Source organism: Moorena sp. SIO4G3 (assembly GCF_010692305.1).
In the GTDB taxonomy this organism is placed as follows: Bacteria; Cyanobacteriota; Cyanobacteriia; order Cyanobacteriales; family Coleofasciculaceae; genus Moorena; species Moorena producens_A.
In genome coordinates, this window is the sequence record NZ_JAAHIG010000002.1 from 1 (window position 1) to 80,959 (window position 80,959).

Genomic DNA, 80,959 nt, shown 5'->3' on the forward strand with positions numbered 1-80,959 from the left:
TGGTTCTGGATGTTAGTTTTAGCTCCAGAACCCAATTACGATGACCTTCTAGGGTATCAATTAATTCGCCATCAGTTTGCCAGAGTTTGACAGTGTTGTCTGTACTGGCAGAGGCAATAGTCTTGCCATCAGGACTAAAACTGACACTCACCACTGGTTTTGTATGAGCTTGCCAGGTTTTCAGCAGTCTTCCGTCCCTGCGCCAAAGTTTGATAGTTTTGTCTTTACTAGCAGAAGCAATTAACTGACCATTGGGAGAAATACTAACCCCCAATACCGAATCACTGTGACCAGTGAGAGTCTGGAGTAAAACACCATCTTTACTCCATAGTTTGACGGTTTTATCCTCACTAGCCGATGCGATCATCTGGCGATTGGGGCTAAACCTAACACAATGGACTGTTTCGGTATGCCCATCTGGCCCATCTAAGGTCATTACCAGGGATCCATCCTTACCCCACAGCTTGACAGTTTTGTCTTCACTACCACTAGCCAGCATCTGACCATCTTGACTAAAACTGACACTGTGGATTCCAGCCCGATGACCTCGCAACGTTTTGAGCAAGGTACCATCTTTGCGCCAAAGTTTGATAGTCTTGTCTCGACTCCCAGAGGCCATCAGCTGACCATCTGGGCTAAAACTGACACTACTGACCCAATCTCGATGTCCCTTTAAACGGTTGCGTTCTCTGACCCCATAAACTGCCTGTTGTAGAGCAGTGACTACCCGTGTCTGGGTATCTGCACTCACCCCAAGGGATTGCTGCAATTGCTGGGCTGCCTCTAAACTGAGGATGAGGGCATCTAAGGTTCTGTTGGCATCAACTAGAGCTTTTGAGGAGTAGCTCAGGTCACTTAAATGGTTGTTGGTTTTACTGATAGCGTAGCGAACCCCAAGTATACCGGTAATCACCATCAGACTGAACAGTGCCATTCCTGCCCAACGTGCTTCTCGCAATCGTTGCCTGAGAATTCGATTCAGCTTTTCTTCGGTTTTCCTTTGTTTTTTAGTTATTTTGGTCAGTTGGTTTTGGAGTTCTTGTTCTTTAACCAGTTGCTCAATTTTATCCTGGCTCTGTTTGTCTTTCTCGCGGAGATTTTCTAATTCTGCTTGCAGTTTCGATTGCTTTTTCTGGCGGATAACGTCTACCAGATAATCGTGAACCAGTTGATAGCGGTTGATCGTAACTTCTGGTAATAGAAATACTAATCCTGATTTCTCAAAAATTTCTAATATTAAATCTAATGTATGGTCTTCTAAGGATGATTCTATGGCTAGCTCCGAGCGATTCTTAAGGGGTCGATTTTTATTGTCATCAATGAGTAAGGACAACACTAGCCAAGCCGCTGTTTCATTCTCAGGACCGCAATCTTTAATAACTTTTTCTAAAAACCGCTCCACCAGTTTGGCTTTGGGACCATGGTGCTGGTACTGAGCTAAGGTAGTAATATTTTCAGCTTGGAGTTGAGCTCCTACTACTTGCAACTCAATGGGACGAACTTCTCCAATTTCAGCCCCTAATTCTCTGACTAATTCATCAATTAAAGCCGGTTCTAAATAAAAATTAGCCCGATGGGTTAAGCTTTGAATGACTGAATAAGCATCTTTTAAAGGAAAATTTAGTAATGGATAACGAATCTTTTTATCTAAGATATTACTTTCTATGACTTCCCACGTGTAGTGTTCTAGTTCAAGTAATTTATGTAAGGCGTTATCTCGGATAGAAAATATTAGTTTTAAATAAGGTAATTTAAGACAATTTACTAAAAAATTATAAAATATTTTTCGTTGGGATTGATGGGAATAAACCGAGAAAAAATCTTCAAATTGATCAAAAATTAAAACCGTTAAGAAGTTATTGTCGGCGTTGTGTTGTAATTGCTCCAGGACAGAATCAATTAGGGCATTACCATTAGAATTTAGAAATTTTTCCCTGATCAAGGGGTCTTCATTTCCATTTCCTGATAGTTGATCGGCCAAGTGTTTATCTAGTTCCCCCACCCAATCGGTGTATACTTGCACCACAATCGGTAACCCAATGCGATCGCCAAGGGGTCTGTTTTTGAGTGCTGGCACTAATCCGGCATGGACAATGGAACTTTTTCCAACCCCTGACTGACCATGAATCACTGTCAGTTTGTGATCAGCACGAGTAATCCGTTCCATTAAGCGGTTTACATCTCGCTGACGTCCGGAAGCTGCCATTTCCTGGGGAATAAGGTCTTGTGGCTGTACGCCATGCCAGCTGGGATTGTTGGCTCCTCGTGGTGGCTGTAGACGACTAGCACCAATGAAGGCACGGAAGCCATACAGCTGCTCCACTGCCCGTTGTTCTTGTTTAATCCGAAATGCTTCTAGGTATTGCCCTTGTTCAAAGTAAAGGCTACGTAATCGTTCCAACAGGTGCAGGTAACGCTGAGGCTCATAGCGATAATTGCTGGATTCTATGGCATCTGCCAGTTTATGACTCGCTTTTTCCAGCTGCTTGACCGCTTCTGCTAAATTTCCCTGGTTTCCTTGGGATTTTACCAAAAATAATCGATAGAGCTGGGCTAATAGCAATGGATGCAAGCCTTGGTCATGGGGCTGATCATCAGCAGCAACAACCAAAATTAATAGAGCTTTCTCGGCTAATTGACCAGCATCCTCCCATCGGGATTGCTCAAGGGCTACTTCTGCCAGAAAACCGTAATCTTGGGCTAGTTGCACCTGAGTCCCATAGGTTTCATGAAGCGACAGAGCCTGTTGAGAGGTGGTTTGTAAGAATGACCACGCTTGTAGATGCTGCAGGAGTTCAGCTAGCTTACTAATAAAAATAGCCACCAGATCGTGACGCCCCGCTCGGGTGAAAACTCCCATAGATTGATGCAGATACGGCCAAGCTTCTTCCCAATAGCGCTGTTTATGCGCTTGATTTTGGTCAGCTTGGCGACAGTAACACAAACCCAGATAAAATAATAATAACCCCTGGCGTTCTAAGTTATCCGTTTGCTGCCAAACTCTTAAGCTTTTACGAAACCGCTTCTTGGCTAGATTTATGCGATCGCTTCTATAGTCATCTAGACCCAAAACAAAGTCTAGACTAGCGTCTAATTCCCTATCTAAGGTAATGCCACGACTATGTAAATCTTTTAGGGCAAAATCCAGCTCAAATCGACGTTGGTTTTGGAGTGCTGAGTTCCTCGAATAGGTAATAGAAATATCGGGGTTGGTTGGTTGGAGGTTGGGAGGTTGTTCGCGTAGCGTGGCCTTTTGGCCAAGGTTGGGAGGTTGAAGGTTGGGAGGTTGTTCGCGTAGCGTGGCCTTTTGGCCAAGGTTGGAATGTTGTTCGCGTAGCGTGGCCTTTTGGCCAAGGTTGGAATGTTGTTCGCGTAGCGTGGCCTTTTGGCCAAGGTTGGAATGTTGTTCGCGTAGCGTGGCCTTTTGGCCAAGGTTGGGAGGTTGTTCGCGTAGCGTGGCCTTTTGGCCAAGGTTGGGAGGTTGTTCGCGTAGCGTGGCCTTTTGGCCAAGGTTGGGAGGTTGAATGTTGGTTGGTTGAATGTTGGTTGTTGGTTGGTTGGTTGGTTGAGAGCCTTGGGCGTTCCTAAAGGGTAGGTTGGGAGTTGGGACTTGCTGCTTGATTGGGGGGGAAGACTCTCCAGAGTTCAATAGACAGGCAAATACCATTTGAGCCTTTTGTCCGAGAAAATTGACTAACTCTGTGGTGGTCAGTTCAAACTTGAGGGGAGTGGCTGCCCAACTGCAAAAATCTGGTGCCAACCGCATCAGTTTTTGCAGTACGTGGTCATTAACCCACAATATTAGAGGAAAGGTTAGGCGTTTACGAAACTCATCCCGGACTTGATTAGTAGAGGTAAGTAATTCCTCAAGGGCAACCACTGACTCTAAACCAACAATCAGTAATGCGGCATGAGGGGGTGAGGAGGTAAGAGGGTCAGGGGATGAAGGGTCAATGGGGCTAGAACTCTGCCTGTCCCCGCATCTGTCTATCCCCCTGTCCTGTCCACGCGCCAATTCCCTGTGTTCGTAGTTTTGGATGGTGGTGTAAAGGGTGGTAGCCGATGGCGGTATGATAAACTCTGTAATCGGGTATTGGTGCTGACACAGTGCTTTGAGGCGTTGCAGCATCTGTTGTTGCAAACCCTGGTAGTTACATCGCACGATCACAAGGGAAAATTCCCCTTGTGAAAATGCGATCGCTCTAGAGAGAGCCTTTAATGTACTATCGTTGTATTGGGCAGCGTCTGCTGGTGATTTTGTTTCAACCATGACTTAAACTGCGGTGCCTCTTCTAATGCTGGATTTATACCAAACCAATTTCCATCGCGATCGCGGTATTCAAAGACAAACATACTGCGCAATAGGGTTTGGTATTCCGTATCACCCCTGACTTTTTGCTGTTGCACCACCTGGAAAAGTAATTCCCACTCCTGATCAGTAATTGATGAGATCAGATAATCCCGACGTTCGAGAATCACATTTTCTAAACACTCGCTCGGAATCGGTGGGTTTTCTTGCCTGAGACAATCAAACAACAATCCTAGCAAGTTGCGCACATGACCACCACTAATTCGGCACAGGCGGTTTAAAGTATCTATATTATCAAATACCTCTGGGAGCAAAGCAAATTGTTCCTCAGTAGTTTGATTAGGGAAAGCTCTAACCAGTACCATTTCTCGTAGCAGTGCCATGCCATCGGGAAACTCCTGACCTGTGCGCAGTTTAACTGGCACCATCGGTAAGATTTTAGGAGTAAGTCCACCACCTAAGCGATTCTTCAGGGTTTCGCACTCATTGGAGAAAGTTAACGCCAAGGGAATTGTGTAAACAATATGGCAATTGAGTCGGCGTAACTGTTCACCCCGGTCAATGAATAAATATTCTGGTTGCGATCGCCCAGAGGGTAAGGGGCGAATATCCACCCGATCCAGATTATCCACAATCACCACTAGTCCCGCTTTGCCCTTTTTCTTCAGGGTAGTGGTAGCCGGTTTTAGTAGTTCTTCATTAATCGAGTCTAAGATTCCACTAGTGCGAGGTTCGAGGTATTCCCGCAATCGACGCCGCAGTTTAGGACTTTCCTTAGTTTTAGCCGTTATTTTGCCAATGCCTACCGACAATTCTGCTTCAGCACCCAATTCAATTGGTGTGCGCAAAAAATCGGTAATTTCTGTAAAAAGATTGACAAAATAGCCTGGTTTTATATTAATTTTAATTTTCTCCAGACTTTCACTGACTTGACCAGCTATACTCAGCAAAATATCGCTTAGATCAACATCAGCCATGTCTAAATCTTGAGACGACTCAAAATAAACCACATGAAATTTCTGTTGCTCTAACTCAGCTTTTAGTCTAAGTAATTCTGTGGATTTACCACAGCCAATATGCCCTGTAAACAGCTGACAAGTCGGCTCATCTGGGGAAATTAGGGTGATGGTTCGCTTGAGGGACTCAATAATTTTATTTCCTCTGACTGGTGAAAAATCAATATAGTATTTTCTATCATTGACATCTCCCATGCTCAGGGGCTTGCTGGGATTACAAGCTTTGTAGAATCTTGGCAGATCTAGTACCATTATAGCGTAATTTTCCTTCCTGATTTAGTCGCAGGACAATGCTAATTCCCACGTTTTTTTTAGCACCTAACTTCCCTTTTAAAAAAGGGTTTCGCTAACCAATAAAGATGCACCCTTAAATTCTGTACATATGTCTAGCCACTCACATTTCTGTTCTTGGTCTTTTGTTTCATCCCGGCTGGCCAAGGATAACGATGGTGGGTTTTGACTATTGAGTTTACCCTGAAAATTTGTCCATGTTGGTGTATAATGATTAACTTTACCATAATTTAGGATTTGGGTATCCGTGAGACTCTGACCTAAGTTGACAAGCATCGGCAAGGTTAAACTAACACTTAAGAATTGGCTGATCATCTCATATCTCTCCTATGGTTTTCATCGAACCAATGGTGTAAGGCAATAATTAACTCTTCTACAGCTGTGGGTTGGAATCAGGAAGTCGCAAGGGATGAATAATGGATGTAACCGATGTCAGCTGTGAGGCATCTATTTCTATAATGAGTGATTTCTCAAAAGTGATTCCTGAACTGATGCTCTAGGATCGAAAACAGAAGTGTCCTAACCAGGAGGTGCTGTTTTGACCGAATTCTGGCCTGAGTCTGACTCTGTTAACTCTCTAGATCTTGATCAGGATTTAGATAGCGCAATTTCAGGTTTTGAGGAAATCCAGGCAGAACTAAACTACAAACAGGCACAAGACTCCCTCAAGGATCTGGTAGCTAATCTTGACCTATCCCGTAGAGAAAAAGCGGGTTTAGATGCTCAAATCCAAGACTTAGGCAATCTGCTTCAGAAGCTAGAAAATACCTGTATCCAAATTGCTGCCTTTGGCATGGTGGGACGAGGTAAATCCTCTGTACTCAATGCCTTAGTGGGTCAACCTGTATTTGAAACTGGTGCCCTACATGGGGTGACCCAGAATGCTCAAACTGCCCATTGGCAGCCCCATAGTCAAAGCCCTAGTCAAGCAACCCATAATCAAAGTCATAGTCAAAGCCATAGTCAAACCCATAGCCAACAGGATATTCTACAGGTTGCCCTACCCAGTATTGGCAATTCCCAAATTCAGCTAATCGATACCCCAGGAATTGATGAAGTAGATGGGGAAACTCGGGAAGCCTTAGCCCTAGAGGTAGCTAAACAGGCAGATTTACTGCTGTTTATTATTGCTGGTGATATGACTAAGGTAGAGTACCAAGCTCTATCTCAGTTAAGAGCTAGTGGTAAACCGATGTTACTGGTGTTCAACAAGATTGACCAATATCCCGATGCTGATCGCATGGCAATTTACAGAAAAATTCGGGATGAACGGGTCAAGCAGTTGCTTTCACCAGCAGAAATTGTGATGGTTGCTGCTTCACCTTTGGTATCTGTAGCCGTGCGATCGCCTAATGGCAGCATTCAGGTCAAGCGCCGCCGAGGGAAACCCCAAATTGAAGATTTGAAACTAAAAATTCTGGAGATTTTACATCGGGAAGGGAAATCCCTTGTTGCTCTTAACACCATGCTTTACGCCGATGAGTTGAATGAAAACTTGGTCAACCGAAAAATGAAGATTCGGGATGACAGTGCTAATCAAATTATCTGGAAAGCAGTGATAACTAAAGCATTTGTGATTGCTCTCAATCCAGTTACTGTTGTGGATATCCTCACCGCTACTGTAGTTGATGTGGTAATGATTCTTACGTTATCCCGTCTCTATGGTATTGCGATGACTGAGCAGGGAGCTATTAAATTATTACAAAAAATCGCTATGAGTATGGGCGGTATTGGTGCTAGTGAACTCTTGGCTAACTTGGGATTGAGTAGCTTAAAAAGTATTTTAGGAATTTCTGCCCCTGTCACCGGTGGGGTTTCCCTAGCGCCATATATGTCCGTTGCGATCACCCAAGCTAGTGTTGCTGGAGTTTCTGGCTATGGTATTGGACAAATTACCAAAACCTATTTAGCTAATGGCGCATCCTGGGGAGAAGATGGACCAAAAGCCGTTGTTAGACGAATTCTCTCTTCTTTAGACGAAACCTCAATTCTCCATCGCATTAAAGGAGAATTGAGGGCAAGATTATCAAAAGTTCAAGGTTGAAGGTTGTCTGTCAGAATGCAGAATGTAGAATTAAGAATTAAGAATTCTACATTCTACATTCTTAATTCTTAATTCAAAAAGGGTGAACAACCTTGGCCAATAGGCCACGCTACGGGAATAACTTGGACTTACTTTTTGAAAGAATCTAGCCATTCTCTGACTTGCTCACCAGCGACATCGCGACCTCCGAGACCGAAGGCTAATGCGATCGCAACCGCGATTGCGCCTAAGAGTAAACCAAAGGCTAAGTTCACAATATCAGGGGCAATGCCCATTTGTTGTAGACCTAGGGCTAAAGAAAAGGCAATAATCGAAATCCTAGCTACTTGTGCCAGGATATTGGATTGGCGAGCGCCGGAGCCAGTAATCAAGTTGAAAGCAAAATTAGCTAGGAACAGACCGATAGCAAGGACTACTAACCCGGACAGCACCCGAGCACCAATGAAACCGACCCCACCAACAATGTCAGTTAAGGCGGGAATCTGTAACACATCCGTTGCTGCCACAATACCAGCGATCATGATACCGATCAGTACAAGCAGTCCCGCTAGCTCAGAAGGGGTGCGACTGGTAAGTGGGTTCTGTGGTGTCTCTGATTCTGCTGTTTGATCAGTGGTGCTAGGAGCGCTGACAGAAAAACCTAGCCAGCTGAATAGATTGTTGAAGCCAACGTCTGTGAGGACGTTGGTGGCCAGATCACTAACAAATTGTCCAATTACGTAGAAAACTGCCAGAATACCAGCCGCAGCAAAGAGTTTGGGGATGGTATTAGTAACCTGGCTTAACATTGCGATCGAAGGGCCAGAGATGGCCTGGATCTGCAAGGCATTAAGGGCAGCGGTAGCAACGGGAATCAAAATCAGTACATAGACAATCGTACCGATAATCCCGGCTAGGGAGCGGCCACCAGAGGTACTGAGTCCAAACCGCTCCCCGATCTGATTCGCACCTGCTGCTGTCAAAAAACTAGTGACAAGACGTTGCACAAGTTGAGCAATAAACCAACCAATAGCACCAATTGCTATGGCTGCGCCAATATTGGGTACAATCCCCCAAATCTCACCCAGCATACTTAGTACTGGATCGAGAGTTCCCTGTAAGCCTAGGGTCTCTAAGACCGATGGCAGAAACAGTAGGAAGATTAAGTAGTACAGGGAATTGCCAATGGTTTGAGCCAGAGAGAACTGACTAGTGCCAGCATCGCCGACTTGTTCACCCAAGCGCTGATCGAGATTCAATGCATTGAGCGTCCTGACTACTACCATCTTGACGATAGTTCCCAGTAACCAGGCAACGCCCAAGAGAATGGCCGCACCAAAGACACTGGGCAGGAACCCGAGGATGGTGTCTAGAAAACTATTCAGGGGTCCGGAAACCGTATCTAGCTTGAGGGTTTCTAGAACCGCCACTACCGTGAAAACGATGATAATCCAGAAAACCGCGCCAGATAACCATTCCTCAACTGCAGGTGAGCTTCCTGTCTGACCGCCAGTAGCCCACTGAGCAATGTTGTTGTCAATATTGGTGCGATTCAGTACTGCTTTGGTAATACCAGCAGCAATCTTAGCAAGGATAAGACCAATGACTAAGATTGCGATCGCTTTAACCACATTCAGTAAGGTGGTTCCCCCATCTGCCAAAACTTGGTCTAATGCGGTAAATCCTGTCTGGGCTAAAACCAGGTGTGCCGATGGCTGCACACCAACTCCTACAATTTGGAAGATACCTTCCGAAGTTCCATTCATAGTCTTTGTTCTTACTTAAATTGTCCAATGTCACAGGCAACCCTAAGTTTTTTAAATTCCTTAAGTTCCTTGTGACTACTGTAGTCTGGTGAGGAGCACGGTATTATCGTCTCAACTAGATAAGTTGAGCAGCGGGCAAGCTGCGCGTCTGGTGACCCCACAGGACCCGCGACGCGGCGCTATAGGCTGCTGTCCCAAAAAGAGCTGGACAACAAGAGGTGCAGTTGTTGCGCTTTCGAGTTCAAGCCGGAATCGCCGATTCTGCACAAGGTAAGGTTTGCCTGGCCAACGTTGTTGGTCGGTACTTTCCGAACCGGACTGTTTTCCCCCTGGTCTAACTGTTTAACGATTCGGTTCTAGAGCTTGGAGCGGGCAAAGTACCCCAAGGTAGGAACTTTAACACTTGCCAACAACGTAGACCCAATACCAGAAGGGCAACCCCTTCGGTCAAGGTCTTAGGCTGGTCAGCTACCTGAAGGGAGGCTATCTACGCCTGGTCTCTTCAGAGCAGGGTGCTGACTGAAAAGAACCTTGAGCAGAAGGTACGACAAGAAGATTTAAAAGTAAAGGTTGAGATGTTCATGGAGAACGTTTTACTCCTCAAATTTTCCACAGATATGGCTTTATCTTGCCTAACTGACAAATCTTGACCCAGGAGTGCTGATAGAATTTACCCATAGTTGCCGACGCAGTCAACTGGTTTGCTTAGGGGGTCTTACTCCCGCTGGTTAGCTGGGTAACTTGATTGAGTGTTGAATCGGCATTTGCCCCGATGTGACGTCGGACACTCGGGAGCTGAAAGATTTTTTGGTAGGTTTGTCAGTCACTCAAGACGTAACCCTTATATTTAGAGCCAATTGATGTACAAAAATCAAGTCTTGATTAATTTTTCCTCCTCACAACTCTAGTGGTCTGGTAGTGTGGCTAGCTGCCACCGTAATCAAGATAGTTCAATAATGTCGAAATTTTACATGCAAAACGCCCAAATTTTTGAACAATCCATTAAAATTAATGCGAGCGCCACCATTGTCGAGCGCTGTATCACTGACCAGAGCTTAATGCATCGCTGGCTCAACCCGATTTTGCGTTGTGAATCAGTGGGGCAGTGGAATACTGATGTGGGCAGTCGCTCGCGGTTTATTATTAACATTCCCTGGTTGCAGCCCACTCTCAAGAGTGTAGTTATCGACCGCAAGCCAGGGTTAGTGGTTTGGCAGTTCCAGGGCTTTTTCAAAGGACGAGACCGCTGGGAGTGTCAGCCAGCTGAACAAGGCACCCGTTTAGTCAACCGTTTTGAATTTGAAATTCCCAACCCCATCGTTAGCTGGGGATTCAACAGCTTTGCTGCCCAATGGACTCAGAATGATATGAAAGCCCAACTCAGACGCCTTAAATTAGTAGCAGAGGAGATTTATCGACGTGAGTGCAGTGATTAGGGATTAGGGATTAGGGATTAGGGATTAGGGAATTGGTGATTAGTCAAGCCCATGCATAGAAGCCTTTACCCATTTGCAATCTGTTCAAGTAACCGACGAATGATATCAGCATCCTCAGCTTGGGGCAGGATTTCCAAATAACGTTCCAAATCCTGGCATGCTTGCGATAAATATCCCAACTGGGAGTAAATCAGCCCCCGATCCCGCAGTTGTACCGGTGCATTAGGAAACAGCAACAACATGCGCTCAACTGCGGCTAGCGCTCTAGGTAAGTCTTGGCGATTGAGATATATTAATTTAAGATTCATGAGCATCCGTGCCAACAGCTGCCGATTACTCACCGGTTCTAGGAAACTTGGTTGTAGGGTTACCGGATGCCCATAAATTTGGGTTAGTCGTTCCTTGCAGTCTTCTTCAAATAAAATCTCACCACCATCGAAAGCATCTACAAAGATTCCCACCTGTTCAAACTCTGGGCGAATTAGGAAATGCCCTGGCATCCCAATACCAACCATGGGAAAATCAAGGCGTCGAGCGACTTCCAGGTACACCACGGAAAGGGTAATCGGAATACCTGTGCGCCGATCAATGACCTGATTGAGGAAACTATTCCGGGGATCGTAGTAATCACTCCTATTGCCCGCATATCCTAGGTCATCATAGAAATACTGATTCAGAGTCTTAATCACTCGCAGGGGATAGCGTTGTTCAGGCAAACGCTCCTCTACTTCGGATGCCATGGTATCTAAGGCATTTAGGTAATCATCAATAGCCAGATCCGGATATTCTTCGTGAGCGATATAAAGCGCTGCTTTTGCCAAATGAATTTGGTCATCTGGCTGATTTGTTTCTGTGTAAAACCCTTGACGCCCTGAGTTAAAGTCCATCTAAAATTCCGTCAGCTACTTTGAGTATATAGTATTTTTATTTGATAGGTAAAAATAAGATTGATAGAAAAAGGGAATAGGGAATAGGGAATAGGGAACCTTATCCAAGATATCGGAGAAGTTTTTAGTGTTATAATAAAGCTCATAATTTCATTGTTCTTTTAGTTGCTTTTTTTCTTGAAAAACAATTGATATATACTAGTATAGTATTATTTTTTATATTTCCTAGAACTATCACTGTTGACAATTTAAATAGGATTGCTATATAACTCCAAAAATTGTTCTAAACATGTTCAAGAACAAGAAAAGTCTGTTTCGCCAAGAATCACTCGAACGGCTATCTTCCCCAGAACGACTGGATCAGTTGATGCAAGTGGTTAATCCTAGGGATTGGCTACCTTTAGCCGCTTTGGGGGGTTTGGTGTTTTTGGCTGTGATTTGGAGTATTTTTGGACGGATTCCCATCACTGTCACCGGTCAAGGAGTACTAATCCGTCCCCGGCGGCTAGTACAGTTTCAGTCCACTATATCTGGACAGTTGGACTCTCTAAATGTCGGGGAGGGGCAATGCTTTGAGAAAAATTATGTCCTGGCAACCATTGACCCATCTGAACTCAAAAAGCAGTTACAGCTACAACGGAGGAAACTAAGTCAATTGCAGGTACAGGATAGGGATAGCAATTTAATTTCAACTCAGTTAACCGCACTGGAAACGGATGCGATCGCAAAGCAGCGAGCTAGCTTAGAGCAACGGTTGCAAGATGCCATGGCTCTGACTCCTGTACTAAAAGAGAAAAACTTTACTGCGATCGCTCGACAGCGTCAAAGTCTAAACCAACAGCTGCGGGATGCCATGGCTCTGACTCCAGTATTACAGGATAAGGGATTGAAAGCGATCGCACAGCAGCGCCAAAGCTTAGAACAACGGCTCAGGGATGTAAAAGCTCAAGTCCCAGTTTTCAAACGGAGATGGCAAAAGCGTCAGGAACTGTCGGCGGTAGGGGGAATTGCCGAAGATGCGGTTTTACAAGCGGAACAAGAGTATCGCCAAGCCGTGCAGAGTATCTCGGAGCTGGAAGCACAGTTGAAGCAACTGGATGTTAGTGAAACTGAAACAGAAGGCACATACCTACAGAATCTCAGTACGATTAGCGATATTCAAGTAAAGTTAGAGGAACTCAGTGTTCGAGAAACTGAGGCGCAACAAAAATATTTGGATAACCTTAATACCATATCCCAAATCAGAGCACAGTTACAAGAGTTGGATACCAAGGAAAAACGTTTAGACCAAAAGAATTTGGAAAGTTCTAATCAACGAAGCAATCAGATTCAGGACGTGAAGCTAGAAATTGCTCGACTGGAAAAGCAAGTGGCAGACAAGAGTAAAATTCTGAGTGCTTACGCTGGGTGCGTTATCGAAATTGCTGCTGCTAGGGGACAAGTGGTTCAACCCGGAACCCAGCTCGGCACCATGACAGTTCAGGGACAAAGTGATGGCATGGAGGGCATTACCTATTTTTCGGTAAAGGACGGGAAAAAGATTCAACCGGGAATGCTGATTCAAATTACACCGGATACAGTTAAGCGGCAACGATTTGGTGGCATTGTGGGCAAAATTACTTCAGTTTCACCCTATCCTGTAACTCGCGAGGGAGCAGCTAGTGTAGTGGGGAATCCAGAAGTAGTAGATAATCTGATCGGTCAGGGGGGAGCAATGATAGAAGTCTACGCTCAATTAGAACCAAATAATACCACGTTTAGTGGCTACCAATGGTCATCTTCCGATGGTCCAGACTTGAAAATTTCTGCCGGAACTACTACCACCGCTAGGGTGAGAGTGAAAGAGCGTGTGCCGATTAGCTTTGTCTTGCCGATTTTGCGGGAATGGAGTGGGATTTATTGAAGGTTTAAAGTTTAAGGGTTAAAGGTTGAAGGTTGAAGGTTGAAGGTTGAACGCGATCGCGTGGCCAAAGGCCAAGGGTTAAAGTTTGAAGGGTTAAAGTTTGAAGGTTGAAGGTTGAACGCGATCGCGTGGCCAAAGGCCAAGGGTTAAAGTTTGAAGGTTGAACGCGATCGCGTGGCCAAAGGCCAAGGGTTAAAGTTTGAAGGTTGAACGCGATCGCGTGGCCAAAGGCCAAGGTTTAAAGTTTGAAGGTTGAACGCGATCGCGTGGCCAAAGGCCAAGGTTTAAAGTTTGAAGGTTGAACGCGATCGCGTGGCCAAAGGCCAAGGTTTAAAGTTTAAAAAATCAAGCTTAAACTTGTTCGCGTAGCGTGGCCAAAGGCCAAGGTTATTAGCCAAAGGCTAATAACCAAAAAACCTACCCTTAACCGAACTCCAAAGGCGAACAACAAACAAACCTTGGCCTTGGCCTTTGGGCCACGCGGGGCGCGTTTGGCCACGCGATCGCGTTCAACCTTCAACCCAAAAACCTTCAACCTTCAACCCAAAAACCTTCAACCTTCAACCCAAAAACCTTCAACCTTCAACCCAAAAACCTTCAACCTTCAACCAAACAACCTTCAACAGTCAACAATGAAACAAAAACGAATCAAAACCCCCACTCTGTTGCAAATGGAAGCAGTAGAATGTGGTGCCGCTGCTCTAGGAATTATTCTGAGTTACTATGGTCGGATTGTGCCGTTAGAGGAACTTAGGGTTAGTTGTGGTGTGTCCCGCGATGGCTCTAAAGCATCTAATTTGGTTAAAGCTGCTAGACGTTATGGAATGCAGGCCAAGGGTTATAAAAAATCCCTGGCTAACCTTAAAAAATTGCATCCTCCGTTTATTGTGTTTTGGAATTTTAATCATTTCCTAGTAGTAGAAGGATTTAGGAAAGAAATCGTCTTTATCAATGATCCAGCTGCTGGTCCACGACGGGTAACCAGCGAAGAATTTGATCAGGGTTACACGGGGGTAGTGCTGGTAATTGAACCAGGGCCAGAGTTCAAAAAAGGGGGTCAAAAACCCAGTATTACCTTAGCGCTATGGTTACGACTAAAAGGGTCTATTCCTGCAATTACATACTGTATAATAGTAGGATTTTTATTAGTTTTTCCTGGCTTAGTTATTCCGGTCTTTAATCAAATTTTTGTAGATAATGTGTTAGTCGAAAGTCGCACTGATTGGCTACGTCCCTTGATTTTAGCCATGGCAATTACCGTGCTCCTACAGGGGGTGCTGACCCTGTTACAATTGCGGTATTTGAGACAACTAAAAATTAAGTTATCCGTAGGAATGTCCAGCCACTTTCTATGGCACATCCTGCGATTACCAGCAAGATTTTATGCCCAGCGGTTTGCTGGAGAAATTAGTAATCGGGTTAAGCTAAATGACAAAGTGGCTGACGTGCTTTCGGGTCAGTTGGCAACAACAGTGATTAATTCCGTAATGGTAATCTTTTATGCCCTGGTGATGTTTGCCTATGATGGGGTACTCACTGTAATTGCTATAGTTTTTGCCTTGGTAAATGTCTTGACCTTACAATGGCTGGCTCGTAAGCGGGTGGACAGCTATATGCAATTAGCCCTAGACCGGGGCAAGGCAGCTGGGGTAGCGATCGCTGGACTACAGGGCATAGAAAGTGTCAAGGCATCCGCAACGGAGTCGGATTTCTTTGCGAGGTGGTCCGGTTACTATGCTAAAGCGGTTAATGGTCAGCAGAAACTGGAAGTAGCAAACCAAGTTTTAGGGGTTTTACCGCCTCTGCTAACCTCCTTAACCTCTATGCTAATTTTGGCGGTTGGGGGTCTAAGGGTAATGGAAGGATCTCTCAGTATTGGGATGTTAGTGGCTTTTCAAAGCTTGATGAACAGTTTTCAGAAGCCTGTCAACCAGTTAGTCAGGTTTGGCAGTACTCTCCAGGAACTCGATGGTGACCTCAATCGCTTGGATGATGTATTGGGCAACCCGATTGACCCCCAGTTGACCGAAGGGTTAGCTCAAACCGCTCATTCCCCTAACCGCCCCCAAGATCCGGTGGCAGCTCAAAGGGGAGATCAAGCAGAATCTGATTCATTTCCCACTCTCCAGGTCTGTCTTCAAGGTCATGTAGAATTACGCAATATTACCTTTGGCTATTCCCGAATAGATGGACCGTTAATTGAGAACTTTAATCTGACCCTGAAACCTGGTCAAAGGGTAGCGCTAGTAGGGGGTAGTGGTTCGGGGAAGTCTACCATAGCAAAGATAGTAACTGGTCTATACCAACCTTGGTCAGGGGAGATTCTATTTGATGGGATTCCAAAACAGCAGATTCCCAGGTCGGTGTTGACGAATTCCTTAGCAATAGTGGAACAGGAAATCTTTCTGTTTGGGGGGACAGTACGGGATAATCTGACATTGTGGGATAAGACGGTACCCCTGTCTGAGATAGTGCGCTCTTGTCAGGATGCGGCAATTCACGAGGTGATTCAGGCACTACCTGGGGGATATGAAGCCCAACTGATGGAAGGAGCTGGAAATTTAAGTGGAGGTCAGCGTCAACGTCTGGAAATTGCTAGAGCGTTGGTTAATGACCCAGCAATTTTGGTGATGGATGAGGCAACTAGTGCCTTGGATGGGTCAACGGAAACGATTATTGACCAGAATCTAAGGCGTCGGGGTATTTCTTGTATTATTGTAGCCCACCGATTGAGTACGATTCGAGATTGTGATCAGATTATTGTTCTGGAGCGGGGTAAGGTGGTGCAACGGGGTACCCATGAGGAATTGTGGCAGCAAGGGGGAGTTTATGGGCAGTTGATTAGTTCTAGTTATTAGGGAGTTTTTGATTAAAGACTTTTATACACAGAGCACAGATCAATCTCTTCGCGACCATTATTCAAATACAACGGTTCGGTTATTATAAACTAAAACACGATTTTGCAAATGTAAACGGACGGCTCTGGCTAAAACTAGGCGTTCTAAATCTTTTCCTTTGCGAATTAAATCCGCCACCGTATCTCGATGACTAACTCGCACCACATCCTGTTCAATAATCGGCCCTTCATCTAAGTCTTCTGTGACATAATGGGCAGTAGCCCCAATAATTTTAACACCTCTTTTATAGGCTCTTTGATAGGGCTTTGCTCCCGGAAATGCGGGCAAAAATGAATGATGAATGTTAATAATATTAGAAAAGCTTTTGACAAAGTCGGAACTGAGAATTTGCATATACTTTGCTAAAACTACTAAATCTATATTCGATTTTTCTAGAATCTCTAACTGCTTTTCTTCTTGCTGTAATTTCGTGTCTTTGGTAATCGGAAGATAATAGAACTCAATTCCAAATTGATCAGCAACAACTTTTAAGTTAGTATGATTGCTAATAATTAACGCAATTTCAGCTGGCATTTCGTTAGCTTGCCATCGCCATAATAAATCTAACAGACAATGATCTTGCTTTGTCACCCAAATCGCAATTCGAGGAACTTTATCAGAAAAATGGAGTTGCCAATTGGCATTCAGCGGTTTTGCGATCGCACTAAAAGCAGGATCAATCACATCTTTAGGTAAATTAAACCCGTCTAATTGCCATTCAATTCGGGTTAAAAAGATTCCAGTGGCAAAATCTGTATGTTGATCAGCGTGGATAATATTTCCACCATTGGAATAAATAAAGTTAGCCATCTTAGCCACAAGCCCTTGTTGATCGGGACAAGACAGTAGTATTGTTGCAGTGGGTGAATTCATCTTAACTTATGGACTAACAATTATTTTGAATTAAAATAATAGATAAATAACCATTATATAAAATAATATCTGATTCGTCTAGACTAAACATTGAGGGAATTTACGTAACGTTAATACCTAAGTATTCACCTATAGCGTTTATAGGATTAATGAGGTACACATTATTTTTTACCTCTTTCCTCTTGCCTTTTCCCTCTTACCTGCTCCCTGCTCCCTGCTCCCTGCTCCCTGCTCCCTGCTCCCTGCTCCCTAAAAACCAGAAATTTGTACCTCACAAGTCGTATAATTGCTATAAATGCTTACCTTGCAGAAACCACGCTAAAATATTGGCAAAACTACTGTAGAATAGGCTAGCCATGACACGCAAAACAACTCGACGTAAGTTTATCGTGAGCAGTGTTGCTGCTGCGGGTGGTATTGTTGGAAGTGCAGCATGGCATCAACAGCAGTCTAAACTGTCAGCAAAAGCAGCCATTCAACTGCCAACAGCACCTACAATGCCAGAAAGAGTGTTAGGTAAAACGGGGGTTAAGGTTCCAATCTTTGGGTTGGGAGGTGCAGGACAAACCCCTTTGTCCAAGATGAATCGAGAAGCTGATGCCGTCGCTCAAATTGAAGCAGCATTACAGTTTGGAATTAGTTATTTTGATACGGCAGCTAGTTATGGCCCCAGCGAATACTATATGGGTAAGGTATTACCTGCTTATCGCTCTAATCTATTTTTAGCAACAAAAACAGCACAACGAGATCGAGATGGGGCTTGGCGAGAGTTAGAGCGATCGCTTAAACGCCTTCAAACTGATTCTATCGATTTATGGCAATTACATCACGTTTCTTTTCACGAAACATTAGATCAGATTTTTAGTCCCAATGGCGCTATAAAAAACCTTGGAGTGCATCCCGATTTTGCATTAAGCATAAATACTTAAGTTGGGTGTTGACCAATCAGAGGTAAGCTTTAATTGGTTGACCTATGATCTCATGAGTGCTGCGTGCTGGATGCTGACAAACATGCCCAAATCAAAGCCCACGCCCGAGCAATTGCTGCTTTACGTGTGCGTAGAAACCGACCCTGAGCAGGTTCAAACCAAGTCCTGGATTGAAGTTGCGGTTCGTGGTCATATATCTCGAGCATGTCAGTCCAGAGATAGGAAATTTTTTATCCAAACCAGCAGCGGCACCCGTGCCGGACGAAAACGTACCCTCAACAGCATCCTTGGGAAATTGAGTTTGAGCGAGAAACAAGCTCATGTGCTAATGGTCAAACCCTACACAAGGTGGAGTCCGTATTTGGAGAAGTCCTGTCATCTGCTGAGTGCCAACGCCTCCTACAACAATAGCCAGGGGCTCAGTGGGACGAAAGCAACGTCCCTCAAGTACTCAAGCATCGGTGCGCTTACCTCAACGGACAATTCTCAACTTGAGTCTTACAAAACATCCCATGCACTCGGTGGGAAGTGTGGGAAGTGCGGTAATTTTCGCCCGAATTTTTACCTAATTGCATGCATTGAGATGCACCCGAACCTTGGAACCTAACTAGAATCAAGTGACCGTGGTGAAAATTACGACGAAAAACTGGCGGTTTTCTCCAAACTTACTCTAAAACAACAGGACAAGACCATGCCAATTCCAATTCAAGCCGGACACGTACCGCGTCACTGCGGCTTTATGTTCGGTAAACAACCTGAGTACAACTCAAACAGACAACTAATTAAAAAGGACAAACACTCATGAAAAAACAAAAACTTCCTAAGCAATCTGCACCTGTGATTCGGCACGCTAGCCCCGCTACCATGTCCGGTGAGCATGGTGTTGAAGCCAGCGGTTTCTTGGACATAGTAAAAAAAATAGGACAGGGGGCCTTGGAAGGTGCAGTAGGGTCATTGTTAAAGTAATGAGGCAAAGTGTTGATATAAATCATTGATATATGGTTACTTCAACATTAGATCTCTCTAGTTTTGATAAATGGTATCAGCCAGTGTACCTTAAATCACCCTCCTAAAGGTCTGAAACAAAACCACTAACTAGGTGGTTGTCGCAACCAACTAGTTAGTGCGATCGCTTATCTTTTCGGGTGCGTTAACCAAGTGTAACGCACCTCTTTAACTATCAGTGTGCTCGCTTATCCTAGGGTTAACACTCCCATGGTAAAATCTACAACTAAACGCTTTGTTCGTAACCACAAAACACCTAAAAGACTATTCACCAGTTCATTCCCTCCTAACACTTCAACCGTAAACTCCTTTTCCTCAATAACTACCTTTCCCTCCTATAGCGTTTGTATTTGAGATGTTAACATAGGATTGATATAAAAAGGGAACAGGGAACAGGAAACAGGGAACAGTAGTCAAGATATCCGAGCAGTGTCAACATCCTCGACCTTTTGCTAAAACTGTTTTACCAGTGGCGCGAGAGAAAAATGTAGGAGTGATTGCTATGAAAGTTCCGGCTTATGGCAGGTTATTCAAAAATGGTGTGTTAGATGGCATGGAGCAAGCCATGGGTTATGTATTGTCTTTAGAGGGAGTACATTCTTGTATTATTGCCGCCGAATCCGTTAAGCAATTAGAATCAAATTTTAAAGTCGCCCAAGCATTTCAATCCTTAAGTTCAGCACAAATGACTGCTATTGAAGCACGGACAGCTTCTGCTTGGCAAGACAATACATTTTTCCGGCGGTGGACGTAAAACTGTAGCAACGTATACCCTCGATACCTACAGATCAGCACTAGGGTGCGTCATTGACGCACCCTACAATCTTAGCTGAATCGCCTATCAACAATGCTGCGAGATATAGCAGTCGCCAGGGCAGGCGCGGATATGACAAAAGTCTCAAACCTAAGTAAGCGCAAGAGTTTCACTTCTGACTTCTGACTTCTGACTTCTGACTTCTGACTTCTGCTAGATCTAAGGATTAACCTACTGGTCCTGAGGGCTCTTGTGCCTTAAACTCAGGACAATAGATCAGATACTTGCCAGTAACATAACCTTGTAAGGGCGCAGAAATAGGAACCCAGCCATTACTACCACGATTAACAATCGTTACCTTAGAACCATCAGCGATAATGCCAATAATCTCGCCATCATTTGACGGTGATTTGCGCACATTTAAACCCTGTGGTGCTGAAACTTCCCGACAATTCTCTTCCGATGGTGGTGGTGTTGGACAAGGTTTTATTTTAATAAACTTGCCAGACACATAACCGATTATGGGTTCTGAAATCTTCACCCAGCCATCTGCACGTATACTCTCAATCTTGACCTCAGTACCATTTTTTAATGTACCGATACTGGGGCCACCAGGAGTTGAACGCACTATCAGCTCACTACCACTAGTGGTAACTGTACCACACTCTTTTTTGACAGTGGGGCAGGGTTGAAGATACGCCTCAGACACATAACCTTTCTGGGGAGAAACCATCGGTACCCAACCATCACTACTAGTACCCTTGATAGTGATTGTAGTACCATTTTCTACAACACCGACGATCGTACCACCAGGGGTCGCACGCACATTGAGCGGGTTACCCTTAGTCGATACTAGACGACATTCTTCTTTCGGAGGAGGTGGTGGACAAGGTTTGAGATATCGGTCGGAAACATAACCCTTTTGGGGAGAGACAAGCTGTACCCAACCATTAGTAATGCTATTGATGATAGTGACTTTAGTGCCATTGTCCAAGTCACCAATAATCCTACCACCAGGACTCTGACGTACATTCAGACCCTTGCCAGTATTGGTCGAAACTATACGACATTCCTGCTTAGGTGGTGGTGGACAGGATTGGAGATACTGCTGAGAAATATAACCTGACAAGGGAGAAGAAATTTTTGCCCAGTCTTGGTTTACTATTTGCTCAAGGGTAACCTCAGACCCGTTTTTGACGAAACCGATAATCCGGTAATTGCTACCGGGTCCACTACGGACATTGAGATCACTGCCTCTAGTCACCACTTTGCGGCATTTGTCTGTAGCCGCAGCTAGTTGAAATTTTGCTTGGTTCTCAAATGAGATGTTTTCTAAACGAGAGGATGGGGTAAATTGAGCGATCGCAGGACTAGTAGCATAAGATGGCGCAGGAAAAGCTGTAAACGCTAGCGCCACAGAGATGCACACCACTAGTAATTTTCGCCAACCACTAATCTTTCTGATCATATGTTGGATTGATTATTCACTATCAAAAAAGTGGAATGGCTTTATTTTATTAGAAGCCCCGAGAAAACCCCAGACTCTCGATTCCTAGCTTCGTGGTGGCAAGAATAGAACAGGGTGCCAGCTGCTGCGCATTAAATCACCGGCTAAGCTACGCACTGACCAATCTAAGAATTTCCCTTTTTGATCGGAAGAGATTGCGATCGCAGTAATATCATATTCTAAGGCTGTGTCTAAAATCTCTTCACGGGGATTGCCCACTCGCACGTCTGTATTGACCTGTAAGCCAAGCTGTTCTAACTCTGCTTTTACTGGTTCTAGCTTCTCTTGAGCTTTTTGTAGCTGAGGCTCTTTAGATAATTCTCTGCGCCCCCCTTCACTGACTACCCACAACAGCATACACTGCTTTAGTGAGTCATCGGGTGCTTGTTTAGCATACTCTTTGACCCTTTCCACGACAGATTGAGACGCTGTAGTGCCGTCATAGGGAATTAGCAAATACCGGAATAGATGTTTGCAGCGTAGATCGAGTTCTTCGCAGGTGTAAGCTGAAATCAGTTGTGGTCGCAGCATTAGCAATGGTGTACTACATTCCTTGGTCAAGGTTGCTGTAGTGCTACCGAAAAGCTTTTCTTGTAATAAGCTGCGCACTGGCGTGCCAATCAGGATGACATCAGCATTGTAACGTTTGGCGATTTTAGGAATATTTTCCTTAGGACGACCTGACATCACTTCGATGTGAACCTCTACCCCTTCAGGTATGTTGGTCAAACCCTTTTCAAAGCGGCGACGAGCTTGTTCTATTCCTTCTTCATCAATACGAGGTATTTCTCCCTCTTCCCAAAGCGGAACAAAGTGGCAGAAGATGATTTTCTTGAGCCCACCAGCCGCTAAACTGGGGACAAACTCTACTAGCCGATATAAACCGTCAGAGAAATCGGTGCAGATTAGGCAATGCTGAAACATATGCAGGGAGGATGGCTTTTTCTTAGAGTTTCTTTCAGACTAGAACACTTTACAATTACTTTAGATAGTTTTGCATTAATTTATACAATTTTATAAACTATTTATCCTGACTTGCCTAGAGTGAATTGGGGTATTGCCAATCCGTAAGCTATCAGATATCAGCTATCAGCTAATTCGCACTTATCACAGGCTAGAAGCCTGTGCCACCCACGCTACTTGAGGTGCTTTTGAATGAAACAGGTAAGGATTCGCTTAATCTCTGTTACCTCTACTGACGGCTGAACGCGCACGCGTGAGCTTTTAGCTCACCGCTGACCGCTGAACGCGCACGCGTGCGCGAGCGCGCATATGCTTACCTTTAAGCAAGCCTGCGGCTATAATACTTAGCCTGATATTAGTTAACAATAAGTTGAATCAATTAATTTTAATTTTAATTAAATCTTAAGCTAATTCAAGTTGACGCCCCAGCATCCCCAGCTCCTTTCCTACCTACGGAATTGAGCAAGAGAAGGAGGTCGCGGCTCAATTAAGGCGAATAACAATCACACTAGGGCTTTAGCTATAATCCCCACTCGTGTTTTAGGACTTCTTTGTACATTGTTTCACGCATCATCATTTGCTCATAGAGTTTGATTAGGAATTCCTGAGCTTGCTCACGGCTCATTTTCTGGACCTGAGATTCAAAGGACCGCAGGTTAAATTTTTGCTCCAGGGAAAGTTCTACTGGTTTAGACATAGTTGAGCTCCTTAAAAACTAATCATGGGTTTTGGCTGGCTAGAGCAGCCCTAGTTTTGATCAGGCTAGGTATCGGTAAATGTATCAACCGTTAACCTATCTGACCTTTAATGAAGAATCGTAACAAGTATTTGACAAAATGACCAGGATTTGATCCATTCTGAGGTTATATATGACCTAGACTATTTCTAGCAAGTTCCCTGGCTAGGATTGATGCTGTGGAATTCGGTATAATTTTTCCTAATACTCCATACAACACAAGTTGATGATTTGATAATCAACAGGACTTAGGTAAAAATAGAACACCACAAAGGTGCTGAATTCCTACGGTTTGTTAATAATGCATCTTACCGGTAGAGTTATTCAGTAAGCTGTGAGCAACACACTGCTATTTCATGGGATTGGCCTTTGGCCCACGGGGGGCGCGTTCGGCTTTGCTGCCCCAAAGGCGATTGACATGCAGGTCACGCTGCGCGAGTCACGGGAAGCTTCCGCGCTTGTGCGATTGACATGCAGGTCACCCTTGGCCTTTGGCCAAAGCTTCTGCGCTTGTGCGATTGACATGCAGGTCACGCTACGCGATCGCAAAACTATAGACACGCCACAAACGCCCTGAATTACTAGGCTTCGTTAATAACGCACTTTACCGGTAGAGTTATTTAGTAACCTGTGATCAAAATATTGCTATTCCATGTGTTCGCGTAGCGTGCCCCAAAGACCAATCCCATGGCGCGGGATACAACCAGCACCCTAACGGAATAGTATTGAATTAAATATAGTTAACTAAATATTAGCCAGTTGTTGACCTAGACCCTAGACGGTTAACGATTCATCCTTAGTTACTTACCTGGTCAATGCTAGTTAATCCGGAATTCCCTGGCTGTCAACAAACAAGCCATCGCTACAATATAGCTAAAATAGGGATATGCCCAAATCTACTTCTTCTGAAAACTCTCCCCCGCTCCCTGATGATGACGCAATGGCAGCATCCCCGCTACTGATCCTAATTGATGGTCATTCTCTGGCTTTTCGCTCCTATTTTGCTTTTGCCAAAAGTCGTCAGGGTGGATTACGCACTAAAACTGGAATTCCTACCAGTGTCTGTTTTGGCTTCATTAAATCTTTGCTAGAGGTAATGGAGTCAGAAAACCCGAATGCGATCGCAATTGCTTTCGATACCAAAGAAGCCACCTTTCGCCAACAAGCCGATGCTAGTTATAAAGCCAATCGCACCGAAACACCAGAAGATTTCCTCCCAGATGTAAACAATCTCCAGCAGTTACTGGAAGGGTTAAGAATCCCAGTAATAACCTCTCCTGGTTATGAAGCTGATGATGTATTGGCAACTTTAGCTCACCAAGCTACTGATCAAGGCTATCGTGTCAAAGTTGTATCTGGCGATCGCGATTTATTTCAACTAGTTGCTCCAGATAAAGGGATTACCGTTTTATATCTCAGTGGTGCCTTTGCAAAAGGGAGTGCTACAGTTGGACCTGCGGAATATGGATTGGAAGAAGTAGAAGCAAAATTGGGAGTATTACCTTCTCAAGTTGTTGATTATAAAGCCCTCTGTGGCGATCCATCCGATAATATTCCTGGAGTTAAGGGTATCGGAGCAAAGACTGCAGTTAAGTTACTCAAAGAGTACCAAAACCTGGATAATATTTATGCTTCCCTTGATACTATTAAGGGTGCGGTTAAGAAGAAGCTGGAAGTAGGTAAGTTAGATGCAGAACATGCTCGCTATTTGGTTGAATTGCGATTTGATACTCCTATCGATATTGATTTAGAGCAGTGTCAGCTCCAAGGATTTGATCCTAAGGTGCTCAAACCGCTATTGGAGAAGTTAGAGTTAAAGTCATTTATCAGTCAAATAGATAAACTTCAGCAGCGTTTTGGTGGCGTAGTGCTAGAGGATATCCAGACTGATGTCCCAAATAATACTGATAGTGATACTGATAGCGATACTGATAGCAATACTGATACTGAGGAAGATGATGATATTTCCTTTTTCAGTGTAGCGGAAACGGAAGAGTTTCAAGAGCAAGGATCTAATACTGGTTCGATCCAACCACAAATTATCGATACTATAGACAAGCTCAATCAATTAGTTGAACAGCTAAAATACTATACCGATGCTGGAAATCCTGTGGCTTGGGATACAGAAACTAGTGATTTGGAACCACGGGATGCTCAGTTGGTGGGGATTGGCTGTTGTTGGGGAAAAGAATTTACTGATGTTGCTTATATTCCTATCGGTCATAAAGATGGGACTAATTTAGATAAGGATATTGTCTTAGAATCCCTACGTCCAATTTTAGAAAGCTCAGATTATCCCAAAGTATTACAAAATAGTAAATTTGACCGACTAGTGTTCCGTTGTAACGGGATTCAGCTAGCAGGAGTGGTATTCGATACCATGCTAGCGAGTTATGTACTCAATCCTGAAACTAGCCATAAACTTAGTGACTTAGGGCTGCACTATTTAGGAATAGAAGCAAAAAGTTATGAGGACTTAGTTCCAAAAGGAAAAACTATCGGAGATTTAGACATCCCCACGGTAGCCGATTACTGTGGGATGGATGCTTATACCACCTTCGGAATAGTTTCTAAATTGCGAGAAGAATTGGCGAAAATTCCAGCTCTGCAGGAATTGTTGCTAGATGTAGAGCAACCCCTCGAACCGGTATTAGCTGAGATGGAATACCAGGGGATTAGTATTGATAAGGATTATCTGGAACAGTTCTCCCAAGAGTTGGAAAAGGATTTAGTGGCAATTAAACAGCAAGCCTATCAAGATGCTGGACAAGAATTCAATTTAGGCTCACCTAAACAGCTGAGTCAGTTACTGTTTGAGAAACTAGGGTTAGATCGTAGGAAGTCTCGTAAAACCAAAACCGGTTACTCTACCGATGCTACTATATTAGCTAAATTACAAGGAGACCATCCAGTAGTAGATGCTGTTCTGGAATACCGTAGTTTATCTAAATTAAAATCTACATATGTGGATGCTTTACCAGCACTGATGCGTTCCGATACTAAACGAGTACATACGGATTTTAATCAGACCGTGACCACAACTGGTAGACTATCCTCCTCTAGTCCTAATTTACAAAATATTCCTATTCGTACTGATTTTAGTCGCCAGATTCGGAAGGGTTTTATTCCAGAATCCGGTTGGCTGTTGGTATCCGCTGACTATTCCCAAATTGAGTTACGAATCCTAGCTCACTTGAGTCAAGAGCCAGTGCTAGTGGAGGCTTATCAAACTCAAGCCGATGTCCATACCTTGACAGCGCAAATGTTATTTGATAAAGAAGACATTACTGCTGAAGAGCGGCGCTTGGGTAAGATAATTAACTTTGGCGTAATTTACGGCATGGGAGCACAACGGTTTGCTCGGGAAGCTAAGGTATCGGCAGCTCAAGGAAAAGAATTTATTGATCGATTGAATCAGCGCTATCCTCTAGTGTTTGCTTATTTAGAGGAAACTAAGAAAAAAGCGATCGCACAAGGCTATGTAGAAACTATACTCGGACGGCGTCGCTACTTTAGCTTTGGTGGTAACAGTCTCAGAAGGCTGCAAGGTAAGCCTCTTGATCAGATTGATCTCGATCAACTTAAGGGTATCAATCCCTATGATGCTGGGTCATTAAGAGCAGCAGCTAATTCCCCAATCCAAGGCTCTAGCGCTGATATAATCAAAATTGCTATGATTAATTTGTATCAAGTATTACAGAAATATAAGGCGCGGTTGCTATTACAAGTCCATGATGAACTAATCTTTGAAATTCCCCCTGATGAATGGGAAGAATTGCAGGTAGAAATTCGGGAAACTATGGAATCAGCAGTTAAGTTGACTGTTCCTTTAGTTGTGGAAATACATGCTGGGGAAAATTGGATGGAAGCGAAATAGGGTAATAGTGCGTAGGGTGCGTTAGGGGCGGACTTGTCCTGATTTTTCTCCTCGTAGCCAGGGTTGGAATAGTCCGCCCCGTAACGCACCACCGAGTCTAATTCAGAGTTGAAACTCCCCGGTATAATGATGAAATCTTTACTGAATAAGGGTTTTGGAATTTAGAAGTGTTTGCCCTGCTTGTGGCTAGAGATACAAAACCATTCGCAAACCATCATCTACCTCCTCCTGTAAATAGTCTGGAAGTGAGCCGATGCGTTCAGTTAGAAATACTTTGTCAACTGTGAAAATCTGAGAAACATTAGCGACAGAATCTCTAGATAAGCCTGATACTTTGCTAGGCAACAATACGTTGCCTGGGGCTTCTGCTAGCTGAGTATTTGAGGTAATTATTACAACGATAACCGTATTTATAGGGCTCTGATTAAAAAGATCATCTTGAATTATCAACACAGGACGACGATATCCTGGTTCAGAACCTTTTGGGTCAGGCAGATTTGCCCACCAAATTTCCCCACGATACATTACCATTTCTCATCAGGCAGAGACATGAACTGTATCTTTGCCATCACTGGATCTAGCTCAGAAGACTCTTTAGAGTAGACTTCATTCAGCTTGTGTAAAATTTGATGGCGATTGTACTTTTTAAGATAAGCTTTTAATGCTTTTAGGTAGAGTTCACTACGTGACAAGCCCATCTCTTTAGCAAGGGCTTCTGCCTCTTCAAAAACTGAGTCTGGAAGTGAAATTGCGGTTTTCATAGTGACCTTAGGAATAAGACCTATTTCTTAATTATACTTTGGTTATACCAAGATTGCAATAGCTCCGCCTATTATGTATTTAAGTAGGTTATTTAAATTATAACTAGGTGGGTATAAATAAACGTTAAAACCTAAGCATTAAGCCCTCAGCCGTTGACCGTAGGCCACGCTACTTTAGGTCAGTCAGCTTCAAAGAAACCTAGAACGAAAGAATTTAATAGTTCCAGATTAATGAGAATTGAAAGTTTGGAGAAAAGTGCTTGGCCATTGGCCACGCTACGCGAACAGCATGCTACACGCTTCGACGCTGATAGCTGACCTCGCTAAGCCCCTGACCCCCTCAACTACTCGCCGGAAAACTCCCACCAACAAAGTGAATATCACTGAAGGTTTCAATCCACAAACGAGCGCCACAATCCAGTGGATTATCCGGCTGATACACAATCTTACACGGACCTAGGATTTCCACTTCATTACCATAGAGATTGGTGCCCTTTCGTTTTACTGAAATCACTGGCTTCCGGTCTTTGGGGCTTTTCTTCATATTCGAGCCAATGTGATTGCGATTAACATTAATCTTCGCTAAAGCTGGCGGACGACTAGTGCGCCATTTCCCCTTTGGTCCACGATTACCTTTGGTAATTTGTGGCAAATCGTTGAACAGAGGAATAATCCAGAATTTCCCGCTTTTATAGGCACCCCGCACCCGACCCTTCTCTAGGAGTTGGCGCAATCGTCGAGAAGAAATTCCTAATAGAGATGCCGCTTCAGTAGTTCCAACGCACTTGTTCATCAGTTATCTCCCCTTTAACTATTCCGATAATACTAGTGTAATGGATAAAATGATAATTGGCAATTTTCGGGAATCGGGAATCGGGAATCGGGAATCGGGAATCGGGAATCGGGAAGAAACTACTTATTTGAGTACAAAAAGTACCCTCAGGGGTACTGCAAAGTCTATGTTAAATCAGACATAAAGGAGGAAAGGAATTGCCTTTAATGGTTCAGATCCTTCTCAATCACTTGAAGAATAGCTAGATTCTTTAGACATATAAGTACTACGGTGATCATATGCAAAATTACAAACAAGATCAAAAGCAAGATCAAAAGCAACCAAAGCAACCAAATCCACCTAGATCTTTAGTTAAGAATTTTTTATGGTTCGGAATCGGTATTGCTACACTTTTCATTACTGGTAAGGGAGTCATTTTTGGCTATCAGCAATGGTTATCTCATGATGAAGAGCGAGTATTTGTGGAAACGATGGAAGACCTGATCATTAATAAAGACTTTGTCGAGTGTATGAACAAAGCTCTAGACATTCCTGAAAGTTCTCAAAACTATTCTAATGCGCAAGCTTTTTTGAATCAGTGTGCTCAAGGACAGTTGGATCAAGCCAAGAAAGTGGTAAAAACTCTGGAGTTGAAACCAGTTGATGAGAATTATAAATTAGCCATTAACTTGGCCAAACAAATTCCTTCATCAACCTCTGTATATAATCAAGCTCAAGATGCGATCCTTAAGTGGAACGAAAAGTTAAAACAAGTAGTTGGAGTAGAAGGCTTTACTGATGGAATCTATTTGTACCATCATGATCAAGAATATGATAGATATATTATTTTGGAAAAGCAAGGCAATACTATCTTAGGTAAACAATATTATTTTCAAAGTGATGCTGTCGCTTGTTTTAGAGGAGTTATACGGCGTAATGTAGTTGAAGAAGTAAGTCAAATTTCTGGTGGCATTGATGTTATACCACAGATCGAAAGTGTTGATCCAATAGATTTATCTAAGTGGTATCGAATAAGTTGGGATAAAGCGTCTAAGTCTAGCAATGAGGCTCTACAATATGCCTATTATTATAGGAATATTCTTATAGAAGATTGTCGAAAAGAATTCCTTGAGCAAATCCCTTAACAGACTTAGCAAATAGTTGAACAGAGGAATAATCCAGAATTTACCGCTTTTATAGGCACCCCGAACACGATTTTTCTAGAAGTTGGCGCAATCGTCGAGAGGAAATTCCTAATAGAGATGCGGCTTCAATAGTTCCAACGCACTTGTTCATCAGCTGAAAAGTATACATAGCATATATTGCAACGATTATTTTAACCCTAACCTCTTTAGTGCTTTACACACTAAAACCTACAAAATTAAAATTCGCAGCAGTTGTCAGGAACAAAGAATGGGAACAGTAGTCAAGAATAATGAAAATGCACCTAATTGAGCAGATAAAATATGAAAAAATTAACTCTTTTGTGTTCATTTGTTTATACTTTGCTTATGCCCACACCTGTTTTTGCTGGTATTCAAAACGTTAGGTATATGCACCAAAATGCCAATAATAGCTTCAATGTAATTTGTTTGGATGGTAGCCTAGAAGAAAAAGTTAATACTCAGGCTATTCTCAATAACTCAATTTGTAAGCACACGAGTAATCAAGGGACACCTTCAAGTAATAATAGTAATCAAGGGACACCTTCAAGTAATAATAGTAATCAAGGGACACCTTCAATTAAAAATAATCTTATCTGTGCTCCTACTTGGCCTCCTGGCAGTTATCAAATTACCAGGATTTCTGATGATAAAAAGATTGGAGATACATCTTCTTTCAACACTTGCCAACAAATATTGAATAGTGCAACTGCTGATCTTGTCTGTGCTCCTACTTGGCCTCCTGGCAGTTATCAAATTACCAGGATTTCTGATGCAAAGAAGATTGGGGATACATCTTCTTTAAACATTTGCAAACAAATATTGAATGGTGTAAGTTCTGATCTTGTCTGTGCTCCTACTTGGCCTCCTGGCAGTTATCAACTTACCAGGATTTCTGATGGGAAGAAGATTGGGGATAAATCTTCTTTGAAAATTTGCTTAAGGCTTATTAGCCCCAACCAAGAAAACTAAGAGTTGCTTTTATTGCGTCGCTGAGTCCAGGTGTTAATCCCTCAAAACCCCAGCTTATGCACCGCCCTACATCACTAACCAATCATAGATAACACCGTATTATTCTGCTGTGAAATAACCCTATAACCACTGAAAAAAATCTGATCTTCATCAGCTTTGATAAGCTTTAAGTCTGATTGGAAACAATATCTTTATTAATTTCAGCATAAAATCTACCTGTAGGGTGCGTTGCAACGCACCCTACGCTAGTTATAGCGTATAATTCCTAATTTTGCGTAAGTCCTGACAACCAACCCGATGACATCCACATTATGGCTCTTCCGTACTAATAGCAGGGAAATCTAAAGTTGTAAGGAATGGCCTTTAAGGATCAGATCCTTTTCAATCACTTGAGGAGTGGTTAGAATCTTTAGACATATAAATACTAGAGTCATCAGATGCAAAATTACAAACAAGATCAGAAGCTAGTAAACCCGCAGAATCCACCTAGATCTTTAGTTAAGAATTTTTTATGGATGGGAATCGGTATTGCAACACTTTTCATTACTGGTGAGGGAGTCATTTTTGGCTATCAGCAATGGCTATCTCATCAAGAGCGACTATTTGTGGAAACTATGGAAGACCTGATCATCAATAAAGACTTTGTCGAGTGTATGAACAAAGCTCTGGAAATTCCTGAAACTTCTCACCAATCGTATAATGCACGAGCTTTTCTAAATCAGTGTGCTCAAGGACAGTTGGCTCAAGCAGAGAAAGTGGTAAAAACTCAGGAGTTGAAACCCGTTGATGAAAATTATAAATTAGCCATTAACTTGGCAAAAAAAATTCCTTCATCAACGTCTGTCCATAATAAAGCTCAAGATGCGATCCTTAAGTGGGAAAAAAAGTGGAGACAATTAGTTGGAGTAGAAGGCTTTACTGATGGCATCTATTTTTATCAACACAACAAAGACTATAGTAGATATATTATTTTTCAAAAGCAAGGAAATAGTATCTTAGGGACAAGATATACGTTTCAAAGTGATGATATCCTTTGTTTTAAAGGAATTATACGGCGTAATATACTGGAAGATGTAACTGGAATTTCTTATGGCCTTGATTTTATACCACAGGTCGAAAGTGTTGACCCAATAAATTTATCGAAGTGGTATCGAATAAGTTGGGATAAAATCTCTACCTCTAGCAAGTATGCTCTACAATATGCTTATAACAATAAGCATCATCATATAGAATCTTGTCAAAAAGAATTCGATAAAAACCCTTGACCGACTTAGCTAGTAGCCGGAAAACTACCACCAGCGATGCAGAGGTGCGACCCGTGGCGAATTAAATTCGCCTACGGAAAGCGCACCTAAGCGGTCTTGGGGGTTCCCCCCATGAGCGACTGCATCAAGAAATAAAGTCAATATCACAGAAGGTTTCAATCCACAAACGAGCGCCACAATCGAGTGGATTATCCGGCTGATACACAATCTTACACGGAGCATTTATTTTCGGGAATCGGGAGTCGGGAATCGGGAGTCGGGAATCGGGAATCGGGAATGCGATCGCGTAGCGTGACCAAAGGTAAATCCCGTAGCGTGGCCTACGGCCAATCGCTTTTAGCGGCTCCAAGCTCCCATGCCAGATAGTTATGTATAACAATTAATTAGTTAATTTATTTTTGGGTACACAGGATTTTTCTCCACTCCACTACTCCCTGCTCCCTGCTCCCTGCTCCCTGCTCCCTATTCCCTGCTCCCGATTCCCGACTCCCGACTCCCGAAAAAATTTGTTACAAAAGTTTTCAAAAAATGTTATAATGAAAGATTATTTGTGTTATAATAAAATTACCGTGGGCGCTAAAACGTTCCACGGTAAGAGCCAGCCGACAGTTTCTCCCGGCTACAGGCTGGCTCTGGAGCCCCAGTTAAGGAGATACCTAATATTTTATGTCGTACTCTCAACGCCTATATCCATGGGCGCTCATTCGTCTACTGCCTCTAATGCAGCGGATGGTTGTTCGTCGTTTTCGGAACCGCTCTGATGCGGAGGGTCACTTGCAGGCTCTTAAACGGCTGATGCCTGATGAAAAATTTATTATTATCTTCGATTTAGGAGACCCTATAGACGGCGATTCTATAGACGGCGAGTCTACAGAGGAAGAATCTTAAGAAGCAGGAAGTGTAGGAAGTTTTAAAAGCCCAGCTCTTTACTAATAGACCTCTTGCAAAAGTATTTTTCTGATAGTGTTTACGTCAATTCTTGTCCACTGTTCCCTGTTCCCTGTTCCCTGTTCCCGACTTCTGGAAGAAGTCTAATCAAATTTTAGTTGAACCCCATAAAAAGCCCTGCAAAGTGGGGTGCGTGTAAGTCAATCATTAGTCTTGATTCGGTCAATTCTCTATGGCAAAACCTGTAGATATTGGTAGCAAACGCCTAATCAGTTTAGCACCCAATGCTTGGGTGCAATGGGTAACCGGTAATTCCCAAGTGCGGGCATCTCAGTTACTGGATGCTGAGTTTCAATGGATTAGTCGAGAAAGCGATGTAATTGTTAAAGCGTCTAGTCCTCAACATCAAGAATTTCTGATTCTCAATGAATTACAACTACGCTATGACCAGAACATGCCTCAGCGAATGCGCAATTATGTGGCTTTAGCTGAGGAGAAATACAACCTATCCGCTTATCCGGTATTAATTAACATCTTGCCACCTCCAACCACGGTTACTATTGAAAATTGTTACGACAGTGAATTCATGGGATTAAAGGCGCGTCAAGATTATCGGGTAATTAATCTCTGGGAAGTAGAGGCTGAATTAGTATTAGAACAACCATTACCTCCTCTATTTCCATTTGTACCGATCTTAAAAGGAGGTGGTAGTGAATCAAAATTGCGCTCAGCGGTGCAGGCTTTACGAGCGGATCAAACCTTGAATCAACTAGAACCGTTGTTAGCTTTTTTTGCTAGCTTCGTGTTAGAGATACCTTTAATTCAACAAATCATGAGGTGGGATATGACAGTATTACGAGAATCACCCTGGTATCAAGAGATTTTACAAGAGGGTCTTGCTCAAGGGATTGAACAAGGCATTGAACAAGGAATTGAACAAGGCATCCAACAAGGGGTTGCTCAAGGAATTGAACAAGGCATCCAACAAGGGGTTGCTCAAGGGATTGAACAAGGGATTGAACAAGGGATTGAACAAGGCATCCAACAAGAACGTCGAGGCAGTTTAGAGCGCATCCTTAAACTGCGATTTTCCGAGATTCCTTCAGAGATATCCGTCAGAATTCAAGCCTTAACTCTCGAACAATTAGAAGAGTTGATGGCAACAGCATTAACCGTTAACTCCCTAGATGAGTTTATTCAAGATTTGCCCAATTAATTAATTAAATAAGGCCACACCCCACCTCGACCGTGGGGTGGGTTTTCCTCGAATTCAACAAATCATGAGGTGGGATATGACAGTATTACGAGAATCACCCTGGTATCAAGAGATTTTACAAGAGGGTCTTGCTCAAGGCATTGAACAAGGCATCCAACAAGAACGTCGAGGCAGTTTAGAGCGCATCCTTAAACTGCGATTTTCCGAGATTCCTTCAGAGATATCCGTCAGAATTCAATCCTTAACTCTCGAACAATTAGAAGAGTTGATGGCCACAGCATTAACCGTTAACTCCCTAGATGAGTTTAGTCAAAATTTGCCTAATTAATTAAATAAGGCCACACCCCACTTCGACCGTGGGGTGGGCGTAAGTCAATAATTAGTCTTAATTGGATCAATTGTATGACAAAACGTGCAGATAGCGATGCAGCGCGGTCTTGGGGGTTTCCCCCATGAGCGACTGCATCAAGACATTGGTAGCAAACGCCTAATCAGTCTCGCTCCTAATGCTTGGGTGCAATGGGTAACCGGTAATTCCCAAGTGCGGGCATCTCAGTTACTCGATGCTGAGTTTCAATGGATTAGTCGCGAAAGCGATGTCATTGTAAAAGCGTCTAGTCCTGAACACTCCGAATTTCTGATTCTCAATGAATTACAACTACGCTATGACCAGAACATGCCTCAGAGAATGCGCAATTATGTTGCCTTAGCTGAGGAGAAATACAACCTATCCGCTTATCCGGTATTAATTAACATCTTGCCGCCCCCAGCCACGGTTACTATTGAAAATTGCTACGACAGGGAATTCATGGGATTAAAGGCTCGTCAAGATTATCGGGTAATTAATCTGTGGGAAGTAGAGGCTGAATTAGTATTAGAACAACCATTACCTCCCCTATTTCCATTTGTCCCAATTTTATTTGGAGGTGGTAGTGAATCAAAATTGCGCTCAGCAGTGCAGGCGCTACGAGCGGATCAAACCTTAAATCAACTAGAGCCATTGTTAGCTTTCTTCGCTAGCTTTGTATTAGAAATACCGTTAATTCAACAAATCATGAGGTGGGATATGACAGTATTACGAGAATCACCCTGGTATCAAGAGATTTTACAAGAGGGTGTTGCTCAAGGCATTGAACAAGGCATCCAACAAGAACGTCGAGGCAGTTTAGAGCGCATCCTTAAACTGCGATTTTCGGAGATTCCTTCAGAGATATCCGTCAGAATTCAAGCCTTAACTCTCGAACAACTAGAAGAGTTGATGGCAACAGCATTAACGGTTAACTCCCTAGATGAGTTTACTCAACATTTGCCCAATTAATTAAATAAGACCACACCCCACTTCGACCGTGGGGTGGGTTACTCTTGCCTATTGCCTATTGCTAGCATGCCTATTGCCTAGACTCCGCAACCCTAACAAACCGGCACCATAAGCAGGCTCATAGCGAGGCCAAATCACTTTAGCATTAGGGCTAAGCCTGACAAGGGATGATTCAAATTGCTGACGGATTGAGGAAAGACCATGCCAGACACTTCCGGTGGTTACTACTTCACATTGTGAGTCAGGGGTAAAGACGCTTTCAATTACAACTTGGGTAGCTTTTGCTAGTTGATTAACTGTATCTTCGATAATGCTAATGGCTACCTGATCGCCTTCAGCCGCTGCTTGATCGACAATTGGTGCTAAGGATGCAATTTCTTTGACTCCCCACCCTGGCTGATAGATGATATCTGTGATATAATTAAAGTTTAATATATTAAAATGGGTAGTGAAGCGCTCCTGAAGACTAGTTGCTCTTAGACTAGTAACAGCACAGCCATCATAGGCGTTGATAGCGGCTCGTAATCCAGAGATGGCAATGTGATAGGCACTGCCAACATCTCCTAGGATATGCCCCCAGCCACCAACTCGCTTGGTATTTCCTTGGGCATTGCGTCCAAAAACGATTGAGCCGGTGCCTGCGATCGCAACAACTCCCACAGGCTTACCTACTCCCCCCACTAAGGCAATCAAAGCATCATCACAAATAACAACAGTAGAGGGGAGTAATGCCCAAGTGACCGGAATTGTCTGACTTGACAACAACTGTTGGACGAAGCCTCGCACCATTTCTATATCTCGTGGACGACCAACACCCGCTAATCCCAAACAAATGGCTTCCACTGTGACCGATTCCATGGAGAGTTTAGCGGAAGCTTGTTGGGTGGCGAGGCGAATAGCTGATTCTATGGAGGCGAAAGCGGTATTGATACCAACAGTGTGATAGTTGGAGGCGTCGGCTTCTCCTCGACCTAGGACTTGACCTTGGTGGTTGAGGACTACACAAAGGGTTTTACTGGCACCGCCATCTATTCCGATTACACAGGTGGTCATTTATAGTTAGTTGACTATAATGAAACACTGGCAAGATGCCAGTTCTACGCACATTGAAACTGGCAAGATGCCAGTTCTACGCACATTGAAACTGGCAAGATGCCAGTTCTACCAAGATGCCAGTTATACCCAAGATCAAATACATGAAACTGGCAAGATGCCAGTTCTACCCAAATTGAAACTGGCAAGATGCCAGTTCTACCAAGATGCCAGTTTAGCGATCGCATTCAAAACTAGCTAAAAGCCTACAATTAGTTGTTATCTGAGTCTTCTTGCTTGACAAGGGCATCGACTAATACTGTAACTTGCACCAGGGTATTGATCACATCACTGGCTTGGGTAAAGGGTTTATTTTCATACTCGCAGTAGGCTGACCAGATTACAGGAATAGCAATCAGTCCGACGAGCCAATGCTTGATGGTTTTAGGATTGTACATGGGCAGAGATAAAAAAAACAGCCTCATCTGTTTTTGTTAACTTTCTCAAAGACCGATTCCATGCCAAATCCCGCTAGAGAGCCCATTTAAAAAATTTTTTCCGACTTTGCATAGAATCCGGGGTTGGCCACCGTTAGTTATTTAGAAAGGTAAATCCAGGAGATGGATTGAGATGGAGTTAACCCATGAACCAACTGGAGGAACGACTACAACAGCTAGCTATAGAAGCTCAACAGCATTCCCCAAAAAGCCGTGGCCGTCGTCTAGCCCTGACTCGGCTGATTCAAATTATTCAAGCATCCGGCAGATTATCTCGCAGGAGATATGACACTCCTCAGGAGGTTTACGATGAAGCACTTCAAGAGACTTGGTTGTACGTGTTCAAAAAAATTGATACTTATGAACCGAGAGGTCCGGTGATTAACTGGGTCAATTACGTCTTCAAGAGGCGGTTGATTGATGCCAGGAAACGACATACCAAACAGGGACGGGAGTACTCACTAGATGCACCAATAAACTCTTCCGATGGGGGTAAGGTCAATCAATCAGGTATGACCTATTTAGATACCGTTGCCCAACCAGAAGACACTCGGTTACCTTCACAGCTTGTACGTCAGTGTATTGAAGAAGACTCTGAGGGGCTGTTTGCCAGCAAACACGTTAAGGGACATCCTAAAGCCAACTTCAGAACTATAGCTCTTTTATATCTAGACCGGAATAGTTGGCAACAGACTGCTGTAGCAGTTGGGTTAAAGCCAAAGCAAGCGTCAACGGTGCAAAGTTTCTACTGGCGCTGTTGCAAGTATTTTGCTGACACGTTTAAGGAATACTTGCAGGAATAACTGACCAATAAGATTCAATGTATCGAGAGAGCAACAATGAATAACTTAAAGGAACATTTGACATTTTCTGTGCCTATTACCCGAGGTACCTATCAACTAGCAGAAACCTTGAGTCGGGAACAGCACGAACCAGATAAAGCTCAAGACGTTTACCTAAATACATTAGCGGTTTATGCAGTAAATTTCTACTTACAACAGTGTCTGGAAGTAGAAACCGATTTAGCAGCAAGTGATAGCAGCAATCCAGCCCTGCGATCGCTAATGAATGTATCCGACTTGATGGTTAAAGGTTGGGGGAAATTGGAATGTCGTCCTGTTTTAGCTGGTGACCAAGTTTGTCACATCCCACCAGAAAGTCGGCAAGACCGAGTTGGTTATGTGGTGGTAGAAATTAATCAAGCAAGTAATCAAGCTAAACTGCTAGGATTTGCCAAAACTGCACTGGCAGGAAGCTTGGAGATTAGTAAAATCCAGTCTCTTGAGCAGTTAATTAACCAATTACCAGAGCCGGAGTCAGATGTCGTGAACTTACGGGAATGGTTGAAGGGTAATTTTCAAGTAGGTTGGCAGTCGGTTAGCGATTTGGTTTCTCCACAACTTAGACCAGCATTTAGAAATACCGAATACCAGCAACAACGAGCTAAACCAATTGATTTATTTGATTTAGGGCTAGAACTAGCGGGTAATCCTGTCGTTTTAATTATTACTGTTGGAAAAATTGATAAGGAAACTGCCAGCGTTCGAGCACAGGTTTATCCCAAGGGTGAAGCACTAACCTTGCCTCCGAATTTGAAACTATCGGTACTAACTGCAACCGGTGATGTTTTTACCGAAGTAACCGCCAGAAGTAATGATGAATTCATCCAATATCAGTTTAATGCCCAACGGGGAGATGACTTCGGAATTCAGGTGTCTTTAGGTGAAGCTAGTGTAACGGAAAGGTTTCAGGTTTGAGCTAAAGTCAGGCGGACTATCCCAATGCTGGTGGTGCGTTACGGGGCGGACTATCCCAATGTTGGCTATGAGGGGAAAAATCTGGGCAAGTCCGCCCCTAACGCACCCTACGTGCTTACCTTAAAATTGTCAAAAATAGATCAATGAAGAGGCTGTTAACGTTAAGATTAGACGGAGAAATTGAGCAGGGGTTTGATGCCACCCTGGAAATTCGGCAAGGGGATATCCATTCTCCGTCCCAAACTCGGATTAAAGGGCGGTTGTCGGGGAATCGAGACTTACTCAACTGTTATCGCCATTGGCAGCAACGGTATCTGAGTTTGGAAATGCTATTTCGTGCTCTGAGTGCCAATCCCGAACAGGTGACCAATTCATCCCAGCGGGGGGAAGCGTTTGCAGCTTGTCGGCAAGCAGCTGAGGTGTTGGAAGGGAGTCTTAATCACTGGCTCAATACTGACCCAGAGTTTCGCTCGATTCGGGATAAGTTATTGGGCTCGGGGAAAAAATTTCAACTGCTGTTACAGACCAATAATCCCTGGCTGCGTCGGTTTCCCTGGCACCGCTGGGATTTACTGGCGGAAGCCCAAGCCGACGTTGCCCTGAGTGCCATTGAATACGATTGTCCCAACCCTGTTAAGCGCCAGATTACCCCCAAGGGCAAGGTGAAAATTCTGGCAATTTTGGGTCAGGGTGCCAATCTTAACCAGCAAGCAGATCAGCAGGCGTTGGAGGAGTTGGCGGGTCAGGCGGGAGCACAAATTACCTGGCGGCAGGAACCCCAGGCATCGGAGTTGAATCAGCAGTTATGGGAGCAGGGGTGGGATATTCTGTTTTTTGCTGGTCACAGTGGCACTTCCCAAGAGGGGCAGCGGGGGGAAATTCAACTCAATCAGACGGAACGGTTGACTATCGATGATCTGCGGTTTGCCTTGAAGAATGCGATCGCACGAGGGTTGCAGTTAGCTATTTTTAATTCCTGTGATGGTCTCGGCTTAGCCTACCAGTTGGCAGCACAGCAGGATTTGTATTTGCCCCAGGTGATTGTGATGGCAGAGAAAGTGCCAGACCCAGTATCACCCAAGTTTTTGCGGTATTTTCTAGAAGCTTACATCCGGGGTGAGTCTCTGTATAGCTCGGTGGCAGAAGCACGGGAAAAATTACATGGCTGGGAACAACAGTATCCCTGTGCCAGTTGGTTACCGGTGGTTTGCCAAAACCCTACCGTTCAACCCCCCACTTGGAAAGAATTACGCTATGGTCCGATCAACCAGTCTCGTTGGCAGTTACCCCGCACGGCTGTGATTGCCAGTTTTCTGGTTACCCTTGCCCTGATGGTGGTGCGGCCATTGGGGGTAATCCAACCCTGGGAGTTACAGGCTTATGACCAATTTATGCGCTGGCGACCCGACCAAGGGGTTGACCCGAGGCTGTTAGTGGTTGAAATAACTGAAGAGGATTTTCAGTATCAGGATGACCAGGGTATGAAGCGTAAGTGGTCCCTGTCTGATGCGGCTTTGGCTCAACTGTTGGATAAATTACAGGCTCATCACCCTCGTGCCATTGGCTTGGATATCTATCGGGATTTTCCGGTCAGTGACGAATATCAGGATTTGGCGGATCGCTTGCCAAGGATGGATAACTTTTTTGCTGTCTGTCAAGCTAGTAACCCCACTCGTAACTATGGTGGTATTGCCCCACCCCCAGAAGTGCCACCGGAACGTTTGGGCTTTACGGATGTGGTGATTGACTCCGATGGCGTACTGCGCCGTTATCTTTGGTATGCTACCTTTAACCGTGATTCCCCTTGTCAGACTGAGACGTCTCTAAGTTTGCAGTTAGCACTACATTACTTAGGGGCAGAGGGGATTGACCCTAAGGTCACACCAGAGGGTGAGGTGCAATTAGGGGAAACCACGTTAAGGTCGTTGCCTGGTTATGCTGGTAATTACTCCGCAACGAGTAATGCTGGCTATCAGATGCTACTGGATTATCGCACTCCTGGTGATATCGCCCAAAGGGTTACCCTAAAACAGATTCTAACGGATCAATTTGAACCGAGTTGGGTTAAAGACCGGGTAGTTTTGATTGGTGTTACTGCCCCTAGCGTTCAAGATGATTTTTCCACTCCTTTTACTCGGAATTCAAACCAGACTATAGAGATGCGTGGTGTATTTATTCATGCTCAGATGGTTAGTCAGATTCTGAGTGCGGTGAAAGATGGACAACAACTGTTGTGGATATGGTCCGAGTGGGGAGAGTTTTTGTGGATTTGGGCTTGGGGGAGTCTAGGGGGTTTCTTGGTGTTGGTCTGTAAACGACTCTTTCATTGGGTGGGAGTGGGTATCGCCAATCTAGCAGTTTTATCTGGTGTTTGCTTTGTTGTCTTTATTCAAGGTTGGTGGATACCTTTAGTCCCTTCGGGTTTGGCTTTTGTAGCTACAGGGATGATTGTTGGTTACAACAGGACTCTATCTATGAGTTGCTCGGTTTTGGGTAATTGACAAAATGTATTTGCTGATTTTGGGTATAATTTTCCTCCATAGCTCCCTATTTTGGGGGATACAAAACTCTAAAAGTATCCCCGGTGCGCTTACAGTTGTCACAGCAACGCTGAAAAAAATAATTCCAGTGTTTTGCATAATTTTCAAAACTAACACTGTTATATAAATAGGTTAATTTTTTCCAGCCTCAAAATGGCAGGTGGTTTAGATGGCTGGTTCCTTAGTTTCAGGGCATCTTGATTAAGAGCTTGATTAGATAGGTAATCTCTTAAGTAAATTAGGGATGTGTTGTATCATGAATCGTAATAAATTTCGTCTACAAAATGTAATTATTGCTCTGACTCTGAGTTGGTTATTTAGTTTTGAACCTCACATAGTGAAAGCTATAGAAGTAATTAAACCCCTAACTAACTTGCTCAAACAAGGAGAAAACACTTTCACCCCTATAGCTGAATTGCCAGTTCCAGTTAAATTAGAGCTTACTCTACCTCCTAAAGGAGCCCCTGGTAAACGTAAAGGTGCAGGAAGTCGGAATGACTGTCCCCCTGGGAAATTTATTGCTTTAGTACCTGGTACTAATTTCGGCTTAACTACTAGTGAACGTCCTACCTTTTGGTTTTATGTGCCCTATTCCGATAACCGGACAATCCAAGCAGAATTTCGGTTGCGGAATAAGGAACTTAAAGAGGTCTACAAAGAAACATTCATGCTCCAAAATACGCCAGGAATAGTCAAAATTACTCTACCGGAAACGGTCTCAGGACTTGTTGTGGAAGATTTATATCATTGGCGTTTCTCTGTGATTTGCAATCCCACAGACCCATTAGATAATGATTTCGTTAGTGGTGGTGTTGAAAGAATCTCTATCACTGATGATTTGGAGCAGCAGTTAGAAGGCAATAATCCCCGGGAGCGTATTGTTGTTTATGCCAAACAAGGGTTGTGGTTTGATGCCCTAACTGCTCTAGCTGAACTGCGTTTGGCTAATCCTCAGGATAAAACTCTGGCTCAGGATTGGGCAGATTTATTAGAGCAGGTGGGTTTGAAGGAAATTGACTCACAGCCTTTAGTTGATTGTTGCACAGTTGAGTAATAGTTTTGATTATTAACCTGATTTTTTTGTTCACTATTAACTAGCATTTAAGCAGGTTTGTGATGAAACATTTAAAGAAATCAAAAAAGCTGATTCTTAGTTTTTTGGTGGCACTGTTTATTATTGTCAGTAATCAGCCCTTCCTGATCAATTCCATTAATGGCTCTGACTTTTTTGCCAAAAGAGCTTTTGCTCAAACAACAAGTGATACTTTCGGTTACAATGCTGCCTTTGAAGAAGAATGGAATAAGATTGGGCAGATGTCAACGGAAAAATTTGCCCAAAGGTATGATGCCAAGGCTGATTATATTCAAGGAATTAGTTGGGATCCAACCACAGCTAAATACTGGGATTTATTCAATCGAGATCCAAAAAAGCACGAGAAACTCTACTACGATTTTCGACTGAACCAAGATGAACTTAGCGTTTTCAATAAAAATGGATTTGTAGTCAGTGAGCGCCTCGGGACAAAGAGTTTTGCTAGGATGTTCTATCGCATCTATAGTAACGACTTACCTGTTTTTGTTTCCGCTGACTCCATTCTCCATGCCTGGCATATGTCCTACGATGCCATGCTCAAAGAACTAGAAGAAAAGGTTTTAGCTCCATATCTAGAAAAAATACTTCAGGGTATGGCAGAAACTATCCCTGTGGCAGCAAAAGAATATGGTAATGGAGAACTAGAATCAAGTTTAAAGGATGTTGATTATTTCCTAGCTGTAGCTCGTTCCTTGCTTAAACCCAATTCTGCTAAACAGTCGAAAAATAAAAGACTACAAATAATTGTAGGGAAATCTAACAACGAAGCATCTCCAGAATCTGATCTAGCTGATGAACCCGTCAAGACTTACTTAAATCAAGATGAGCGTGTTGCTGAAACTCTCAACTTTGTTAAAGCTCAACAACTACAGGGATTTAAGTTGTTTGGACGAGAGCGCCGGGTAGATTTTTCTCAATTCAAACCAAGGGGTCATTATGAAAATTCTGAAAGACTTAGGAAGTATTTCCAGGCAATGATGTGGTGTGGCAGAATTGACTTCCGTATTGCTGGTAAACCTGAAGAAGCCTCTCCACGAGAACTGGGGGCAGCGATTATTTTTCATGACCTTCTTAAAAAATCCGGAAATTTTGAGTTATGGCAGCAATTTGATGAAATTATCCAAACTTTTGTTGGTTGGACAGATTCTATGACTTTTGCTCAACTGGATAAACTTTTGGTACAAGCACAGATTAACTCTCCAGCAAATGTCAACAGTCGGTCAAGTCTAGAGCAACTGCAAAATACTATCTTGGATGGAAAATTTGGTATTCAAAATATCCGAGGTCATTACCACTTACTCTTCAAGGAAGAAAAACCACAATTACCCAGATCATTCACAATATTGGGTCAAAAGTTTGTTTTGGATAGTTGGGTAATGTCTCAGGTAGTCGATGTTTCAAAAATTTGGGATGGTACTTTTATTAAACAGAATAGACCAACAGCTTTGGATGTAGCCTTTGCTGCATTGGATAACAATCAGGTTACTCCCAATCTCGTTGAGCGTATTACCAATCTTGAGAAGCAGCAGCCAAAAGTTGGTCTTAACTACCAAAATAACTTAGCAGCAGCCAAAAATGTAATCGATCAACAAGACCCATCTGTTTGGAAAGACAACATTTACATGAATTGGCTGGCAACGTTGCGTGAACTTTCAGTACCTACCTCAAATTCCAAATATCCTGAAGCTATGCGAACTCAGCCTTGGGCCATGAAAACCCTCAACACCCAGTTAGCTTCATGGACGCAGTTGCGTCACGATACCATTCTCTACGCCAAACAAAGCTATGGTATTTTTTTGGCATGCGAATATCCGGCTGGTTTCGTTGAGCCAAGACCAGAATTCTGGGAACGTTTTGAGCAAATGGTAAGGCTAACAGCCCAACAGCTTAAAAAGACTCCCTTAGAATCCCAAGAAATTCAGACCAAACAGGTTAAATTTCTTGAACAATTTGCCCAAAAGTTGGGGATTATCAAAGAGATTGCGTCAAAAGAACTTGCCCAGCAGCCCCTTACAAAAGTAGAAACCAAATTTCTCAAAGATATTGTTGAGATCATTCAACGAGCATCGGGCTCTCCCAAATACGAAGGCTGGTATCCTAAGCTTTTCTACAGCAATCCAAAAGACTCTGACAAATGGGATGCCTTGGTTGCAGATGTGCATACAAGTATAGGGGAACGAGAACCAGATATTGTCCTTCATGAGGGTGTGGGTAATGTAGATATGCTGATGATTGCAGTAGAAAATGGTGACGACCGCATGGTTTTTGCTGGTCCGGTTATGAGTCACTATGAATTTGAAGTTCCTAGCGTTATGCGGAAATCTGATTCTGAGTGGAAACAAGACATACAGAACAAAAATCTTCCCCCTCGTCCTGATTGGACAAAGGATTATCTCGTCTCACCTCTGTCAGTACAGACAAGTATTGGTCAACAACCAAGCTACAAAGCTTTACAGCTACAGAAAGAAGCTTTGCAGTATTTGGATCAAGGTCAATTTCAAGCAGCCATGAGCAATTACGAGCAAGTATTATCCCTTACCAGAGAACTTAAGGATACAGCATGGGAAGCCAAAATACTCTACTCAATGGCAGTAGAATACACAAATCGAGAGCAATATCAACAAGCATTAGAGTTATATCAGCAAGCTTTACCTCTTACTCAAAAAATAGGTGATCGTACTATTGAGTCTATAATTCTGAGCAATATGGGAAGGATTCATGCAGAACTGGCTCAGTATTCCCAAGCTCTGGAGTTTTTCGATAAATCTTCAGACGTCAGCCAACAAATTGGCAATCGTGTTACACAAGGACGTAGTATCAACAGCATCCAAGCAATTCAAAGCTCTTTAGAGGGTAACCATCAAAAAGCACTAGAACTTTTCCAACAAGCTTTGGACATTAATCGTAAAATTGGAGATAAAAGAGGAGAAATATTTAGCCTCACCAATATAGCCTCAATTTACGGCGATCAGGGTGAGTATCAAAAAGCACTGAAATTGTATAACCAAGTCTTCGACATTAGTTTAAAAATTGGCGATTGCGAAGGAATAGCAGTTAGCCTTAATGACAGTGGCTTAATTTATTATGAACTGGGGGATAAACAACAGGCACTAGAGTTATATCGTAAAGCTTTGGATTTTTGTGAAAAATATGGTTTTTACAGTGATAAAGCGAAGACTATGTTGAACATTGGCAAAGCTTATAGTGGAATGGAACAGTTTCAAGAAGCTCTCCATTTCTATCAACAGGCGTTAGCAATTTTCCAAGAATTAAAACTTTCTGATGATCAAGCTAATGCTCTTGCTCATATCGGCAGTACTTTTATGAGCATGGGTAAGCTAAATAAAGCCAAAGCAACGCTTTATCAAGCTATTGATTTAATAGAGTCTGTGATCAGACCTAACAAAGATCTCCATAAAATATCAATGTTTGAAAACAAAGTTTTTCCTTACAAGGCTCTACAATATGTACTCATTCAGCAAAATGAACGTGAAAAAGCTCTAGAAGTTTCAGAAAGAGGCCGGACAAGAGCTTTTGTGGAATTACTAGCGAAGCGGTTAGCTGTTAACTCAGAAGAAATTGCTGATTTCAAGCCAATATCCCTTAAACAAATTCGACAGATTGCTGTAGAACAAAATTCGACCCTAGTTGAATATTCTATTCTTCCCAGCAATAGTAAGGAATTTAAACTCTATAGTTGGGTCATTCTGCCCACAGGTAAGATTGAGTTTCGTGCCGTTGACCTCCCTCAAGAAACGTCCCTAGAAAAATTGGTAAGCAACGGATATTTCTGTATTCTTCAAGACGAATGTCGCAGCGGTGCCAATCAAACCCTACCGACTGTGGGTGATTGGGTTAAATTAAAGGATGACCAGTTTGACCAACCCTGGCAAGTAGTCGATATTCAGCAAGACACTCTCAAACTCAGACTGGAGAATTGGGAAGAAGATACTACTATCCCACGTCCTATTACTGATGTAGTAGCGATTGTCAAAGCCTTCAACCGAAAAAGTCTACAACAACTCCATGAACTCCTCATTGAACCCATCGCCGACCTACTACCAAAAAATGAGAATGACCGAGTGATCTTCATCCCTCATCAACAACTATTTCTCGTTCCCTTTCCCGCTCTACAGGACAAGGATGGCAACTACCTAATTCAGAGACACACTATTCTAACTGCTCCATCCATTGAAGTTTTGGGTTTAACCCATAAAAAACGGAAACAGCTTCCCAATTCAGTCCAAGGTGCTGTAGTCGTAGGCAACCCCACCATGCCCAGGGTCACCACTAAACCAGGAGAAAAACCCGAACAATTACCTGAGTTACCCCATGCTCAGGAAGAAGCAATTAAGATTGCCGAACTCCTTAACACCCAAGCTCTTACTGGGAATCGCGCCACTAAAGCTGCTATTTTGCCTAAACTACTCCAAGCTCGAATTATTCATCTGGCTACTCACGGTCTATTAAGTGATTTTAAAGGACTCGGTATACCCGGAGCCATTGCCCTTGCCCCCTCCGGCACAGGAGAGATCAATGACGGTTTGCTCACCGCAGGTGAACTGTTACAGATGAAATTAAATGCTGAGTTAGTTGTCCTGAGTGCCTGTAAAACTGGACAAGGTGATATTACCAGTGATGGAGTTATCGGTCTATCTCGCTCATTAGTTGCTGCCGGAGTTCCCAGTATTATTGTTTCCTTGTGGTCAGTTCCCGATGCTCCCACGGCTGATTTGATGAAGGAGTTTTATCAAAATCTTGACAGTACAGGGGATAAAGCGCAAGCCTTGCGCCAAGCGATGTTGACCATGATTCCGAAGTCAGGTAATCCGAAAGATTGGGCGGCATTTACGTTGATTGGTGAAGCTAATTGAGGCAACAAATTTTCGTGAGGCGATCGCACTTTCTTGGATTGAGATTAATGGAAATTCTGAGTTTTGCGATCGCACTTGCATGATTTGGCTATTCTACCACCGTTAAATAAATAGAATTCTGTTCTTTGAGTTTATTCCAAGTTGATATAGGGGTAATAACCATGAAATTTGAAAGAATAGCCACTATTGGATTGCTCAGTATACTAGGTAGTTTCTCCCCACTGTTGCTAGATAATGTTTCAACCCTATTCCCAGCTTCTCCAGCACTAGCTCAAACTGTAGAAAGCCGTAAAACTGAAGCTGACCGACTTTTTAATCGAGGTATTGAACAGGCTAAAGTGAGTCAATTTCAGAAAGCATTGCAGTCTTGGCAGAAGGCACTCACTATTCATCGAGAAATAGGAGACCGTGAAGGTGAGGCTTCCTGTGTGAACAATCTCGGTATTGCTTACCAAAACCTGGGGGACTACCCAAAGGCCATTGAAAACTACCAGCAGAGTTTAGCTATTGACCGAGAAATAGGAAATCGCAAAGGTGTGGCTAACTCACTGAACAATCTCGGCAATGCTTACCATGCCCTGGGTGACTACCGAAAGGCCATTGAATACCACCAGCAGAGTTTAGCTATTGCACGAGAAATAGGCGATCGCTTAGGTGAAGCTAATTCACTGGGGAATCTCGGTACTGCTTACGACAACCTGGGGGACTACCCAAAGGCCATTGAAAACTATCAGCAGAGTTTAGCTATTGACCGAGAAATAGGAGAGCGACAAGGTGAGGCTTACTCACTGAACAATCTCGGCCTTGCTTACAATTCCCTGGGAGACTACCAAAAGGCCATTGAATACTACCACCAGAGTTTAACCATTGCACGAGAAATAGGCGATCGCTCAGGTGTGGCTAACTCACTGGGGAATCTCGGTAGTGTTTACACAAACCTGGGGGACTACCCAAAGGCCATTGAATACCACCAGCAGAGTTTAGTTATCAAACGAGAAATAGGCGATCGCTCAGGTGTGGCTAACTCACTGAACAATCTCGGTCTTGCTTACGACAACCTGGGGGACTACCCAAAGGCCATTGAATACCACCAGCAGAGTTTAGTTATCAAACGAGAAATAGGAAATCGCAAAGGTGTGGCTAACTCACTGAACAATCTCGGTCTTGCTTACGACAACCTGGGGGACTACCCAAAGGCCATTGAATACCACCAGCAGAGTTTAACCATTGCACGAGAAATAGGCGATCGCTCAGGTGAGGCTAACTCACTGAACAATCTCGGTATTGCTTACGACAACCTGGGGGACTACCCAAAGGCCATTGAATACTACCAGCAGAGTTTAGTTATCAAACGAGAAATAGGCGATCGCTCAGGTGAGGCTTCTTCTCTGGGCAACCTCGGTAATGGTTACGGAAACCTGGGGGACTACCGAAAGGCCATTGAATACCACCAGCAGAGTTTAGTTATCAAACGAGAAATAGGCGATCGCTCAGGTGAGGCTCACTCTCTGGGCAACCTCGGTAATGGTTACGGAAACCTGGGGGACTACCGAAAGGCTATTGATTTCTACCAGCAGAGTTTAACCATTGCACAAGAAATAGGAGAGCGGCAGGGGGAAGGAAACTTGCTCAATAACTTAGGATATGCTCTGTTTAAATCAGGTAATCTTAAACAAGCTGAAACTACCCTCACCAAAGCCATGGAGATTAGGGAATCTCTACGACCAGGCTTGCTAGATAACCATAAAATTTCCCTATCCGAGAAGCAATCTAATACCTATCGCATTTTGCAGCAAGTACTAATTGCTCAAAATAAAACTGATGCTGCATTGGAAATTGCCGAGAGGGGACGTGCTCGTGCTTTGGCGGAATTACTGGCAAAGGGGTTATCCCCGGAACGAGATACTCCACTAAATTACCCTAACCTCAAAAAAATCAAACAGGTTGCCCAGCAGCAGAAGGCCACACTCGTGGAATACTCCATTATTTTGGATGGAGGAATCTCTATTTGGGTGATCCAACCTACGGGGAAAATTGAATGGCGTTCGGCTAAACTACCTCCAAATACCTCTCTCAAAGACCTGATTAACCAGGGATATGATTGCCTTGGAGACCATGGTCAATGTCGCAGTAGTCAGTCTTCCCGGCAACCGTCCCAGGGTGATTGGGTCAAACTCAAGGATGACCAGTTCCAGGAACCGTGGCAAGTAGTTGAAGTTAATGCTCAACAAGGTAATTTACGACTCAAGTTACCAGGATGGGAAGAAGGGGTAACAATCGAGCGCCCAATTACTGATGTTGCCAGGATTGTCGATTCCCCTAATATTGAGAAACCACGCCTACAACAGCTTCATAAACTACTGATTGAGCCGATTGCAGACTTACTGCCCAAAGATGAAAATGCTCGTGTAGTCTTCATCCCTCACAGAGAATTGTTTTCTGTGCCCTTCCCAGCCCTGCAAGACCAGGAGGGAAACTACTTAATTGAGAAACACACCATCCTCACTGCTCCCTCCATCGAAGTCTTGGGCTTAACCCATCAGAAACGGAAAGACCTTCCTAATTCAGGCCAAACTGCCCTGGTAGTTGGTAATCCTACCATGCCCAAGGTACCACCAGCTGCTGGAGAAAAACCTCAGCAATTATCTGCTCTCAAGGGTGCGGAAAAAGAAGCTAAATACATTGCCTCCGAGTTAAAGGCTCAACCCCTATTGGGACAAGACGCTACGGAAACCAAAGTTAAAGGCCAGATGCCCAAGGCCAGGTATATTCATTTTGCTACCCACGGGTTATTTGATCCCAAGCGTATTGGAGGTATTGGGAGTGCGATCGCCTTGGCTCCTTCAAACCGAGAGGACGGACTACTAACTGCTGAAGAAATCTTTACTATGGAACTCAGTGCCGAACTAGTAGTAGTCAGTGCCTGCGAGACCGGAGTCGGTCACATCAACAGTGAGGGGGTGATTGGTTTATCTCGGTCTTTAGTTGCAGCCGGTGTCCCCAGTGTGATGGTCTCCTTGTGGTCAATCCCTGATGATAAAACCACAGAATTGATGACCGAGTTTTATCAAAATCTTAAGAACACAGGGGATAAAGCTCAAGCTTTGCGCCAAGCGATGTTGACCATGATACCAAAGTCCCCTAACCCGAAAGATTGGGCAGCATTTACGTTGATTGGGGAAGCTAATTGAGGCAACAAATTTTCGTGAGGCGATCGCACTTTCCTGGATTGAGATTAGTGGAAATTCTGAGTTTTGCGATCGCACTTGCATGGTTTGGCTATTCTACCACCGTTAAATAAATAGAATTCTTTTCTTTGAGTTTATTCCAAGTTGATATAGGGGTAATAACCATGAAAGCTTCTAGAATAGCCACTATTGCACTCCTCGGTATACTAGCTAGTTTATCCCCACCGTTACTAGGTAATGTTTCAACCCTATTCCCAGCTTCTCCAGGACTAGCTCAAACTGTAGAAAGCCCTAAAGCGGAGGCTGACCGACTTCTTAATAAAGGTCGTGAGCAGTATAAAGTGAGTCAATTTCGCGAAGCATTGCAGTCTTGGCAGAGGGCACTCACTATTTATCAAAAAATAGAAGACCCGCAAGGTGTGGCTAACTCTCTGAACAATCTCGGTCTTACTTACAACAACCTGGGGGACTACCCAAAGGCCATTGAAAACCTCCAGCAGAGTTTAACCATTGCACGAGAAATAGGTGATCGCAAAGGTGTGGCTAACTCACTGAACAATCTCGGTATTGCTTACTACAACCTGGGGGACTACCCAAAGGCCATTGAAAACCACCAGCAGAGTTTAACCATTGCACGAGAAATAGGTGATCGCCATGGTGTGGCTAACTCTCTGGGTAATCTCGGTCTTGCTTACTACAACCTGGGGGACTACCCAAAGGCCATTGAAAACCACCAGCAGAGTTTAGTTATCAAACGAGAAATAAGTGATCGCTCAGGTGAGGCTAGCTCTCTGAACAATCTCGGTATTGCTTACAAAAACCTGGGGGACTACCGAAAAGCCATTGATTTCTACCAGCAGAGTTTAACCATTGCACGAAAAATAGGTTATCGCTCAGGTGAGGCATCCTCTCTGGGCAATCTCGGTCTTGCTTACTACAACCTGGGGGACTACCCAAAGGCCATTGAAAACCACCAGCAGAGTTTAGTTATCAAACGAGAAATAGGAAATCGCAAAGGTGAGGCTAACTCTCTGGGCAATCTCGGTATTGCTTACGACAACCTGGGGGACTACCGAAAGGCCATTGATTTCCAGCAGCAAAGTTTAGTTATCAAACGAGAAATAGGCGATCGCTCAGGTGTGGCTAACTCACTGAACAATCTCGGCCATGCTTACAACAACCTGGGGGACTACCCAAAGGCCATTGATTTCCAGCAGCAGAGTTTAGTTATCAAACGAGAAATAGGCGATCGCTCAGGTGTGGCTAACTCACTGAACAATCTCGGCCATGCTTACAACAACCTGGGGGACTACCCAAAGGCCATTGATTTCCAGCAGCAAAGTTTAGTTATCAAACGAGAAATAGGCGATCGCTCAGGTGAGGCTAAATCACTGAACAATCTCGGTAATGCTTACTATTCCCTGGGGGACTACCCAAAGGCCATTGAATACCACCACCAGAGTTTAACCATTGCACGAGAAATAGGTGATCGCAAAGGTGTGGCTAACTCTCTGAACAATCTCGGTATTGCTTACAACAACCTGGGGGACTACCCAAAGGCCATTGAAAACCACCACCAGAGTTTAACCATTGCACGAGAAATAGGAGAGCGGCAGGGGGAAGGAAACTCCCTCAATAACTTAGGATTAGCTCTGTTTAAATCAGGTGATCTTGAACAAGCTGAAACCACCCTCACCAAAGCTATGGACGTTAAGGAATCTCTACGACCAGGCTTGCCAGATCACCATAAAATTACCCTATCTGAGAAGCACTCTAATACCTATCGCAATTTGCAGGAAGTTCTAATTGCTCAAAATAAAACCGATGCTGCATTGGAAATTGCCGAGAGGGGGCGTGCTCGTGCGTTGGCAGAATTACTGGCAAAGGAGTTATCCCCAAAAGTAGATACTCCACTAAATTACCCTAACCTCAAGAAAATTAAACAGATTGCCCAGCAGCAGAAGGGCACACTCGTGGAATACTCTATGATTTCCGATGAAGGAATCTATGTTTGGGTGATCCAGCCTACGGGCAAAATTGAATGGCGCTTGGCTCAACTACCTCCAGATACCTCTCTCAAAGACCTGATTAAGAACGGAGATGATTGCCTTGCAGACCATGGTCAATGTCGCAGTAGTCAGTCTTCCCAGCAACCGTCCCAGGGTGATTGGGTCAAATTGAAGGATGACCAGTTCGAGGAACGGTGGCAAGTAGTAGAAGTTAATGCTCAACAAGGTACTTTACGACTTAAGTTACCAGGGTGGGAAGAAGGGGTAACAATCGAGCGCCCAATCACTGATGTTGCCAAGATTGTGGATTCCCCTAATATTGAGAAACCACGCTTACAACAGCTTCATCAACTACTGATTGAGCCGATTGCAGACTTACTGCCCTTTGATGAGAAGGCTCATGTAGTCTTCATCCCTAACAGAGAACTGTTTTCTGTTCCCTTCCCAGCCCTGCAAGACCAGGAGGGAAAGTACTTAATTGAGAAACACACCATCCTCACTGCTCCCTCCATCGAAGTCTTGGGCTTAACCTATCAGAAACGGAAAAACCTTCCTAAATCATCCCAAACTGCCCTGGTAGTTGGTAATCCTACCATGCCCGAGGTACCACCAGCTCCTGGAAAAACACCTCAGCAATTATCTGCTCTCAAGGGTGCGGAAAAAGAAGCTCAAAACGTTGCCTCCCAGTTAAACGCTCAACCCCTATTGGGAAAAAAAGCTACCGAAACCAAAGTTAAACGCCAGATGCCCAAGGCCAGGTATATTCATTTTGCTACCCACGGGTTATTTGATCCCAAGCGTATTTCAGGTATTGGGAGTGCGATCGCCTTGGCTCCTTCTGTAGGAGAGGACGGACTACTGACTGCGGAAGAAATCTTTGACATGAAACTCAGTGCCGAACTAGTAGTAGTCAGTGCCTGCGAGACCGGAGTCGGTCACATCAACAGTGAGGGCGTGATTGGTTTATCTCGTTCCTTAGTTGCAGCGGGTGTTCCCAGTGTGATGGTTTCCTTGTGGTCAATCCCTGATGATAAAACCACAGAATTGATGACGGAGTTTTATCGGAATCTTAACCGCACAGGGGATAAAGCGCAAGCGTTGCGCCAAGCGATGTTGACTATGATTCCGAAGTCAGGTAATCCGAAAGATTGGGCGGCATTTACGTTGATTGGGGAGGCGCTTTAGGGGAATCGGGAATCGGGAATCGGGAATCGGGAATCGGGAATCGGGAATCGGGAATCGGGAGTAGGGGAGAACTGCTATAGATTACTTTCTTTAACGTTTTGCATAAATAGTCAAAACAAGACTGATAAGTATTATAGACAGGCAACAGAACTATTTTTGGAAAGACCTAAACCAACCTAGGTCTTTATTAATTTGTCATCTTGGGTGTAAACAGCTATATAGCTTCTAAGCATTTACCAGTAAGCGGTAAGCCGTTAAGGCCAAAGCTGAGACCTGTTCGCGTAGCGCATATGCTTACCCCTGTGGGTGCATGTCAATTTTGTTAATCCCTGATTCAGATCCCCCATTATCCCCCTTAATAAGGGGGACTTTTCCATCTAATTCCCCCCTTTTTTAAGGGGGGTTAGGGGGGATCTATGTACCTAATTACAAAGTTGACATGCTCCCAACCCTGTTGTCTAGTCTCTGTTTTATCTTCGCTGTTCCCTGATTAATGATGAAGCTTTTCAATAAATTAAGCAAGCTAATTATTGCTCCGATCATTGTATTGTTAATTCTGATGAGCAACCATACTTTCCTCGAAGATGGCATTGACAGTTCCAAACTTTTGGTCAACCCAGCTTCAGCAGAAGTGTCACCTGATGTCTTTGGTTACAACCCTACCTTCGCTCAGGAATTGGATAAGATTGGACAGATTTCACCCCAAGAATTTGCTAAACGTTACGATGCCAAGGTTGATTATCTAACACAAATTAGTTGGGATCCCACCCAGGCTCAATTTTGGGATTTGTTCAATGACAGCTTTTTCCGCCTCAATTCAGAGGAACTGGAAGTATTCAATAAACAAGGCTTTGTTGTCAGTGAGCGCATGGGGACAAAGAGTTTCGCTCAATCATTCTACCAAATCTATAACAACGATTTACCAGTTTTCGTTTCCGCTGATGCCTTGCTTCATGCTTGGCATCGTTCTTATGACGCCATGTTAGAAGAACTAGAAGAAAGTTATCTTGCCACATCACTAGATGAAATTCTCACAGGAATGGCAGATAAAATCCCAGAAGCCAGTAATCAATATGGCGATGGTGTCCTTGACCTAAGTTTAATCGATGCCGACTACTTTCTAGCAGTCGCTCGTTCGTTATTGGCAGGAGAAACAGTTAAGACCAAATTAAATCAGGATGCCCGTGTGGCAAAAACCCTCAAAGCCATAGAAGGAGAGCAACTCCAGCAATTTGAGCTGTTTGGGCGTTACCGCGAGATGGATTTTTCTCAATTCAAGGTACGTGGGCATTATGAGAATTCCGAGACTCTTAAGAAATATTTCCGAGCAGTAATGTGGTGCGGTAGAGTCGATCTACGGATTGCAGGTAAACCGGAAGAGGCTTCTCCACGGGAATTGGGTGCAGCCATAATCCTCAATGATCTCTTAAAACAATCTGGTAAGTTCGAGCAATGGCAAGATTTTGACCAAATGCTCCAGACCTTTGTCGGTCCAACTGATTCCATGACGTTTGCTCAACTAGCTGACCTATTAAAACAAGCTAAGATTAAATCTCCGACAGATATTAAAGATTTATCCACCTTAGAGCAGCTGCAAACTGAAATTTCAGCTAACAACCTAGGTTTTCAAAACATCAGGAGTCATGTTTACGTTAGTCCCCTGGAAGACGATCATCAGATTAAAGATATAATACCCCACTCCTTTACAGTTATCGGTCAAAAGTTTATCTTGGATAGCTGGATGTTGAGCAAAGTCGTCTACGATGATATTATTTGGAATGGTGAGAAAGTTCAGCGCCGTGTACCAAGTGGATTAGATGTCGCATTCGCCACCCTGGGGAACAATCAAGTAGTACCAGAACTGGTTGATCGGATCACAAACCAGAATGGGCAGGAGTTCCGAGATGGTCTCAACTATCAACACAACTTAGCGGCAGCCTTTAATGTGGTTGAAAAGCTAAATCCTTCTGCTTGGGAAGAAAACCTTTACATGAATTGGCTGGCAACCTTGCGGGAACTTTCCAAACCCACTACGGACTCGAAATACCCGGAAGCCATGCGTACCCGTGCCTGGGGGATGAAGACACTCAATACACAACTAGCGTCATGGACACAACTGCGCCACGACACCATCCTTTATGCCAAACAATCTTACACCGGTGGAACCTTATGCTACTATCCAGCTGGGTTTGTGGAGCCGAGACCGGAATTCTGGGAACGCTTTGAAAAAATGGCTGTGCTGGCGGCGCAGCTAATGGAAAACACTCCCTTTCCAGAGCGCTTCCGAAAGATTCAGCAAAAACAAACTAACTTCTTCAAAAATTTCAGCCAGCAGTTAACTATCCTGAAGGAAATAGCACTCAAGGAATTAGCACAACAGGAACTTACCGAAGCCCAAACCAACTTCCTAGAAAAGGTTGTTGAGATTCAACGGTTTGCTTCAGGGGGTCCGACTTATACCGGTTGGTATCCCAGCCTTTTCTATAAGAAACCTGAGGATTCTGATAAGTGGGATGCCATTGTTGCGGATGTACACACAAATGTACCGGACCCAATGGTGGGAGATCCAGGCAGTGTACTTCACCAGGGCGTGGGTAATATCGATTTGTTGATGATTGCAGTGGACAACGGTAAAGACAAAATGGTCTTTGCTGGACCAGTGTTGAGCCATTATGAATTTGAGATGCCAGGGGTATCCCGTAAATCAGATTCTGAGTGGAAAAAAGATATCCAAACTGGCAAGTTTCCACCTCGCCCCAACTGGACAAAAAGCTATCTTGTAGTTAATGAGTTCTTGAATGAGTTCTCTCCTCCTGAGGAGTAGGTAGTAGCGCTCAATGGATTTTCGTGAATTATTTTCCACTGTTACATGTTCCGATATCCGCTATTCCAGATTTCTGAAATAAGTCTTGTTTGATGGCCATGAAATTTCCAAAAAGGTTTACTGATTAGTGGCTTAGTTTTGGGTAAATGAAAAAAGAAATACCACTGGTTTTCATAATTTACCCATCTAACACTGTTATATACATAGATAAATTTTTTCGAGCTTCAAACTTCCAGTATGCCCAAAGGGTTGTGGTTTGATGCCCTCACCAACCTTGCTCAACTAGGTTGGCCTAATTCCTAGGATAAAATCCTCCCTCAGAATTGGCCATATTTAGGGTTTGCTGAAAAAGTCTTTTGGTATTGGTAGGAGTCAGGAGTTAGGAGTCAGGAGTTAGGAGAAATGGGAATTATATAGAAGGTAGTCGGAAGACTTGTTCCTTTATTTTTCGGCTCTTGTCTTTGTATGCTAATTTTTTGAGCTTTTTCGACCGAAAAGCTGGCACTTTTAGAGACCAAAAAAGGCTAAAACCTTTATCTTGAAATGCTTTGAGAGTTAATCAGCAAGCCCTATTTATTGCAGCAGGTGGGTTTATAAAAAATTAATTCACAGCCCTTGCTTGATTATTGTTCTGGTAAAAAGTAACGAATTAACGGGTTAATTTTTAATATAAAAACCACCGATTACTTATTCTCTTATTTTTTGTGTTCTCGCCATGAAATTTCAAAAATTTCGATTAATTATCCTTCTGGCTTTGTTAGGTAGTTTCTCACCACCGTTACTATTTCATGATTCACTCCTATTACCAGCTTCTGCATCATTAGATCAAACGTCACAAAGCCGTAAAGCTCAAGCTGACCAACTTGTGGTTCAAGGTCTTAAGCAGCTTAAACTAAGGCAATTTCAGGAAGCATTGCAGTCTTGGCAGAAGGCAGTCACTATTTATCGAGCAATAGGCGATAGGCTTAGTGAGGCTGCATCTCTAAATAGTCTCGGTATTGCTTACGCAAACCTAGGGGACTATCCAAAGGCCATTGAAAACCACCAGCAGAGTTTGGCTATCAAACGAGAAATAGGCGATCGCAAAGGTGAGGCGTCTTCTCTGAACAATCTCGGTATTGTTTACAGAACCCTAAAAAAGTACCCAAAGGCGATTGAAAATTTCCAGCAGAGTTTGGCTATTGCACGAGAAATAGAATACCGACAAGGTGAGGTTAACTCTCTAGGCAATCTCGGTTTTGTTTACGAAAATCTGATGGACTACCAAAAGGCCATTGATTTATACCAACAAAGTTTGGCTATCAAACGAGAAATAGGCGATCGCAAAGGTGAGGCGTCTTCTCTGAACAATCTCGGTATTGCTTACTATTTCCAGGGAAACTATCTAAAGGCCATTGAAAACCACCAGCAGAGTTTAACTATTTATCGAGAAATAGGTGATCGCACCCGCGAGGCTAACTCTATCAATCGTCTCGGTATTGCTTACGCAAACTTAGGGGACTATCCAAAGGCCATTGAAAACCTCCAGCAGAGTTTAACTATTTATCGAGAAATAGGCTATCGTTCAGGTGAGGCTAACTCTCTAAAAAATCTCGGTCTTGCTTACGAAAATCTGGGGGACTACCGAAAAGCCATTGATTTATACCAGCAGAGTTTGCCTATCAACCAAGAAATAGGCGATCGTCAAAGTGAGGCTAACTCTCTAGCCAATCTCGGCATTGCTTACATAAACCTAGGGGACTACTCCAAGGCCATGGATTTCTTCGAGCAGAGTTTCACTATTGCACAACAAATCCGTAAGGCTAGGTCTCTGAAAAATTTCGGCATTCTTTACCGAAACAAGAAAGACTACCGAAAGGCCATTGAAAATTTCCAGCAGAGTTTGGCTATTTATCAAGAAATAGGCGATCGCAGAGGTCAGGTTAACTCTCTGAAAAATCTCGCCATTACTTACAGTGCCTTGGGCGACTACTCAAAAGCGAATGATTTCCAACAGCAGAGTTTGGCTATCAAACGCGAAATAGACTTGTCAAGGTGAAGCAAACTCTATTGAACTAACAATATAGCAGTTCCTAACCATATGCTTAGGAACTGCTATCAGCCAAAAGCCAACAGCTGAAGCTGACTTGGATTAAATATAGAAGTTGGGAAAGTGTATAATACAGATCTACAGTTGATGCAGTGGTCAAAAAACAGATATGTATGTCTTTGATACTAATATTTTTGTCGCTGCATTACGTTCTCGACGAGGTGCTAGTTTTTTAATCTTGAAAGCCATTCGTCAAGGATTAATTGTAGGTGGAGTTTCTGAAGCATTGTTTCTAGAATATGCTGAAGTTTTAAAGCGAGATGAAAACCTACAGAATTTTTGGACGACATCAGAAGATGTTGACGTGATTTTGGGTGTGCTTGCCGATGTATTCAGACCCATCCGAATTTATTGGAAGTGGCGACCTCAGTTAAGTGATCCAGATGATGAAATGGTTTTGGAATGTGCGATTAATGCTCAAGCCCAAGCTATTGTCACTTTTAATGTACAAGATTTTTTGCCAGCTGCCAAATATTTCGGGATTGAAGTTGTTCGACCAGGAGAGTTGGTTCACTCTCTCAATTTACAGGAGCAAGTTAGCGAATGAATTATTATCCTTTACAATTACCTGAGACATTGTTGAAAGAAATTCAACGTCTTGCTGAAGAAAATCAAGTTTCTATCGAGCAGTGGTTAGTGAGTGCTGTTACCGAAAAAATTGAAGGTCAGAAAGTTGTACGACTCTTGCAGAGTTATGCGGAAAAAGCCGATTACAACCGTTTTGATCAAATATTAGCATCAGTGCCAGATACAGAACCTATAGCAGGGGATGAGTTGGAATAGCGCTACGCGCAAGGCAAGAGGCAATAGGCATGCTAGCAATAGCTGATTATAATAGCTTGTGCTGCTTTTATAAATGTCAAACACCTTAATGCGTAGTGCTATATAAAACCTCTAAGGGGATTTATGCGATCGCGTAGCGTGGCCATAGGCCAATCGCTGTTTAGTAGGCATTGCTTAATAATTGAATGATTTTAAGAGTGAGGTAGAATGGCCATCTTGGTGGAACTGGCATCTTGCCAGTTTCAATATATTTTTGCGCGGGCAGGATGCCCACTCTACTGCTATTCATCGGAAGATCCAGCAACGCTTTCTAGTAATCTATTTGAAGCTGACCGCTGACTGCTGACTGCTGACCGCTGACCGCTGACTGCTGACCACTGACCGCTGACCACTGATGTATAAATTACATATCATACCCAAACAAATTGGGATCAACATCTTTCAAATCCAAATCCCCTAACCCATACTCAGCCCAACGCCTATCTACCATCGCTGCTACATCCCCATCTGACTCCAACGTTGCGCCCCATTCATGTTCCGTTTCCGGTGGAATCTTAGTAGTAGCATCAATACCCATCCGTCCCCCTAAGCCAATCTTTTCACTAGCAAAATCCAAACTATCAAAGGGAGTATTAGGCAAAATAAATACATCCCGGACTGGGTCAACCTTAGAACTAATTGCCCACACCACTTGACGGGGGTCGCGAATATTAATAGTCTCATCCACCACAATCACAAACTTGGTGTAGGTAAATTGAGGCAAGGCACTCCAAAAGGCCAAAGCAGCCCGTCGCGCTTGTCCTGGATAGGCTTTCTTAATCGAAATAATGGCGGCTTTATAACTCAGAGCTTCCATGGGCAAGAAGAAATCCACAATTTCTGAGACTTGTTGCCGCAGGATCGGGGTATAAATCCGATTGAGTGCGATCGCCATCATTGCTTCTTCTTTCGGTGGACGCCCACTAAAGGTGGTTAAATAAATCGGATCCTTGCGGTGAGTCATACAGTGGAAGCGAATCAAGGGGGAATCCTCCACTCCACCGTAATACCCCATGTGGTCACCAAAGGGACCATCTGGCAACATTTCCCCTGGAGTAATCGTGCCTTCCAGGACAAACTCCGAATCCGCTGGTACCTCTAAATCTAAGGTTTTACATTTAGCTAGGTTAACCCCAGACCCACCATAGAGTCCAGCAAAGAGCCATTCCGACAGGTCAACCGGTATGGGAGTAGCAGCGGCCAGAATAATCAGGGGGTCAACACCGAGTGCGATCGCAATTTCTAATTTCTGTCCTCTCTCCACCGCCTTGCGCAAATGTCGTGCTCCACCCCTGACCGAGAGCCAATGCACGGTCATCGTAGTCTTAGACTGCAGTTGTAGCCGATAAACCCCCACATTAGGAATACCGGTCTCACAATCCTTGGTAATCACCAATCCTAAGGTAATAATCTTGCCAGCATCACCGGGATAAGGGCGAATCAGGGGTAATGTATTCAAATCCAAATCATTTTCCTGCACCACCACCTGGTGACAAGGAGGGAAAAAGTCTCGCCCTGGTTTAGCTTTCACCACATCAAACAAAATTTTGCCAAATTCCACCGCCTGGGAAATTTTCTTAGGTGGCTTTGGTTGTTGCAGCATCCCTAGCTTCTTGCCCAGAGTTTCCAAATCTTCCGGGGTTGAGCGATTCATCGCCCAGCAAACCCGTTCTTCTGTTCCCATTAAATTAATCGCAACCGGAAAGGATGACCCTTTTACATTCTCAAACAGCAAGCCAGGTCCACCCGCTTGTAGCATCCGGTTTGATATCTCAGCAATTTCCAAATCTGGGTCAACTAAAGCCTTAATCCGCCGCAATTGTCCCTTCTGTTCTAGCTCTTGGATAAATCCCCTTAGGTCTCTGGCCATGATTACAATTTGTAAAGCTGAGTCCCTCTTACTATACCAGTTCTCAATTGGTTGAGGGACTTTAGTCTTGGGTTAAGGGGAACAGGCAGGGAACAGGGAACAGGGAACAGGGAACAGGGAACAGGGAATAGGGAGTAGGGAGGGAGTAGGGTAAACATTATCTATACCTCATTACTCTGATAAGCGCTATAATGGCAAATTTAACCCCGTAAAGAAACCAAGTTATCGGAAAACATTTCCGTAATCAAGGATTCTGACTCCTGGCTTCTGGCTCGAAGCTCCTTCAATCTACCAACAGCTGAGTTCTATGGAACTCGCATTTTTCCACTACCCACTGCTGATCCTTGAGGGATCCGTGTAGGAATTGTGGGAATTTTTGTTCCGTACTCCCTACTCCCCACGGTGCGCTTTCCGTAGGCGAATTAAATTCGCCACGGGTCGCACCGCTCCCTACTCCCTACTCCCTACTCTCTTTGCTATTTCACATATACTGGGTTCATAGATCTGCTTTTGTATTCTGCCCAAAATTACTCACCAAATCTACCAGAAACCATTCGTGAATGACTCTGCCGCGATCAACGAAATTAGCCTTTACCTCTACCAAGCCATCCTTGAGCTTCAGCAGCAGCAGTCCGAATTACTCAAGGAAAAATACCGAAAAATCGCTTGGGATAAGCCCCGTCATCAATCTGCTTTCCTGGCCAATTTGAAATCAGAACTCAGCCAAGAGCAAGATTGGCCCCGACGAATTATCAAAGTCAGGAAATTACTGCAAGTTCTGTTCATTCCTAGTTATTTCAACTCCCCCAGCTTTAGAGAACTGACCCAAAAACTTCGTCACTCTATCCGACCCAAGCCAGGGAATAATTCCCATAACTTAGCTGTCTCTACTAATAATAAAACCCCAACATCGGTTTCCCCTTCGCCAAAGCTAGGCACAGGAATTGCCATCTTACTGCTAGATGCCGAAAATTTACGGCTCAATACTGAAACCGAAAAGTTCCTAGCTCAAATTTGTTCCTACCCGATCCAAATCAAAATTGCTGTTGCCAATTGGCGTGCTATGGGTAAGTATGACACTGAACTGCATACTCGTGGCTATGAGCTAATTCACGTACCACCAGGAAAGGACAGCGCTGATTTTAAGATGGCTACCGTTGAGTCATGTGCCAGAAGGATTTATGCACCTTGATGACCTGCGGCTACAAATAACTATCGATAGTCGCCTGCAACGAGCAGCTCGCTCTGCCCTGAAGGAAACCATCAAGAAGTTTAATGCAGAGCGTGGCAGTATCCTAGTGATGAATGTAAACAATGGTTCGTTGTTAGCCCTAGTTTGTGAGCCAACCTACAACCCCAATCAGTACTCCAAATTCGATGTGAGTTTGTTTAAAAATTGGGCGCTGTCAGACTTGTATGAACCTGGTTCGACATTCAAACCCCTAAACGTTGCGATCGCATTAGAAACTGGTATCATTACAGCCCAAAGCTTGTTCAACGACACTGGTAAGATTCAAATTGGCGAATGGCCGATTCTCAACCATGACTATAAATCAGTAGGCGCTCGCGGGATGATCAATCCCACCAAGATTCTGCAACATTCGAGCAATGTGGGCATGGTGAGGATGATGAGAAAGATGAAACCTGAGGTTTACTATGACTGGTTAGAGAAGCTAGGCTTAAAGCAAAAAGTAGGAATTGAGTTACCAGCTGAGACGGCTGGACAGCTCAAAAGTAAGTACAAATTTAAAGTTTCCCCAATTGAACCAGCTACGGCTTCATTTGGTCAAGGCTTTTCCTTAACCCCAATTCAGCTAACTCAGATGGTAGGTGCCCTTGCCAATGGTGGTAAGCTAGTGACTCCCCATGTGGTTCGGGGACTGTTTGACACCAAAGGGAATCCCCACTGGCAACCACGCCGTCCTGCACCGAGACGAGTATTTTCCCCCAACACTACTCGGACAGTGGTGGAAATGATGGAAACTGTAGTAACTGATGGTTCTGGAAAGGCATCCCGCATTCCTGGTTATCGGATTGGTGGTAAGACCGGTACGGCTCAGAAAGCCAGTCCTAATGGGGGCTATTACAGCGATGCCAAGATCACCAGCTTTGTGGGAATTTTGCCAGTAGAATCTCCCCGCTATGTCATCTTAGCAGTAGTGGATGAACCCCAAGGCAATGCCTTTGGTTCTAACGTAGCTGCACCATTAGTCAAATCAGTTATAGAAGCACTGATTACCATTGAGCGGATTCCACCATCATCTCAAAACTTCCGCTAGTAGGGCAACTCGGTTTTCAAATGAGTACAATTCAAGCTCTGGTTTGACTTGTCTGCACCTGTGCTAATAACTGATCAGTGTTAGTGGCTGCTGGTTTACAACTAAGTGCCTGACAAACTAAACCAATAACAGAATCTGGCAGATGGGTATCTAATTGATAAACACTTACGGGGAAATACTCACAGATGAGGGAGGTAAGTTGCTTAGCACCAGCGCGAATCAGAGTGCAATTGCGGTACCAATCTAAAGCAGTAAATATACTGGGACAGGATTGAGGGGATGTGTTGAGGACGCTACTAAATGCTTTCAAGGCTTGCTCTGCTCGGTCAAGGTATCGGAGATCTTCAGTAAGTAAAGCCAGACGTACTAGGTTTGCGATCGCTACCCCATTGGCAGATGGTGTCGCATTATCCGTATAACTACGCTCGTTTACTAACAGTTGATCACTAGGGTCACTGGCAGCATTATAGTAACCACCATTATCCACACTCCACAGCAATTCATCAAACTCCTGCTGTACCTTAACCGCTTTCTCTAGCCAACTGGCCGGTGACAGGTTGGTCGGTTGCAGGTTTGAACCTTGGCCAAAAGGCCAAGGTTGTTCTACTGACAAACTTGCCTGATGTAAATCCAGTAGAGCTTTGATAAACAAGGCATAATCCTCAGACTGAGCCAGCACTGCCGGTTGACCATCATAGTTTAGTCGGTGGAATCGACCTGCTACCCATTGATTGTTGAGGATGAATTGAGCAGCAACAGTTGCTAGTTGCCAATAGTCCGGTTCCAGGAACACACTATAGCCTCGCGCTAGGCCAGAAATCATTAAGCTATTCCAGGCAACAATCATTTTGGTGTCCGTTACTGGTGGAATTCTACCGAGCCAGTTCCGGGTTTTTGCCTCTTGATTGGTCTTGGCTGGTGGGAAGGTTTCCAGGAGATCCGGTTTGGCACCATAACGTGCTTCAAACAGTTTAGCCAAAGCAGCTTCAGTGTTCTGGGAAAACTGATCTGAGTAACGGCGCTGCAACACATTCTTGCCTTCAAAGTTGCCCTCTTTGGTCAGAGTAAATTCTTCCTCAATTGCTGTAAACTCCGATGGGCTTAGCAGTTGTTCTAGTTCTGAATAACTCCAGACATAAAACTCCCCTTCTTCAGGTTCACTGTCTGCTGGAGTCGCGAAATTATCTGCATCTTGAGCAGCATAAAAGAAACCATTCGGAGCGGTCATTTCCCGCTTGAGCCATTGAACTGTTCCTGCGATCGCTCGTTTAAAAGCGGCTTCCTGAATCCCTGCACTCCACAAATCTACCAAGTACTCCACAATCTGCCCATTGTCATAGAGCATTTTTTCAAAGTGGGGTACTGTCCAAGTGGGGTCAACCGTGTAGCGATGAAACCCCCCAGCCACATGATCGTAAATACCGCCCTTGGCTAAGTCTAGTCCCCGCTGTGCACAAGCCTGCTCTGGGGTATACTCCGATGCCCAATCGAAGCGAGTAACCCGTAGTGCCATACTGGCATAGGGAATCATGGGGAAACGTGGACCTGGATTGAGAGCATTAACGACACCCACACTAACTTGACCACCGATAAAGAGCAAATCATCACCAAGCTGCTCTGATTCGGGTAGTACTGCTGCCTGTTGGAGGTATCCCAGGATGTCTTCTTTGAAACTGTTAAGCTTGCCTTTTTCTAAATCATAGAAGCGACGAATTGATTGGAGCAACTGCAAAAACCCCGGTCTTCCGTAGCGTGGTTCCACAGGGAAGTAGGTACCTCCATAAAAGGGTACCAAGTCATCCGGTGTCAGGAAAATATTAAGGGGCCAGCCTCCTTGACCTGTCATCATCTGCAATGCTAGCATGTATATGCTATCAATATCGGGTCTTTCTTCCCGGTCTAGCTTAATCGGAAGAAAATTAGCATTCATATACTTGGCAATTGCCTGATTGGAAAACGCTTCGCCCTCCATCACCGTACACCAGTGGCAGCTAGAGTAACCGATAGACAGGAAAATTGGCCTATCTTGTTTTCTTGCTGTTAATAGCGCTTCTTCACACCAAGGCCACCAATCGATCGGATTTTCAGCATGCTTACGTAGATAAAGGCTTTGGGATTGGGCAAGGCGGTTAGTCATGACAGCTTCAGTAGTCGCTTCCCCTTCAGTCTACCTTGGTGAGTACTGAATCATTGATGTATTTGTCGTTAGTTATTTGTCGTTAGTTATTTATAATTCACTCTTTGTTCTGAGGGCTAGCCACTGTTGACGATTTTCTCCAAATATCTGGCAGTATCTACAAAAATATGTTAGACTTTGATTAGTTTTCTAGTGTCATTGAAAACATTCTGTAACTTGAATTGAAGCCGAAAACCAAAGCAAACCATGATAGTGGTTGCGTTTTCTATTAAACACAGATAATAGCGCCAAGAGCGGAACAAAACCGATCTTGGCCAAAGGAGATACCCCCTGGCTGCTTAAGCAGCTTGCATTAGTGGGCTAAAATCTGCAAAGTAGATTTTGGTAGCTAAAAAGTATCGGTAGATACAAATCACCCATGACCAATGATGAATCACTAGTAAACTTTGGTTTTAAACTTTGGTTTCCTCAAGAGTATTACCAAAGTAATGATGATAGTAATCATAGCTACCGGTAGTGTAACCTTTTAAACCATTAGCAACAATACCCAAAACTCTGCTATGAGCAATTCTCAATTCCGAGAGAGCTTCTTTGAACAAAATTTGCTTAGCTTTCCCTAAACCTACCACCATCAATATCCCATCGGTATTAGGCTCGATCAGTCTAGCATCCGCCAGACCAAGTAGGGGAGGGGTATCAAAAATTACCAGCTCAAACCGCTCTTTGAGATATTGAACTAAATTCTCCATCTTTGGGGAATTGAGAAGCCTGGTGGGGTCGGGGGAAATTTGACCAGCACTTAGAACACAGAGATTTTCCTCTAGAGGCGATCGCTGAATAACATCATCAACCTTGATTTCGCTAGAAATAACATCGCTCAGTCCCCACAAATTAGGTAAATCCATCTTCTGATGAATCTGAGGAAAGCGCAGATTAGCATCCACCAGTAAAACCTTTTGCCCCATTGCTGCTGCTGCCAGGGCTAAGAATATAGCCGTAGTGGATTTACCATCTACTGGTTCAGCAGAAGTTACCACTATAGCGCTAATGGGTTTCTCAGAATACAGACATTGGAGATTAACTTGGAGAGAGCGAAACGCCTCTAAAACAGGAGAAATCTGGTAACTACCAGATCCCACACCGAGTTGTGGAGCTGAGGCTTCTGGCTCGGGTATTATGCCCACACCAGTAACGGTAGTGCCTTTCTGGAGTTCTTTGTTAAAGGGGATTGTTGCTAATATTGGAAAGCGAGTATACTCTTTGATATCGTCAGTGCTGTTAAGTAAATGATGTAACTTTTCTGCTAAAAACCCAGCCGTGGCACCTGCAACTATCCCTGCGGCTGCGCTTAGGAGCAAAGTATCAGGCAAATTTGGGGATATTGGTTTTTCAGGTTGTTGCGGCTCAACAATTGTCTGCCAAGGGATACTGGTTTTAGCTGATTCAAGTTCCAAAGTTTCCCGAACTGACTCAAAGCGGTTTAGGCTTTCTGTTGCTACCTCAATCTTCTGCTTGAGTTCTGTATATCGATCGGCAATCACAGCTAGCTGTTTAAGTTTTTCACTGATCAGACTTTCCCCTTTAGCGATTGCGACCTGGCGCATCTCTAAAACCTTAATTTGGTTCGCTGTCTCTACTAGCTGCTGAATCAAATTCAGGCGAACTTTACTTGAGGAAGCCGATGGAGCATTGCCACTCAACTCCTGAATACGGCTATTTATCACCTTTTCTGCTTCCTGGCTTAACAGGGGGAGTAAATTTTGCTGTTGTTGCCTTAATCCTTCAAAGGTAGATTGGTTTTCCTTGAACTCTGCTAAATCCAACACCATCTGACCTTCTACTTTAGAAAGTTGGTTGAGCAATTGTTGATAACGGGGTGTTGCGATCAGGTTAGCTACTGCTTCCGCTTGCTGTGAGGATAGCCCCAACTGACCTTTGAGTTTCCCATACAGTATAATCATGTCTCGCAGCTGAGTTTGGGTAGCTTGTCTGTGTTCGACAATAGCATTGACCCGATTCGTCAACAGTTCACCCTGAAGTTGTGGATTAATCAGGTTGTACTTCTGCTGGAGTTGCTGGAGTTGTAGCTGAAGCTGATTAATTTGTCCTTGTATTTTCGGCTGCTGATTCGAGACAAATTGAATGCCTTGTTTGATGCTAGCCTGTTGTTGTTGCTTAGAGTACTCGATGTAGCCCAGAGCAACCTTTTCCAAAACAAATTGAATTCTTTCGGGGTCTGAATCTTGGTAGGCAACTTCTAAAATTTTGGTTTCTCGCAGTCGGGATACCATCATTCCTTCCCGGAGAGTATGATAGTTTATTTCTGGATATTGGGTTTGAATTTGCTCCACAATCTCAGACATAACCTGAGGAGAGCTTAGTACCTGAATTTGAGTGTCATAGTCGAAACTTTTAGTTGGAGCAGCAATGCTATGTACCCCGGGTTTTGCCTGCAACTCCAACGGGTCTTCACCAGATATGGGTTCGAGTAACAGCTGGAATTTGCCTTCATAGATCGGAACTGCACTTAAAGTTTTGGCAATAATTCCGGATGTCACAGTAAGGGCGACCCCTGCCATCAAGACAGCTCGACGACGAGCAGCAGCTAATATACGACGCAGATCGAGTTTGCTGGCTTCCAACTCATAGGCTCCTCCTGTTAGTTCTGGAGAAGATCGATACTGCTGTTGACCACTATGCTTAGATAGGGATGGCTTATAAGCTCCTTGGGAACCCATAATTCAAGTTCTTCTTGCTACTTGGGGATTGGGAATTGGAGATTGGATAACTGGTAGGATGCATAAACCCTAGTTACATGCTAGTTACAGGAACATCGGGAATGATTAGCCTGGTTTTGTGATCAATATCGATTAGCCCGAAGGGCGTTGGCTAGCGAACAGCAATAACCTTTTATTTTCCTTGCTTGAAGGTCAAAACAAGAAATTTAATGTAACATCATTCCGGACTCACGAAGCAATCGCTTGCCAACATATAGGATATCCAATTTACCAAACTTTCCCAATTTACAGATACAACAGTTATACCACCCATCAGGATGAATAGGACCCATGCAAAAAGGCAAAAGGAATACTAGGGTCGTAACTTAATCCTTTAACCTTTGACATCTATCCTGATTGCCACGGAATGAATGTGCCCAATAGATTTCAGGCACTAGTTGTTGCCAAATTCTCTGATTTGGCTTCCAGCAAGCTCTCATAGAGCTGACTCAGCTGATGGGCAACACCATTCCAGCTAAACATATTTTCTACCCTTGCTCTTGCCCCTAAGCCAAGTTGATTTTTCCAGTCGTGATCCGAGAGAATCCGATCGATAGCAGCCGAAAAAGCACCAGCATCTTTAGGTGGTGCCAGTAAGCCAGTTTCTGCAGATACAACGGTAAACTGAAGACCACCGACATCACTAGCTACTACAGGGGTGCCACTAGCCATGGCTTCGATGGCAACTAAACCAAAAGGTTCGTAGTGACTTGGTACTACACAAACATCAGCTGCAGCATAATAAGCTGGCAGTAGTTCATCAGCAATGCGTCCAGGAAATGTAGTGATAGTTTGCAGTTCCAATTCAGCTACAATCCCTTCAATGCGATCGCGTTCCATACCATCTTTCTCACCAGGACGAGAACCACCACCAATAATCAGCTTCAAGTTAGGATCACCCCGTAACTGGGAGGAACCAACAGCTCGAACTAGGGTTTCAATGCCCTTGCGTTCGTCAAACCGTCCCACGTAAAAGATGATTTTGTTTTCAGGGCTAAGTCCAAGTTTTTGCCGTGCTTCTAAGCGGTTAATCTTGCCAAATCGGTCAATGTCGGTACCACAGGGAATAATATCAATGTCCCCCTTACTTGAAACTAGCGTACGCATGTGTTCTTGTTCTTGGGGAGATGTAGCAACAATTCGTTCTGCTGTTTCTAGCACTGCTTTTTCTATGTCCAAGCGAGTCGCAGCAATCTTCGGAATTGTTTCTACTGACTGGTATTTAACTGCGCCTAGGGAGTGATAGGTGTGAAGTTGAATAAGCGATGCAGCGCGGTCTTGGGGAGGCAGCGAGGTAGCGCGGTCTTGGGGGTCCCCCCCATGAGCGACTACCGGTGCGGTCTTGGGGGTTCCCCCCATGAGCGACTGCCGTTGGTTTCCCCCACTCGCTATTGCATCAAGAAGGGATTGACGCTTCTTCCACTCCATACCTACCCAAGCCGAAAGCCAGTAGTTTGTATGTACTATTGAATAGTGAATGCCTGATTGCTCCTGAAACTTAAGCAATTCGGTTAAAAACTCACCGCAGTATTCAAAAATCTCCTGTCGTGGCACAAATGCTTTTGGACCAGCAGTTAGGCGAATAGTACGACAACCTGGAGTATGTTCAACAATTGTGGCTTGGTTGGAACTGGAGAGGCGAGTAAACATATCGACCTGCCACCCTTGCTTAGCAAGAGCTTCACCCACTTGGCGCACATACACATTCTGTCCTCCAGCTTCTTCCTTACCGATTTCTATCGCTGGATCTCCGTGAACGGAGATCAGAGCAATGTGCTGTGTATTTTTCGTATTCATAGGCTTTTTTGATGTTGGAGCTTACAGAAGGTTTTCAGGTATGGGGAGTCTGACCTCTATCCGACTAAACCCTCAGCGTCGAGCTTTTACACACTCACTTAACAAATTTTAACCTCTCAGGTGTGCTTAACACATCAGTGGATGGAAGTAAATAAATTTAACAATTTATTTATATAAAATGATAACTTAAGTCGGGCACTATATGGTATCGTTTAGCTTCTTGAGATGCTTCTGGGATTTCACACAGGTCTTTATAGCTGCCTGAATGTCCCTCACTTAAAAATAGTGCATCATTCAGCGATGCCTCAGGTGCGACCCGTGGCGAATTTAATTGGACGACTGTAAGCGCACCATTACGGTCTTGGGAAGGCAGCGCAGTCTTGGGGGTTTCCCCCATGTTTGTAGTAGTGTGAACGATCGCTCATGGTTTCTAATCAGAAAATTTACATTACTAGCAGTTGACAACTTCAAAAATGTGCTAGTATGGATTGACATCACCTTGGAGAGGTGGCTGAGTGGTCGAAAGCGGCAGATTGCTAATCTGTTGATAGGTTCAGGCCTATCCGAGGGTTCGAATCCCTCCCTCTCCGTTGAGTATCCTCAACTGGCAAAAATCAAACTTTCGTTGCTTAGAAAGTTTGATTAACTCTACCTAGGTCTTTGTAAAAAGGAGGCATAAGATTCAGTAATTATGCATCTTATGCCTTCTTTGCTTCTATTTGTCCCTTGTCTACCTATCAAAGTTAGAGAAGCTGTAACCAATGCCAAAAGAAATTCCGAGATCTGTGGCACCATCAACGAAAATTCCACCAGTTAAAGCAGCATTGGCAACAAAATTGGGTCCAAATGGCCAATCAACACCACCAGTAACGATTAAACCGACATTGTCCTCATCACCTGTAGAAAAAGCCAAACCAGCACCAGCGAAAGCTGAGTAAGTAGGCGGCTCAAACGGTTCATCCTGGAAAATAAAGTTGTAAGTGGCTGGGATCACAAAGGTAGCATCATCATTGATTAGTATGCTAGGACGCACTGATAAAGTGGGGGATAAATCGTATTTGCCGTTAATCATAAAGCCACCTCGACCAATATTGGTGCCATCATCAGTAAAACCGATATGACCGCCAATTCCGATATAGTTTCCAACCCCAAGGCTCTTGCCAGTAGGATCAATGTTTCTTTGAGCTACAGGGGTGCCTACTTCATAGGAGGTTGGCTCTGAGGTGGGAGAGCTGGCTGGATCTAGTTGTATGTTTAGAGCTGCTACAGATGTCGCTAAAGTCCCTGGTCTCGGTGGAGCTACCACAGGATTATTGAACTCTCGAGAAGGTTTTTGGGATTGCTCAGTGATCGGTTCTAGCTCTTGTTTGGGGAGATTAGCACGATACTGGATAGTTTCTAAATTGGCTAATGGTACCTGCTTCTGTGTGACTGTATAGTCAGCAATTGGTGCAACTGAGCCATTGAATTGGGAGCGGTTTACCAATTCATTAGGAGACCCTACCGACTTAGTAGCACGAACCGCTGCTCCTATCCTGTCCAATTGCCCTAAACGGGAATTAGCTCGATGGTCAGTGATAGTGTTGAGATTCTCTGATGGCAGACTAGTTGGTCTGAAGATATTTTCAGGAGTCTGTGTAGTTTCCGGATTAAATCGATTAGGGTCAAGTGTGATGGTGGAAGCTGCTGCTAATTGCTTAGGTCTGACCGCTGCTGCTGTCTGGGTAAATTGCTTTACCGATGAATTATAGCTAGGTGTTTCAGCAGTAGCAGACAGCTGGTAACTGACCATCGTCAATACTGCCATACTCAGTTGCATCGAAAGGGTCTTAGGAAAATTACTCTTCACACTCACTCCTCAAAAACTACTTGGTTATTGGTTAGGGGTAACAAATATAGCAGTTAGGCAAAAGCTAAAAGCTATATTTCTTGGTCAGTAACTTGTAGCTGCTAGCCATTGAGATCACATAAGCTACTCAAGAACTTGAACCCAATCCTAGGATAGTCTACTCATCCGACCAACTTTACCAGATACAAAGAGCAGAATAACCTCATTTTGGCTTTTAGTTTTGCCCTGGGTAAACCTCACTACTAACACAGGACTTAGCTATCTAAACCTGTAAAATCTCTGTATACCCCTATCGGGAAGGCAATAGGCATCCATGCACCCATGCAAAAGTTGACTAGAACAGCTTAGGTTAGCTTTCGGCATTAAGAATTAAATTCCCGTGGCGGCAGTCGCACCTTTCGAGTACCGTAACTCCCATCACAGATACGGAGGCGCTCGATCAGAGTAACTTGATCATGAGGCAGTCAGGGAAAGGTTGGTCAACGGGCAACGGTTGATTTCACTGCTGAATCTTCCTAGTTGTTCATCCTTCTAGAAAAGGATCATAATCTGAGTGTAAGTTCCGCCTTCCTATACTATGGTTTTGCTTGAGCAATTACGAGCCAATGATTTAGAATACTACTGTCGTGCTAATCTCAACCTCTATGATTCGCCCAACTGTAAGCGTTTGACAACACAAGCAGCTACAGGAAGGCACTTGCGGGTCAAGTCTGTCCCGCCTGTCGGTAATGCCTTAGAAGTACGTCTGTGCGAAGATAACTATTCTGGTTGGTTGCCTGTGTCGGATTTGGCTCTACTGGAGATAGCTAAGACTCCTTATCGCCCCATTTCTCTGTCTCCAGCTCAAATTCAAGCACGAATAAAAGCGGTAATTGGGTTTACTAAAGCAGCAATGGATCAAAATCCCTACTACCTTTGGGGGGGTACAGTAGGTCCCAACTATGACTGTTCAGGGCTGATGCAAGCAGCGTTTGCAGCATCGGGGATTTGGTTACCCAGAGATTCCTATCAGCAAGCAGCTTTCACCCAAACCATTAGAATGGAGCAACTACAACCAGGGGATTTGGTCTTTTTCGCTACCGGTCAAAAAGTTAACCATGTAGGATTGTATCTAGGTGATGGTGATTACATTCATAGTTCGGGTATTGATCATGGTCGAAATGGGATTGCAATTGACCAGCTTTCAGAACAAGGGGATGAGATAACAAAGTATTATTACCGACAGCGCTACGGAGCTGGGCGAGTTGTGACAAGTTATCAGCCCTAGTCACCTAGCACAATTATCTAGCACAGTTATCTAGCACAGTTATTTACCAGCGTACTGCTCGAAGAGAACATGGTAATCAGGCTTACTATAAAGCTCTCAGCAGGGCTTCAGGGCAAAAGACTAACAAAAATTACCACAAAATGTCCTCACAATTTCCTTTACTCAGAGAAATCTTCTGAGCTTTCTAAAATATTCCTGCTGATGATCTTGTGATTATACTGATTATTGAGGGAAGACTGTGGGTAGATGTATCCCTAGCTTATCTGTAGAATTCCTGACGGATCGAGCCCAGCAATGAACACCACTCAGTCTCACATAAAAAGTACTGAAACAATGGCAGAGGCAGAGTCCGCCCTAAAGATCTGGTTTTCTTTATCACTTGATCTATTATGCACCTTTGGTCAAAACGGATATTTTCAACAACTTAATCCGGCTTGGGAAAAGGTTCTAGGTTGGACTTGCTCCCAATTGCGATCGCGACCTTGGATTGAGTGGATTTATCCAGAAGATAGGGAATTTACTCTCAATGCCCTTCGTGATTGTGGTCAAGGAAAACTAGTCGAATACCGGAATAGATTATACCACAAAGATGGTAGCTTGCGTTGGCTCGCTTGGAGAATTTCACAGGATGAACAGGGTCTTCTCTATGCTGTTGCTAAAGATATCACTAGTATTAAACAGCTAGAATCGGGATTGGACTATGGTAACTCTACTGGCTCCTATAAAGGCAGTAAGGGCTTTGAAAATCTAAATCTAGATCAGCAAAACTTCAAAAGTGACTTTGCTCTATTAACGGAATGGCTTTATCGCTATGAAGCGGTTAGTCAAATTAGTGGTCATCTGCTCTACGAATGGAATACCCAGACCAATGAATTGATTTGGGGTCACAATATTGAACAAGTATTGGGTTATTACCCAGGAGAACTCACCAACACTGGGCAAGGGTGGGATGAATTAATTTATCCTGATGATTTAGAACGATACCGACACACCATTGAACGGGTGATTGTCACTAAAGAGCCTTTTGATATTGACTATCGGATCCGTAAGAAGGATGGCACATACATCACCGTTGAGAACAAAGGACAGTTTTACCTAGATAGTTCAGGTAATCTCAATCGTCTGCTGGGGTTAATTGTTGACATCACGGAGCGCCAACAGGCAGAAGAGGCATTACGCCTAAGCGAAAAACGATTTCGGCTAGCAGTGGATAATTATCCCGGTACATTTATTATCTATGATGCCCAGCGGCGGCTCCAGTTTATCAATCAACAAGGGGTTAAGCTAACTGGAGTGGCTGATTCACCACTACTGGGTCACACTGACGAAGAAATCTATCCTCCTGTATTTAAGGATATCTATGTGAAACTGCTACAAAAGGCTGTGGAAACCCGGATGCCACAAGTGGAAGAACTGACTTTGACTTTGCCAGAGGTTGGTGGACTCACTGTCCTCGCTACCTATATTCCCCTGCTAGATGAGCAAGAAAATATTTATCAAGTTATCGGGATTATCCAAGATACTACCCAGCGCAAGCAGGCAGAGGTAGAACTACGGCAAGCCTATCAGCAATTGAGACTAAATACAGAAGCCGCGTTAGACCAGAAAGAAGCAAAATTTCGACGGGTGTTTGATGAAGCACCTATTGGAATGTCACTATCAGATTTGGATTATCAGTTTATTCAGGTGAATCGGGCTTTTTATGAAATGCTCGGATACACCAAGTCTGAACTAATGGCTCTCAATGGTTTGGCAATTACTCATCCTGAAGACCTAGAACAAGCCAAGCCTTATATTAGGCAGGTCATACAAGGAGAAATTGATAGTTTTAAGTTAGAAATACGTTACCGTAAAAAGAATCAAGATACCCTCTGGGGTAATTTAACCATGATGGCTATGCGAAATCAAGCAGGAGAAATCCTGTGTATTTTGAGCATGGTTGAAGACATTACAGAACGCAAGCAGGCAGAGGAGGCGGTGCGACACAGTGAAGAACGATTTCGTGCCATCATTGAAGATCAAACTGAACTGATCTGTCGCTTGAAACTTGATGGCACCCTAACGTTTGTCAATGATGCTTACTGCCGCTATTTTGACAAAGACCGCTCTGAATTAGTAGGGAAAGTATTTTTGCCAAAAATGCCTCCGGAAGACGAAGACATTGTTACCCGGAACTTCCGTTCTCTTTCCGTAGATAATCCGATCAACACTTACGAACACCGAGTTCTTCTCGACTCTGGAGAAATTCGCTGGCAGCAGTGGAGTGATCGAGCTATGTTTGATGAACATGGCCAATTTATCGAATGCCAGGCGGTGGGAAGGGATATCACTGAACTCAAGCAAGCAGAAGCAGATATTCTTAATGCATTGGCTAAGGAAAAAGAACTGGGTCAACTCCGATCAGGTTTCGTTTCATTAGTTTCTCACGAGTTTCGCACGCCACTGACTACCATTCAATCTTCTGCTCAAATGCTGCAACGCTATCAGAAAAAATTGTCCCCTGAGAAAAAACAGAAGCACCATGATAAGATTCAGCATGCTGTGGTCCGGATGACTCAACTTTTGGATGATGTTCTAACGATTGGGAAAGCGGATGCTGGGAAACTCAAGTTTGAACCAGAATCCATGGATTTAGTGGCTTTGTGTCAGGACATACTCGAAAATATTAAAATTAACCTGGGTTCTAAGCATAACCTGATGTTCATTAGTCATGGTAGCTGTCAAGATGCCCTAATCGATGAAAGACTGTTGAGTCATGTTGTTAACAATTTGCTCTTAAATGCGATTAAATATTCTCCAGAAGGAGGTACGATCAAATTTGAACTCAATTGCAATTCTTCGACCGCAGTAATCCAGGTTCAAGATCAGGGGATCGGCATTCCTATAAAAGACCAAGAGAAACTATTTGAGTCCTTTGAAAGAGCAAGTAATGTTGGCAGTATCCCTGGGACTGGACTGGGTTTAGCAATTGTCAAAAAATGTTTAGACTTGCACAATGCTAAAATTGCTGTAAACAGTGAAGTTGGGGTGGGAACGACATTTACGGTTACCCTACCGCTGCACTTTGCTACGAACCAAAATAATTAATATTAATAAGATCAAATCCGGTTAATCACTTCTACAATGGTTGATCGTTTTTGGTTAATTATTAATTGTTAATTGTTAATTGTTAATTGTTAATTGTTAATTATTAATTATACTAGTTATTATTAGCCTAATGAGGTGCATAGGATTTTCTCCCTGTTTCCTGTTCCCTATCGCCTGTTCCGAGATCTGCTGTTCCCTAAAAACCTTAGGTGCGCTTGACCCATTAAGACTTAAATTCGCCACGGGTCGCACCTCAATAATTTGTACCTCACCTAATTGAATACCGCTATAATTGTTAATTATTGATAATTAATACATAATTGAACAAAATGTTGAGCGCAGTCCCCACCTAGAATCTTTGATGCGCGGTGGGGTTAGCGAAACCAATAAACAAAGCGCAGCATCCTTATTCTGGCTTTTCCTGATTCTGGACATATGCAATCAGCTTTTCTAATGGAGCTTGCGTTCCAACTGTTATCAAAGCATAGCTGCCACCCCAGAACATCGGTTTTTCTGACCAGTAAAAACGTTTGAGATGGGCTGCATACTCTTTGCGCATTAGTCGAGAGGAAACAGTTTTGAGGTTATTTACTAGCAATGACCAAGTCAATACTGGGGATAGCTTCAAACAAAACGTGGACGTGATTACTCTCCCCCCCAAATTCAATCAGTTCACAATCCCATTTTGCTAGGGTAGCCCTCAAAATGTCTTCCAAGGGTTCAAGCATCTCCCCTGTTAGGGAATTGTTTCTGAACTTAGTCACTAGTCCCAAGTGATAGATCAACCGAAATGCTGAGTTGGAGTGAGTCTTGAGTCTCCAGCAAATCCATAGAGCGGTATCGGCAACTAAATTGACAACTAAATCTTAGCAGGTGAAAATACATATGGTATGGTTAAGTCTTTTTCCATGGGCCAGAAGCAAGCTAAAAAGCGAACTAAGCGTAAAAAGTCAAAGACAGCGTCCAGGATCAGAACGGATGTCTGGTCGCTGTCTTTGACTCGCCACCAGCGCAATTTAGCTATTCTGACAGTGGAAGAGTACCGCCATTTCCTAAAACCTTTGGTACTAATCGCCTATGGGAATTGGTCTGCCCTGTTGGGGTTAACTGCCAAAGAACGGGTGAACGCCCTGGAGAAGTTGGTTCACCAGACCGCAAATAATCCCAATCCTAAATATGGTTGGTACTTCAAAAAAGCCATCAATAACCATCCATCGTTTCGCAAGTTTCCCAGCTACCTAAGACGCGCTGCCATCCAAGACGCATTAGGGATTGTTAGCAGCTTTGTGACTCGCTGGCAGGATTGGAAACGAGGCAATAGAAAGCACCGACACGACAAGTCGCCTAAGCTTACTGCCATCGGTAACAGCTACCCAGCTCTGTACAAAGGTCAACAAATTCGCTATAACGCTAATTTTAAAGCTGTAGACCTCAAGGTTTGGAGCGGTAAGGATTGGGTATGGTTATTGGCTATTCCTGTTCGTTCATCGGGGAAAAGCCGCCATCATGGTCAAGACAACAAACTGATGTCGCCTTCGTTAATTGCTAACCGCCGCAGCGTTCATCTGTCGATGCCCGTCGAGATCGCAATTAAGGAACTGCCGGAATCCGAGTGGGTTTGTGCGGTAGACCTAGGAATTAACACGACAGCGACCTGCTCTATCGTTAGTCGGGACGGTACTGTAAAAGCGAGGAAATTTATTTCCCCCGCCAGAGACATAGACCGCCGTGACCAACGCAAGCAGCGTATTGCCACTAAGTCCAAGCAAACCCGTAAGATCACCAAACGGAATTTGCCTCAAGGGTTCTGCAAGGGATTGTATCGCAAGTCCAAACAGATCAACCAACACATTGCTCAAGTCGTCTCCAAAGCTGTCATAGACTTTGGAATAGCTCATCAAGTGAGCGTGATTGTGTTTGAGGACTTGTCAAACTGGAAGGCAAAAGGGGGTAAGCACGGCTCTGTCCAAAAGCAACGATTCCACCAATGGTGTAAAGACCGGATTGTGGAACTTGCCATCCAGAAATTTAGCGAGTTAGGCGGGAACGTCGTCAAGGTTAACGCCAAATATACCAGTGCTTATGGGTTTGATGGGTCTGGCTTAATTTCCCGCAGCAACAAGAAGTATTCCCTGGCCAGATTCAAGAACGGCAAGCGCTATAACGCCGACTTATCTGCCTCTTATAACATCGGCGCTAGATATTGGTATGCCGTGCTAACTAACGGGAAATTTACTAGGGTCTGGGAAGGCAGAAGTTCCTCCCACACGCTGAGAACGCCAGTGACTCTCAGTAGTTTATGGAAGCTATCTGAGTCCAACCTAGCATAAGAATCCCCAGCTAGAATTTTTAATTTAGCTGGGGTGCGTTCAAGTCTTCTGTATTCCTAATTCTCACTTCAGTTGACAATCAAAGATCAACAATGACCCCTCAGCTTTCTATCAAATTCTTGCAAGTTCACGAAAGTAGCAAGTCTACTGATTCCACTCCCAGTTATCGCCTTGACAGCTATATTGCTCAACAAACACCTGACTTGTCTCGCTCTCGTATCCAGAAGCTGATTGAACAAGGCAACGTGCAAGTGAATGATCACGTGTGCATCTCAAAAAAAGCTAAAGTTCAGCTAGGGGATCGCATCTCCCTAACCATTCCTGACCCCAAACCTCTGGAATTACAACCGGAAGTCATCCCCTTAGACATTCTTTATGAAGATGACGTTCTGATTATTATTAATAAACCGGCTGGTTTGGTAGTTCATCCAGCACCAGGTCATGAAAGTGGTACTCTTGTCAATGCCCTTTTAGCCCACTGTCCTAAACTGACAGGTATTGGTGGTGTTCAGCGTCCAGGCATTGTCCACCGCTTGGATAAGGATACAACTGGTGCAATTGCGATCGCAAAAACTGACCAGGCTCATGGACATCTACAAGCCCAACTCCAAGCCAAAACTGCTCAAAGACAATATTTAGGTATAGTCTATGGTGCTCCCTCTGCTGAGTCTGGCACCATTAACCAACCGATTGGACGGCATCCTGTAGACCGCAAGAAAATGGCTGTCGTGCCAGTAGAAAAAGGGGGACGCCCAGCTATTACCCATTGGCAAGTCCGAGAACGACTGGGCAACTATACCCTGATCCATTTCCAATTAGAAACTGGTCGCACCCACCAAATTCGTGTCCACAGTAGCTATATTGGTCATCCCATTGTTGGAGATCCCGTTTATAGCAGTGGTCGTTCTGTCGGTGTTAATCTACCGGGTCAAGCACTTCACGCTTGGCGACTACAACTACAGCATCCGGTTTCTGGGGAGTGGATTGAGTTTGTTGCCCCTCCCCCCCTAGCTTTGATCAAACTCTTAGACGTGCTACGACTTCGCTTGAGCTAGTTCCTTTTGCGGAGATTCCTTAGCCCGATATGGCACTAAGGATTCGTAATCGATGTTCAAAGCTGATATTCGTGGGATAGTGTTGCCTTGGGGAGACAGATCCCGTGCCATGCCCATATACAGAGATGGATCCCCTGCCTTGGCCTTCTTGTCTTGTGGCACGTAACTGCGCACCTGGGTCTGCCAAATGATTTGTGGGAAGCCCAGTACTGCACGGTAGTATTCGTTGTAACGTGGAGATTTGATGTTGAATGGTGTTTCACCCTGAGGGCGACCGGGAAGCACTCGACGCCGTTGATAGGGGACGGTGTTGTACCCAAAATTCTCCATGTACTCTTCGCTGTCGAGCAGTTGATCGACGAAGCCTTGGATACCCTTTGTCGCAATTATAACTGCCCAGGCTAATTTTTCTCTTTCGCCATAGATATCACGTCCAAGCACCCGCTGCACACACTGCTCTACAACCCGATAGTTGCTGTTTTTGTCATAGAAGCTGGTCTTGAAGGTTTCAGAAAGCAACAACCCACGAATGAAGTCCCGCACTGTGATCTGACCGAAGCGGAGTTGGGACTCCAGGAACGGTTCACGATCCGAAGCAAAGGCATGGAAGAAGATCTGACGGTATCCTGCCTCGATTAGGGCATCCATGTCTCCGGGGGAGAGCAAGTTTTCAGTGGAATAAATTCTGGGTTGCTCTTCTCCTGGTATCTCATACCCATTTATGCGCGCATTCTGCGTCACAGGGGCGTAGCCTAGTAAAGGAATAGCCACGTTTTTATCTCCGTATTCTTAGAAAATCTTACAAACCTTAATCAAATATATAATGAATCCTGTGTCAGTCTATAAAAAAATTATATTTTAATCGATATGTTAATCTCTCAAGCGACTAGTGATAGCTGGCACAGCAGTCAATCGTCAATCGTCAATAGTTATGGGTTAATCAACTAACCTTCTTCTTGCTTTTGTGATTAATCTGTGTGATTACTCTGAGTCTTCCCCTTTAACTTAATCACCTTAATCACTAATAGATTATTAATTTTGATTAATTAAAACGTTAATCAAAGTAATAATTTT

At 43.9% G+C, this 80,959-nt stretch carries 66 protein-coding genes, 1 tRNA gene and 2 pseudogenes; 40 read left to right on the plus strand and 29 right to left on the minus strand.

The features are described 5' to 3' along the window. The 3 genes from F6J99_RS00440 to F6J99_RS00450 all read right to left on the minus strand — a co-directional run. Nucleotides 1-4,270: hypothetical protein (locus tag F6J99_RS00440; RefSeq protein ID WP_293111229.1), on the minus strand; the 4,270-nt coding region annotated here is incomplete at its 3' end. Next, a complete protein-coding gene (locus tag F6J99_RS00445) occupies nt 4,216-5,577 on the minus strand; it encodes a P-loop NTPase fold protein (RefSeq protein WP_293111230.1) in 1,362 nt (453 codons plus the stop codon). The genes F6J99_RS00440 and F6J99_RS00445, both read right to left, overlap by 55 nt. Before the next feature lie 78 nt (nt 5,578-5,655). Further along, nucleotides 5,656-5,931 (minus strand): hypothetical protein, encoded by a 276-nt coding sequence (locus tag F6J99_RS00450; protein ID WP_293111231.1) that lies wholly within the window; start codon nt 5,929-5,931, stop codon nt 5,656-5,658. A 223-nt stretch (nt 5,932-6,154) separates the two neighbouring features. Between F6J99_RS00450 and F6J99_RS00455 the strand changes: the two genes are divergently transcribed. Further along, the gene (locus F6J99_RS00455; RefSeq protein ID WP_293111232.1) at nt 6,155-7,660 is read left to right on the plus strand and encodes a GTP-binding protein; all 1,506 of its coding nucleotides are present in this window, start codon (nt 6,155-6,157) and stop codon (nt 7,658-7,660) included. A gap of 128 nt (nt 7,661-7,788) precedes the next feature. On the opposite strand, the gene F6J99_RS00460 is transcribed toward F6J99_RS00455, so the two are convergent. Next, nucleotides 7,789-9,405 carry a mechanosensitive ion channel gene (locus tag F6J99_RS00460; RefSeq protein WP_293111233.1) on the minus strand — a complete coding sequence of 539 codons (1,617 nt, stop codon included), beginning with the start codon at nt 9,403-9,405 and terminating at the stop codon, nt 7,789-7,791. A 971-nt stretch (nt 9,406-10,376) separates the two neighbouring features. On the opposite strand from F6J99_RS00460, the gene F6J99_RS00465 reads away from it, so the two are divergent. Then, nucleotides 10,377-10,841: an SRPBCC family protein gene (locus F6J99_RS00465; RefSeq protein ID WP_293111234.1), complete on the plus strand. Its 465-nt coding sequence runs from the start codon at nt 10,377-10,379 to the stop codon at nt 10,839-10,841. 65 nt (nt 10,842-10,906) lie between these two features. Here the strand turns inward: F6J99_RS00465 and F6J99_RS00470 are convergent, their stop codons facing one another. Then, a complete protein-coding gene (locus tag F6J99_RS00470; protein ID WP_293111235.1) occupies nt 10,907-11,728 on the minus strand; it encodes a SirB1 family protein in 822 nt (273 codons plus the stop codon). Nucleotides 11,729-12,017: 289 nt separating this feature from the next. On the opposite strand from F6J99_RS00470, the gene F6J99_RS00475 reads away from it, so the two are divergent. Next, nucleotides 12,018-13,631: an NHLP bacteriocin system secretion protein gene (locus F6J99_RS00475; protein ID WP_293111236.1), complete on the plus strand. Its 1,614-nt coding sequence runs from the start codon at nt 12,018-12,020 to the stop codon at nt 13,629-13,631. Between the two features lie 4 nt (nt 13,632-13,635). Here F6J99_RS00475 and F6J99_RS00480 read toward each other — a convergent pair whose 3' ends face one another. Together F6J99_RS00480 and F6J99_RS00485 are read right to left on the minus strand one after the other, a co-directional pair. Further along, nucleotides 13,636-13,866, minus strand: a complete 231-nt coding sequence (locus F6J99_RS00480) for a hypothetical protein (RefSeq protein ID WP_293111237.1) — start codon at nt 13,864-13,866, stop codon at nt 13,636-13,638. Continuing rightward, nucleotides 13,824-13,958 (minus strand): hypothetical protein, encoded by a 135-nt coding sequence (locus tag F6J99_RS00485; protein WP_293111238.1) that lies wholly within the window; start codon nt 13,956-13,958, stop codon nt 13,824-13,826. Before F6J99_RS00485 ends, F6J99_RS00480 begins: the two co-directional genes overlap by 43 nt. Before the next feature lie 131 nt (nt 13,959-14,089). Here F6J99_RS00485 and F6J99_RS00490 point away from each other — a divergent pair, with 131 nt between their 5' ends. Then, on the plus strand, nt 14,090-16,489 hold the full coding sequence (locus F6J99_RS00490; protein WP_365972338.1) for an NHLP family bacteriocin export ABC transporter peptidase/permease/ATPase subunit: 2,400 nt from the start codon (nt 14,090-14,092) through the stop codon (nt 16,487-16,489). A gap of 57 nt (nt 16,490-16,546) precedes the next feature. Here the strand turns inward: F6J99_RS00490 and purU are convergent, their stop codons facing one another. Then, nucleotides 16,547-17,401, minus strand: a complete 855-nt coding sequence (purU, locus tag F6J99_RS00495; RefSeq protein ID WP_293111239.1) for a formyltetrahydrofolate deformylase — start codon at nt 17,399-17,401, stop codon at nt 16,547-16,549. Between the two features lie 149 nt (nt 17,402-17,550). Between purU and F6J99_RS00500 the strand changes: the two genes are divergently transcribed. The 4 genes from F6J99_RS00500 to F6J99_RS00515 all read left to right on the plus strand — a co-directional run bounded on the left by F6J99_RS00500 (nt 17,551) and on the right by F6J99_RS00515 (nt 20,089). Further along, nucleotides 17,551-17,745, plus strand: a complete 195-nt coding sequence (locus tag F6J99_RS00500) for a hypothetical protein (RefSeq protein ID WP_293111240.1) — start codon at nt 17,551-17,553, stop codon at nt 17,743-17,745. Between the two features lie 12 nt (nt 17,746-17,757). After that, entirely contained in the window at nt 17,758-18,330 is a 573-nt protein-coding gene (locus tag F6J99_RS00505; protein ID WP_365972341.1) for an aldo/keto reductase, read from the plus strand. Between the two features lie 801 nt (nt 18,331-19,131). Further along, nucleotides 19,132-19,296, plus strand: coding sequence for a hypothetical protein (locus tag F6J99_RS00510; protein ID WP_293111241.1), 165 nt, complete (start codon nt 19,132-19,134; stop codon nt 19,294-19,296). Nucleotides 19,297-19,837: 541 nt separating this feature from the next. Continuing rightward, a complete protein-coding gene (locus F6J99_RS00515; RefSeq protein WP_365972343.1) occupies nt 19,838-20,089 on the plus strand; it encodes a hypothetical protein in 252 nt (83 codons plus the stop codon). 226 nt (nt 20,090-20,315) lie between these two features. On the opposite strand, the gene F6J99_RS00520 is transcribed toward F6J99_RS00515, so the two are convergent. The 3 genes from F6J99_RS00520 to F6J99_RS00530 all read right to left on the minus strand — a co-directional run bounded on the left by F6J99_RS00520 (nt 20,316) and on the right by F6J99_RS00530 (nt 23,256). Then, a complete protein-coding gene (locus F6J99_RS00520) occupies nt 20,316-21,557 on the minus strand; it encodes an SH3 domain-containing protein (protein WP_293111242.1) in 1,242 nt (413 codons plus the stop codon). An 84-nt stretch (nt 21,558-21,641) separates the two neighbouring features. Further along, nucleotides 21,642-22,520, minus strand: a complete 879-nt coding sequence (locus F6J99_RS00525; protein ID WP_293111243.1) for a universal stress protein — start codon at nt 22,518-22,520, stop codon at nt 21,642-21,644. Nucleotides 22,521-23,079: 559 nt separating this feature from the next. Further along, nucleotides 23,080-23,256, minus strand: a complete 177-nt coding sequence (locus F6J99_RS00530) for an NblA/ycf18 family protein (RefSeq protein WP_008178810.1) — start codon at nt 23,254-23,256, stop codon at nt 23,080-23,082. Nucleotides 23,257-24,181: 925 nt separating this feature from the next. On the opposite strand from F6J99_RS00530, the gene polA reads away from it, so the two are divergent. Then, nucleotides 24,182-27,172, plus strand: a complete 2,991-nt coding sequence (gene polA / locus F6J99_RS00535; protein ID WP_293111244.1) for a DNA polymerase I — start codon at nt 24,182-24,184, stop codon at nt 27,170-27,172. A gap of 186 nt (nt 27,173-27,358) precedes the next feature. Here the strand turns inward: polA and F6J99_RS00540 are convergent, their stop codons facing one another. The 3 genes from F6J99_RS00540 to F6J99_RS00550 all read right to left on the minus strand — a co-directional run bounded on the left by F6J99_RS00540 (nt 27,359) and on the right by F6J99_RS00550 (nt 28,726). Continuing rightward, nucleotides 27,359-27,703: a type II toxin-antitoxin system PemK/MazF family toxin gene (locus F6J99_RS00540; protein ID WP_293025231.1), complete on the minus strand. Its 345-nt coding sequence runs from the start codon at nt 27,701-27,703 to the stop codon at nt 27,359-27,361. Then, nucleotides 27,697-27,933 (minus strand): hypothetical protein, encoded by a 237-nt coding sequence (locus tag F6J99_RS00545; protein ID WP_293111245.1) that lies wholly within the window; start codon nt 27,931-27,933, stop codon nt 27,697-27,699. The genes F6J99_RS00540 and F6J99_RS00545 overlap by 7 nt, the downstream gene beginning before the upstream one ends. 340 nt (nt 27,934-28,273) lie before the next feature. Continuing rightward, nucleotides 28,274-28,726, minus strand: coding sequence for a helix-turn-helix domain-containing protein (locus F6J99_RS00550; protein ID WP_293111246.1), 453 nt, complete (start codon nt 28,724-28,726; stop codon nt 28,274-28,276). Between the two features lie 40 nt (nt 28,727-28,766). Between F6J99_RS00550 and F6J99_RS00555 the strand changes: the two genes are divergently transcribed. Beyond that, complete coding sequence (locus F6J99_RS00555) at nt 28,767-28,910, plus strand: hypothetical protein (RefSeq protein ID WP_293111247.1); 144 nt, start codon at nt 28,767-28,769, stop codon at nt 28,908-28,910. Nucleotides 28,911-29,004: 94 nt separating this feature from the next. Further along, nucleotides 29,005-29,850 carry a hypothetical protein gene (locus tag F6J99_RS00560; protein WP_293111248.1) on the plus strand — a complete coding sequence of 282 codons (846 nt, stop codon included), beginning with the start codon at nt 29,005-29,007 and terminating at the stop codon, nt 29,848-29,850. Between the two features lie 9 nt (nt 29,851-29,859). On the opposite strand, the pseudogene F6J99_RS00565 reads toward F6J99_RS00560, so the two are convergent. Then, a pseudogene (locus tag F6J99_RS00565) lies at nt 29,860-30,001 on the minus strand (DNA-binding protein); the annotation flags it as partial. 170 nt (nt 30,002-30,171) lie between these two features. On the opposite strand from F6J99_RS00565, the gene F6J99_RS00570 reads away from it, so the two are divergent. Next, nucleotides 30,172-30,840, plus strand: coding sequence for a hypothetical protein (locus F6J99_RS00570; RefSeq protein WP_293111249.1), 669 nt, complete (start codon nt 30,172-30,174; stop codon nt 30,838-30,840). 437 nt (nt 30,841-31,277) lie between these two features. Then, complete coding sequence (locus F6J99_RS00575; protein WP_293111250.1) at nt 31,278-32,105, plus strand: hypothetical protein; 828 nt, start codon at nt 31,278-31,280, stop codon at nt 32,103-32,105. A gap of 124 nt (nt 32,106-32,229) precedes the next feature. Here the strand turns inward: F6J99_RS00575 and F6J99_RS00580 are convergent. After that, a pseudogene (locus F6J99_RS00580) lies at nt 32,230-32,334 on the minus strand (DNA-binding protein); the annotation flags it as partial. Between the two features lie 169 nt (nt 32,335-32,503). On the opposite strand from F6J99_RS00580, the gene F6J99_RS00585 reads away from it, so the two are divergent. The 5 genes from F6J99_RS00585 (at nt 32,504) to F6J99_RS00605 (ending at nt 35,527) form a co-directional block, all read left to right on the plus strand. Then, nucleotides 32,504-32,866 carry a hypothetical protein gene (locus tag F6J99_RS00585; protein WP_293111288.1) on the plus strand — a complete coding sequence of 121 codons (363 nt, stop codon included), beginning with the start codon at nt 32,504-32,506 and terminating at the stop codon, nt 32,864-32,866. Next, the gene (locus F6J99_RS00590) at nt 32,835-32,993 is read left to right on the plus strand and encodes a hypothetical protein (RefSeq protein WP_365972348.1); all 159 of its coding nucleotides are present in this window, start codon (nt 32,835-32,837) and stop codon (nt 32,991-32,993) included. The genes F6J99_RS00585 and F6J99_RS00590 overlap by 32 nt, the downstream gene beginning before the upstream one ends. A 232-nt stretch (nt 32,994-33,225) precedes the next feature. Beyond that, nucleotides 33,226-34,209: a DUF4351 domain-containing protein gene (locus F6J99_RS00595; protein ID WP_293111252.1), complete on the plus strand. Its 984-nt coding sequence runs from the start codon at nt 33,226-33,228 to the stop codon at nt 34,207-34,209. Between the two features lie 76 nt (nt 34,210-34,285). Beyond that, complete coding sequence (locus F6J99_RS00600) at nt 34,286-34,537, plus strand: DUF4351 domain-containing protein (RefSeq protein WP_293111253.1); 252 nt, start codon at nt 34,286-34,288, stop codon at nt 34,535-34,537. 96 nt (nt 34,538-34,633) lie between these two features. Next, the gene (locus F6J99_RS00605) at nt 34,634-35,527 is read left to right on the plus strand and encodes a DUF4351 domain-containing protein (protein ID WP_293111254.1); all 894 of its coding nucleotides are present in this window, start codon (nt 34,634-34,636) and stop codon (nt 35,525-35,527) included. A gap of 48 nt (nt 35,528-35,575) precedes the next feature. On the opposite strand, the gene F6J99_RS00610 is transcribed toward F6J99_RS00605, so the two are convergent. Continuing rightward, nucleotides 35,576-36,580 carry a BadF/BadG/BcrA/BcrD ATPase family protein gene (locus tag F6J99_RS00610; protein ID WP_293111255.1) on the minus strand — a complete coding sequence of 335 codons (1,005 nt, stop codon included), beginning with the start codon at nt 36,578-36,580 and terminating at the stop codon, nt 35,576-35,578. Nucleotides 36,581-36,599: 19 nt separating this feature from the next. Between F6J99_RS00610 and F6J99_RS00615 the strand changes: the two genes are divergently transcribed. Then, the gene (locus tag F6J99_RS00615) at nt 36,600-36,821 is read left to right on the plus strand and encodes a hypothetical protein (RefSeq protein WP_293111256.1); all 222 of its coding nucleotides are present in this window, start codon (nt 36,600-36,602) and stop codon (nt 36,819-36,821) included. 10 nt (nt 36,822-36,831) lie between these two features. Here F6J99_RS00615 and F6J99_RS00620 read toward each other — a convergent pair whose 3' ends face one another. Beyond that, nucleotides 36,832-37,044 (minus strand): hypothetical protein, encoded by a 213-nt coding sequence (locus F6J99_RS00620; protein WP_293111257.1) that lies wholly within the window; start codon nt 37,042-37,044, stop codon nt 36,832-36,834. Between the two features lie 158 nt (nt 37,045-37,202). Between F6J99_RS00620 and F6J99_RS00625 the strand changes: the two genes are divergently transcribed. The 8 genes from F6J99_RS00625 to F6J99_RS00660 all read left to right on the plus strand — a co-directional run bounded on the left by F6J99_RS00625 (nt 37,203) and on the right by F6J99_RS00660 (nt 53,702). Next, complete coding sequence (locus F6J99_RS00625; RefSeq protein ID WP_293111258.1) at nt 37,203-37,859, plus strand: hypothetical protein; 657 nt, start codon at nt 37,203-37,205, stop codon at nt 37,857-37,859. A gap of 36 nt (nt 37,860-37,895) precedes the next feature. Continuing rightward, nucleotides 37,896-38,813, plus strand: a complete 918-nt coding sequence (locus F6J99_RS00630; RefSeq protein ID WP_293111259.1) for a DUF1822 family protein — start codon at nt 37,896-37,898, stop codon at nt 38,811-38,813. Between the two features lie 143 nt (nt 38,814-38,956). Next, complete coding sequence (locus F6J99_RS00635) at nt 38,957-41,314, plus strand: CHASE2 domain-containing protein (RefSeq protein ID WP_293111260.1); 2,358 nt, start codon at nt 38,957-38,959, stop codon at nt 41,312-41,314. A 295-nt stretch (nt 41,315-41,609) separates the two neighbouring features. Then, nucleotides 41,610-42,407 carry a DUF928 domain-containing protein gene (locus F6J99_RS00640; RefSeq protein ID WP_293111261.1) on the plus strand — a complete coding sequence of 266 codons (798 nt, stop codon included), beginning with the start codon at nt 41,610-41,612 and terminating at the stop codon, nt 42,405-42,407. A 62-nt stretch (nt 42,408-42,469) separates the two neighbouring features. Continuing rightward, nucleotides 42,470-47,320, plus strand: a complete 4,851-nt coding sequence (locus tag F6J99_RS00645; RefSeq protein WP_293111262.1) for a DUF3160 domain-containing protein — start codon at nt 42,470-42,472, stop codon at nt 47,318-47,320. 161 nt (nt 47,321-47,481) lie between these two features. Next, complete coding sequence (locus F6J99_RS00650; protein ID WP_293111263.1) at nt 47,482-50,511, plus strand: CHAT domain-containing tetratricopeptide repeat protein; 3,030 nt, start codon at nt 47,482-47,484, stop codon at nt 50,509-50,511. After that, on the plus strand, nt 50,495-50,617 hold the full coding sequence (locus F6J99_RS00655) for a hypothetical protein (RefSeq protein WP_293111264.1): 123 nt from the start codon (nt 50,495-50,497) through the stop codon (nt 50,615-50,617). Before F6J99_RS00650 ends, F6J99_RS00655 begins: the two co-directional genes overlap by 17 nt. 55 nt (nt 50,618-50,672) lie before the next feature. After that, on the plus strand, nt 50,673-53,702 hold the full coding sequence (locus F6J99_RS00660) for a CHAT domain-containing tetratricopeptide repeat protein (RefSeq protein WP_293111265.1): 3,030 nt from the start codon (nt 50,673-50,675) through the stop codon (nt 53,700-53,702). On the opposite strand, the gene F6J99_RS00665 is transcribed toward F6J99_RS00660, so the two are convergent. Next, nucleotides 53,677-53,847, minus strand: coding sequence for a hypothetical protein (locus F6J99_RS00665; RefSeq protein ID WP_293111266.1), 171 nt, complete (start codon nt 53,845-53,847; stop codon nt 53,677-53,679). The genes F6J99_RS00660 and F6J99_RS00665 overlap by 26 nt on opposite strands. Before the next feature lie 414 nt (nt 53,848-54,261). Here F6J99_RS00665 and F6J99_RS00670 point away from each other — a divergent pair, with 414 nt between their 5' ends. From F6J99_RS00670 to F6J99_RS00685, 4 genes are all read left to right on the plus strand, one after another. Next, nucleotides 54,262-56,526 (plus strand): DUF3160 domain-containing protein, encoded by a 2,265-nt coding sequence (locus F6J99_RS00670; protein WP_293111267.1) that lies wholly within the window; start codon nt 54,262-54,264, stop codon nt 56,524-56,526. Between the two features lie 715 nt (nt 56,527-57,241). Then, nucleotides 57,242-58,564, plus strand: coding sequence for a tetratricopeptide repeat protein (locus F6J99_RS00675; RefSeq protein WP_293111268.1), 1,323 nt, complete (start codon nt 57,242-57,244; stop codon nt 58,562-58,564). A gap of 160 nt (nt 58,565-58,724) precedes the next feature. After that, the gene (locus tag F6J99_RS00680) at nt 58,725-59,162 is read left to right on the plus strand and encodes a putative toxin-antitoxin system toxin component, PIN family (protein WP_293053577.1); all 438 of its coding nucleotides are present in this window, start codon (nt 58,725-58,727) and stop codon (nt 59,160-59,162) included. Further along, the gene (locus F6J99_RS00685) at nt 59,159-59,398 is read left to right on the plus strand and encodes a CopG family transcriptional regulator (protein WP_293111269.1); all 240 of its coding nucleotides are present in this window, start codon (nt 59,159-59,161) and stop codon (nt 59,396-59,398) included. The genes F6J99_RS00680 and F6J99_RS00685 overlap by 4 nt, the downstream gene beginning before the upstream one ends. 403 nt (nt 59,399-59,801) lie before the next feature. On the opposite strand, the gene F6J99_RS00690 is transcribed toward F6J99_RS00685, so the two are convergent. Both F6J99_RS00690 and F6J99_RS00695 read right to left on the minus strand, forming a co-directional pair. Beyond that, complete coding sequence (locus tag F6J99_RS00690) at nt 59,802-61,307, minus strand: UbiD family decarboxylase (protein WP_293111270.1); 1,506 nt, start codon at nt 61,305-61,307, stop codon at nt 59,802-59,804. 2 nt (nt 61,308-61,309) lie between these two features. Then, nucleotides 61,310-61,465 carry a hypothetical protein gene (locus tag F6J99_RS00695; protein ID WP_293111271.1) on the minus strand — a complete coding sequence of 52 codons (156 nt, stop codon included), beginning with the start codon at nt 61,463-61,465 and terminating at the stop codon, nt 61,310-61,312. Nucleotides 61,466-61,671: 206 nt separating this feature from the next. Between F6J99_RS00695 and F6J99_RS00700 the strand changes: the two genes are divergently transcribed. From F6J99_RS00700 to F6J99_RS00710, 3 genes are read left to right on the plus strand one after another with little or no spacing between them, the layout of a single operon-like run. After that, nucleotides 61,672-61,809 (plus strand): hypothetical protein, encoded by a 138-nt coding sequence (locus tag F6J99_RS00700; protein ID WP_293111272.1) that lies wholly within the window; start codon nt 61,672-61,674, stop codon nt 61,807-61,809. A gap of 54 nt (nt 61,810-61,863) precedes the next feature. Further along, nucleotides 61,864-62,499: a hypothetical protein gene (locus F6J99_RS00705; protein WP_293111273.1), complete on the plus strand. Its 636-nt coding sequence runs from the start codon at nt 61,864-61,866 to the stop codon at nt 62,497-62,499. Next, complete coding sequence (locus F6J99_RS00710; RefSeq protein WP_365972357.1) at nt 62,489-63,586, plus strand: penicillin-binding protein 2; 1,098 nt, start codon at nt 62,489-62,491, stop codon at nt 63,584-63,586. Before F6J99_RS00705 ends, F6J99_RS00710 begins: the two co-directional genes overlap by 11 nt. Nucleotides 63,587-63,617: 31 nt before the next feature. Here the strand turns inward: F6J99_RS00710 and F6J99_RS00715 are convergent, their stop codons facing one another. The 4 genes from F6J99_RS00715 to F6J99_RS00730 form a co-directional block, all read right to left on the minus strand. Further along, the gene (locus F6J99_RS00715) at nt 63,618-65,723 is read right to left on the minus strand and encodes a thioredoxin domain-containing protein (RefSeq protein WP_293111274.1); all 2,106 of its coding nucleotides are present in this window, start codon (nt 65,721-65,723) and stop codon (nt 63,618-63,620) included. A 452-nt stretch (nt 65,724-66,175) separates the two neighbouring features. Then, nucleotides 66,176-68,461, minus strand: coding sequence for a polysaccharide biosynthesis tyrosine autokinase (locus F6J99_RS00720; protein WP_293111275.1), 2,286 nt, complete (start codon nt 68,459-68,461; stop codon nt 66,176-66,178). A 426-nt stretch (nt 68,462-68,887) separates the two neighbouring features. Further along, entirely contained in the window at nt 68,888-70,297 is a 1,410-nt protein-coding gene (locus F6J99_RS00725; RefSeq protein ID WP_293111276.1) for a glycosyltransferase, read from the minus strand. Nucleotides 70,298-70,466: 169 nt separating this feature from the next. Continuing rightward, the gene (locus F6J99_RS00730; RefSeq protein WP_293111277.1) at nt 70,467-70,694 is read right to left on the minus strand and encodes a hypothetical protein; all 228 of its coding nucleotides are present in this window, start codon (nt 70,692-70,694) and stop codon (nt 70,467-70,469) included. 104 nt (nt 70,695-70,798) lie between these two features. On the opposite strand from F6J99_RS00730, the gene F6J99_RS00735 reads away from it, so the two are divergent. Next, nucleotides 70,799-70,887, plus strand: a tRNA-Ser gene (locus tag F6J99_RS00735). Nucleotides 70,888-71,027: 140 nt separating this feature from the next. On the opposite strand, the gene F6J99_RS00740 is transcribed toward F6J99_RS00735, so the two are convergent. Continuing rightward, the gene (locus F6J99_RS00740) at nt 71,028-72,104 is read right to left on the minus strand and encodes a hypothetical protein (protein WP_293111278.1); all 1,077 of its coding nucleotides are present in this window, start codon (nt 72,102-72,104) and stop codon (nt 71,028-71,030) included. 619 nt (nt 72,105-72,723) lie between these two features. On the opposite strand from F6J99_RS00740, the gene F6J99_RS00745 reads away from it, so the two are divergent. The 3 genes from F6J99_RS00745 (at nt 72,724) to F6J99_RS00755 (ending at nt 76,780) form a co-directional block, all read left to right on the plus strand. Next, on the plus strand, nt 72,724-73,413 hold the full coding sequence (locus F6J99_RS00745) for a C40 family peptidase (RefSeq protein WP_293111279.1): 690 nt from the start codon (nt 72,724-72,726) through the stop codon (nt 73,411-73,413). A gap of 294 nt (nt 73,414-73,707) precedes the next feature. Next, entirely contained in the window at nt 73,708-76,500 is a 2,793-nt protein-coding gene (locus F6J99_RS00750; protein WP_293111280.1) for a PAS domain S-box protein, read from the plus strand. Between the two features lie 130 nt (nt 76,501-76,630). Then, the gene (locus F6J99_RS00755) at nt 76,631-76,780 is read left to right on the plus strand and encodes a hypothetical protein (RefSeq protein WP_293111281.1); all 150 of its coding nucleotides are present in this window, start codon (nt 76,631-76,633) and stop codon (nt 76,778-76,780) included. Between the two features lie 126 nt (nt 76,781-76,906). Here the strand turns inward: F6J99_RS00755 and F6J99_RS00760 are convergent, their stop codons facing one another. Both F6J99_RS00760 and F6J99_RS00765 read right to left on the minus strand, forming a co-directional pair. Continuing rightward, a complete protein-coding gene (locus F6J99_RS00760; RefSeq protein ID WP_365972362.1) occupies nt 76,907-77,059 on the minus strand; it encodes a transposase in 153 nt (50 codons plus the stop codon). Between the two features lie 25 nt (nt 77,060-77,084). Next, nucleotides 77,085-77,285 (minus strand): transposase, encoded by a 201-nt coding sequence (locus tag F6J99_RS00765; protein WP_293111282.1) that lies wholly within the window; start codon nt 77,283-77,285, stop codon nt 77,085-77,087. A 105-nt stretch (nt 77,286-77,390) separates the two neighbouring features. Between F6J99_RS00765 and F6J99_RS00770 the strand changes: the two genes are divergently transcribed. Both F6J99_RS00770 and F6J99_RS00775 read left to right on the plus strand, forming a co-directional pair. Then, nucleotides 77,391-78,830 (plus strand): transposase, encoded by a 1,440-nt coding sequence (locus F6J99_RS00770; RefSeq protein ID WP_293111283.1) that lies wholly within the window; start codon nt 77,391-77,393, stop codon nt 78,828-78,830. Between the two features lie 92 nt (nt 78,831-78,922). Next, nucleotides 78,923-79,885: an RluA family pseudouridine synthase gene (locus F6J99_RS00775; RefSeq protein ID WP_293111284.1), complete on the plus strand. Its 963-nt coding sequence runs from the start codon at nt 78,923-78,925 to the stop codon at nt 79,883-79,885. Here the strand turns inward: F6J99_RS00775 and F6J99_RS00780 are convergent. Then, entirely contained in the window at nt 79,865-80,656 is a 792-nt protein-coding gene (locus F6J99_RS00780) for a phycobilisome rod-core linker polypeptide (RefSeq protein WP_293111285.1), read from the minus strand. The genes F6J99_RS00775 and F6J99_RS00780 overlap by 21 nt on opposite strands. Between the last annotated feature and the right edge of the window lie 303 nt (nt 80,657-80,959).

What these genes read in the sequence shown, in the direction of transcription:
- F6J99_RS00445 (WP_293111230.1), bottom strand. Translation starts at nt 5,577, where the DNA reads ATGGTACTAGATCTGCCAAGATTCTACAAAGCTTGTAATCCCAGCAAG.
- F6J99_RS00450 (WP_293111231.1), bottom strand. Translation starts at nt 5,931, where the DNA reads ATGATCAGCCAATTCTTAAGTGTTAGTTTAACCTTGCCGATGCTTGTC.
- F6J99_RS00460 (WP_293111233.1), bottom strand. Translation starts at nt 9,405, where the DNA reads ATGAATGGAACTTCGGAAGGTATCTTCCAAATTGTAGGAGTTGGTGTG.
- F6J99_RS00465 (WP_293111234.1), top strand. Translation starts at nt 10,377, where the DNA reads ATGCAAAACGCCCAAATTTTTGAACAATCCATTAAAATTAATGCGAGC.
- F6J99_RS00470 (WP_293111235.1), bottom strand. Translation starts at nt 11,728, where the DNA reads ATGGACTTTAACTCAGGGCGTCAAGGGTTTTACACAGAAACAAATCAG.
- F6J99_RS00475 (WP_293111236.1), top strand. Translation starts at nt 12,018, where the DNA reads ATGTTCAAGAACAAGAAAAGTCTGTTTCGCCAAGAATCACTCGAACGG.
- purU (WP_293111239.1), bottom strand. Translation starts at nt 17,401, where the DNA reads ATGAATTCACCCACTGCAACAATACTACTGTCTTGTCCCGATCAACAA.
- F6J99_RS00500 (WP_293111240.1), top strand. Translation starts at nt 17,551, where the DNA reads ATGAGGTACACATTATTTTTTACCTCTTTCCTCTTGCCTTTTCCCTCT.
- F6J99_RS00505 (WP_365972341.1), top strand. Translation starts at nt 17,758, where the DNA reads ATGACACGCAAAACAACTCGACGTAAGTTTATCGTGAGCAGTGTTGCT.
- F6J99_RS00510 (WP_293111241.1), top strand. Translation starts at nt 19,132, where the DNA reads ATGAAAAAACAAAAACTTCCTAAGCAATCTGCACCTGTGATTCGGCAC.
- F6J99_RS00515 (WP_365972343.1), top strand. Translation starts at nt 19,838, where the DNA reads ATGAAAGTTCCGGCTTATGGCAGGTTATTCAAAAATGGTGTGTTAGAT.
- F6J99_RS00520 (WP_293111242.1), bottom strand. Translation starts at nt 21,557, where the DNA reads ATGATCAGAAAGATTAGTGGTTGGCGAAAATTACTAGTGGTGTGCATC.
- F6J99_RS00525 (WP_293111243.1), bottom strand. Translation starts at nt 22,520, where the DNA reads ATGTTTCAGCATTGCCTAATCTGCACCGATTTCTCTGACGGTTTATAT.
- F6J99_RS00530 (WP_008178810.1), bottom strand. Translation starts at nt 23,256, where the DNA reads ATGTCTAAACCAGTAGAACTTTCCCTGGAGCAAAAATTTAACCTGCGG.
- polA (WP_293111244.1), top strand. Translation starts at nt 24,182, where the DNA reads ATGCCCAAATCTACTTCTTCTGAAAACTCTCCCCCGCTCCCTGATGAT.
- F6J99_RS00540 (WP_293025231.1), bottom strand. Translation starts at nt 27,703, where the DNA reads ATGGTAATGTATCGTGGGGAAATTTGGTGGGCAAATCTGCCTGACCCA.
- F6J99_RS00545 (WP_293111245.1), bottom strand. Translation starts at nt 27,933, where the DNA reads ATGAAAACCGCAATTTCACTTCCAGACTCAGTTTTTGAAGAGGCAGAA.
- F6J99_RS00550 (WP_293111246.1), bottom strand. Translation starts at nt 28,726, where the DNA reads ATGAACAAGTGCGTTGGAACTACTGAAGCGGCATCTCTATTAGGAATT.
- F6J99_RS00555 (WP_293111247.1), top strand. Translation starts at nt 28,767, where the DNA reads ATGGATAAAATGATAATTGGCAATTTTCGGGAATCGGGAATCGGGAAT.
- F6J99_RS00560 (WP_293111248.1), top strand. Translation starts at nt 29,005, where the DNA reads ATGCAAAATTACAAACAAGATCAAAAGCAAGATCAAAAGCAACCAAAG.
- F6J99_RS00570 (WP_293111249.1), top strand. Translation starts at nt 30,172, where the DNA reads ATGAAAAAATTAACTCTTTTGTGTTCATTTGTTTATACTTTGCTTATG.
- F6J99_RS00575 (WP_293111250.1), top strand. Translation starts at nt 31,278, where the DNA reads ATGCAAAATTACAAACAAGATCAGAAGCTAGTAAACCCGCAGAATCCA.
- F6J99_RS00590 (WP_365972348.1), top strand. Translation starts at nt 32,835, where the DNA reads ATGGTTGTTCGTCGTTTTCGGAACCGCTCTGATGCGGAGGGTCACTTG.
- F6J99_RS00595 (WP_293111252.1), top strand. Translation starts at nt 33,226, where the DNA reads ATGGCAAAACCTGTAGATATTGGTAGCAAACGCCTAATCAGTTTAGCA.
- F6J99_RS00600 (WP_293111253.1), top strand. Translation starts at nt 34,286, where the DNA reads ATGACAGTATTACGAGAATCACCCTGGTATCAAGAGATTTTACAAGAG.
- F6J99_RS00605 (WP_293111254.1), top strand. Translation starts at nt 34,634, where the DNA reads ATGCAGCGCGGTCTTGGGGGTTTCCCCCATGAGCGACTGCATCAAGAC.
- F6J99_RS00610 (WP_293111255.1), bottom strand. Translation starts at nt 36,580, where the DNA reads ATGACCACCTGTGTAATCGGAATAGATGGCGGTGCCAGTAAAACCCTT.
- F6J99_RS00615 (WP_293111256.1), top strand. Translation starts at nt 36,600, where the DNA reads ATGAAACACTGGCAAGATGCCAGTTCTACGCACATTGAAACTGGCAAG.
- F6J99_RS00620 (WP_293111257.1), bottom strand. Translation starts at nt 37,044, where the DNA reads ATGAGGCTGTTTTTTTTATCTCTGCCCATGTACAATCCTAAAACCATC.
- F6J99_RS00625 (WP_293111258.1), top strand. Translation starts at nt 37,203, where the DNA reads ATGAACCAACTGGAGGAACGACTACAACAGCTAGCTATAGAAGCTCAA.
- F6J99_RS00630 (WP_293111259.1), top strand. Translation starts at nt 37,896, where the DNA reads ATGAATAACTTAAAGGAACATTTGACATTTTCTGTGCCTATTACCCGA.
- F6J99_RS00635 (WP_293111260.1), top strand. Translation starts at nt 38,957, where the DNA reads ATGAAGAGGCTGTTAACGTTAAGATTAGACGGAGAAATTGAGCAGGGG.
- F6J99_RS00640 (WP_293111261.1), top strand. Translation starts at nt 41,610, where the DNA reads ATGAATCGTAATAAATTTCGTCTACAAAATGTAATTATTGCTCTGACT.
- F6J99_RS00645 (WP_293111262.1), top strand. Translation starts at nt 42,470, where the DNA reads ATGAAACATTTAAAGAAATCAAAAAAGCTGATTCTTAGTTTTTTGGTG.
- F6J99_RS00650 (WP_293111263.1), top strand. Translation starts at nt 47,482, where the DNA reads ATGAAATTTGAAAGAATAGCCACTATTGGATTGCTCAGTATACTAGGT.
- F6J99_RS00660 (WP_293111265.1), top strand. Translation starts at nt 50,673, where the DNA reads ATGAAAGCTTCTAGAATAGCCACTATTGCACTCCTCGGTATACTAGCT.
- F6J99_RS00670 (WP_293111267.1), top strand. Translation starts at nt 54,262, where the DNA reads ATGAGCAACCATACTTTCCTCGAAGATGGCATTGACAGTTCCAAACTT.
- F6J99_RS00675 (WP_293111268.1), top strand. Translation starts at nt 57,242, where the DNA reads ATGAAATTTCAAAAATTTCGATTAATTATCCTTCTGGCTTTGTTAGGT.
- F6J99_RS00680 (WP_293053577.1), top strand. Translation starts at nt 58,725, where the DNA reads ATGTATGTCTTTGATACTAATATTTTTGTCGCTGCATTACGTTCTCGA.
- F6J99_RS00685 (WP_293111269.1), top strand. Translation starts at nt 59,159, where the DNA reads ATGAATTATTATCCTTTACAATTACCTGAGACATTGTTGAAAGAAATT.
- F6J99_RS00690 (WP_293111270.1), bottom strand. Translation starts at nt 61,307, where the DNA reads ATGGCCAGAGACCTAAGGGGATTTATCCAAGAGCTAGAACAGAAGGGA.
- F6J99_RS00695 (WP_293111271.1), bottom strand. Translation starts at nt 61,465, where the DNA reads ATGTTTACCCTACTCCCTCCCTACTCCCTATTCCCTGTTCCCTGTTCC.
- F6J99_RS00710 (WP_365972357.1), top strand. Translation starts at nt 62,489, where the DNA reads ATGCACCTTGATGACCTGCGGCTACAAATAACTATCGATAGTCGCCTG.
- F6J99_RS00715 (WP_293111274.1), bottom strand. Translation starts at nt 65,723, where the DNA reads ATGACTAACCGCCTTGCCCAATCCCAAAGCCTTTATCTACGTAAGCAT.
- F6J99_RS00720 (WP_293111275.1), bottom strand. Translation starts at nt 68,461, where the DNA reads ATGGGTTCCCAAGGAGCTTATAAGCCATCCCTATCTAAGCATAGTGGT.
- F6J99_RS00725 (WP_293111276.1), bottom strand. Translation starts at nt 70,297, where the DNA reads ATGAATACGAAAAATACACAGCACATTGCTCTGATCTCCGTTCACGGA.
- F6J99_RS00730 (WP_293111277.1), bottom strand. Translation starts at nt 70,694, where the DNA reads ATGGGGGAAACCCCCAAGACTGCGCTGCCTTCCCAAGACCGTAATGGT.
- F6J99_RS00740 (WP_293111278.1), bottom strand. Translation starts at nt 72,104, where the DNA reads ATGGCAGTATTGACGATGGTCAGTTACCAGCTGTCTGCTACTGCTGAA.
- F6J99_RS00745 (WP_293111279.1), top strand. Translation starts at nt 72,724, where the DNA reads ATGGTTTTGCTTGAGCAATTACGAGCCAATGATTTAGAATACTACTGT.
- F6J99_RS00750 (WP_293111280.1), top strand. Translation starts at nt 73,708, where the DNA reads ATGAACACCACTCAGTCTCACATAAAAAGTACTGAAACAATGGCAGAG.
- F6J99_RS00755 (WP_293111281.1), top strand. Translation starts at nt 76,631, where the DNA reads ATGAGGTGCATAGGATTTTCTCCCTGTTTCCTGTTCCCTATCGCCTGT.
- F6J99_RS00760 (WP_365972362.1), bottom strand. Translation starts at nt 77,059, where the DNA reads ATGCGCAAAGAGTATGCAGCCCATCTCAAACGTTTTTACTGGTCAGAA.
- F6J99_RS00770 (WP_293111283.1), top strand. Translation starts at nt 77,391, where the DNA reads ATGGTTAAGTCTTTTTCCATGGGCCAGAAGCAAGCTAAAAAGCGAACT.
- F6J99_RS00775 (WP_293111284.1), top strand. Translation starts at nt 78,923, where the DNA reads ATGACCCCTCAGCTTTCTATCAAATTCTTGCAAGTTCACGAAAGTAGC.